This window comes from Streptomyces sp. NPDC101118, from assembly GCF_044759445.1.
Classification (GTDB): Bacteria; Actinomycetota; Actinomycetes; order Streptomycetales; family Streptomycetaceae; genus Streptomyces.
On record NZ_JBIVZG010000012.1, the window covers coordinates 55,940 to 139,718 of the forward strand.

The 83,779-nt window shown below is 74.4% G+C and carries 75 protein-coding genes (1 of these 75 only partly in view); 35 read left to right on the top strand and 40 right to left on the bottom strand.

Annotated elements, in window-relative coordinates; translation table 11 throughout:
- The 5 genes from ACIQUQ_RS20145 to ACIQUQ_RS20165 form a co-directional block, all read left to right on the top strand.
- Positions 1–1,752, top strand: the 3' portion of a protein-coding gene (locus ACIQUQ_RS20145; RefSeq protein WP_403977525.1) for an ATP-binding protein. 1,182 nt of this gene lie to the left of the window's left edge; only the last 1,752 of its 2,934 coding nucleotides appear in the window; its start codon lies off the left edge, out of view; the stop codon is at positions 1,750–1,752.
- A gap of 204 nt (positions 1,753–1,956) precedes the next feature.
- Positions 1,957–2,823 (top strand): thermonuclease family protein, encoded by an 867-nt coding sequence (locus tag ACIQUQ_RS20150; protein WP_403977527.1) that lies wholly within the window; start codon positions 1,957–1,959, stop codon positions 2,821–2,823.
- A gap of 13 nt (positions 2,824–2,836) precedes the next feature.
- Positions 2,837–3,235 (top strand): sugar dehydrogenase complex small subunit, encoded by a 399-nt coding sequence (locus tag ACIQUQ_RS20155; protein ID WP_403977529.1) that lies wholly within the window; start codon positions 2,837–2,839, stop codon positions 3,233–3,235.
- 17 nt (positions 3,236–3,252) lie between these two features.
- Positions 3,253–4,956: a GMC family oxidoreductase gene (locus ACIQUQ_RS20160; RefSeq protein ID WP_403977531.1), complete on the top strand. Its 1,704-nt coding sequence runs from the start codon at positions 3,253–3,255 to the stop codon at positions 4,954–4,956.
- 13 nt (positions 4,957–4,969) lie between these two features.
- Positions 4,970–5,626: a histidine phosphatase family protein gene (locus ACIQUQ_RS20165; RefSeq protein ID WP_403977533.1), complete on the top strand. Its 657-nt coding sequence runs from the start codon at positions 4,970–4,972 to the stop codon at positions 5,624–5,626.
- Positions 5,627–5,635: 9 nt separating this feature from the next.
- On the opposite strand, the gene ACIQUQ_RS20170 is transcribed toward ACIQUQ_RS20165, so the two are convergent.
- From ACIQUQ_RS20170 to ACIQUQ_RS20195, 6 genes are all read right to left on the bottom strand, one after another.
- Entirely contained in the window at positions 5,636–6,184 is a 549-nt protein-coding gene (locus ACIQUQ_RS20170) for a hypothetical protein (protein WP_403977535.1), read from the bottom strand.
- 73 nt (positions 6,185–6,257) lie between these two features.
- Positions 6,258–7,424 carry a substrate-binding domain-containing protein gene (locus ACIQUQ_RS20175; protein ID WP_403977537.1) on the bottom strand — a complete coding sequence of 389 codons (1,167 nt, stop codon included), beginning with the start codon at positions 7,422–7,424 and terminating at the stop codon, positions 6,258–6,260.
- A complete protein-coding gene (locus tag ACIQUQ_RS20180) occupies positions 7,421–8,464 on the bottom strand; it encodes an ABC transporter permease (protein ID WP_403977539.1) in 1,044 nt (347 codons plus the stop codon). Before ACIQUQ_RS20180 ends, ACIQUQ_RS20175 begins: the two co-directional genes overlap by 4 nt.
- Positions 8,461–10,053 carry a sugar ABC transporter ATP-binding protein gene (locus ACIQUQ_RS20185; protein ID WP_403977541.1) on the bottom strand — a complete coding sequence of 531 codons (1,593 nt, stop codon included), beginning with the start codon at positions 10,051–10,053 and terminating at the stop codon, positions 8,461–8,463. Before ACIQUQ_RS20185 ends, ACIQUQ_RS20180 begins: the two co-directional genes overlap by 4 nt.
- A gap of 96 nt (positions 10,054–10,149) precedes the next feature.
- A complete protein-coding gene (locus ACIQUQ_RS20190) occupies positions 10,150–13,014 on the bottom strand; it encodes a SpoIIE family protein phosphatase (protein WP_403977543.1) in 2,865 nt (954 codons plus the stop codon).
- A 110-nt stretch (positions 13,015–13,124) separates the two neighbouring features.
- Positions 13,125–14,060, bottom strand: coding sequence for a cyclase family protein (locus tag ACIQUQ_RS20195; RefSeq protein WP_403977545.1), 936 nt, complete (start codon positions 14,058–14,060; stop codon positions 13,125–13,127).
- Positions 14,061–14,318: 258 nt separating this feature from the next.
- Between ACIQUQ_RS20195 and ACIQUQ_RS20200 the strand changes: the two genes are divergently transcribed.
- On the top strand, positions 14,319–15,470 hold the full coding sequence (locus ACIQUQ_RS20200) for a PP2C family protein-serine/threonine phosphatase (RefSeq protein ID WP_403977547.1): 1,152 nt from the start codon (positions 14,319–14,321) through the stop codon (positions 15,468–15,470).
- Here ACIQUQ_RS20200 and ACIQUQ_RS20205 read toward each other — a convergent pair.
- The 5 genes from ACIQUQ_RS20205 to ACIQUQ_RS20225 form a co-directional block, all read right to left on the bottom strand.
- A complete protein-coding gene (locus ACIQUQ_RS20205; RefSeq protein ID WP_403977549.1) occupies positions 15,457–15,858 on the bottom strand; it encodes a hypothetical protein in 402 nt (133 codons plus the stop codon). The genes ACIQUQ_RS20200 and ACIQUQ_RS20205 overlap by 14 nt on opposite strands.
- Before the next feature lie 78 nt (positions 15,859–15,936).
- Complete coding sequence (locus ACIQUQ_RS20210; RefSeq protein ID WP_403977551.1) at positions 15,937–18,192, bottom strand: caspase domain-containing protein; 2,256 nt, start codon at positions 18,190–18,192, stop codon at positions 15,937–15,939.
- Positions 18,176–18,700 (bottom strand): hypothetical protein, encoded by a 525-nt coding sequence (locus ACIQUQ_RS20215; RefSeq protein ID WP_403977553.1) that lies wholly within the window; start codon positions 18,698–18,700, stop codon positions 18,176–18,178. The genes ACIQUQ_RS20210 and ACIQUQ_RS20215 overlap by 17 nt, the downstream gene beginning before the upstream one ends.
- Before the next feature lie 172 nt (positions 18,701–18,872).
- Positions 18,873–20,081: a PP2C family protein-serine/threonine phosphatase gene (locus ACIQUQ_RS20220; protein ID WP_403977555.1), complete on the bottom strand. Its 1,209-nt coding sequence runs from the start codon at positions 20,079–20,081 to the stop codon at positions 18,873–18,875.
- A 60-nt stretch (positions 20,082–20,141) separates the two neighbouring features.
- Positions 20,142–20,687 (bottom strand): hypothetical protein, encoded by a 546-nt coding sequence (locus ACIQUQ_RS20225; RefSeq protein ID WP_403977557.1) that lies wholly within the window; start codon positions 20,685–20,687, stop codon positions 20,142–20,144.
- Between the two features lie 357 nt (positions 20,688–21,044).
- Here ACIQUQ_RS20225 and ACIQUQ_RS20230 point away from each other — a divergent pair, with 357 nt between their 5' ends.
- Positions 21,045–22,229, top strand: coding sequence for a zinc-dependent alcohol dehydrogenase (locus tag ACIQUQ_RS20230; RefSeq protein WP_403977559.1), 1,185 nt, complete (start codon positions 21,045–21,047; stop codon positions 22,227–22,229).
- Complete coding sequence (locus tag ACIQUQ_RS20235; protein ID WP_403977561.1) at positions 22,226–23,248, top strand: DNA topoisomerase IB; 1,023 nt, start codon at positions 22,226–22,228, stop codon at positions 23,246–23,248. The genes ACIQUQ_RS20230 and ACIQUQ_RS20235 overlap by 4 nt, the downstream gene beginning before the upstream one ends.
- A gap of 27 nt (positions 23,249–23,275) precedes the next feature.
- Here ACIQUQ_RS20235 and ACIQUQ_RS20240 read toward each other — a convergent pair whose 3' ends face one another.
- A complete protein-coding gene (locus ACIQUQ_RS20240) occupies positions 23,276–24,397 on the bottom strand; it encodes an ABC transporter substrate-binding protein (protein ID WP_403977850.1) in 1,122 nt (373 codons plus the stop codon).
- Positions 24,398–25,167: 770 nt separating this feature from the next.
- Entirely contained in the window at positions 25,168–26,532 is a 1,365-nt protein-coding gene (locus ACIQUQ_RS20245) for an ROK family protein (RefSeq protein WP_403977563.1), read from the bottom strand.
- 175 nt (positions 26,533–26,707) lie between these two features.
- Here ACIQUQ_RS20245 and ACIQUQ_RS20250 point away from each other — a divergent pair, with 175 nt between their 5' ends.
- The 5 genes from ACIQUQ_RS20250 to ACIQUQ_RS20270 all read left to right on the top strand — a co-directional run bounded on the left by ACIQUQ_RS20250 (position 26,708) and on the right by ACIQUQ_RS20270 (position 33,663).
- Positions 26,708–28,033, top strand: a complete 1,326-nt coding sequence (locus tag ACIQUQ_RS20250; RefSeq protein WP_403977565.1) for an extracellular solute-binding protein — start codon at positions 26,708–26,710, stop codon at positions 28,031–28,033.
- Between the two features lie 11 nt (positions 28,034–28,044).
- Positions 28,045–29,040, top strand: a complete 996-nt coding sequence (locus ACIQUQ_RS20255; RefSeq protein ID WP_403977567.1) for a carbohydrate ABC transporter permease — start codon at positions 28,045–28,047, stop codon at positions 29,038–29,040.
- Positions 29,041–29,128: 88 nt separating this feature from the next.
- Complete coding sequence (locus ACIQUQ_RS20260; RefSeq protein WP_403977569.1) at positions 29,129–29,968, top strand: carbohydrate ABC transporter permease; 840 nt, start codon at positions 29,129–29,131, stop codon at positions 29,966–29,968.
- Positions 29,965–31,374 carry a GH1 family beta-glucosidase gene (locus ACIQUQ_RS20265; protein ID WP_403977571.1) on the top strand — a complete coding sequence of 470 codons (1,410 nt, stop codon included), beginning with the start codon at positions 29,965–29,967 and terminating at the stop codon, positions 31,372–31,374. The genes ACIQUQ_RS20260 and ACIQUQ_RS20265 overlap by 4 nt, the downstream gene beginning before the upstream one ends.
- Before the next feature lie 54 nt (positions 31,375–31,428).
- Positions 31,429–33,663 (top strand): discoidin domain-containing protein, encoded by a 2,235-nt coding sequence (locus tag ACIQUQ_RS20270; protein WP_403977852.1) that lies wholly within the window; start codon positions 31,429–31,431, stop codon positions 33,661–33,663.
- 65 nt (positions 33,664–33,728) lie between these two features.
- Here the strand turns inward: ACIQUQ_RS20270 and ACIQUQ_RS20275 are convergent, their stop codons facing one another.
- From ACIQUQ_RS20275 to ACIQUQ_RS20290, 4 genes are all read right to left on the bottom strand, one after another.
- A complete protein-coding gene (locus ACIQUQ_RS20275; RefSeq protein ID WP_403977573.1) occupies positions 33,729–34,094 on the bottom strand; it encodes a hypothetical protein in 366 nt (121 codons plus the stop codon).
- A gap of 191 nt (positions 34,095–34,285) precedes the next feature.
- Entirely contained in the window at positions 34,286–35,353 is a 1,068-nt protein-coding gene (locus ACIQUQ_RS20280) for an RNA ligase (ATP) (protein ID WP_403977575.1), read from the bottom strand.
- 173 nt (positions 35,354–35,526) lie between these two features.
- Positions 35,527–36,633 carry a sugar ABC transporter substrate-binding protein gene (locus ACIQUQ_RS20285; RefSeq protein WP_403977577.1) on the bottom strand — a complete coding sequence of 369 codons (1,107 nt, stop codon included), beginning with the start codon at positions 36,631–36,633 and terminating at the stop codon, positions 35,527–35,529.
- A gap of 231 nt (positions 36,634–36,864) precedes the next feature.
- Positions 36,865–37,782, bottom strand: a complete 918-nt coding sequence (locus ACIQUQ_RS20290; RefSeq protein ID WP_403977579.1) for a Rieske 2Fe-2S domain-containing protein — start codon at positions 37,780–37,782, stop codon at positions 36,865–36,867.
- 245 nt (positions 37,783–38,027) lie between these two features.
- On the opposite strand from ACIQUQ_RS20290, the gene ACIQUQ_RS20295 reads away from it, so the two are divergent.
- The gene (locus ACIQUQ_RS20295) at positions 38,028–38,669 is read left to right on the top strand and encodes a hypothetical protein (protein ID WP_403977581.1); all 642 of its coding nucleotides are present in this window, start codon (positions 38,028–38,030) and stop codon (positions 38,667–38,669) included.
- Between the two features lie 59 nt (positions 38,670–38,728).
- On the opposite strand, the gene ACIQUQ_RS20300 is transcribed toward ACIQUQ_RS20295, so the two are convergent.
- Positions 38,729–39,520: a hypothetical protein gene (locus ACIQUQ_RS20300; RefSeq protein WP_403977583.1), complete on the bottom strand. Its 792-nt coding sequence runs from the start codon at positions 39,518–39,520 to the stop codon at positions 38,729–38,731.
- Positions 39,521–39,635: 115 nt separating this feature from the next.
- Here ACIQUQ_RS20300 and ACIQUQ_RS20305 point away from each other — a divergent pair, with 115 nt between their 5' ends.
- Positions 39,636–40,466: a TIGR04222 domain-containing membrane protein gene (locus ACIQUQ_RS20305; protein ID WP_403977585.1), complete on the top strand. Its 831-nt coding sequence runs from the start codon at positions 39,636–39,638 to the stop codon at positions 40,464–40,466.
- A gap of 33 nt (positions 40,467–40,499) precedes the next feature.
- Here ACIQUQ_RS20305 and ACIQUQ_RS20310 read toward each other — a convergent pair whose 3' ends face one another.
- From ACIQUQ_RS20310 to ACIQUQ_RS20320, 3 genes are all read right to left on the bottom strand, one after another.
- Positions 40,500–41,015 (bottom strand): GNAT family N-acetyltransferase, encoded by a 516-nt coding sequence (locus ACIQUQ_RS20310; RefSeq protein WP_403977854.1) that lies wholly within the window; start codon positions 41,013–41,015, stop codon positions 40,500–40,502.
- A gap of 137 nt (positions 41,016–41,152) precedes the next feature.
- Positions 41,153–41,776: a histidine phosphatase family protein gene (locus ACIQUQ_RS20315; protein WP_403977587.1), complete on the bottom strand. Its 624-nt coding sequence runs from the start codon at positions 41,774–41,776 to the stop codon at positions 41,153–41,155.
- A 140-nt stretch (positions 41,777–41,916) separates the two neighbouring features.
- On the bottom strand, positions 41,917–42,639 hold the full coding sequence (locus ACIQUQ_RS20320) for a PaaI family thioesterase (RefSeq protein ID WP_403977589.1): 723 nt from the start codon (positions 42,637–42,639) through the stop codon (positions 41,917–41,919).
- A gap of 292 nt (positions 42,640–42,931) precedes the next feature.
- On the opposite strand from ACIQUQ_RS20320, the gene ACIQUQ_RS20325 reads away from it, so the two are divergent.
- Complete coding sequence (locus ACIQUQ_RS20325; protein WP_403977591.1) at positions 42,932–43,216, top strand: DUF6400 family protein; 285 nt, start codon at positions 42,932–42,934, stop codon at positions 43,214–43,216.
- A complete protein-coding gene (locus ACIQUQ_RS20330; RefSeq protein WP_403977593.1) occupies positions 43,203–43,469 on the top strand; it encodes a hypothetical protein in 267 nt (88 codons plus the stop codon). The genes ACIQUQ_RS20325 and ACIQUQ_RS20330 overlap by 14 nt, the downstream gene beginning before the upstream one ends.
- Before the next feature lie 87 nt (positions 43,470–43,556).
- Here the strand turns inward: ACIQUQ_RS20330 and ACIQUQ_RS20335 are convergent, their stop codons facing one another.
- On the bottom strand, positions 43,557–43,982 hold the full coding sequence (locus tag ACIQUQ_RS20335) for a hypothetical protein (RefSeq protein ID WP_403977595.1): 426 nt from the start codon (positions 43,980–43,982) through the stop codon (positions 43,557–43,559).
- Positions 43,983–44,108: 126 nt separating this feature from the next.
- On the bottom strand, positions 44,109–44,588 hold the full coding sequence (locus ACIQUQ_RS20340) for a zinc ribbon domain-containing protein (protein ID WP_403977597.1): 480 nt from the start codon (positions 44,586–44,588) through the stop codon (positions 44,109–44,111).
- Positions 44,589–44,757: 169 nt separating this feature from the next.
- Here ACIQUQ_RS20340 and ACIQUQ_RS20345 point away from each other — a divergent pair, with 169 nt between their 5' ends.
- Entirely contained in the window at positions 44,758–45,714 is a 957-nt protein-coding gene (locus tag ACIQUQ_RS20345; RefSeq protein ID WP_399942935.1) for a GlxA family transcriptional regulator, read from the top strand.
- 137 nt (positions 45,715–45,851) lie between these two features.
- Positions 45,852–46,850: a type I glyceraldehyde-3-phosphate dehydrogenase gene (gap, locus tag ACIQUQ_RS20350; RefSeq protein WP_403977600.1), complete on the top strand. Its 999-nt coding sequence runs from the start codon at positions 45,852–45,854 to the stop codon at positions 46,848–46,850.
- A 143-nt stretch (positions 46,851–46,993) separates the two neighbouring features.
- Here the strand turns inward: gap and ACIQUQ_RS20355 are convergent, their stop codons facing one another.
- Positions 46,994–47,224, bottom strand: coding sequence for a hypothetical protein (locus tag ACIQUQ_RS20355; RefSeq protein ID WP_403977601.1), 231 nt, complete (start codon positions 47,222–47,224; stop codon positions 46,994–46,996).
- Positions 47,225–47,359: 135 nt separating this feature from the next.
- Between ACIQUQ_RS20355 and ACIQUQ_RS20360 the strand changes: the two genes are divergently transcribed.
- Positions 47,360–47,554, top strand: coding sequence for a hypothetical protein (locus ACIQUQ_RS20360; RefSeq protein WP_403977602.1), 195 nt, complete (start codon positions 47,360–47,362; stop codon positions 47,552–47,554).
- A 72-nt stretch (positions 47,555–47,626) separates the two neighbouring features.
- On the opposite strand, the gene ACIQUQ_RS20365 is transcribed toward ACIQUQ_RS20360, so the two are convergent.
- On the bottom strand, positions 47,627–48,676 hold the full coding sequence (locus tag ACIQUQ_RS20365; RefSeq protein WP_403977604.1) for a helix-turn-helix transcriptional regulator: 1,050 nt from the start codon (positions 48,674–48,676) through the stop codon (positions 47,627–47,629).
- Between the two features lie 81 nt (positions 48,677–48,757).
- Here ACIQUQ_RS20365 and ACIQUQ_RS20370 point away from each other — a divergent pair, with 81 nt between their 5' ends.
- Genes ACIQUQ_RS20370 through ACIQUQ_RS20380 form a run of 3 tightly spaced genes read left to right on the top strand, consistent with a single transcriptional unit; the run spans position 48,758 to position 51,637 of the window.
- Complete coding sequence (locus tag ACIQUQ_RS20370) at positions 48,758–49,201, top strand: DUF3224 domain-containing protein (RefSeq protein ID WP_403977606.1); 444 nt, start codon at positions 48,758–48,760, stop codon at positions 49,199–49,201.
- A 57-nt stretch (positions 49,202–49,258) separates the two neighbouring features.
- Positions 49,259–50,911 carry an MFS transporter gene (locus tag ACIQUQ_RS20375; protein WP_403977608.1) on the top strand — a complete coding sequence of 551 codons (1,653 nt, stop codon included), beginning with the start codon at positions 49,259–49,261 and terminating at the stop codon, positions 50,909–50,911.
- Positions 50,912–50,932: 21 nt separating this feature from the next.
- The gene (locus ACIQUQ_RS20380; RefSeq protein ID WP_403977610.1) at positions 50,933–51,637 is read left to right on the top strand and encodes a DUF998 domain-containing protein; all 705 of its coding nucleotides are present in this window, start codon (positions 50,933–50,935) and stop codon (positions 51,635–51,637) included.
- A 38-nt stretch (positions 51,638–51,675) separates the two neighbouring features.
- Here ACIQUQ_RS20380 and ACIQUQ_RS20385 read toward each other — a convergent pair whose 3' ends face one another.
- Positions 51,676–52,356, bottom strand: a complete 681-nt coding sequence (locus ACIQUQ_RS20385) for a maleylpyruvate isomerase family mycothiol-dependent enzyme (protein WP_403977612.1) — start codon at positions 52,354–52,356, stop codon at positions 51,676–51,678.
- Between the two features lie 80 nt (positions 52,357–52,436).
- Between ACIQUQ_RS20385 and ACIQUQ_RS20390 the strand changes: the two genes are divergently transcribed.
- Positions 52,437–52,877, top strand: a complete 441-nt coding sequence (locus tag ACIQUQ_RS20390) for a MarR family winged helix-turn-helix transcriptional regulator (protein WP_403977856.1) — start codon at positions 52,437–52,439, stop codon at positions 52,875–52,877.
- 61 nt (positions 52,878–52,938) lie between these two features.
- Here the strand turns inward: ACIQUQ_RS20390 and ACIQUQ_RS20395 are convergent, their stop codons facing one another.
- Positions 52,939–53,787 carry an SDR family NAD(P)-dependent oxidoreductase gene (locus ACIQUQ_RS20395; RefSeq protein WP_403977614.1) on the bottom strand — a complete coding sequence of 283 codons (849 nt, stop codon included), beginning with the start codon at positions 53,785–53,787 and terminating at the stop codon, positions 52,939–52,941.
- A gap of 104 nt (positions 53,788–53,891) precedes the next feature.
- On the opposite strand from ACIQUQ_RS20395, the gene ACIQUQ_RS20400 reads away from it, so the two are divergent.
- From ACIQUQ_RS20400 to ACIQUQ_RS20410, 3 genes are all read left to right on the top strand, one after another.
- Positions 53,892–54,503, top strand: coding sequence for a CGNR zinc finger domain-containing protein (locus tag ACIQUQ_RS20400; protein WP_403977616.1), 612 nt, complete (start codon positions 53,892–53,894; stop codon positions 54,501–54,503).
- Positions 54,504–54,569: 66 nt separating this feature from the next.
- Complete coding sequence (locus ACIQUQ_RS20405) at positions 54,570–55,721, top strand: LLM class flavin-dependent oxidoreductase (RefSeq protein WP_403977618.1); 1,152 nt, start codon at positions 54,570–54,572, stop codon at positions 55,719–55,721.
- Positions 55,718–56,383, top strand: coding sequence for a CE1759 family FMN reductase (locus ACIQUQ_RS20410; RefSeq protein ID WP_403977620.1), 666 nt, complete (start codon positions 55,718–55,720; stop codon positions 56,381–56,383). Before ACIQUQ_RS20405 ends, ACIQUQ_RS20410 begins: the two co-directional genes overlap by 4 nt.
- A gap of 17 nt (positions 56,384–56,400) precedes the next feature.
- Here the strand turns inward: ACIQUQ_RS20410 and ACIQUQ_RS20415 are convergent, their stop codons facing one another.
- Positions 56,401–57,336 (bottom strand): LysR family transcriptional regulator ArgP, encoded by a 936-nt coding sequence (locus ACIQUQ_RS20415; RefSeq protein ID WP_403977622.1) that lies wholly within the window; start codon positions 57,334–57,336, stop codon positions 56,401–56,403.
- A gap of 68 nt (positions 57,337–57,404) precedes the next feature.
- On the opposite strand from ACIQUQ_RS20415, the gene ACIQUQ_RS20420 reads away from it, so the two are divergent.
- Entirely contained in the window at positions 57,405–58,028 is a 624-nt protein-coding gene (locus ACIQUQ_RS20420) for a LysE/ArgO family amino acid transporter (RefSeq protein WP_403977624.1), read from the top strand.
- 23 nt (positions 58,029–58,051) lie between these two features.
- Here ACIQUQ_RS20420 and ACIQUQ_RS20425 read toward each other — a convergent pair whose 3' ends face one another.
- The 4 genes from ACIQUQ_RS20425 to ACIQUQ_RS20440 form a co-directional block, all read right to left on the bottom strand.
- Positions 58,052–59,212, bottom strand: a complete 1,161-nt coding sequence (locus tag ACIQUQ_RS20425; protein ID WP_403977626.1) for a hypothetical protein — start codon at positions 59,210–59,212, stop codon at positions 58,052–58,054.
- A gap of 554 nt (positions 59,213–59,766) precedes the next feature.
- On the bottom strand, positions 59,767–60,417 hold the full coding sequence (locus ACIQUQ_RS20430) for a hypothetical protein (RefSeq protein ID WP_403977628.1): 651 nt from the start codon (positions 60,415–60,417) through the stop codon (positions 59,767–59,769).
- A 240-nt stretch (positions 60,418–60,657) separates the two neighbouring features.
- Positions 60,658–61,698, bottom strand: a complete 1,041-nt coding sequence (locus tag ACIQUQ_RS20435) for a vWA domain-containing protein (RefSeq protein WP_403977630.1) — start codon at positions 61,696–61,698, stop codon at positions 60,658–60,660.
- 36 nt (positions 61,699–61,734) lie between these two features.
- Positions 61,735–62,691 carry an MBL fold metallo-hydrolase gene (locus ACIQUQ_RS20440; RefSeq protein WP_403977632.1) on the bottom strand — a complete coding sequence of 319 codons (957 nt, stop codon included), beginning with the start codon at positions 62,689–62,691 and terminating at the stop codon, positions 61,735–61,737.
- Positions 62,692–62,792: 101 nt separating this feature from the next.
- Between ACIQUQ_RS20440 and ACIQUQ_RS20445 the strand changes: the two genes are divergently transcribed.
- From ACIQUQ_RS20445 to ACIQUQ_RS20455, 3 genes are all read left to right on the top strand, one after another.
- A complete protein-coding gene (locus tag ACIQUQ_RS20445) occupies positions 62,793–63,752 on the top strand; it encodes an AraC family transcriptional regulator (RefSeq protein ID WP_403977634.1) in 960 nt (319 codons plus the stop codon).
- Positions 63,753–63,917: 165 nt separating this feature from the next.
- Positions 63,918–65,555 carry an alpha/beta hydrolase gene (locus ACIQUQ_RS20450; RefSeq protein WP_403977636.1) on the top strand — a complete coding sequence of 546 codons (1,638 nt, stop codon included), beginning with the start codon at positions 63,918–63,920 and terminating at the stop codon, positions 65,553–65,555.
- A gap of 144 nt (positions 65,556–65,699) precedes the next feature.
- Positions 65,700–66,161 (top strand): protein kilB, encoded by a 462-nt coding sequence (locus ACIQUQ_RS20455; RefSeq protein ID WP_403977638.1) that lies wholly within the window; start codon positions 65,700–65,702, stop codon positions 66,159–66,161.
- Positions 66,162–66,197: 36 nt separating this feature from the next.
- On the opposite strand, the gene ACIQUQ_RS20460 is transcribed toward ACIQUQ_RS20455, so the two are convergent.
- The 3 genes from ACIQUQ_RS20460 to ACIQUQ_RS20470 form a co-directional block, all read right to left on the bottom strand.
- Positions 66,198–67,274 (bottom strand): sensor histidine kinase, encoded by a 1,077-nt coding sequence (locus tag ACIQUQ_RS20460; RefSeq protein WP_403977640.1) that lies wholly within the window; start codon positions 67,272–67,274, stop codon positions 66,198–66,200.
- The gene (locus tag ACIQUQ_RS20465) at positions 67,267–68,070 is read right to left on the bottom strand and encodes a response regulator transcription factor (protein WP_403977642.1); all 804 of its coding nucleotides are present in this window, start codon (positions 68,068–68,070) and stop codon (positions 67,267–67,269) included. Before ACIQUQ_RS20465 ends, ACIQUQ_RS20460 begins: the two co-directional genes overlap by 8 nt.
- 69 nt (positions 68,071–68,139) lie before the next feature.
- Positions 68,140–68,796 (bottom strand): VanZ family protein, encoded by a 657-nt coding sequence (locus tag ACIQUQ_RS20470; RefSeq protein WP_403977644.1) that lies wholly within the window; start codon positions 68,794–68,796, stop codon positions 68,140–68,142.
- A gap of 349 nt (positions 68,797–69,145) precedes the next feature.
- Here ACIQUQ_RS20470 and ACIQUQ_RS20475 point away from each other — a divergent pair, with 349 nt between their 5' ends.
- Genes ACIQUQ_RS20475 through ACIQUQ_RS20485 form a run of 3 tightly spaced genes read left to right on the top strand, consistent with a single transcriptional unit; the run spans position 69,146 to position 76,385 of the window.
- A complete protein-coding gene (locus ACIQUQ_RS20475) occupies positions 69,146–73,447 on the top strand; it encodes a HAMP domain-containing protein (RefSeq protein WP_403977646.1) in 4,302 nt (1,433 codons plus the stop codon).
- 47 nt (positions 73,448–73,494) lie between these two features.
- Complete coding sequence (locus ACIQUQ_RS20480; protein ID WP_403977649.1) at positions 73,495–75,981, top strand: SpoIIE family protein phosphatase; 2,487 nt, start codon at positions 73,495–73,497, stop codon at positions 75,979–75,981.
- Positions 75,982–75,992: 11 nt separating this feature from the next.
- On the top strand, positions 75,993–76,385 hold the full coding sequence (locus tag ACIQUQ_RS20485) for an STAS domain-containing protein (protein ID WP_403977651.1): 393 nt from the start codon (positions 75,993–75,995) through the stop codon (positions 76,383–76,385).
- Between the two features lie 151 nt (positions 76,386–76,536).
- Here ACIQUQ_RS20485 and ACIQUQ_RS20490 read toward each other — a convergent pair whose 3' ends face one another.
- From ACIQUQ_RS20490 to ACIQUQ_RS20505, 4 genes are all read right to left on the bottom strand, one after another.
- On the bottom strand, positions 76,537–77,007 hold the full coding sequence (locus ACIQUQ_RS20490; RefSeq protein WP_403977653.1) for an ATP-binding protein: 471 nt from the start codon (positions 77,005–77,007) through the stop codon (positions 76,537–76,539).
- Between the two features lie 471 nt (positions 77,008–77,478).
- A complete protein-coding gene (locus ACIQUQ_RS20495) occupies positions 77,479–79,878 on the bottom strand; it encodes a SpoIIE family protein phosphatase (RefSeq protein ID WP_403977655.1) in 2,400 nt (799 codons plus the stop codon).
- 93 nt (positions 79,879–79,971) lie between these two features.
- Positions 79,972–80,388, bottom strand: coding sequence for a CBS domain-containing protein (locus ACIQUQ_RS20500; RefSeq protein ID WP_403977657.1), 417 nt, complete (start codon positions 80,386–80,388; stop codon positions 79,972–79,974).
- Positions 80,389–80,668: 280 nt separating this feature from the next.
- Positions 80,669–81,247 (bottom strand): TetR family transcriptional regulator, encoded by a 579-nt coding sequence (locus tag ACIQUQ_RS20505; RefSeq protein ID WP_403977659.1) that lies wholly within the window; start codon positions 81,245–81,247, stop codon positions 80,669–80,671.
- 99 nt (positions 81,248–81,346) lie between these two features.
- Here ACIQUQ_RS20505 and ACIQUQ_RS20510 point away from each other — a divergent pair, with 99 nt between their 5' ends.
- Entirely contained in the window at positions 81,347–82,333 is a 987-nt protein-coding gene (locus ACIQUQ_RS20510; protein WP_403977661.1) for an aldo/keto reductase, read from the top strand.
- A 90-nt stretch (positions 82,334–82,423) separates the two neighbouring features.
- Here the strand turns inward: ACIQUQ_RS20510 and ACIQUQ_RS20515 are convergent, their stop codons facing one another.
- A complete protein-coding gene (locus ACIQUQ_RS20515) occupies positions 82,424–82,729 on the bottom strand; it encodes a hypothetical protein (protein WP_403977663.1) in 306 nt (101 codons plus the stop codon).
- Positions 82,730–83,779: the final 1,050 nt, after the last annotated feature.

An 83,779-nucleotide genomic window follows, 5' to 3' on the forward strand; every position in this document is an offset into this window, starting at 1 on the left:
ACCTCCCGCGAACGGCTGGACATCGAGGGCGAACAGGTGCTGGTCGTGCCCCCGTTGGAGGCAGGCGCGGGGGCCGAGCTGTTCCACGCACGGGCCCTGGCCGCGGACCGGACGTACGCGCGGGCCGCGCACGAGGAGGCCGCGGCGGAACTGTGCCGCGGCCTCGACGGCGTACCGCTGGCCATCGAGCTTGCGGCCGCCCGGGTCCGGAGCCACCCACCGGCGGCCCTGCTGGAGCGCGTCCACGACCAGCTCCGTACGACCGGGGCACGCCGTACCGGGCCGGCCCGGCACCGGAGCCTGGGGGCGGCGGTCGAATGGTCGTACCGCCTGCTGACGCCACCGGAACAGGAGCTGTGGCGAGGGCTGTCGGTCTTCAGCGGCCCGTTCGGCGCCGGCGCGGCGACGGCGGTGACCGCGGTGACGGCCGGTGAAGAGCCCGCCCGTGATACGGACACCGCCACCGCCACCGCCACCGCCACCGCCACCGCCACCGACATCGACATCGACATCGACACCGACCTGGACGCGGCGCTCGGCGGCCTCGTCGACCGGTCGCTGGTCAGCGCGGAGCCCGGGCCCTTCGGCCCCCGCTTCAGGCTCCTCGAACCGCTGCGCCAGTTCGCCGCGGCCGAACTGCGCCGCCACGGCGGCACCGAGACCGCCGCCGGCCGCCACGCCCGCTGGTGCGTCCACCGCGTCACGCGCGACGGCGCCCTGCTCACCGGCCCGCGCGAGGCCGAGGGCGTCGCACGCCTGCGGGAGCTGTGGCCGAACCTGCGCGGCGCGGTCGCCCGGGCCTGCGCGGCCGGAGACGTGCCGCTCGCCGACGCGCTGGTACGGCCGGTCGCGACGGAACTGGCGCTGCGGGGCCACCAGGAGATCGGCGAGTGGGCCGAACGCATCCTCGCCCTGCTCCCGGACCCCCTCCCGCCGCGGGACACCGGCCTGCGGGACTTCTGGTTCCTCTGGGCGGCCGAACGCCACGTCCAGAGCGGCGACCCCGCCGGCTACGCAGCACTGGCGGCCCGGCTCGGCCACCCGGGTGCCCCCGACGGCCCGGACCGCCCGCTGGCCCGCTACGTCCGCGCGTACGCCGACGGGGACGGCGGCGGCGTGGTGCGCCTGCTCCCGGCGGCCGCGGCCGACCTGCGCCACCAGGGCGAGCCGTTCACGGCCTCGTACCTCGAACTCAACGCCGCCGGGACGATGCTGGGCGCCGGGCGGTTCGACCGGGTCGACCGGAGCGCCTCCGCCCTGGCCGCCCGGTTCCTGGCGGAGGGCCCGCCGACCCTCGGGCACTGGGCGCTCCAGACCCTCGGCTACTCCGCGGCGCTCCAGGGCCGGGCCGCCGACGCCGAGCGGCACCTCGACGCCGCGGCGGCCGTCGACGTCCCCGAGGGATCCCTCTCCGCCGACCGGGTGGTCAAGGCGCGCACGGCGTTCCGCCGCGGCCACCGGACCGAGGCCTTCCGGCTGCTCCTCGCCTACATCGACGAACTCACCACCACCGGCAACGTGGTCGCCGCCGCCGTGGTCGGCATCGAGTTCGTCGGCATGATGGCCGCCTCGGACCGCCCCGCCGAGGCCGCGCACGTCCTGGCGTACCTGGAAGCGCGGAACGCCTTCGCCGCCCGCGCCGCCCGCACCCTCTCCACCCCCGTCCCCCGCGCCCCCACCACCCCGCCCCTGACCGACCGCGAGGCCCTCACGTACATGTCCGCCACCCTCACCCACCTCACCCGGCCGTGACCCGGGGCGGTCGGAAGCCGGGCGGGGGCCGGGCGGGACCGGGCAAGGGGCCGGTCGGTCGGTGGTGGCCCCGGCTGAAAAGGGCTTAACGAGCGAATGCCGTGCGTGGTTTCACGCTCCGTATGGAGAATCCCCCTACTCTGTCACGCTGAGTGAGGATTCCGGTGTTCGTGCACGTCATGAGGGAGCCGCATCGTCATGCCCATGTTGCTGATCAAAGGTTCGTACCACATCCTCAACGGCCGGTCGGACGGGGACACCATCCACTTCAAGCCGGACAAGAAGGAGGAGTGGGCCCTCGTCCCCGGCCCCCACAAGGTCGAGCACAACACGGCCGGCAAGGGCAGGCTGCGGCTGGACGCCGTCGACACGCTGGAGACCCACTACACGCGCAACGGCAACCCCGAGGTCCACCAGCCGCTGCTGCACGCCCGCGCCGCGCGGGACGAGCTGACGGACTGGCTCGGCTTCACCACCGTCGACCGCGCGCCGGACGAGACCGTCACCGCGGCGACCCCGCTGACCCGGCCCGGCTGGATCCTCACCCGCGGCGCGGGCCGCGACAAGCGCTGCATCGCGCTCGCCGGCAGGGGCACGCCCCCGGGTACCAGCGGCACGCAGATCAACGTCGACGAGGCGCTGCTGCGCACCACGTTCAACCACCACATCCTCAAGGAGGGCCTGGCCTACCCGACGTACTACACCAGCCTCTTCCCCGACCTGCGCGACGAGCTGACCACCGCGGTGGGGCTGGCGAAGGCGGCCGGCAAGGGCCTGTGGCAGGACGACGACACGCTCGGCGGCGCGGCCGTCACCGGCATCGACTCCCTCCAGGACCACGCGGTGATCCTGCCCAAGCTGTTCCGGCGGCTGGTGGACTACCTGTACCTCGGCGACCCCGACAACGCGGACCTGACCGGCTTCCCTGCCTTCCTCGACGCTGCCGCGGACGAGTTCTGGATCATCTCCACCGGACACCCCACCACCGGCCTGGACGCCATCGTCGAGGTCGTCGACAGCAAGGTGCGGATGACCCGCCCGCCCGAGGACCTCGTCTTCGTCGAGAACTGAACGAGGAGCCCCCATGACCCCCGCCGCTGACTTCCGCGCCCTGTCCGAGCTCCTGACCGGCGAATCGCCGCTCGACCAGGCCACCGCCGACGCGCACCGCACCCGCCTCGAAGCACACTACGCGGCAGCGCTCACCCGCCTGATCGACACCTACCGCAGTGTCTCCGCCGAGCCCGATCCGGGGGCGGCACTGTTCGCCGCCCTCAACGCCGATCCCGAGCTGGCCCGGGTCGCCCGCGAGACCCTCGCCATCTGGTACACCGCCCAGTTCAACCGTCCCGACAACACCCAGGCCGGCCCCGAGTCACCCGCCCGCTATCGCGAGGCGCTGGTCTGGAACGTCATCAAGGCGCACCCGCTCTCCGCCGCGCCCGTACCGGGCGGATACGGCCACTGGGCCCAGCACCCCTGAACCGAGGACACACCCGTATGGACACCACCCCCTCCTACGACGTCGTCATCGTCGGTGCCGGCGTGGCCGGCGCGCTCGCCGCCTGCCGGATCAAGGAAGCCAAGCCCCGGGCCCGCGTCCTCCTCGTCGACGCCGGCGACAACGCCATCGACGCAGCCCAGCGCGCCGCGTTCGTCGACGCCTACCAGCTCTCCGCCTCCAAGAACGTGCCCTCGCCCTACGCGGCCCTGCGGAACAACAAGGACGCCTACGCCCCCTCCTCCGACGGCGTCGGCGACCCCGTCGCCATGAACCGCTACTACGTCGAGACCGGCCCCGACCTGTACAAGAGCGGCTTCCAGCGCATGGTCGGCGGCAGCACCTGGGCCTGGCGCGGCAACAGCCCCCGCTTCCTGCCCAGCGACTTCGAGATGAAGACCCGCTTCGGCGTCGCGGTGGACTGGCCCCTGACGTACGCCGACCTCGAACCCTTCTACGCGCAGGCCGAGAACGAACTCGGGGTCTCGGGCAACCGCGCCGAATGGGAGACCGCCACCCCGCGCAGCACCGACTTCCCGATGCCCGGCATCGTCGCCAGCTACGGCGACGAACTCGTACGGTCCGCCCTGGCCTCCCTCACGGAGATCGACGAGGTGCCCCTCACCGTCGTCACCACCCCGCAGGCCCGCAACACGCGCGACTACCAGGGCCGGCCCGCCTGCCAGGGCAACTCCAGCTGCATTCCCGTCTGCCCCTCCGGCGCCAAGTACGACGCCTCCGTCCACGTCCGGCGGGCCCGTGACGAACTCGGCGTCGAGGTGCGCACCGGATGCACCGTCACCCGCCTCGCGCCGCGGCCCGGCACGGCGTCGCCGACGGTCGTCTTCCGCGACTGGACCACCACCGACCGCACGGAGCAGCAGGTCCACGGCACCCACGTGGTCCTCGCCCTGAACGCGATCGAGACGCCGAAGCTCTGGCTGATCTCCGGCCTGGACAACCGCAGCGACCAGGTCGGCCGCAACCTCATGGACCACCTCGCCGAGGAGGTCGTCGGCCTCTTCGGGCAGCCCGTCTTCCCCTTCCGCGGCCCCCAGTCGACGCTCAGCATCGAGACCTTCCGCGACGGCGACTGGCGGCGCACCACCGGCGCGTTCCGCATGACCATCGGCAACGACGGCTGGGGCCGCTTCGAATCCCCCGGCGCCGCCCTCGACAAGCTCATGTGGGACCCGGCCGCCAGGCGCCTGAAGCACTACGGCGACGACCTCCGGCACAGGCTCGCCGAGCGCGTCACCCGCATGATGCGGATCGGCTACTCCACCGAGCAACTCCCGGACCCCGCCAACCGCGTCACCCTCTCCGACCAGCGCGACGGACTGGACGTCCCGCGCCCCAAGATCGCCTTCAGGATCGACGACTACTCCAAGCGCGCCCTCGCCTACGGGCACTCCGTCGCACGCCGCATCTGGGAGCACCTGGAGCACACCGCCGGCGCCGAGGAAGTCGAGCCGCTCCAGCCGACGCTGAAGTACAACGGCGCCGGACACCCCATGGGCACTACCCGCATGGGCACCGACCGGGGCACCTCCGTCGTCGACGCCGACGGCCGCTCCCACGCCCACCCCTGCCTCTGGGTCGTCGGCAACTCCGTCTTCCCCACGGGCAGCACCGCCAACCCCACCCTCACCCTCGCCGCGCTCACCCTGCGCACGGCCGACAAGCTCGCCGCGAGCCTGTGACCGCACACCGGCCATGACCGTCACCACGCGCCTGCTCATCGCCCGCCACGGACAGGCCCGGTGCAACGTCGAGGGCCGCGTCGGCGGACCGGAGACCTGCACCGGGCTCACCGACCTCGGCCGGCACCAGATCGAACGCCTGGCCGGCCGGCTCGCCGCCGCCCAGCACACCGAGGACCGCATCGACGCCGTCTGCGCCGGCCCCCGCCGCCGCCTCCAGGAGAGCGGCCGGATCCTGGCGGCGGCCCTCGGCCTCCCCCTCTTCACCGACCCGGGCCTCGACGGCCCCCGGCACGGCGAAGCGGACGGCATGCCCTGGCGCGAGGTCGAAACGGCCTTCGGGGGTCCCCCGCAGACCCACCCGGACCGCCCGTACGCCCCCGGCGCGGAACCCTGGAACAGCTACCTCACCCGGGCCACCCGCCACCTGACGGGCCTCCTCGAACGCCACGACGGCCGGCACGTCCTGCTGGCCGCACACGGAGAAACCGTGCACGCGGCGTGCCACCTCCTCCTCGGCATCCCGGTGAGCCGGAGCCCGGCCATCGGCTTCGGCACCTCCCACGCGGGCCTCACCCGCTTCGAACGACACCGCGACGACCACGACAACACCCGCTGGATCCTCGCCACCCTCAACGACACCGCCCACCTGGAAGGGCCCGGCCGGTGAGGGAGGCGCTCAGCCGGCGTCGCCTGCCGGTGGTCCGGCGTCCTGACGCGTGGGCGCCTCACGGAGGCCGGCCGCCGCGGCGTTGCGGATGCGCCGGGTGCGGCCGTGGACCGCGAGGAACGCGAGGGCGCGGGGCGAGCGGGACTCGGCGGACACCTTGCGCTGGAGCCAGTCGGAAGCCCCGTCCAGGTCCTCCGTGCTCCACGCCCTGGCGAGGGTGACCGAACGGAGGAGGTCCCACTCGCGCAGGCGCCGGGTCAGGAGGGGGTCCCCGTCGACGGCTCCGGCCATCGACGCGGACCACTCGTCGAAGCCCGGGTCCGGCAGCAGGCCGGCCGCCCTGCGGTCCAGGTGGCGCAGGACGGCCGAGCGGGCCATCACCGGGTCCGGGTCGGCCAGCACCTCCCGTACCGTGCCGGCTTCGTCGTCTGGCCGCGTCGCCCCGAGGGATCGGAGGTGGGCCGCGAACCTCAGGTGCTCGGCGGGTTCGTCGTCGGGCTCGTCGGGCTCGTCGGGTGCGTCGGGTGCGGTGGGGCCTGGGTCGGCGGTACGGCTCATGGGTCCGATCCTCGCGGCCGGGCGCCGCTCCGCCAAGGCGATTACGGGGTCGCCGGCGGCCGCCGCGGCCGGGTCATTCCCCGCGCCAGATACGTCGGTACGCCTCCTGGTAGCCCGGCGGGTCCCAGGACGTGGCGCCGCCGCTGTTCGCAGCCGTCACCACGTGGACGGGCGCCACGTAGCCGCTGGGCGGGCGGCCGGCGAAGGCGCGGTTGAGCTCGTCGACGGTCTGCCAGCCCTGCTGGGCCAGCGGTTCCGGCACCGTGGCGGCCTGGTACGCGCGGCTGTTGATCCGCTGGAACGCCGACGGGTCGCCGTCGCCCGCCCCGATGTTCACCGGCGGCCCCTCGCCCGGCAGCCCCGCGGCCCGCAACGCCGGAGCCGCGTCGGCGAAGTACAGGTCGTTGATCGCCACGGAGTGCGTCCACCGGTCCCCGAAGCGGGCGAGCAGCGAGGAGACCTCCTGCGGGGTGCGCTGGGTGGCGTCCGGGATGGGGATGTTCTCGGTCGCCAGCAGCCGGACCCCCGGGCAGTCCGCCAGCCGCCGCTTGATCAGCTCGGACTTGTTGCGGGCGAAGGGGATGGAGTCGTCGGTGAAGACGACGACCCCGCCGCCGCCCCCGGACTCCGCGATCACCCAGTCCGCGCTGATCCGCGCCACCTCGGCCACCCGCGTCGTGACGTTGGTGAAGAGCGCTGGCCGCGTGCTCGGTCCGGGGGTGCTGACGGCGTGCCAGCCGACCACCGGGATCCCCGCCGCCCCGGCGCGCGCCAGCTGCCGGGCCGTCAGCTGCGGATCGAAGCCGCCGATCACGATGCCCGAGGGCCGCAGCGTCACCGCCTGACTGAGCGCGGCCTGGATGCCCGCCGGGGTGCCCTCCCCGTCGATCACCCGGACCTGCCAGCCTGCGACCGCCGCGGCCTGCCTGACCCCGGCCGCCACGCCGGCCACCCCGGGGTTGGTCATGGTCTGCGCCACGTACACGAGGCGCTTGCCCGGTGCCGCCGGGGGCCCGGTCGTGGGACCGGTCCAGGCGGCGTCCGTACGCTCCGCCCGCGCCACGGCCGCCTTCGCCGCCGCGAGCACCGCCGGGCAGCCCGCGGCCCGTCGGGAGGCGTCGGAGTCCGGGCCGCGGGACGTGCCACCGCCCCCGCAGCCCGCCACCAGTGCGGCGGTGGCCACGGCGGCGACGGCGGCCCGGCGGCCCACCGGAACGAGGGCGCTGCGGTTCGGGTTCACGGTGCTCCTTGCCGGGGTTGCGCCGGGGGCGGGGGTGCGGCAGGGGCCGCCGGGACGTCCGGCGCCCGGCTGCGGAGCCGCCGCCGGGCCGCGTAACCGGCCAGCCCGACCGCCAGCAGCAGCGTGGCGCCGTTGAAGAGCGGTGTCGCCCAGAACTGCGCCCCGAGCTGGCCGATCCCTGCGAGCCCCACGGCCAGCAGGGTGACGGCCACCAGCGTCCCGAGCGCGTTCGCGCGGCCGGGCCTGACCGTCGTGGAACCGAGCAGCGCGCCGACGAACGCCGGCAGCAGGTAGTCCAGGCCCACGCTCGGGCTGCCGATCTGCTGCTGCGCGGCGAGCAGCACCCCCGCGACGCCCACCACCAGGCCGGACGCGGTGAAGGCGTAGACCGAGTACCTGCGGGTGGGGATGCCGAGGATGCGGGCGGCGCGCGGGCTGGAGCCCACGACGTACAGGTACCGGCCCAGCGGGAGCCGCTCCAGTGCCACCCAGATCACGAGCGTGGCCGCCAGGACGTAGTACGCCGGCACCGGCAGACCGAGGAGGTCCGCGTCGTACAGGGCGGTGAAGGCGGGCGGCAGGCCGTCCGGGCCCGGCACGATCCGGCCGCCGTCGGTGAGCCATCCCGTGAGCGCGTACATGATGCTGCCGGTGCCGAGGGTGGCGATCAGGGAGTCGATCCGGGCGAACTCGACCACCACCCCGTTCAGGGCGCCGACCAGCGCGCCCCCGCCGACCACGGCGAGGCAGGCCAGGGGCCACGGCGTGCCCTCGACCACGATCAGGTGCATCACCAGTACGTGCGCCAGGCCCAGCCCGTAGCCGATGGACAGGTCGAACTTGCCGGCGGCGATGGGGACCGTCGCGCCCAGCGCGAGGAGCGCGGGGATCGACTGGTTGGACAGGATGGAGGAGACGTTGTCGCGGGTCGGGAAGGTGTCAGGCAGGGCCACGGAGAAGGCGGCGAAGAGCAGGGCCGTCAGCGCCAGCAGGCCGTAGCTGCCGATGAGGTGGTGCCCGCGCGGCGACCAGCGGGTCACGGGCCGGTGTCTCCGGTGATCGCGGGCATGGCCGACGCCGCGCGGGTCAGCGCGGCGGGCGTCAGCGCCGCCCCCGCCAGCTCCACCGCGACCGCCCCGCGCACGAACACCAGCGCCCGGTGGCAGAGGTCCGCGACCTCCTCGAAGTCGGTGGACACCAGCAGCACCGCCAGACCGTCCGCGGCCGCCTCGTCCAGCAGCCGGTGCACGGACGCCTTGGCGCCCACGTCCACGCTGGCGGTCGGTTCCTCCAGGATCAGCAGCCGCAGCCGCCCGCGCAGCCACCGGCCCACGACGACCTTCTGCTGGTTGCCGCCGGACAGCGTGGCGAACGGCACCTCGCCGTCGCGGGGCCGCACCGTGAAGCGGTCGATCAGCGCCGCCGCCTCGCGCCGCTCCCGCTGCGGGGACAGCCACCGCCAGGCCGGCACCCCGGCCGCCCTGGGGTTGGCCAGGAAGTTCTCCCGGACCGTCAGGTCGGGTGCAGAGCCCTCCTCCTGACGGTTGACGGCCACGAAGCCGACCCCCCGGCCCACGGCGGCGGCCACGGAGCGCGGGTCGTACGGCCGGCCGTCGAGCAGCGCCCGCCCGCCGCGCCGCGGGAGCGCACCGGCGAGCGCGCGCCCGAGGTGCATGTGGCCGGCGCCGGTCAGGCCCACCATGCCGAGGATCTCCCCGGGAGCCAGTTCCAGGCTGACGGGCCCGGTGCGTCCGGTCCGTACGGCGTCCAGGCGGAGTACGGGCCGCCGGCCGGCCGGCACGGCGCCCACGGGACCCCGCCCGGCCGCCGGTCCACCGGCGGCTGCCCGCCCGGCCGGCATCCCGCCCGCGATGTCCCGGACCAGCCGGTCGGGCCCGTACCCGGCCAGCGGTCCCCGGCTGACCAGCCGTCCGTCGCGCAGCACGGCGAAGGCGTCGGCGACCCGGTACACCTCGTCGAGCCGGTGGCTGACGTACAGGACTCCGTGCCCCCGGTCGCGCAGCGCGTGCAGGACGCCGAAGAGCCGGGCGCAGTCGGCGGCGGGCAGCGTGGCGGTCGGCTCGTCGAGGACGAACAGCTCGGCCCGGCGCGCGAGCGCGCGGGCGATGGCGACCAGGGAGCGTTCGGCGGGGGCGAGGTCCGCGATCCGCGCCTCGGGGTCGAGGTGGCCGGCGACGATGCCCAGGGCCCCGGCACAGCGCTCCCGGGTGCGCCGCCAGGAGATCAGACCGCGGCGGCGGGCGTACCCCGTGCCCAGGGCGATGTTCTCGGCGACCGTCATCCACTCCACCAGCCCCAGGTCCTGGTGGATGAAGGACATCCGCGCGGTGGCGGCCTCCGATCCGAGCGGGTGTCCCGCCACCGTCACCTCGCCCGCGTCCGCCCGGTGGACCCCGGCCAGCACCTTGATGAAGGTGGACTTCCCGGCGCCGTTGGGCCCGAGCAGGGCCAGCACGCTGCCGCGGTGCACGTCGAGGCTGACCGCGTCGAGCGCCACCGTGCCGCCGAAGCGCTTGCCGAGCCCCCTCGTCCGCACGAGCGGTTCCGCGCCGGCGGGCCCGGGCGGGCGGCCCGGCGGGGTGTCGGAAGGGTCAGGGGCGTCGGTCACGGGACGTCTCCGGGGCCGGTCTCGGATCTGCCTGGGGGAGTGCGGGACAGGGAGATGCTACTGGCCGTTCCCGTACATTCCGGGATGGAAGGGGCGTCAGGCGGCGTCCAGGGCGCATTCGGCCCAGATGACCTTGCCGCGCGGCGTGTAACGGGTGCCCCAGGACTGGGCCAGCTGGGCGACCAGGAACAGGCCGCGCCCGCCTTCGTCCGTGGTCGCGGCCCGCCGCAGGTGCGGGGCGGTGCTGCTGCCGTCCGCGACCTCGCAGATCAGGGTGCGGTCGCGGATCAGCCGCACCTGGATGGGCTCGGTGCCGTAGCGCATCGCGTTGGTGACCAGCTCGCTCAGCATCAGCTCGGCGGCGAAGCCCAGTTCCTCCAGGCCCCATTCGGCGAGCCGGGCGGTGACGGCGGTCCGGACGTCGCAGACGCGCGCCGGGTCGGCCGGCACGTCCCAGGCGGCGATCCGGTCCGCGGGCAGGGTGTGCGTACGGGCCACGAGCAGGGCGATGTCGTCCGCGGGGTGCTGGGGCGCCATGTCGTCCATGACCGCCCGGCAGGTGTCCTCGGGGGTCCGGCCCGGGTGGGCGAGTACGGACCGCAGCCGGTCCAGGGCCAGGTCGACGTCCTGGCGGCGGCCCTCCACGAGCCCGTCGGTGTACAGGACCAGGGTGCTGTCCTCGGGGAGTTCGAACTCGGCCGTCTCGAAGGGCAGTCCGCCCAGGCCCAGGGGAGGCCCGGCCGGCAGGTCGGGGAAGGTCACGCTGCCGTCGGGGCGGACGAGCGCGGGCGGGAGGTGGCCGGCCCGCGCCATGGTGCACTGCCGGGTGGTGGGGTCGTAGACGGCGTACAGGCAGGTGGCGCCGGCGATGCCGGTGCTGCCGGTGGCGGGGTCGTCGCCCTCCTCGCGGTCCAGACGGACGAGGAGGTTGTCGAGGTGGGTGAGGAGCTCGTCGGGGGCGAGTTCGAGCTCGGCGTACGTGCGTGCCGCGGTCCGCAGCCGGCCCATGGTGGCCGCGGCGTGCAGGCCGTGGCCGACGACGTCGCCGACGAGCAGGGCGACCCGGGCGCCGGACAGGGGGATGACGTCGAACCAGTCGCCGCCCACTCCGGATTCGGCCGGCAGGTAGCGGTGCGCGACCTCGACGGCGCCCTGCTCGGGGAGGCCCCGCGGGAGCAGGCTGCGCTGGAGCGCCAGGGCGAGGTTGTGCTCCCGCGTGTACCGGCGGGCGTTGTCGATGCACAGGGCGGCCCGGGCCGCGAGCTCCTGGGCCAGCCGCCGGTCGTCGTCGCCGTAGGGCGCGGGGTCCCGGGCGCGGTAGAAGCAGGCGATGCCCAGCACCACGCCGCGGGCGAGCAGCGGGACGGCGACCAGCGAGTGCACCCCGTACGCGAAGACCCGGCGGGCGCGGTCGGGACTCTGGGCGGCCCAGCCCGTCGCCGCCTTCAGATCGGGCTCCAGCACCGCCTGTCTGGTGGTCAGACAGTGCAGCAGCGGGGTGCCCGGGTGGAGGTCCAGCCGCCGTCCGGCCGGGAAGAACGGGCAGTCGTCGCGGATGCCGTGGACCACGGTGCGGTGCAGGTCGGCGCCGGGGTCGGCGGCCTCGTCGCCGCGCAGCACGGCCTCGGGCAGGTCCACGGTGACGTAGTCCGCGAGCCGCGGGACCGCGATCTCGGCGAGCTCCCTGGCGGTCCGGCCCACGTCCAGGGTGGTGCCGATCCGGGTGCTCGCCTCGGCCAGCAGCTCCAGGCGCCGTCGCGCCTCGACGGCGTACTTGCCCACCTCCGGCTCGCCCACCAGCACCAGGCCGCGGACGGTGCCGGGGCCGTCGGGGGCAGTGTCGTAGGGGGCGGCGGGGGCCGGGGCGTGGGTGGCGGGCGCGGCCCCGGCAGGCCCGGCGGGCACGTCGGGTGCGGCCGTGACGGGCCCGGCGGATCCGGCCGCGGTGGCTCCGTCCGTGCCGGCGGCCACCGTGCCCGGACGGTTCGGGAGGGACAGGTGGTGCACCGGCGGGCTGTCGCTGCCGATCACGGCCTCGACCACCACCCCGCGCACGCCCGAAGGACTCGTGACCGGCCGGCTGAGCAGGGTGGCCCGCCGCCCGTGGGGGAGCGCGACGCCGACCGCGGCCCGCCGGGAGGCGGAGATCAGCTCGGTCGCCTTCTCCTTGAGGACGTCCCGGTCGTGCGGGTCGAGTTCCAGCTCGACGGTCTCGACCAGCTCGTCGAGCCCCGCCGCCCCGCCGGCGACCGGTGACCCGACGTGCAGGCCGTCCCGGGCGGCCCGGCCGGTACGGGTCAGCCGCTCGGCGTCGGCGTACGCGCGCAGCAGCCCCCGCTCCCGGGCCGAGCTCTGCTCCATCAGTCGCCGCTCGATCCGCCCGGCGGCCCGGCGGGCGAGGGCGGTCAGGGCGGGGCGCTCGAAGGCGTGCGGGTAGCCGAAGCAGAGCACGCCCTCGATGCGCCCGCTGAGCGGGTCGCGGATCGGCACGGCGCAGCAGGCGTTCCGCTGGGCGCGTTCGGCGAAGTGCTCGGCGCCGTACACCTGGACGACGCGCCGTTCGGCCAGCGCCAGGCCGATGCCGTTGGTCCCGCCGTACCGCTCCGCGAAGACGAAGCCGGGCACGGTCTGGATGGCGGGCAGGGTGTGGGCCATCGAGGGCTCGCCGAAGCGGCGTTGCAGCACCATGCCCTCGGCGTCGGCGACCGAGATGTTGATCTCGCTGCCGGCGAACCGCTGCTGGAGCCGGTCGAGCACGGGCGCGGCCGCCCGGACCAGCCGTCCGTCGGGGTCGAAGTCCTGCCGGAACGGCAGGTCGGACCGGTCGGGCGAGAGCCCCAGCAGCCGGCAGCGCAGCCACGAGTCCAGGATCGGGCGGCGGACGCCGGTCCTGACCGCTTCGCCGACCAGGAAGCGCTCACGGGAGCGTGCGGGGCCGATCTGGTCTCCCGTGACCGCCATCTGCATCACTTCCCTCGCCGGTGCGGCCGCGGCCGGGACGGGCCGGCCGTGCGTTCCGAGCGTGAAGTTGAATCGGACCGTTTTGAGTATATTCCCGGTGTTTTGCGGCTTCACAGCACGGCGACGGGATTGACCGGAGAGCCCGTCCCGCCGGGCACGTTCAAGGGCGTGACGACGATCAGGAACTCGTACCGCCCCGCGTCGGCGCAGGCGCCCGCCAGCGCCTCCAGGTCCAGGTTGTCCAGCAGGGGCACCCCCATGGCCGCGACGGCCAGGACGTGGACGGGCGAGTGGACCCCCTCCACCGGCGAGGGCCGCAGGTCGTTGTCCCCGTCCGCGCCGAGCAGGGCGATCCCGCGCTCCGCCAGCAGCGGCACCGCGTCCACGTGCAGCCCCGCACCGGCCGCGCCCACGTCCCAGGGGCCCAGCTCGCGCCGGCGCCGGAAGCGGCCCGTGCGCACCAGTACGGCGCAGCCCTCGTCGATCCGGACGCCGAGCGCCCGTTCGGCCGCGGCCAGGTCCCGTGCGTGGACCGGCCGCCCGGGCTCCAGCCAGCCGGCGCCGTCCACGGCGGGCAGGTCGAGGAGCACGCCCCGGGTGACGAGCGGGCCGAGCGCCGCCACCGCCCCGAACCGGGCGCCGGCCGCGCCGATCACCTCCCGGGCCGCGTGCCCGTCGTACAGCTGCCCCCGGTAGGCCACGTGCGACAGCGCGTCGAGGTGGCTGACGCCCTTCCCGTGGTAGTCCGCGGCGAGGAAGTCCTTGTGGGTGGCGGGCTCCGGCGGCTCCACGTCGCCGAGGTCGGACATGTAGTGCAGGGCCGGCTTCGGGTTGTCGGGACCTGGCCGGGTGTCCCAGGGGAGGCCCAGGGACACCGGCGTACCGTTCCGGACGAGGGCGGCGGCCCGGCGTACGTGGTCCGGCGTGACGCGGTTCCAGGCGCCCCGGCCGGCGGGGGACCACCGGCCCCACGTGCGGAGCGCGGCGAACAGGGCGTCGAACTCCTGGCGGGAGACCGGGGGAACCCCCGCGGGGTCGGTGCTCATCGGGTGCGGGACTCCAGGGTCGGCGGGGACGGGGGCGGGGCAGTGGTCACGGCGCGGACGGGGCGGTCGCCCCCCTGCGGGATGGCTACCCGCTCCCGAGCCGGAGCCAGCCGCCCGTCGGAGCGAAGGGCCGGGGCGCGGGGAACCGGGGAGGCCGGCGGAAGCCCGGGTGAGGGGCCGTTACGAGGTCCGCCGGCCCGGTCGGCGGGGGCCGGCGCAAGTGGCGGCCGTAGGCCCGATGGGGGCACGCTTGTAGTCATGAGAGCGCCGTTGCGCTCGCGCCCGGGCCCGGGAGCCGGCCATCACCAGGTCCTCTTCTTCATCGCGGAGTGCGTGCCCTTCGCGATCGCCCTGGTGGTGCTCACCATCGAGCTGACGCCCGCGCACGTCGTGTACACCGGCCCGCTGCTGGTCGCGACACCCGCGCTGGCGGCGGTGACGATGGGGCCCAAGGGCACGCTCGCAGCCCTCGGGGTGGCCGTGGTCGTCAGCGTGATCACCGCGACCCACAACGACGCATGGGGCGGCCAGCAGGTCTACACCAATCTGGTCGCCCTCTTCCTGGTGGGCGCGGCGAGCGTGGTGACCAGCCGGGCCGTCCAGACGCGCCGGGAGAGCGAGCTCAACCAGGTGCGCCGGATCGCCGCGGCCGCCCAGGAGGTCCTGCTGCGCCCGGTGCCGGCCCGGCTGGGCCCCGTACGCGCGGCCAGCATGTACCTGGCGGCCGAAACCGGGGCGCAGATCGGCGGCGACCTGTACGACGCGGTGCAGACCCGGTACGGGGTGCGGATGATCGTCGGCGACGTCCGGGGCAAGGGACTGCCGGCCGTACGGGCCGCGGCGGTCGTGCTCGGGGCGTTCCGGGAGGCCGTGCACTACGAGGACGACCTGGTGGAGGTCATCAGCCACTGCGGGGAGGCCTTGCGGCGGGACGCGGCCCTCGCCGGGGCGGGGGCCGCGGGCGACGACGCGTTCCGCGAGGCCTTCGTGACCGCCGTGGTCGCCCAGATCCAGGAGGACGCCACCGTCGAGCTGATCAACCGCGGCCATCCGCCGCCGCTGGTGATCGGAGAGGGCTCGGCGCGCTGCCTGACGCCGGCCGTCCCGCTGCCGCCGCTCGGCCTGGAGGAGTTCATCGGCGGGCCGCCCGGGCGTCTGGAGAGCTATCCCTTCGCCCCGGGGGACCGGCTGCTGCTGCACACCGACGGCGTGATCGAGGCCCGGGACGGCGACAACACCTTCTTCGACCTGGCCAGGGCGATGGAGGCGATGCGCGGCCGCACGCGGCAGGCCTTCCTGGAGGACCTCCGGGACGCCCTGCTGGAGCACACCAAGGGCAGCCTGGCGGACGACGTGGCACTGATCGTGGTCGACCGCGTGGACCGCTCCGACCCGGTCAGGGGCCGGTGAGCGCACGCGCCAGCGCCAGCCCGGTCAGGGCGACGACCACGGCGTCGCGCCGCGCTTCCCGGGGCAGATGGCCCCGGTCCTCCTCCCGGCGCAGGACCACCGGCCGGTCCGAGGGCACGACGCTCGCCCGGAGGCGGTCGGCCAGCTCGGCGAGGACGTCGAAGAACCGCCCGGGCGGGAAGCGGCTGATCCCGAGGCACCACGGATTGACGTCCACGTCGACCTCGTGGCCCTCGGGCGTCCGGATGAGTACGCCGTCCAGCGGGCCGGTGCCCGGGCCGGTGCCCGCGCCCGCCCCCGCGACGGCGTACGGAGCCAGGACCTCCCGCACCGTCTCCGTCTCCAGCGGTTCCGGCTCCCCGTCCCGGTACCGGATCACGAACAGCATCCGCCCCACCGCCCCGCACCCCTTCTCGCCGCCGCATCGGACCGGGTTCACCCTAGGCCGCCCTCGGACCGGCCCGGCCTAACCACCGGGCGGCCCTTGGCCGGTCCCTGCCCGGCCGGCCAGGGTGCGGCCGGCGCGGACGCCCGCGGCGGCGCAGCAGACGGCCGCGACGGCAAAGACCAGGATCGGCAGGGCGGCGGCTGCCGAGTCGTACGAGTTCTGGTCGACCAGTTCGTGGAACCTGACCGAGTCGGTTCCCAGCAGGTCCGAGTCCGCCATCCCGCCAGCGGAGCGTGTCGTCCAGTCCCCGGCGATCAGCCAGAATCCGGCCAGCACCCCCACCACCGCCAGCGCCGGCACCAGGGGCGGCAGCCACGTCGAGGGGGAGCGCAGCGACGGGCGGTAGGCGGCGCCGAGTGCGTGGGCGCGCCGCGCCAGGACCGCGCCCGTGCTCGCACTCGCCAGGGCCGCCAGCTGGGTCAGGGAGACCGCCGCGTCGTACTGGTAGCTGGAGTTCCACCAGGTGATCCACACGACGGCCACCGGTACGACCGCCCAGGCGGCCGGAATCGCCAGCGCGCGCAGCGCGGCCGCCCTCCGGGCGCGCGGGCTGAGCCGGACCGCCTCGGCCGCGAGGTGCGCACGCTGCTCCGCCTCCGCGCGCTCCCGGGCGGCCTTCCACTCCGCGTCCCGCTGCCGCGCGGCGTCGTCCACCCGCCCGGCCGCCTCCGCGGCGAGCCGCCGGGCGTGGGCCTCCTCCTGGGCCACCGGGACCAGGTCCGCTGCGATCAGCCGGCCCGGCAGGGTGTCGGGGCCGCCGGCGGCCTGGATCAGGAGCTCGTACCAGTACGGGGGTTCTCGGAGCGGCGCCGCGGCCGGCAGCCGGCCGAGGGCCGCCGCCGCCGCGTCCGCCGGCAGCAGACGCGCGAGCAGCGCGCCCGGTGCCACGTCCGCGGCCCACTGCCGGGCCTCCTCGGGCCACCACCGGTCCGGCCGTACGGCGGACCCCCAGCCCTGGACGGCCGACCGCCACGGCTCCCGCACCCCGCGGAGCGCGGCGAGCCCATCGAACCCGGCCAGCACGTCCAGCAGGGGCGTGCCGGCGAGTTCGGCCACCAGGGCCCGCCCGGCGGTGGACGCGTGCCGGCCCGCGAGGCAGGCCCGGGCGAGGGACCCGTAGGTGATCTCCTGCCCGTGGTGGACGACCGGGCCGGCCGGGTCGAGCCAGCGGAGCAGGCACAGCAGTTTCAGCTCGGGGGACAGCTCGCCGCTGGTCAGGTGGTGGTCGACCAGGGTGATCCGGCCCTCGATGTCGTCGGTGTGCGGATTGCCGAACTGCTTGAGCCAGGAGAGCAGGTCGGACCAGCCCTCGGAGGGTGCCGCGGGGGTGCCCATCCGCGCGAAGAAGCGGCGGGCGGCGTCCGGGCCGTGCGCGCGGAGCGCATTGGCCAGTTCCCGCCGGTCGGAATACAGGGCTCCGCCGAGGGCGAGCGGCCTCGCGACCCCGACCGGGGCGGGCACGGGTACGGGGGGTGCCGGCGGCAGGGGCGGCGGAGGGGACACGGGCGAGGTGGAACGCGCGCTCCCGGCCGTCCGCGGCACCGCCGCGTTCCGGGCCAGTGCCAGCCTGCCCGCCGACCCGCCCGCCCGTACCTCCGGCAGCGGCAGGCCGCGCAGCAGGGCGCGCTGCCGGACCGCCCGCGTCACGTCGTCCAGCGGCAGCAGCTCCCCGGCGTCCGGGACCCCGCTCCGCAGGACGTAGAGCAGCTCACCCGTGAAGCTGGTGTGCAGGGCCCCGTCCGGTGCCAGGGCCTTCGCGGTGGCGGGCGTCGCGGTCAGGACGTAACTGCCTTCGATCTCCAGCTCCTCCGGCGACGCCGCGGCCTCCCCGCCCATGCCCTGCACCGCCCAGCCGCTGAAGCAGCAGTCCAGGATGACGACCTTGTTGACGGCCGTGGACCCGCCCACGACCTCCCGCAGGAGGTCGTACGCGAAGCCGGTGACGGCGAGGTCGGTGCGGCGCGTGGCCGGCAGGGCCAGGTACAGCTCGCCCGCCCGCCGGACCATGCCGTGCCCCGCGAAGTACACGAGCAGCGTGTCCAGCGCCTCGTCCGCGTGCCGGCTCAGCTCGTTGAAGACGTCGACGGTGCCGGACGGGTCCAGGTGCGCGGTGCAGTGCTCCGGGGCGAAGCCGCCGGACGGGCCGGTCAGGAGGGCGCCCAGGTCGCGGACGTTGTTGGCGACGGCCGGCAGGTCCGGCAGCTCCTCGTGCGCGTAGGAGGCAGCGCCGAAGAGGTAGGCCCGGGACAGCGACCGATCAGGCAGCCGGCTCATCGTCACCGTGAGCAGAGGCAGAGGCAGAGGCAGAGGCAGAGGCGGAGGCGGCGACGTCGGTGGAGCCGTTGGCGGCGGCCTCGGTGCCGGCCTCGGTGCCGGCCGTCCGGGCTTCGACGCCGCCCATGCCGGTCGTACCCGCCGCACCCGGCCCGTCGCCCAGGTGCTCGGAGAGGGCCGCCACCAGGCGCGCCACCTCGTCAGGACCGCCGCTGAAGTCGAAGCTCACCCCGTCGGGCCGCGTGACCCGCACCGCCGGCGCCCCGCCGCCCCGCCGGGCGGGTCGCTGTCCCAGCCACAGGTCGACGGTCGCCACCACGGAACCGAGCGCGGCAACACCCAACTCGGCTATCGAGAGCACGAGTTCGACGTCGGCCCCCATGGTCCCCGGCTGGGGGTCACCGGCCCGGAGCTCCACCCGTCCCCGCAGCGCCCGCTCCGCCCGCAGCCAGGCGCCGAGGTCCTCCAGCGCGCCCTCGTCCCCCGGGACGTCCATCCGTACGTACATCCGGCCGATGCTCCCTTCCCCGACACACCGGCGGCAGGGGCGGTCTCCCCAGCCGCATGATCATCGTAGGACCGGCGCCGGGCCGGGGGTCGGGAACCGGCCGCCGCCCGCACGGCCCCGGGCGGTGCGGACGGCGCGGTGGTGTGGGACGGGACTGGTGGGCACCGGAACGTCAGCCGGCCGGGTGCCACTCCGTGAGCAGGATGGTCGCGTCGTCCCGCAGCCGGTGTTCCTGGTGGACCAGGACGTCCTGGACGAGCCGCCGGAGCGCCTCCGGGGCGCTCTCGCCGGAGGCCGTGGACCGGATCACGCTGTCGGTGAGCCGTCGTTCGCCGAACAGGTCGCCGTCGGGGGAGCGGGCCTCGGTGATGCCGTCGCTGTGCACCAGGACGCGGTCCCCGGGCTGCAGCCGGGCCCGGTCCACGGCGGGCGATTCGCGGTCGTGGAACCCGAAGCCGAGCGGCAGGCGGGCCGGGCGCTCCAGCGCGCCGGGCACGACACGCCCCTCCCGGATCAGCAGCGGCGGCGGGTGGCCGCAGTTGACCCAGACGAAGTCCCCGTGCTCCGTGTCGAGTTCGGCGATGACCGCGGTCATCAGCCGGTCGGGGATCCAGCGCACCAGCGTCCGGTCGATCGCCGTGACGATGTCGGAGATCGACCCGCCGGCCCGGCGGGTGGACCGGCAGGCGGCCAGCCCGGCGGCGCTCATGCCGCCCGAGGCGAAGTCGTGCCCCATCGCGTCCAGCAGTGTCAGGTGCAGCGTGCCGTCGATGAAGCAGTGGTCGAAGGCGTCCCCGCCGATGTCGTACGCCGGCTCCAGCACCGCGGCCGACGTGGCCCGCTCGGTGCCGATCGTGCGCGGGGGCAGGAACGCCCACAGCAGCTCGGCCTGCAGGGTCATCGGCAGGACGCGCTCCCGCTGCACCAGCAGGTCGTGGTGCGAGGACTTGGACACCACCAGCAGGGTGGCCAGGCTCGCCAGCGCCCGCCCGGCTGTGGTCAGCGCGGGTCCCAGGCCCGGCCCGGAGAGCCGCAGGACGCCCACGCGCTCGACGCCGTCGACCATCGGGAACCAGGCGGCCGCCTCGTCGCGTGCCTGCTGGACGCGCTGCCCGCGGTACGCCAGACCGGCCAGCGACCCGTCGATGTCGATGCCCTCCCGCTCGTCCGCCGCCAGGCCCGGCTGGGGGAGGGGTACCAGCCGCCGCTGCTGTACGTCGACCAGGTACAGGCGGCTGCCGCCCGCGCCCAGTGTCCGGGCGGCCTCGTCGATCAGGCCGGCCATCTGGACGGCGGACGCGCCGTGCGACCGCTCCAGCACGCCGGCCAGGACCGGCCCGAGCCGGTCCGGGGCCGCCGGCGCCGGCTCGTGCCCGGTCACCGGCCGCTCCCTCCGGGACCCCCGCGTACCACCGGGCCGCCCGTCATCACCGGCCACCCGTCATGCGGCGGCCGGCACGGGACGGCCGCCGGGTGTGAACGTACGGTCGACGGCGGCCAGCCGCAGGCCCTCCAGCAGCGCGATCTGCCGCTCGGCGCGGGCGGCGAGCCGGTGCATGGCCGCCCGGTCGACCCGGCTGTCGGTCCGTGCGACGTTCGCCAGGGAGCGCCACAGCGCCAGCTTCCCCTCCACGCCCAGCCGGATCGCCTCCAGCTCCAACAGGTCGCTCAGGGGCGAACGCGCGATGAGGCGGCCGTTCGGCTTGGTCCGCGCGGCCTTCTCCGCCAGCCGCACCACCAGGGACTTCACGTGCATGACCGGCACGTCGAAGGCCTCCATGACCTCCAGCAGGCTGTCCCGGTCCTCCTCGACGTCCCGGAGGAGGGGGACCAGCCGGGCGCCGGCCGGCGTACCGCGGTGGGTGCGGACCATGCGGCGGAGCAGCGCCACCCCGCCGGCCGCGCCGGCCCGGTGGTCGTTGAGGTAGACGCCGAGGAGGCGTTCCGGGCCGGGGGAGGGCGCGGAACGGCCGGTGTCCGGTGTCATGTCACCATCTCCGATCGCGTCGCGGGCGGTGCCGGCCCCGCCCCCGCCGTCGGTTCCGGCGCTCCTCTTCTCCGCGGAGGAGCCACGGACACAGCGCCCCTACCCGCGCGCGCCGGGATCATGGCTCCTTCCCGCACCCCCGCACCCCGGCACCCCCGCACCCCGGCACGCCCGCACCCCGGCACCCCCGCACCCCCGCACCCCGGCACCCCCGGCACCGGGCGCCCGTACTCCCTACGAGCCGGAGGTTTCGCCCGGCCCCCGCCGGTCAGACGCGTGGCACGGCCCGCACCGGGACCGCGCTCCGCGCGAGTCCGGCCGGGCACCGCGCACGACCGACCAGCGTGGGAGGCACCCATGCGCGCGCTGACCTGGCAGGGCCGCGAGGACGTCCGGGTGGAGACGGTCCCCGACCCCAGCATCGAGGACCCCACCGACATCGTGGTGAAGGTGACCACCACCGGCATCTGCGGTTCCGACCTCCACCTCTACACCGTGCTCGGCGCCTACCTCGACCCCGGCGACGTACTGGGCCACGAGGCGATGGGCACCGTCGTGGAGACCGGCCCCGAGGTGCGCACCCTCAGCCCCGGCGACCGTGTCGTCGTGCCGTTCAACATCTCCTGCGGCAGCTGCTTCATGTGCGACCAGGGCCTCCACTCCCAGTGCGAGACCACCCAGGTCCACGCCCACGGCAAGGGCGCGGCCCTCTTCGGCTACACCAAGCTCTACGGCCAGGTGCCCGGCGGCCAGGCCGAGTACCTGCGGGTCCCGTTCGGCGACACGCTGCCGGTCAAGGTCCCCGAAGGGCCGCCCGACGAACGCTTCGTCTACCTCTCCGACGTACTCCCCACCGCCTGGCAGGCCGTGGAGTACGCCGACCTGCCCCCGGGCGGTTCCCTCACGGTCCTCGGCCTCGGCCCCATCGGGCAGATGGCGGCCCGGATCGCCCTGCACCGCGGCGCCCGCCTCGTCATCGGCGTCGACCTCGTGGACGCCCGGCTGGCCCGAGCCCGTACCGACGGGGTGCACACCCTCGACCTGCGGCAGTACGACGGCGCGCTGGGCGACGCGGTCCGAGACCTGACCGCAGGACGCGGCACCGACTCCGTCATCGACGCCGTCGGCATGGAGGCCCACGGCAGTACGAGCGCCTCCCTCGCCCAGAAGATGACGGCCAGGCTGCCCGACTCCCTCGCCCGGCCCCTGATGGAACGCGCCGGCATCGACAGCCTGACCGCCCTGCACACCGGCATCGACCTCGTCCGCCGCGGCGGCACGCTCTCCGTCTCCGGCGTCTACGGCGGCGCCGTCGACCCGATGCCCCTTCTCACGATGTTCGACAAGCAGATCCAGATCCGTATGGGCCAGGCCAACGTACGCGCCTGGACGGACGACATCCTGCCCCTGCTCACCGACGACGACCCGCTCGGTGTGGAGGGCTTCGCCACCCACACCGTGCCCCTGGCCCAGGCCCCCGAGGCCTATGCCCGCTTCCAGGCCAAGGACGACGGCATGATCAAGACGCTCCTGGTGCCGTGAGCGGAGGGCGCCTGCGGACCAGCGACCCGCACCGCCCCGGCTGGCGCCGGGTCCGGCACGGCAAGGGGTTCCGCTACCTGGACGCGGACGGGCGCCCGCTGGACCGCGAACAGCGCGACCGGACAAGGCTGCTGGTCATCCCGCCGGCCTGGGAGGACGTGTGGATCTGCCCCTGGCCCAACGGCCACATCCAGGCCGTCGGGACCGACGCCGCGGGACGCCGCCAGTACCTGTACCACGAGAAGTTCCGGGAGCGGCAGGACGCGGCAAAGCACGAACACGTGCGACGGGTCGCCCGCGGCCTGCCCCGGCTGCGCCGCGCCGTGGCGGAGGACCTGGCCGGCCGCGGGCTCGGCCGGGACCGGGTACTGGCCTGCGCCGCCCGCCTCCTCGACCTCGGCTTCTTCCGGATCGGCGGAGAGCGCTACGCCCGCGACCACGACAGCTACGGACTGACCACCCTGCTCCGCGAACACGTCGCCTGCCGCCGCGGCGAGGTCTGCCTGGACTTCCCCGCCAAGTCGGGCCGCCGGCAGAGCCGGACGCTCGTGGACGACGACGCGCTGGCCGTCGTCCGCGCCCTGCTGCGCCGCAAGGACCCGGGCGCGCGCCTGTTCGCCTACTGGGAGGGGCGCGCCTGGCACGAGGTGCGCGCCGCCGACCTCAACGCCTACCTGAGGGAGCGCTCCGGGCAGGACATCACGGCCAAGGACTTCCGCACCTGGCACGCCACCGTCCTGGCCGCAGTGGCGCTCGCGGTCTCCGCCCGCGCGGCCAGGGGCGCCCCGTCCGCGCGCAAGCGGGCGGCCGCCCGCGCGGTGCGCGAGGTCAGCGAGTACCTCGGCAACACGCCCGCCGTGTGCCGCGCTTCGTACATCGACCCGGTGGTCTTCGAGCAGTACGAGGACGGCACCACCATCGCCCCCGCCCTGGACCGGCTGGGCGAGGACACCCCGCTGGGCACCCCCGCCACCCAGGGACCGACGGAACGCGCCGTCCTGCGGCTCCTCAAGGAATAGGGCCCCTGTCAGGGCCTGGGCCCTCCCTCAGCCGGTGTGCAGGACCCGGAATCCGTCGGGGCCGGACCGCGCCGGATCCCGGTCGACGACCTGGACCGGAGGCCGGACCCACTGCCACACGCCGGTCTCCTGCGTACGGGAGAACCGGATCCGGCCGCGGGTGCCCTCGACGTCGACGGCCGGCCAGGCGGCGGCGATGCGCGCCCGGTCCGTGCCGTGGGCGCGCAGCACCGAGGCGAGGACGGCGACCGCGTCGTAGCCCTCGAAGGCGACGAACGACGGCGCCCCGCCGAGCCGCGCGGCCAGGGCGGCCCCGACGCGTTCACCGAGGGGGCCGAGGCGCTCGGGCAGGTAGCGCAGGAACGGGATCCCGGCGCCGTCCCGGCCCAGCGCCGCCGCCCACTCCGCGAACTCGGGCTGCCCGGCCGGGGCGCCGATGAGGACGTCGGAGAGGCGCGGGTCGGCGCGGACGGCCTTGACGACCGGCACCGAAGGCTCCGGGTAACCGGCCAGGAGCAGCAGGGCCGTGGCGCCCGGCGCGGCGAGTCCGTCGCACAGGGCGGAGGGGTCGAGCGCGCGCACGTCGAGTTCGGTGACGGTGCCGCCGTGGGCGGCGAGGCGCTCCCGGAGGATGCGGATGCCCGACTCCCAGTACACGCTCGGCTGGACGGCCACGGCGATCCGGCGGTGGCCCGCACCGAGGAGGAAGTCGGCGTACACCCGCCAGCCGTGCGACTGCACCGGGGGAAGGCGCGCGACCCAGTCGGTCGGCCCCTCGGTGAGCGCGTCGATCACCGCCGACGAGCAGAGGAACGGCAGCCGGAGCGCATCGGCGCGGGCGGCGGCCGCCCGGGCCACGACGCTGTGGTACTCGCCGGTCACGGCCACCACACCGAGGCCGGCCAGCTCGTCCACGGCCGCCACGGCCCGCTCCGGATCGGCGGCGGTGTCCCGCACCAGCAGCTCGACCGGCCGGCCCCCGATCCCACCGCCGTCGTTGACCTCGCCCACGCCGAACTCCAGGCCGGCGAGCAACTGCCGCCCCGCCTCGGCCCACCCGGGCCGGCTCAACGGAACGAGCGCCCCGATCCGCACGGCCCCGCCGTCGTCCCGCGGCCCGGCCCCGGCTGTCGCTGTCGGCGTACTCATGCGCGTGCGTCTCCTCTTGCTGGTGCTGGTGCTGGTGCTGGTGCTGGTGCTGGTGCTGGTGCTGTCGGTCATGTGCGGGTGGTGCCCGGCCTGGCGGCCGGGGGCCGTGGTCAACGGTGGGCCCGTGGACATGTCTTCTGGGGTGCGCCTCCCGGTATGCCCACTGCTTCAACCGGAATGGCGTCTACAGGCCTTCATGCGCCTCCCGGTCCTACCTTCTGTAGCCGGCTCATGCGTTCAGAGGAGCGTGGCTGGGCTGATTGGTGGGCTGATGGAGGCTCCCGTGCGCCGGATACCGCGTGACCGTCTCGCTTGGGCGCACCTTCTGTGGCTGGTGTTCACGACTGCCGGTTTTCGATGGTTGCTGCCGTCTCGGACCTCAGCCACAGAAGGTGCGCCCCACTCATAGCCGCGCGCGGTATCCGGCGCACGGGAGCCTCCATCAGCCACCCACCAACAGCAACCACGCTTCTCTGAACGCCTGGGCCGGCTACAGGAGGGGTGGTGCGGGGAGGCGCATGAACGCCTGTAGGCGCACTGCCGGGCAGGCTTGGCTCGCTTCGGGGAGGCGCACCCCAGAAGACATGTCCACGGGCCCACCGTTGACCACCGCCCCCGGCCGCCGGGCCGGGCACGGTCTCTGCTCCGCAAGGGTGTCCACGTGAGGCTGGTCATGTCCCTCCGGATGCTGCTCCAGAAGGGGCGTGCGGGGCAACCGAATTGCCCTGCCCCGGCCGCGCCCGCACCGTCCTTGCCGTAGGCGTGCGGCGTCAGGCGCCCGTGCGGTTGCGGACCGCCGACTGCCAGTCCGGGGCCGGGGTTTCGGGGCGGGCTTCCGGGCGGCGGCCGCCGCGGGCGAAGAAGTCCGCCAGGGGCTGGATCGCGGCGCCGATGGTGACCGCGTCCGGGCCCAGCGTGCCCAGGCCGATGGAGGCGCGGGAGGCCGGGTAGCGCAGCGCGTTGGCCGCGGCGTACTCCTTGACCCGGTCCAGGAAGCGGGTGCCGAGCTGGAGGCCCGCCCAGCCGCCGACCAGGATGCGGTCCGGCTGGAAGAGGTTGATCAGGTCCGCGAAGCCGGCCCCCAGGTACTCGGCCGTCTCCTCCAGTACGGCCGCCGCCGCGGCCTCCGGACCGCCGCCGGCCACGGGTCCGGGCTCCGGCACGAGTCCGTCCCCCGCTCCGCCGCCGGCCTCGGCGCCCTCCGGGTAGGCGGCCGCCAGCAGGGCCGCGAGGGCGGTCTCCTGGTTCGCACCGGCCGGGGGGTTGCCGCCCGCCTCGCGCCACCGCTCCAGCAGTGCCTCGGCCCCCGCGTACGCCTCCAGGCAGCCGCGGGCGCCGCAGCGGCAGCGCCGCCCCCGTACCCGTACGGTCAGGTGGCCCCACTCGACGGCCCGCCCGGGGCCCATGTCCTCGGTGACGACGCACGCGCCCACGCCCGACCCGAACAGCACGAACACGGCGTTGCCCGCGCCGCGCCCGGCGCCGAACCACATCTCGGCCTGCCCGAGCGTCTTCGCTCCGTTGTCGATGCAGAACGGCACCTCCGCCGGCAGCTCCACCGCCTCCCGCAGCAGCCGTTCCAGCGGTACGGCGTCCCAGCCGACGGTCTGGCCGTGCACCACGGTGCCGTCCTGCGCGGTGTGCTCCACGATGCCCGGCACGCCGACCCCCACGCCGAGCAGCCGCCCGGCCGGCACCCCCGCCGTCGCCAGCACCTCGGCGATGCCGGCGCGGATGTGGTCCACCACCACCGAGACCTCGTACGGGTCGTGTTCACGCGGCCCGGCGGCGGCCAGCGGGCGTTCCACCCGGGCCAGCTCGGTGAGCGCCAGGTCGAACAGCTCGATCCGGATGCGGGTTTCGCCCACGTCCACCCCGATCATGCAGCCGCCGGCGGGGCTGACCCGCAGGAGGGTGCGGGGCCGGCCGCCCGCGGAGTCCACGCTGCCGGCCTCCTCCACCAGGCCGTCGGCCACCAGCTCGGCGACCACGTTGCTCACCGAGCCCGAACTCAGCCCGGTGGCGGGGCCGAGGGAGAAGCGGCTCAGCGGACCGTCGAAGTACAGCCGCCGGAGCACCGCCGTGCGGTTCTCCCGGCGCAGGTCACGAACCGTCCGGCCGCTTCTCGCTTCCAACCCTGCCCCCTGAATCGACGTCGGCCGCCGTTGGCCGACGCTGCCCTGCTTGCACGATACCGCTGTCAGGACCCTTGACGCGACCTTCTCTTGCGATTTAACTCACGTCCTAAATTAAGTCGCCGTCCGGCATCCGCACCCCCGTCACCCACGTTCCGAAAGGTTCCGACGAGCCATGCGCAGAAGCAGGATCAGAGCCGCCCTCACCGGCGCCGTCGCCCTCTCCCTCACCTTCGCCGCCACCGCCTGCGGAGGCGGCAGCACCGGTGCCTCCGGGTCCGGAGGGGACGGGGGGAAGACCCTGACCTACTGGGCCTCGAACCAGGGCGCGAGCATCGAGGCCGACAAGAAGGTCCTCCAGCCCGAGCTCGACCGCTTCGAGCAGCAGACCGGCATCAAGGTGAAGCTGGAGGTCGTGCCCTGGTCCGACCTGCTCAACCGGATCCTCACCGCCACCACCTCCGGCCAGGGCCCCGACGTCCTCAACATCGGCAACACCTGGAGCGCGTCCCTCCAGGCCAGCGGCGCCCTGCTGCCCTGGGACGAGAAGGCCTTCGGGAAGATCGGCGGCCGCGACCGCTTCGTCGAGTCGGCGCTCGGCTCCACCGGGGCCCAGGGCAAGGACCCCGCGGCCGTCCCGCTCTACTCCATGGCCTACGCCCTCTACTACAACAAGGAGATGTTCCGGCAGGCCGGCATCGCCAAGCCGCCCGCCACCTGGGACGAACTCATCGCCACCGGCAAGCGGCTCACCGCAAAGGGCGGCTCCGCCATCGGCGTCGAGGGCGGCAACCTCTCGAACAACATCCACCAGGTGTTCGTGCTCGGCAAGCAGCACGGCGCCGACTTCTTCACCCCCGACGGCAAGGCCGACTTCACCTCCGACGGTGCCGTCGCCGCGGTGAAGCAGTACGTCGACCTGATGGCCGCCCACAAGCTGGTCGCCCCCGGCAACGCCGAGTACGCCCAGAACCAGTCCCTCAGCGACTTCGCCAAGGACCGCACCGCCATGGTCCTGTGGCAGACCCCCTCGGCCACCTTCGCCTCCCAGGGCATGACCGAGGACGAGTGGGGCGTCGCCCCCGCACCCGTCCCGTCCGGTGCACCCGGCCAGGGCACCTCGGTCAACTCCATGGTCGCGGGCATCAACATGGCCGTCTTCCGGAACACGAAGAACCTCGACGGCGCCCTCCGGTTCGTCAAGTTCATGACCAGCGACGAGGAGCAGAAGACCCTCAACAAGGCCTACGGATCGATGCCGCCGGTCAAGGGCGCCCAGGCGGACTCCGCCTTCGCCACCCCCTCCCTCGCCGTCATCCGCGACACGCTGGCCACCAGCGCCGTCCCGCTCCCGCAGATCCCCGAGGAGTCGCAGTTCGAGACCGTCGTGGGCACCGCGGTCAAGGAACTCTTCGCCGACGCAGCGGCCGGCCGCCCCGTCACCACCGCCTCGGTCCGGGCCAAGCTCGACAAGGCCCAGCAGCAGATGCCGAACCAGTGACGCACACCGCGATGACCACCACCGCCACCCCACCGGCCGGCGGGCCGGCGGTGCGGGCGGGCAGGCCCGGGGCGGCGCACCCCCCACGCCGCCCCCGGCGCGGGCGCCGCATACCGCTGCCCTACCTGCTCCTGCTGCCCGCCCTGCTGCTCGAACTCCTCGTCCACCTCGTGCCGATGCTCATCGGCATCGTCATGAGCTTCAGGGAACTCACCCAGTTCCACATCGCGCACTGGGACGGCGCGCCCTGGGCCGGCCTCGACAACTACGCCGTCTCCGTGGACTTCGACGCCCCCGTCGGCGCCGCACTGCTCCGGTCCTTCGCCACGACGTGCGTGTTCACCCTGTCGTCGGTCGCCGTGTGCTGGCTGCTGGGCACCGCCGCCGCGCTCTTCCTCCAGGACCCCTTCCGCGGCCGGGGCCTGCTGCGCACCCTGTTCCTCGTCCCGTACGCCCTGCCCGTCTACGCCGCCGTCATCACCTGGGCCTTCATGTTCCAGCGGGACAACGGCCTGGTGAACCACGTGCTCCACGACCAGCTGGGCATCGGCGACGCCCCGGCCTTCTGGCTGATCGGCGACAACAGCTTCTGGGCCCTGCTGGCCGTCTCGGTCTGGAAGGGCTGGCCCTTCGCCTTCCTCATCGTCATGGCCGGCCTGCAGAACATCCCCCGCGAGCTGTACGAGGCGGCCGCCCTGGACGGGGCCGGCGTGTGGCGGCAGGTCCGGCACGTCACGCTGCCCGCCCTCAGGCCGGTCAACCAGGTCCTCGTACTCGTCCTCTTCCTCTGGACCTTCAACGACTTCAACACGCCGTTCGTGCTCTTCGGCAGGGCCGCCCCGGAGGCCGCCGACCTGATCTCGCTGCACATCTACCAGTCCTCGTTCCAGACCTGGAACTTCGGCACCGGATCTGCCATGTCCGTCCTGCTCCTGCTCTTCCTCCTGCTCGTGACGGGCGGGTACCTGCTGCTCACCACCCGGGGGAGGAACTCCGCCGATGTCTAGCCCGCCGCCGGCCGGCCCGCCGATGTCGAGCCCGCCGATGTCGAGCCCGCCGATCGCCGGCCCCGCTCCCCGGACCGCGCGGTCGCCCATGGCACCGCCCCGCGGCTTCCTGTGGGCCCGCCGGCTCTTCCTCACCCTGCTCACCGGCTTCGTGCTCCTGCCGGTCTACGTGATGGTCTCCAGCTCCCTCAAGCCGCTGGAGGACGTGTCGGGGAAGTTCCGGTGGCTGCCCTCCGGGCTCACCGTCCGCCCGTACCTCGACATCTGGCGGACCGTGCCCCTCGCCGACTACTTCGTCAACTCCCTGGTGGTGGCGGGGCTGGCGACCGTCTGTTCGGTGACGGTCGCGGTCCTCGCCGCGTACGCCGTCAGCCGCCACGCCTTCCGCGGCCGCCGCGTGTTCACGGTCACCGTCCTGTCGACGCAGATGTTCCCCGGCATCCTCTTCCTGCTGCCGCTCTTCCTCCTCTATGTCAACATCGGCAACGCCACCGGGATCGCCCTGTTCGGCTCCCGTGGCGGCCTGGTCCTCACCTACCTCACGTTCTCGCTGCCCTTCTCCATCTGGATGCTCATCGGGTACTTCGACTCCATCCCGCGCGACCTCGACGAGGCCGCCAGGGTCGACGGCTGCGGGCCGCTCGGCGCCCTGTTCCGGGTGATCGTCCCGGCAGCCGTCCCCGGGATCGTCGCCGTCGCCGTGTACGCCTTCATGACGGCCTGGGGCGAGGTGCTGTTCGCCTCCGTCATGACCAACGACACCACCCGCACCCTCGCCGTCGGCCTCCAGGGCTACGCCACGCAGAACGACGTCTACTGGAACCAGATCATGGCCGCCTCGCTCGTCGTCAGCGTGCCCGTCGTCGCCGGCTTCCTGCTGCTCCAGCGCTTCCTCGTCACCGGCCTGACCGCCGGTGCCGTCAAATGACCCCCGCCGACCGCCCCGTCACCCGAGAGGCCACCGTGACCGCACCCGCCACCGCTCCCGCACTCGACCTCGCGGCCTTCCCGCCCGGCTTCTCCTGGGGCACCGCCACCTCCGCGTACCAGATCGAGGGCGCCGTCACCGCCGACGGCCGGGGCCCGTCGATCTGGGACACCTTCTCCCACACGCCCGGAGCCGTCGACAACGGCGACCACGGGGACACCGCCTGCGACCACTACCACCGCTGGCCCGAGGACATCGCCCTGATGCGCCGCCTCGGCACCGACGCCTACCGCTTCTCGATCGCCTGGCCGCGGATCCTGCCCGGCGGCGACGGCCCCCTCAACCCCGCCGGACTCGACTTCTACGACCGGCTGGTGGACGCCCTCCTCGACGCCGGCATCACGCCGTCCGCCACGCTCTACCACTGGGACCTGCCCCAGGCCCTCCAGGACCGCGGCGGCTGGACCGTACGGGGGACCGCCGAGCACTTCGCCGCGTACGCCGGCCGGGTCGCCGCCCGCCTCGGCGACCGCGTCACCCAGTGGGCCACGCTCAACGAACCCCTCTGCTCCGCCTGGATCGGCCACCTGGAGGGCCGGATGGCCCCCGGACTCACCGACCTCACCGCCGCCGTGCGCGCCTCCTACCACCTGCTGCTCGGGCACGGCCTCGCCGTCGCCACGGTCCGCGCGGCCGCACCCGCCGCGAGCATCGGCCTGGTCACCAACCACTCCACCGTGGCCCCCGCCTCCGCCCGCCCCGAGGACGTGGCCGCCGCGGACCGGGTGGACGGCCACGTCAACCGCTGGTTCCTCGACCCGGTGTACGGCCGGGGCTTCCCGGCCGACATGCGCGAGCTCTACGGCGTCGACCTGCCCGAACGCCCCGGCGACGCGGCCGTCATCGCGGCCCCGCTGGACTGGCACGGCGTCAACTACTACTTCCCGGTGACCGTCGAGGACGACCCCGCGGGCCCGGTCCCGTACGCCCGCGACGTCCGGCTGCCCGGCCTGCCGCGCACGGCCATGGACTGGCCCGTGGACCCCGTGGGCCTGGAGTCGCTGCTGCTCAGGCTCACCGAGGAGTACGGCGTCCGCCGCCTGTACGTCACCGAGAACGGCTCCGCCTTCGTCGACCGCCCCGCCCCGGACGGCTCGGTCGACGACCCGGAGCGCGCCGCCTACCTGGAGGACCACATCGCGGCCTGTGCCCGCGCGGTCCGCAGGGGCGCCCCCCTGGCCGGCTACTACGCCTGGTCCCTGCTTGACAACTTCGAGTGGGCGTACGGGTACGCCAAGCGCTTCGGCCTGGTCCACGTGGACTACGCGACCCAGCGCCGCACCCTGAAGTCCAGTGGCCTCAGGTACGCCGACATCGTCCGCCGGCACCGCGCACAGGCGGACTGACCCCACATCCCCCGACCTCCGAGAAGGAGAGCCGCAGTGTCATCTGTCATGTCCATGCCTGAAATGTCGGCCCCACCGGGCCGCAGCCGCCCCCGCTCCGGGTTCGTCCGCCGGACCAGCCGGACCAGCCGGACCAGCCGGACCCACCCGGGCCCCGCCCGCCGCCCCCTGGCCGCCGGCCTGGTCACCGCACTCCTCGGCGCCCTGCTGGCCCTGGCGCCGGCCGCACCGGCCGCGGCCGCCCCCGTCCTGCTCTCCCAGGGGAAGCCCGTCACCGCCTCCAGCACCGAGCACGCCGGCACCCCCGCGGCCGCCGCGGTGGACGGCGACCCGGGCACCCGCTGGTCCAGCGCCTTCGCCGACCCCCAGTGGCTCCAGGTGGACCTCGGCGTTCCCGCCCTCCTCGACCACGCCGCCCTGCGCTGGGAGACCGCGTACGGGAAGGCGTACCGCATCGAGACCTCGCTCAACGGCACCGACTGGACCACCGCCTACAGCACCACCACCGGCCCCGGCGGCAACGAGACCGTCCCGCTGTCCGGCACCGCCCGCCACGTCCGCCTCACCGGCACCACCCGCGCCACCGGATGGGGCTACTCGCTCTGGGAGTTCCAGGTGTACGGCACGCCCGGCGGTCCGACCCTGCCCGGCGGCGGCGACCTCGGTCCCAACGTGCACGTCATCGACCCCGCGACCCCCGACATCCAGGGCAGGCTCGACGCCGTCTTCCGGCAGCAGGAGGCGGCCCAGTTCGGCACCGGCCGGCACGCCTTCCTCTTCAAGCCCGGCACCTACAACGGCCTCAACGCCCAGATCGGCTTCTACACCCAGATCGCCGGCCTCGGCCTGCGGCCCGACGACACCCTCATCAACGGCGACGTCACCGTGGACGCGGGCTGGTTCGGCGGCAACGCCACGCAGAACTTCTGGCGCTCCGCCGAGAACCTGGCCCTCAACCCGGTCAACGGCACCGACAGGTGGGCCGTCTCACAGGCCTCGTCCTTCCGCCGGATGCACGTCAAGGGCGGCCTGAACCTCTCGCCCGACGGGTACGGCTGGGCCAGCGGCGGCTACATCGCCGACTCCCGGATCGACGGCCAGGTCGGCAACTACTCGCAGCAGCAGTGGTACACCCGCGACAGCTCGATCGGCGGCTGGTCCAACAGCGTGTGGAACCAGGTCTTCTCCGGAGTCGAGGGCGCACCCGCGAACTCCTTCCCCGAGCCGCGCTACACCACCCTCGACACCACCCCGGTCTCCCGGGAGAAGCCCTTCCTCCACTACGAGGGCGGCGAGTTCAAGGTGTTCGTCCCCGCCAAGCGCACCGGCGCCCGCGGCGTCAGCTGGGCCGGCGGCACCCTCGCGGGCACCTCGGTCCCGCTGAGCCGGTTCTACGTCGTCCGGCCCGGCACCACCGCGGCGACCATGAACCAGGCCGTCGCCCAGGGCCTCCACCTGCTCTTCACCCCCGGCGTCTACCACGTGGACCGCACGGTCGAGATCAACCGCCCCGGCACCGTCGTGCTCGGCCTCGGCCTCGCCACGATCATCCCGGACAACGGCGTCACCGCGATGCGGGTCGCCGACGTCGACGGCGTCCGCCTCGCCGGGTTCCTCATCGACGCCGGACCCGTCAACTCGCCGACCCTGCTGGAGATCGGCCCGCAGGGCGCCTCCGCCGACCACTCCGCCGACCCGGTCACCGTGCAGGACGTCTACATCCGCATCGGCGGCGCCGGCCCCGGCAAGGCCACCACCTCCATGGTGGTCAACAGCGACGACACGATCATCGACCACACCTGGGTCTGGCGCGCGGACCACGGCGACGGCGTCGGCTGGGAGACCAACCGCGCCGACTACGGCGTGCGCGTCAACGGCGACGACGTCCTGGCCACCGGCCTGTTCGTGGAGCACTTCAACAAGTACGACGTCGAGTGGTACGGCGAGCGCGGCCGCACGGTCTTCTTCCAGAACGAGAAGGCCTACGACGCCCCCAACCAGGCGGCCATCCAGAACGGCCCGGTGAAGGGCTACGCCGCCTACCGCGTCGACGACTCGGTGACCACCCACGAGGGCTGGGGCCTGGGCAGCTACTGCTACTACAACGTCGACCCCACGATCCGGCAGGCCCACGGGTTCCGCGCCCCGGTCAGGCCGGGCGTGCGCTTCCACAGCCTGCTGACCGTCTCCCTCGGCGGCAACGGGCAGTACGACCACGTCGTCAACGACACCGGTGCCCCCACCTCCGGCACCTCCACCGTCCCCTCGACGGTCGTCTCCTACCCCTGACGACCGCGTCCCGGGAGACAAGGACACCCCGCCGGCCGGTCAGCGGCCGGCGGGGTGTCCCGCGGTCAGGAGGTGCGCTTGAGCGTCCAGGTGTTGGCGCTGAAGCTGGGCACCGAGGAGTAGCGGCAGCCGGAGGAGTAGTACGAGCTGGTGATCGTCCAGCCGGCGGGCGGCCAGGTGGAGGCGCAGGCGTTGACCTGGGTGCCGACCGGGTAGCCGGTCAGGTCCTTTATCTGCTTGGTGTTGGGGTTGAAGCCGGAGCCGCAGCCGCTGCTGTTCCACCACTGCACGTCCACCCAGCCGGCCGGGGTGAGCGTGCTGGAGCACATGTTGAGCGTGTCGCCGGGCGCCGCCGAGGCGGGGCTCGCGGTGAGCGCGAGGGCGGCGCAGGCCAGGGCGGCGAGGGCGGAAGCGGAGCGGGTGCGGATCACGGACGTCCCTTTCTTCGCAGGCCGGAGCGGCCGCCGACGGTCGGCGGCGCGTCATCCGGGAAGCAGGACATTGGTATCCGATATCCGGACTTGGCAGACAGTCACCTTTAGGGCATGACCGGGCGGCGGTTTACGGCCGCCGCCCCGTCGCCCTCCTCTGCTGGCGTGCCCCCTCCCGCGGCGGCCGCCGGTCACTCGTACTCGGTGCCGCCCTTGCGGGTCAGGTAGGCCGGGCTGACCGCCTTGGCGATGGCCCGTCCGCCCGTCACCGGGCTGTACCGCTCGGCGGCCGGACGTACCACCACGCCCTCGCGGACGTGCAGTTCGCGGCCGGAGACCGTCTCGCGCCCGGTGGCCGTCTCCAGCACCGTGGCCTGGTCGTACGGCCCTTCGTAGAGCCGCGGCACCAGCGGCAGTGCGCCGTCGAGCACCGCGGCCGGGTCCAGCCAGCGCACCTCGCCGCCGATGTCGGCGGACACGTCGAAGACGGCGTAGCCGGGCCCGGTGGTCCGGGCGTCGGACCCGTACGCGAGGTCCTGGACGCCCGCGCCGAAGACCTCGCCGAAGATCCCGACCCGGGTGGCGCCGAGCCGCTCGGCCAGTCGCGCGGCGGCCTCCGCGACCCGGTGCGCCCGTACGGCTCGCCAGTAGACGTTGCCCTCCGCCTCCTTGAGCGCCAGGCCGCGCGAGCCGAACCCCTTCGAGGAGACCAGCACGCGGTCGTCCGCCGCCAGGTAGGTGAGGAGGCAGGCGGTCCCGTGCAGCTTCTCGGTCAGCACCACGGGCTCGCCGGGTTCGAAGATGTGCGGGTACCGCTGCAGGTTCTCGACGTCGACCCAGGGCAGCAGGTCCGGGGCGGACTCCACGTCGCCGCTCATCGTGGTCGGCACCGGGGGCACCCACTTGGTGACGCCCAGCAGTTCGGCGAAGTCGTCGCCCTCCGCGGCCGCCCGGTGCAGGTCGGTGCCGGCGACCGCGGCCGGTACGCAGACCAGCCCCTGGGACAGCTCCCCGCGCAGCCGGACCGCCTTGACCCGGTTGGCGGCGCTGCCGGCCAGCCGGCCGGTGAGGCCCAGCTCCTCGATCAGCGCGTCCGGGAGCACCGCCTGCTCGGGTATGTACAGGGCGATGTCGCCGGTGCGGAACCGGCCCTTCGCCACCACCGCCCGGTACAGGCCCACTTGGGCGAGTTCGAGGGCGTCGGCGTTGGGGTGCTCGTGGACGGTCAGGACTTCTGCGGTGACGCGGAACGTGGACATGCCCCCACCCTGGCCGTCCGATATTCGGAGCGCGAGGCGTTTTCCCTCTGCTAGGCGGCGGTGCGTTCCCCCCGCTGCGCGGCAGCGGCCTCGCTCTGGCGCGCACCCGGAGCCCGAACCGGCCCCGCGCCCGCGGACCACTCCCCGGCGGTGGTCCGCGGGTGCGGGTGCGGCTACTCCAGGCCGATCTCGGCGCACGCGGCCTTGAGGCGCGGGGTCGTGCAGATCTCGTCGACCGTGTAGATGCCGTCGCTGACGACCGTGCTCTGCACGGTGTCGCGGGTCACCGAGATGCCCGGCACCAGCACCGCCGGGACGCGCCGGCCGCCCGCGCTGCCGACCATCTGGTTGATCATTCCGTCGAACTTCTGCCCCTCGGCGAGCAGGACGGCCAGCTCCGCCGCGGCCGACGCCTCGGCGACGTACGGCTTGTAGACGCTCATGTACTGCTCGCCCAGCAGGATCCGCTGGACGCCGGCCAGCTCCGCGTCCTGGCCGGTCACGGGGGGCAGTGGGCTCACCCCGGCCGCCTTGAGGGCGGAGATGATGCCGCCGGCCATCCCGTCGTTCGCCGAGTAGACGCCGACGATGCCCTCCTTGCCGAGCGCGGCGATGGCGGACTCCATGTGGGCCTTGGCGTTCTCCGGCTTCCAGTCGGCGGTGTCGTACTCCTTGCCGACCGTCACCTTGCCGTCGAGCACCGAGCGCGCCCCGGACTTGAAGGCGGCGGCGTTCGGGTCCGTGACCGCTCCGTTGACCATGACGATCCGGCCGCTGCCGGCCTTGGCGCCGAGCGCGTCCAGCAGCCCCTGGCCCTGCACCTTGCCGACGTCCTCGTTGTCGAACGAGGTGTACACGTCGACGGGCCCCTCCGCGAGGCGGTCGTAGGCGATCACGGGTATGCCGGCGTCCTTCGCCCGCTTCACGGCCCCGGCCACCGACTTGGCGTTCACCGGGTCGACGATCAGCACGTCGACCTTCGCGGCGATCATCTCGTCCACCTGGCTGTCCTGCCGGGCCGCGTCGCCCTCGGCGTTGGCGTAGACCACCTTGCCCTTGCCGAAGGTCATCCGGTCGACCTTCTTCTCGATCAGCGGCCTGTCGAACCGCTCGTAGCGCGCCGTCTCCGTCTCGGGCAGGAGGAGGCCCACCTTGATCGCACCGCGGCTGCGGTGCTCTTCCGCCCCGCCGCCGGAGTCCGAGCCGCACCCGGCGAGGGCGGTGGCCCCCACGGCGGCGGCGCAGACGGCGACGGCGATGCGAAGGCGATGTGCGTTCACGTTGTGAACCTCTCCGAAGGGCCATGTCTTTCGTGGCCGAAGTGGAGGCAGTCAACTCCGCCGCGGAACCGCCGTCAAGGTATTGATTCTTAACGATCCCGCAACCTACCGGAGGGGTGGTTGGCCCGAATTCACGCCATATTTGCGCTTCTTCCGTGTCCGGGTGGGCGGCGCTCACTTCAAGCCCTGAATGCAAGTCCCGCAGGCAAGTCGCCCCAAGCGGAAGCCCCTTCACGCCTCCTGGCGCAGCCGGGCCTCCACGAACCCGTCCACGAGACGGGTCTCGAACGACGGCTGCGGAGCCGTGGCCGGACCGCGTACGTTCCACCCGTCGGCCAGCCGGAAGACGCTCCCGTGCCACGGGCAGCGGACGCAGCCGTCGGACACGTCGCCCTCAGACAGGGGCCCGCCCATGTGGGCGCAGCGGTCGGCCAGCACGTGCACCGCGCCGCCGGCCTCCCGCACGGCCAGCACGTCCACCCCGTCGACGGAAGCCCGTACGGCCCTGCCCGCCGGGAAGGCCGCCACCGGGCCCAGCCGGTGCCAGCCCGGCCCCACCAGGTGCGGCACCGCTTCGGCGTGGTTGGCCCCGGCCGCCTGGCGGTACGCGAGGTGCCCGCCGAGGGCCCCGCCGACGCTCACGCAGGCCAGCCCGGCCAGCGCGAGGAGCTTGCCGCGGCCGGACCGGCCGCGCACCCGGTGCGCCAGCGAGGCGGCGTACAGGGTGACGGCGCCCGTGTTCGACAGGGCGTGGACCAGCCCCACGCGGGCCTGCTCGGGCGGCAGCTCCGCCCAGTCCGTCCAGCCCGAGAGGGCGGCCGGCCCCGCCGAGGCCAGCCCCACCCCGATGAGCGTGCGCGCCCCGCGGGCCTCCCCGGGTACCAGGTCCAGCACGGCGGCCGACAGCCAGGCCCCGATGGGCACCTGCACGAGCAGCGGGTGGGCCGGGTGCCCCAGCGGGACGCCGTGCAGCACGTCGCGGACGCCGCCCAGCGGCAGCGCCTGCACGGCCTTGCGCACGCCGCCGATCAGCGCGTCCGGGGCGGTCGACCGCTCCAGCCGTTCCACGGCCCGCAGGACGGGGCCCGGCCCGCTCCGGCGACCCCTCGGTGCTCCACGGCGTGTGTGCCTCGCTCGGTGAGTCTGCATGACGGGCGGCTACCCGGGGCGGGTGCCGAGATGCGCGCTTCCCGGGGGTGGGGGAGCGGCCGGTGGGCGGCCAGGTCGCGCGCGGTGGGAACCGAACCCTCCGCCAAGATCGTCACGGCTTTCGTGCCCCGGCACGGAGGCCGGGGTACGCACCCGGCGGCGGGGCCCGCCCCCGTCGTCGTGCGTCGCCGCCTCCGCCCGGAGCACTGCTCAACACCCGCTCATTGCACGGAGATCGCACCACCATGACCACACCGCACCATCCCGCCGGCCACGTCCCCGCAGCCGGCAACCCCTACGCCGCCCCGCCCGGCGGCCCCGCCGTCCCGCCGCAGCAGGGACCCGCCGCTCCTCCGCAGGCCGGTTACGCCGCGCCGCCGCAGGCCGGTTACGCCGCTCCTCCGCAGGGCGGTCACGCCGCGCCGCCCCAGGGGGGTTACGCCGCCCCCGTGCCCGGTGGTTACGCCGCCCCGGCGCCCGGCGGGTTCTTCGTACCGACCGCCTGCCGGGCCTGCGGGGCCCAGGACGCCGCGAACGTCAAGGTCCGGGCCCACGTGGGCCTGCTCATCGTGATGCGCTTCGAGCACCTGGACGGGCCCTTCTGCCGCACCTGCGGCATATCCGTCGTCCGTCAGATGACCACCAGGGCGCTGTGCCTGGGCTGGTGGGGCCCGCTGTCCCTGGCGCTCTTCAACCCGTTCACGCTCCTGTGGAACCTGTTCGCCCACCGGAAGTTCAGCAAGCTGCCCCCGTCGCAGCCCGCCCCCGGCCGCACGCAGCTGGAGCCGGGCGTACCCGTGCTGCGGCGCCCGCAGGCGTACGCCACGCTCCTGCCGCTGGGCTGGGCGGTCTGGGTGGTCACGCAGATCGTGATCCACGCCAAGTGATCCACGCCAAGTGATCCACCCCGGGTGATCCGGCGGACCGGCCGGGCGCGCCCGGCCGGTCAGTCCGCGGCCACCGCCGCCAGGACCAGCCCGCCGTGGAACCGCTGGTAGACCGGCGTCCCGCCGGGCCACGCCGGGCTGCGCCCGAACGGCACCGCGACCGGCCCCGAGGCCGAACGCAGGTCGGCCAGCAGCGCCCGCTCCGGCAGCCGGGAGCCGGCGTCCACGAGCACCGGATCGCCGGACCCCAGAGCCTCGGCGACGGTCATGACCCCGACGGTCCCCGGCTCGCGCGCGGCCGCCACCGCTTCGGGCGCGTCCTCGGGGAACTCCTCGCCGGCATCGGCGAAGTCACCGGTGAACCAGTTCAGGAAGGCCGTGGCGAAGTCCCCGAAGTGCTCCTCGTACCGGGCGGCGCAGCGCACCACACCGGCCACGCCGACCAGCCAGTGCTGGTACGAGGGCGCGACCAGCTCGGCACCGTGGCCCTCCCGGAAGCCGAACACCGGCCCCCACGCCCCCGTCCCGCGGTCGACGTCCACGTAGTACGTCTCGGCGCCCGCATTGGTATGGACGATCCGGTACGAACCGGGCTCGCCGCACCGCCATCCGGCACCCGGGCGCCCGGAGCCGGCCGGGTGCGGGGCACCGAACGCGTCGTGGTCGCCGACCTGCAGCAGCCCGGCCCGACGGCACACCTCCCGGACAGGGCCGGGCACCGGGACGCCCCAGCCGTCCATCTCCGCGTCGGTCACCCCGTCACCGAGCCGCACGCTCTCCTCGGCCCCCGCGGCCTCCCGCAGGGCCCCCACCACGTCCCGCCACGAAGGCGTTTCACCGGTCCACATCACGCCCGCAGCCTTTCACGCCGCGCGCCCGCCTCCTTGCCACCCGGTCCGCGGGGGCCGCACACTCAGCCCTCGCGGGCCCCGCTGGTCCCGCGGACCGGGAGGAGGCCGGGGGCTGGTGGATGCGTTCGTCTTCACCTACGTGCTGAGCGCCGGGTTCACGTTCTGGTTCGGCGGTCTGCGGATCCGGTACCGGCGCCGGTGGCTCCGGCAGGAGTCCGCACCGCCCGCCGGCACACGGCCCGCCCCGCTGACGCTGCGCGAGGTGGCGTACGTACACGGCGGCCTCCGCCGCGTCGTGGAGACCGGCATGGCCGCCCTGCTCCTCTCCGGCCGGCTGACCCTGACCGGGCGACACGGGATCCTCATCGCTCCCGGCCCCCGGCCGGGCGACGCCGTCGAGGCCGCGGTGGTCAAGGCGTACGGGAACGGCGGCGGCACGGGACGCGACGCACGGCACGTACGGGACGCCGCGGCCCGCGCCGAGAGCCTGCGCTGGGTCGGCGGCCGCATGCGGCGCGACGGGCTGACCCGCCCCGGGTACGTGCCGCTCCCGGGTGAGCGCCGCGCGCACTGGGCCCTTCAGGCGTTCGCCGCCCTGTGGGGCGCGGCCTGGTTCGGCGTGGCGGTCGCCGAGGACGGCGCGCCGGGGGTCGCGGTCGGCGCGGTCGCCGCCGTCCTGGCCGTGGGGGTCTTCGTCGACCGGCTCACCACGCCGCGGCGCGCGCCCTCCCCGGTGGATCCCACCCCGCGCGGCAGCCGGCTGCTGGACGCCCTGGACGAGGACGGCGCGTGGGTGCGCGCCACCCGCGCCGGCCGCGACCTCTCGCCCCAGGACGCCCGCACCCTCGCCACGGTCGCCCGGCAGGGCCTGCACGCCCTCCCCGCCACCTCGGACCTGGCCCGGGCGGTCGGGACGCCCACGCGGGCGCCCCGGGAGGCCGTCTGACGCACCGACCGCACCCGCCCGCCGCCCCGCGGGCTACGCCTCTCCGGGCAGCTCCCACCTGGTCTCGCCCTCGTGCAGGTGGGCGGTGGGTGCCAGGCCCGCCGCCGCGGCGACCGCGGCGGACGCGTGGTGGTCGGGACGGATGTGGGCGCGGACCGTCCGTACGCCCTGCCCGCGCAGCCAGGCCACCAGCCCGCGCGCCGCCTCGGCGGCGATCCCGCGGCCCTGCCAGGGCGTCCCGACCACCCAGGCGACCTCGGCCGCGCACTCCGCCCCCGGAGCGGCGAGGGACACGGTCGCCTGCACCGTGCCGGCCAGGCGGTCCTCCGCGCGGACGCGGATCACCCAGTTCCACCACAGCACGGAGGGGTCGGGGGACCCGGCCACCAGCCGTAGGTACCGGTCGCGCAGGGCCTCGGGGGAGTAGGGGGCACCGCCGGTGAAGGCGTGCAGAGCCGGATCGCCGAGCACCGCGGCCATCTCCTCCGCGTGCTCCACGGCGAGCGGCACCAGGCGCAGCCGCTCGGTCTCGATGCCCGCGATCCGCATACCGGCCACGCCGTCGGCCGCGCTCACGCCGTCCGCCCCGTTCACACCGTCTCCCGTCCGGGCCCGGCCCCCTGCCGCCCCGGGGCCGACCTTACGGCCCCGCCGTGCGGTTCCCGCGCACGGCCCCGCCCGGCGGCTCAGACGTGGAGCTCGGGCGGGAAGCCGGTCCAGCGGAGCTCGGCGGGGAGGTGGCCGGTGTCGTTGAAGAGCAGGACCGCGGGCGGCCGGCCGGGCGCGTAGCGGATGACCGTCAGCGCCGCGTTGGCGTGGTTGATGCCCAGCCAGCGCCACTTCGGGGCGTCGAGGGCGGCACGGACGAGCCAGCCGACGAGGAAGTTGTGCGTGACGAGGAGTTCGTGGCGAGGTTCGGTGCCGGCGACGGGGCCGGTGAACCCGGCCAGCGCCGCCGCCGCGAGCCCGGGTCCCTGCTCGCGCTCCTCGGCCGGGAAGCCGTTCAGGAACCCCAGCATGGCGTCGGCCGTCTCCGCGGGCAATTCCTCGCGGGCCGGGAGGTACGGGATGTAGTCCCCTGCGGCGGCGCTGCGCCGCAGGGGGACGCCGTCGAGCCGGTCGCCGATCAGGCGTGCGGTCTGCTCGGCCCGGGCGAGCGGCCCGTGGTGGACCGCCGACAGCGGGACGCCGCGGAGGCGCTCGCCCAGCAGGGCGGCCTGGCGGCGGCCCGCCGCGGTCAGCTCGGTCTCGTCCGAGGAGGCCTCGCCGTGCCGGGTGAGGTACAGGTAGCGGTCGGCCGTGCCGGTCATCGGCGGTCCTCCAGCAGAAGTCGATCATGCGGACCTGTGGAGTGACGCGGGCCGGGACGGGCCGGTTCCCGGGAGGTGCGCGCCCCGTGCCCCCGCCCGGCGCGGGACGCGAGGCGCACTCCCGAGCCCGCAGGAACCGCCTAGCTCCGCGGCTGCACCCACAACGCCTCGGCCGTGGCGTACAGTTCGCCGTCCGCCGTGGCCAGGGCCGTGCCGACGGTGTACTTGCGGCCCGAGCTGGACAACAGCCAGGCGTACGAGACGAGGCCCGCGCCCACCGGCACCGGACGCAGCAGCCGGGCGCTCAGCGAGGCGGTGACCGCTCCGGCGGCCCGGCCGTCCAGCAGGCGCCCGGCCGCGTTGCCCGGGCAGTCCAGCGCGCCCCACACCAGCTCGCCCGGCAGCAGCGAGTCCGCGCCGCCCAGGTCCCGTCCGGGCGTCCAGGCGGTGGCGACGAGGTCGCGGCCCGGCACCACGCCGCAGTGCAGGCGCAGTCCGGTGTCGGGCGTACGGTCCAGGCCGCAGCCGAAGCAGTCGACCTGCCCCGGCGGCGGCGCGGCCCGGTAGGCCTCGGCCGCGGCGAGCGCCTCCTCCCAGGTCGGCGCGCCGGGCACGTCCGGGCCGCCGCCCGCGGCCGGGGTCGCCGCGGCCAGCACCACCTCGTCGGCCGTCAGTTCGCAGCCGCCGTCCGGGGTGCCGGCCAGCCGTACCGGCTGCTCCGTCGGCACCGGGCGCCGGAAGTCGACCCGCACCGTCTCGGCGGCAGCCCGCCCGGCCAGCACACCGGCCACGTACCCGCCGAACGCCACCCCCGGGTACCCGTGCAGGTGTTCCGGCACCTTGATCGTCTCGAAGTCGTTCATGGCGCCACCCCATCACAGGCGGGGCGCCCCGCTCCAGAGCCGGCGGGCCCGACCTCCACCGGCCCCCGGCCCGACGGCGCGCGGGCGGCAGCGGAACCTGCCGGCACCTGTCCGTGTCCGACCGGCTGACGAAGGCCCCCGACCGCAGGGCGGCGGTGCGTCCGCCCCGGCCCCGGCGGGCGGAGGAACCGTACAGCCCCGGGCCCGACCCCCGCCCGGCCGGGCCCGGGCAGCCTGTGACCCCGCACACCCTCCCTTGACCCCATAAGGAAGGTTTGCCTAATTTCCTGCCATGACCTCCCACGATCCGATACCCGGACCCGACCGCCCGGACGGCCCCGGCAGCCCCCTGGCCGGCTTCGACGTCGACTTCACCGGGCACGAGATCGAGCGCCGCGCCCAGATCCTCGCCGCGCTCGGCGCCGACTGGGACCCGGTCGAGGTGCTGCGCGGCGAGGAGGCGGCGTACGACCTCCTGTACTCGGGCCTCGACGCCGAGCAGCAGCGCCTGTACGACGACCTGGTCGCGGCCGGCGTGCTCCCGCGCCGCCCCGGCGGTGGCCGTGCTGCCGCTTGACCCGCAGGCCGATCCGGGCCGCCGCGCCTGGGTGACCTGCCCGAACTGCGAAGACGAGCGCGGCTGCGGGCCGTGCACGGCAGGCCGGAACTGCGCCGACCACTGGCGGTACCTCCTGACCCACACCGGCAGCCTCCTGCACCTCCAGTGCCCCGGGTGTACGCACGTGTGGGTGCACGAGAGCGGTTTCGGCGCGACGAGGCCCGTGCTCGACCACCACGCCCGCGCCCGCACCGACCTGGGCACGGCCTAGGCTGACAGGCGAAAAGCCAGGCCAGGCACGCGCCCACCCGGGCCGTCGCAGACGGTCCGGGTGGGGCTGGGCGAGCCGGGGGCGGAACTACTGGGCGTTGGTGCCCTCCACAGTGCCGGGCTGGGCGAGACCCCCGGGCGGGACGGCCGAGTCCGGGCCGGGCGGCGGGCCGCACGGCGCGGTGATGCACTGCCACTCGGGGTTCTCGGGGACGTGGATGCGGTCCGGCTTGTGGGGCCGCTTCCCCTTCTTGCCGGGGTGCTTCTTCCCGTCGTGCTTCTTGCCCCCGTCGTGGTGCGTGCCGGAGCCGTCGCCCGGGTCGATGACGATCTGTTTCTCGTTCGTCCGCAGGAACAGCGTGGACTTGTTGTCGTCGCCGGCGTCCGTCACGACCGTGTGCGAGGTCGAGGGGGTGGCGGCGAAGGCGGTCGCGGGGACCAGCACACCGCCGGCGGCTATGGCGGTCGACGCGGCGAACAGGACGAAGCGGTGCGGTCGGAAGGGGCGGGTCATGGTGCTCTCCTCTGGTGGATCGGAAGGGGAGATTCCAGTACGCCCTGCCGCCGCTCCCACGTCATGCCCCTGGATCTCGTGTCTTGACAGGACGCCGAGACCGTGGGGGCCGCTCCGCGCGGCGCCTCAGCCGGCCGCGCGGCGCTCCGGCAGCGGCGTACCGCAGGCGCTGCAGTAGCGCGCGTCCACCTCGATGGCGTGCCGGTGGCAGTTCCCGCACACCAGATGCACCGCGCACTCCGGGGGCCCCGACCGCGCCGGTGAGCGCCGGCCGATGCGCAGACCGGTGCGCCGGCGGTGCGCGGTGAGCAGCACCAGCCCGTCCGGGCCGGCGTCGATGCCCCGGGCCTTCCCCCGCGGCACCAGGACCACCATCCCGGGCCGCAGCTCACGGGCCCCGCCGCCCACGGTGAGGGTGCCGCCCCCGGCGACCACTATCACCAGCACGTCGACCTCGGCCTCCGTGTGGGCGGCCACCGAATGCCCGGCAGGGAAGCGGACCACGTTCGCGTCGAGCTGGCGCGTACGGCGCCGCAGCCGCCAGAGCGCGCCGCTCTGCTCCTGCTCGGGCTCCCGCATGAGGCTGGTGAGGGTGACGCCCTCCATCTCCGTCTCCGTCAATGCCCGCCTCGCCCCGTTCTCGACTCACGTTCTCGCCCCGCCATGATCCCCTACCCGGACCGGCCGGGGAGGGCGGGCCCGGAGATCGGAGCGGCGGGAACCGCGAGCGCCGGGGGTCCGGGCCGGCGCGACGGCACCACGTAACCTTCCCTGCGTGTCAGCCTCCCACCCGCACCGTGTCGCCGTCCTCGTCCTCGACGGAGCCAAGCCCCTCGACGTGGGCATCCCCGCCCAGGTGTTCACGACCCGCGCGAGCATGCCGTACGAGGTACGGGTGTGCGGCGCGGAGCCCGGGCTCGTGACCGGCGGCGACGGCCTGTCGTACGCGGTGGCGCACGGTCTTGAGGCACTGGCCTGGGCCCAGACCGTCTTCGTCCCGGGCTACCGGTTCCCCGACCGCGACGACCCCCCGGGGGCCGTCCTCGACGCACTCGTCGCCGCGCACGAGCGCGGCGCGCGCCTCGCCGGCATCTCCACGGGGGCCTTCGCGCTCGCCGCCACCGGCCTGCTCGACGGCAAGCGCGCCACCACGCACTGGCACTACACGCGGGCGCTCGCCGAGAAGCGGCCCCTGGTGCGGGTCGACGAGAACGTCCTGTTCGTCGACGAGGGCAGCGTCCTCACCTCGGCCGGTGCAGCCTCGGGCATCGACCTGTGCCTGCACGTCCTGCGCCGCGACCTCGGGGTGGCGGCCTCGAACCACGCCGCCCGCCGGCTCGTGGCCGCCCCCTACCGCAGCGGCGGCCAGGCGCAGTACGTACCGCGCAGCGTGCCCGAACCCCTGGGCGAGCGGTTCGCCGCGACCCGCGAGTGGGCCCTGCACCGGCTCGGCGACCCCCTCACCCTCCAGGACCTGGCCCGGCACGCGGCGGTCTCGCCGCGCACGTTCTCCCGCCGCTTCGCCGAGGACACCGGGTACACGCCGATGCAGTGGGTGATGCGGGCCCGCATCGATCTGGCGCGCGAGCTGCTGGAACGTTCCGAGCGCAGCGTCGAGCAGATCGCGGCGGACGTCGGCCTGGGCACCGGCTCCAACCTCCGGCTGCACTTCCAGCACATCCTGCGGACCACCCCCAGCGAGTACCGGCGCACCTTCACCCGCGGGGAGTGACCCCGGGGCGAGCCCTCCGCAGTCCGCCGGCCTGTCCGCAGCGCTTGGCGCGATCCTTGCGGACCGTGGCAATCACGCCGCTGTCATGACCGTCCCGCACCGGCGAACCTGATCACGAACACGGAGGGACACACACCATGACTCGCATCGCCATCAACGGATTCGGCCGCATCGGCCGCAACGTCCTCCGCGCCCTGCTCGAGCGCGACAGCAAGCTCGAGATCGTCGCGGTCAACGACCTGACCGAGCCCACCGCCCTCGCGCGGCTGCTCGCCTACGACAGCACCTCCGGCCGGCTCGGCCGCCCGGTGACGGTCGACGGCGACACCCTCGTCGTGGACGGCCGCCGCATCAAGGTGCTCGCGGAGCGCGAGCCGGCGCAGCTGCCCTGGGCCGAGCTCGGCGTCGACATCGTGCTGGAGGCCACCGGCCGCTTCACCTCCGCGACCGCCGCCCGCGCCCACATCACCGCGGGTGCCAAGAAGGTCCTGGTCAGCGCCCCGTCGGACGGTGCGGACGTGACCCTCGCGTACGGCGTGAACAGCGACACGTACGACCCCGAGGTGCACACGATCGTCTCCAACGCGTCGTGCACCACCAACGCGCTCGCCCCGCTGGCCGCGGTCCTCGACGAGCTCGCCGGCATCGAGCACGGCTTCATGACGACGGTGCACGCCTACACGCAGGAGCAGAACCTGCAGGACGGCCCGCACCGCGACCCCCGCCGCGCCCGCGCCGCCGGCGTCAACATCGTGCCGACCACCACGGGTGCCGCGAAGGCCATCGGCCTGGTGCTGCCCAACCTCGACGGCAAGCTGTCCGGCGACTCCATCCGCGTGCCCGTCCCGGTCGGCTCGATCGTCGAGCTGAACACCACGGTCGCCCGCGACGTCACGCGCGAGGCCGTCCTGGAGGCCTACCGCGCCGCCGCGCAGGGCCCGCTCGCCGGCGTCCTGGAGTACTCGGAGGACGCGCTGGTCTCCGCCGACATCGTCGGCAACCCGCACTCGTCGATCTTCGACTCCGAGCTCACCCGCGTCGAGGGCCGCCACGTCAAGGTCGTCGCCTGGTACGACAACGAGTGGGGCTTCTCGAACCGCGTGATCGACACGCTGGAGCTCATCGCCGGTCGCTGAACCACCCCCGGGGCCGGTGAGGCCGGTCCCGGACCAAGACCCTGACCGGGGAAAAGGGCCGCACGGAGCGGAACGGGCGTCACGACCCGCACCGCACCGTGCGGCCCCCATCCGTTCCCGCGGTCGCGGAGGCCGCGGAGCGCTCAGTGGGCCCCGCGGTCCTTGCCCTGCCGGCCCTTCCGCGCCGTCTCCTCCTGCGCCTCGGTGTTCGGGGTGAGGGCGTCCCCGCCCTCGCCGTCGCGGCCCGCCGTGCTCCGGGACCGCGCCCGGTCCGCCTCGCGGGGGTGCGAGGGGCCGGGCCGCCTGCGCCGGCTCTCCTGGCTGTCGTCGTCGAGCGGCACGCCTCCCGCACCGCCCTGGGGCACCTCGTCCATGGCACACCTCTCCCTTCACGTCACGTGCGTGCAAGGACGCGGGTACCCGTTCCGGCCGGGAGCATCCGCCTCCCGCCGACGGTCCGCCGGCCCCCCGGGTCGCGGTGCGGCGCGACCCGGCGTAGAGCTGGGGTCATGAACGAGGACAAAACGTCGTGGCACCCGGGCGAGATCGTGCCGGCCAGCGGGATCTACGAATGCGACTGCGGCGGCGAACACCACTGGAGCACCGACGTGCGGGGCCACCGCTTCCCGCCCCTGCCGGACGTGTGCCTCGGCGAGTACTGGACGCTGAAGACCGAGACCCACCCGGAGGCCTCGCAGCCCTGAGGCCGGGGCGCCGCCCGGCGTGACGCGGCCGGCCGGCGCGGCCGGTCCCCGGACTCGCCGCGCCCGCGGGCTTCACCGGACTGGAGAGGGGCCGCCCGGGTCCGGGCCGTCGGCGACGTGCCCGCCCGGAACCGCCGGACCCGGGCCGCCCAGGACCTCGTACAGCCCGGCCAGTTCCCGTACGGCCTGCCGGACCGCCGCACGGAGCCCCGGCGGATCCAGCACCTCGGCCCCGGGGCCGAGCCGCAGCAGGTCGCCCACCGCGACCCGGTCGTTCTCCACGGCCATCGCCACCTCCACCCAGCCCTCCGCGTCCGGGGCGCCCGCCCCTGCCAGCGCCGCGACGCCCGCGGAGCCGAACCGCACCGGCAGCAGCCGTGCCGCGCGGGGTGACAGCCGCAGCCGGGCCGTCTGCTGCAGGCAGGCCGCCTCCAGCCGTCGCGCGGACTCCTCCCAGTACGCGGCGAGGCCGAATCCCTCAGGCCGGTCGAACGTTTCGCCGAGCACCTCCACGGCAAGGAAGCGTGAGACCCGGTACGTACGGGGCTCGGGTGCCCCGTCGGCCCGCGCCACCAGGTACCAGGCGCCGCCCTTCAGCACGAGCCCCAGCGGCAGCAGTTCGCGCCGCACGTCGCCCCGCCACCGCCGGTAGTCGGCCCGTACCACCCGCTGGTCCCACACCGCCTGCGCGATCGCCGCGAGGTACGGCACCGGGTCGGCGTCGCGGAACCAGGCCGGGGCGTCCAGGTGGAAGCGGTCCTGCACCACGCGGACGCGCCCGGCCAGCGCCGTCGGCAGGGCGGCCTCCAGCTTGAGCCGGGCCGTGGCCAGGTCCGCGCCGAGCCCCAGCTCCGCCGCCTGCCCCGGCGCGCCCGCGAACAGCAGCGAGTCCGCCTCCGCGCCGGTGAGCCCGGTCAGTCTCGTCCGGTACCCGTCCACCAGCCGGAACCCGCCCGCGGGCCCGCGGTCCGCGCACACCGGCACTCCCGACGCACCCAGCGCCTCGATGTCCCGGTGCACCGTGCGCACCGACACCTCCAGTTCCGCGGCGAGTTCACGGGCCGTCAGCCGCCCCCGGTTCTGGAGCAGCAGCAGGAGCGTGATCAGTCGGTCGGCGCGCATGGCTCATGTATATGACAGAAGGTGTCAGGTACCGGCCGGAGGATGACTGCCCTGAGCCCGAGCACTCCGGGGAGGAAACCCATGAGCAGCACCCGCCACACCACCGGCCGGTTCCGGTACGCGGACTGGACCGAGGAGCCCGCGGACAGCGCCGGCACCGCCGACGCCCACGGCGCCGCCGGCACCGTGCCGCGGCTGGCCGGCGCCACCGTCACGAACACCTTCTCCGGCGGCATCGAAGCCGCCGGCACCGTGTGCCGCTACACCATCGCGTACCTCGGCCCCGCCGAAGGCACGTTCACCGGCCTCGAACTGCTCAGCGGCAGCCTCGACGGCCGCAAGGGCGGCTTCGTACTGGCCGAGAGCGGCACCTTCGACGCGGACGGCACGCACTGCACGTTCGAGGTCGTACCCGGCTCCGGCACCGGAGAACTCGCCGGTCTGCGCGGCACCGGCCACTTCTTCTCGCCGCACAGCCCCGAGTCGGTGGCGTACGCCTTCGACTACGAACTGCCCGGGGCCTGACGGCCGCAGGCGCCCCCTGCCGGCGTGCGCGACGGCTCTCCCACGGGGAGAATCGGAATGGTGAACGACGCAGGGGGCACCGCTCCGGGCGCCTCACAGGCCGCCGCGGGCGGCAGCGGCGGACGACGTCTCGCCCTCGCGGCCATGGTCTTCACGGTCGCGATGGTCTTCGTGGACCAGACGATCGTCAGCATCGCCGCCCCGAGCATCACCGAGGAGCTGGGCCTGTCGTCCTCCGGGATGCAGCGCGTGGTCAACGCCTATCTGCTCGCGCTCGCCGCGTTCTTCGCGCTAGGCGGCCGGCTCGCCGACATCCACGGGCACCGCCGGATGGTGGTGGCGGGCACGTTCGTCTTCGTCGTCTCGTCGGTGCTGTGCGGCTCCGTGCCGAGCGGCGACCTCGCCCAGACCTGGCTCGTGCTCTTCCGCGCCACCCAAGGGCTGGGCGCGGCACTGGTGTTCCCCGCGGCGCTGGCCGTGGTCGTCGCCGTGTTCCCGGTCGACGAACGGGGCCGTGCACTGGCCGTGTTCTACGTCCTGGCCGGCGCGCTCACCGCGCTGGGCCCGCTGCTCGGCGGCTGGCTGACCGCCTGGACCTGGCGGGCCGTGTTCTGGGTGAACCTGCCCGTCGCCGTCGTCGCCCTGCTCCTGACCGCCTTCGCCCAGTTCCCCGACGCACGGCGGCGCGAGCGCCTCGACGCGCCCGGCGCGGTGCTGGTGGCGACCGGTCTCGGCCTCAACGTCCTCGGTCTCCAGCAGGCGTCGTCCTGGGGCTGGGGGAGCGCCGCCACCTGGGCCTGCATCCTCGGCGGGCTCACCGTCCTCGCGGTCTTCTGCCGGTACGAACTGCGCACCGCCCAACCGCTGATCCGGCTGCGGGTGTTCCGCGACCGGGCGTTCACCGCGGACACCCTCGTGCTCTTCTTCGCGACGCTGGCGTTCGTCCCGGTGATGTTCTTCGCCTCGGTGTACGCGCAGGTCTCGCTCAGCGCCTCCCCGCACCAAGCCGCCCTGTACGTGCTGTACTTCTTCGCCGGCTTCGGCCTCGCCGCCCAGTGGGGCGGCCGGATCCTCGACAAACGCGGAGCCCGTCCCGCGATGCGCCTCGGCACGGCCCTGGCCTGCGCCGGGTTCGCCTTGTGGGCGACCCGGCTGACGGACCTCTCGGCCCACGACCAGTGGCCGTACGCCTGCCTCGCCGGGGCGGGCATCGGCTTCCTGCTGTCGCCGGCCTCCACGGACGCCGTCAACCGGGCGATCGGAGCCTCGTACGGCGAGGTCACCGGCATCACCCAGACCGTGCGCAACTACGCGGCCGCCGTCGGGATGGCGGTCTTCGGTACGGTCCTCACCCACGTCACCACCGACCGGGTGGCGCGGACGCTGACGGCGAAGGGCACGCCGGAGGACGCGGCGCACGGCCTGGCCCGCGGCATCGCGGAACGCGTCACGGGCCACCCGGACGACCACGTGCCCACCGGCGACGGGCCCACCGCCACGGCGATGCGGCACGCCATCCAGGACATCCGCCTGGACTTCGCCGAGGCCAACCGGTGGGTGTTCTACGGGATGGCCATCGCGCTCGGCGTGGCGTACCTGTGCACCCTCCTGCACCCGGGGACCCGGGTGACCACGCCGTCCGGCCGTGATCCCGTGCGCACGTCCGAACCCGTCCCGGCCGCCGCGCCGCGGCGCACCCGACGGTCCTGACCGAACGGGGGAGCGACCCGCATGCACGAGCACGAACTCGCCGCCAGGGCTCCGCGGAGGCTCGCTGCCGGAGGCCTCCTCTGGGCCTCGCTGATCCAGATGCTCGTGGTCAACAACGTCTTCGTCCTGCCCCGGGCCACGAACCAGAACCTCGTGCGCGAGATCATTTCGGCACTCGGCATCACCCGCTGCGGCCGCATCGAGGGGTTCCGCTTCTGTTCCCCCTGGCACGAGGCGGCCGACGTGGCCTGGATCGTCGGGGGCGCGTGCCTGTTCCTGGGCGCGGTGCTCAACGCGGCGCTCTTCCCGCCGGGCCGGATCAGGAACGCGGCCTTCGCCACCCTGGCGGTCAGCGGCCTGGGCCTCACGTCCACGGGCCTCAACCCGTACAACGTCCGTCCCACCGTTCACCTGTTGTCCGCCGGCACCTGCTTCTTCTTCGGGGCCGCGGGCGTGCTGCTGCTGGGGACCCTGCTCCGGCGGGCGGGCCGGCCGTACTGGGGCACCCTGGGCATCGTGTGCGGCGTGACGTCCCTGGTCTGCGCCGTGCTCACCGGGGTCAGGCCCGACCCCGGCGCCCAGGGGGCGGTCGAACGGGCCGCCGCCTGGCCCAGCGTCCTCTGGATCATCGGCTCCGGTGCCGTCATCGCCTTCTCGGCGGGCCGCGACCTCCGGGCGGGCCGGGCCCGTGAACCGGCGGCGCGCTCCGGTGGCCGGCCCGGGTGACGGGCGCGGGTGAGCGCGGCCCTCGGCGCCCGGTGCCCCTACACCGGTTGCGTGGCGGGTACGCCGTCTCCGGGCGGCTCGGGTCCGGAAGGCCGCGCACCCCGCTCCAGCCGCCCCTCGACCGCGGGGGCCCGGCCGGTCAGCAGCATCAGCAGCGCGGAGACCGGCCCGCGGATCTCCTCGCCCTCGCCGCGGCTCCACTCCACGTCCGTCGCGACCAGCCGGGCCCGGGGCAGCGGCCAGGGGCGGGGCGGGAAGCGCATCGTCCAGACCCGGTCCGCGGCGTCACGCGCGGCCAGCGGCGGCATCGGCCGCTCGCGGCCGAGCGCCAGCGCGATGTCCTGGCCGTGCACGAGGACGTCCAACAGCGACTCGCGGGGCGTGGTGCCGAGCGCCATCCGGCGGGAGCCCGCGATCTCGCGGAGGTCGGCCACGATCTCGGCGGTCGGCCGCGCGGCCTCGCGTACCGCGGAGTCGTGGATCATCCGGTCGGTGTTGCCGCGGGCGCGCACGAACTCGCGCAGCGCCCAGCCGACGGTGGAGCGCGCCCCGATGGTCAGGTGCGCGGCCACGTCCCGGACCCGCCAGTCCCCGCACTGCGTGGGGCGCTCCCATTCCTGCGGGGCCAGGCCCTCCAGGAGCTCCGCCAGGCTCGTCCGCTCACGTTCGACGATCGTCCACAGTTCGTCGGTCCCCAGGGCAAAGGTCACGGGAATCACCTACTCAAGTGGTAAGCTTCTCTGACCAAATTAGTCAGTCTCTCTGACTGAAGTCAAGGTTGTGGGACGGGGTGTCGAGGATGGCGGCGGAGGACGGTCTCAGCACGGGCGTGCTCCTGTTCATCCCGTACCGCGCGCTGGAGGACCGGGTCTTCGCGGCGCTCGCCGAGGCCGGGTTCGACGACTTCACGCCCGCCCAGGCGCGCGTGATGCAGCGGATCGGCCCCGACGGGACCCGGCTGACCGAGCTGGCCGCCCAGGCCCAGATCACCAAGCAGACGGCCGGCTTCCTGGTCGACCAGCTGGAGAAGACCGGCTACGTCCGGCGGACGCCGGACCCGACCGACAGGCGGGCGCGGCTGGTGTGCGCCGCGGAGAAGGCGTGGGCGGCCAAGCGCGTCGCCGACGCGGTCGTCGCCGAGGTGGAGGGGGAGTGGGAGGCCCACCTCGGCGCCCGGCGGATGAAGCAGCTCCGGGAGGCGCTGACGATGCTGCGCGAGATCACCGACCCCTGGGCCTGAGTGCAGCCCCGCCGCCGGGGGCCCCTCGGCTCGGCACCGCGGCCCCCGGCGGGACGGGCGACTACGCGTCGACGGCCTCGGTCACGTGCCGCCAGCCGTCGAGGTCCGTGATGCGTGCCGCCAGCGCGGCGCGCATGCCCGTGGCGCCGGAGGTGCCGAGGGCCAGGCGCAGCGGAGGGTGGGGGCTGTCGACCGCGGCCCGGATGCCTGCGGCGATCCGCGCCGCGGCGGAGAACGCGGATTCCGGCAGTTCCCCGATGCCCTTCTGCACCTCGCGGACCGTCCCGTCGTAGTCGGCCAGGCCGGCCGCGACGTCGAGGTTGGCGAGGAAGGGCGTCGCGGTCATCCCGGGCTGGACGAGCGTGACCTTGATGCCGAGCGGTGCGACCTCGGCCACCAGCGCCTCCGACAGCCCCTCGACCGCGTACTTGGTCGCGGCCAGCAGTCCCACGCCGGGATGCGCGTACTGCCCGTAGACGGACGAGCCCTGGAGCACGTGCCCGGACCGCTGGGCGCGGAGTACCGGCAGCGTGGCGCGGAGCACGTTGAGCACTCCGAAGACGTTGGTGTCGAACACGGCGCGGACCTGCGCGTCCGAGGCCTCCTCGACGGCGCCGAAGAGTCCGTAGCCGGCGTTGTTGGCCACCACGTCGATGCGGCCGAACCGGGCGAGCGTGCGTTCCACCGCCTCCCGGACGGCCTGCTCGTCACGCACGTCCGCCGGGACGAGGAGCAGGCGCTCGCCGTGCGCTTCGGCCAGCTCCTCCAGGGGAGCGGTGTCGCGGGCGAGGGCCGAGACGGCTTCGCCGTTCTCGAGTGCCTGGAGCGCCAGTTCGCGGCCGATGCCGGACGTCGCGCCGGTGATCAGCCAGGTGCGGGGACGGGTCTGCTGGTTGGGTGTCGTGTTCATGTTGCGACCGTAGGCGGTTAGCTCGTAACGAGTCAACCCGGATACTGATGCTGGTTGCTTGTTAACCGGGTTAGCGGCTCATCCTGCTGAGGTAGGCTGAGGGCATGACCAGTGCAGCAGCCGGATCTCCGGAACACAGCCCGCGCACCGTCACGGCGTCGGTGGAGGCCCTTCTCGCGTTCGTGAACACCCGCGAGGACGGGTCCGGCCGGCGGGAGTCGTTCGGGGGCGGGGAGTCGTTCACGGCGTGGCTGGCGGAGTCCGGCGCGTTCGGGGGCGGGCTTCCCGGCGAACTCGTGGCGACCGACGCCGACGCCGCGGCCGCGCGCGAGCTGCGCGACGCCCTGGTGACGGTGCTGCTCGCGCACTCGGGTGACGAGGAGGCTCTGGGTGAGCCGCTGCAGCGCGCCGAGCGGCACCTGCGGCGGGCGGGCTCGCTCTACCCGCTGGCGACGGTGGTCACGGCCGACGGTGTCGAGCTGGCGTCACCGCAGGCGGGGGTGGAGCGGGTGTTCGGAACCGTCCTGGCCGCGGTGACGACCTTCGCCCAGAGCGGTGACTGGGGGCGCGTCAAGGCGTGCCGGAACCCCCCGTGCCACTTCGGCTTCCTCGACCGCACCCGTAACGGGGCGGGGCTGTACTGCAGCCCCGGCTGCGGCTCCCAGGTGTCCATGCGCAACTACCGCCGGCGGCAGCGGGAGGGCGGTGGGGAATAGGCCGGTGGCGCCCCCGGTTCCAGGGTATGGTTGAACAATCAACAATCATGCGAAGGGGAGCCAGCCATGCAGTTCGGCATCTTCACCGTCGGCGACGTCACGCCCGATCCGACGAACGGCCGCGTGCCGAGCGAGCACGAGCGGATCAAGGCCATGCTCGCGATCGCGCAGAAGGCCGAGGAGGTCGGCCTGGACGTCTTCGCCACCGGTGAGCACCACAACCGGCCCTTCGTCCCCTCCTCGCCGACGACCATGCTCGGCTACGTGGCGGCGCGTACCGAGAAGCTGGTCCTCTCCACCTCGACGACCCTGATCACGACGAACGACCCGGTGAAGATCGCCGAAGACTTCGCGATGCTCCAGCACGTCGCCGACGGCCGCGTCGACCTGATGATGGGCCGCGGCAACACCGGCCCGGTCTACCCCTGGTTCGGCAAGGACATCCGCGACGGCATCGACCTCGCCATCGAGAACTACGCCCTGCTCCGCCGCCTGTGGGACGAGGACGTGGTCACCTGGAAGGGCAAGTTCCGTACGCCGCTGCAGTCCTTCACCTCCACCCCGCGCCCCCTGGACGGCGTCGCGCCCTTCGTCTGGCACGGCTCCATCCGCTCCCCGGAGATCGCCGAGCAGGCCGCCTACTACGGCGACGGCTTCTTCCACAACAACATCTTCTGGCCGGCCTCCCACACCGAGCAGATGGTGAACCTGTACCGGCAGCGCTACGCCCACTACGGCCACGGCACCCCCGAGCAGGCCATCGTCGGCCTCGGCGGCCAGGTGTTCATGCGGAAGAACTCCCAGGACGCCGTCCGCGAGTTCCGCCCGTACTTCGACAACGCGCCCGTCTACGGCCACGGCCCCTCGCTCGAGGAGTTCACCTCGCAGACGCCGCTGACCGTCGGCTCGCCGCAGCAGGTCATCGAGCGCACCCTGTCGTTCCGCGACTACGCCGGCGACTACCAGCGCCAGCTCTTCCTGATGGACCACGCGGGCCTCCCGCTGAAGACCGTCCTGGAACAGCTGGACCTCCTCGGCGAAGAGGTCGTACCGGTCCTCCGCAAGGAGTTCGCCAGCCTGCGCCCGGCCGGTGTGCCGGACGCCCCGACCCACTCCGCCCGCGTGGCGGCCGCCCACGACAAGGCCCAGGGCAAAGCCCAGGGCAAGGCCCAGGGCAAGGCCCTCAACAAGGCTCAGGAGCAGGAGGTACGGGCATGAAGCTCGTCGTCGTATCGGCAGGGCTCAGCTCCCCTTCCTCGACCCGCCTGCTCGCCGACCGCCTGACGGCCGCGACGCTCGGCCGGGTGGACGCCGCGCCCCAGGTCATCGAACTGCGGGACCTGGCCACCGAGATCGCCCAGCACTTCGTCACCGGCTTCCCGCCCGCCCGGCTGGCCGCCGCGCTCGACGCGGTGGCGGCCGCGGACGGCCTGATCGCCGTGACACCGGTCTTCGCCGGCTCGTACAGCGGTCTGTTCAAGTCCTTCTTCGACCTCATCGACAAGGACGCCCTCACCGGCAAGCCCGTGCTGCTCGGCGCGACCGGCGGCACGGCCCGGCACTCGCTGGTCACGGAGCACGCCCTGCGCCCGCTGTTCAGCTACCTCCGCGCCCTCGTCCTGCCGACCGCCGTGTACGCGGCCTCGGAGGACTGGGGCGAGGAAGGGCTCGCCCAGCGCATCGCCCGCGCGGGCGCCGAACTGGCCCGCTTCATGGCCCCTGCGGCCCGGGACACCGCTCCGGCAGCCGTCCCGGACGTCGACACCGGCGCCGCGATCGCCCCGCGCTCGCTGACGGGAGCCGTCACCTCGATGGACCCCACGGCCGCCTTCGGCCTGGTCCCGTTCGAACAACGCCTGGCGGCGCTCCGGGCCGGCTGAGGCCGCGGTCCTTCCGGTCAGGTCCGGCGCCCGGGCCGGGCCCGACCGGCCCCGCCCGGCGGCAGCAGGGCTTCGGCGGCGGTCGCCGCGACGGCCTCGGCGACCGCCGACAGGGCCGGCGAGTCGAGCTTCCACTGCTGCCAGTACAGGGGGACGTCCAGGGGCGGGGCCGGGGCCAGCAGTACCAGCCGGCCGGCCCGCACCAGCGGCTCGGCCTGGGGTTCGGGTACGAGGCCCCAGCCGAGGCCCGCCGCGACCGAGTCCCGGAACCCGTCCGACGCCGGCACCAGGTGCCGGATCCGCCCGGCCCCCGACCGGCCGCGGGTCAGCGACCGTACGAAGGCGTCCTGGAGCTCGTCCCGCCGGTCGAACACCACGGTCGGTGCCACCGGCAGGTCCTCGGCCAGGGTGCCGGTGAAGTGCCGGGCGGCGAACTCCGGCGTGGCCACGGGCAGGTAGCGGGCCAGCCCGAGCGGCCGTACCGTGCAACCCGCCACGGGATCGGGCGAGGACGTCACGGCCGCCATCACCTGCCCCTCCCGCAGGAGGGCGGTGGTGTGCGATTCGTCCTCACGGTGCAGCTCGAAGCAGACCGGGGGATCCTGCGGCACGCGGGTGAGCGCCGGCAGGAACCAGGTCGCCAGCGAATCGGCGTTCACGGCCACGGGCACCCGCGCCGGCCCCCCTTCCTCCGCCAGGCCCAGCTCGGCCCGGGCGTCCCGCTCCAGCCGGGCCAGCTGCCGCGCGAACCGCACCACCACCTCACCCGACTCGGTGGGCCGCACCGGCTTGGTGCGCATCAGCAGCACCCGCCCGGTCCGCTGCTCCAGGGCCTTCACCCGCTGGCTGACGGCGGAGGGCGTCACGTGCAGGGCGGCGGCCGCGGCGTCGAAGGTGCCCTCGTCGACCACCGCGAGCAGGGTCCTGACCTGGTCCAGGGGAAGTTCGTCCATAAGTAGCGCTAACGGTACCTAAGAATCTTTAGCTGTACTCATCCTCGGGCGATCCATACGGTCGGAGCATGACCAGCAGCACCATCGCCGCCGTACTCGCCGGCTTCGGCACCGGACTCTCCCTCATCGTGGCCATCGGCGCGCAGAACGCCTTCGTCCTCCGTCAGGGCGCCCGCCGGCAGGCCGTCCTCGCCGTCGTGGCCGTCTGCGCCGTCTCCGACGCGGTGCTGATCGCGCTCGGCGTGGCCGGAGTGGGAGCGTTCGTCACGGCCTGGCCGGCGGCGCTGACCGCGGTCGCCCTGGCGGGCGGCGGATTCCTCCTCTGCTACGGCTTCCTCGCGGCCCGGCGGGTGCTGCGCCCGGACCCGGCGGCCGCCCTCACGACGGGCGGACCCGACACCGGATCCGCCCGCCGCGCGGTACTGACCTGCCTGGCCATGACCTGGCTCAACCCGCACGTGTACCTCGACACGGTCCTGCTGCTCGGCTCCCTCGCCTCCGACCGCGGCGACCTGCGCTGGGCCTTCGGCGCGGGCGCGGCCCTGTCGAGCCTGACCTGGTTCTTCGCCCTCGGCTTCGGCGCCCGCCTGCTGAGCCGCGCCCTCTCCCGCCCCAAGGCCTGGCGCGTCCTCGACGGCCTGGTGGCGGCGACGATGCTGGCCATGGGCGGCATGCTCGTCGCGGGCGCCTGAGCCCGGGCCGCCGCGTCCGGCCCCTACGGGGCGTCGAGAAGGGTGACGGCCTCGGCGAGGTCGGCGTACGCGGGCCCGAAGTCCCCCGCGGCAGTGCGGAACATCGCGCGGTCCGTCAGGGCCCGGGCGAGGCGCCCCGGGTCGTCGGCCAAGCGGCGGGCGAGCGCCACGCCTTCGTCGAAGTACGGCTGGTACCGCTCCACGAACCGGTAGGTGTGGTCGCCGTCCCGGACCGCCACGCGGACGCTGATCCGGCGCTGGACGTCGACCAGTTCGGGCAGGCGGCCGGCCTCGCGCAGGACCGCCGCCTCCGCTTCGAGCCCCGGCAGACCGCCGACGAAGGCTTCCCGTACGTCCCCCGACCACCCCACGTCGGTGCCGAACGGCGGCATCGGCGACCCGGCGCTCGCGGCCGGTTCGCCGGCCCGCCCGGACAGGACGAACAGGGTGAGCCAGGACGAGGTGCGACCGGGGCCCTTCGCCCCGCCCGCCGCCAGCTCCTCCAGGATGGTCAGGGCCTCCCGCCGCGCGGCCGTGGCCTCCGCCCCGTCCCCGGCGGCCTCACGCATCCGGGCGTGGTGGACCAGCGCGCAGGCGAGCAGGGGCCGGTCCACGCGCCGCTCGGTGATGAAGCGCCGGATCGTGTCGAGGAACGTGCGGAAGACGGCCGACGCCTCGTCGTGCAGGCCGGCGCCCTCCAGGTTCGCCGCCCACTCGACCAGGTTCCCGAAAGAGTCCTTCAGGGTCTGGTGCCCGGCCTCCTCCTCGTTGAGCTCCGCGGCCTCCAGGAAGCGCCCTTCCTCGGCCAGGACGGTCGTGAGGCGTCCGCCCCGGCCGGCCGCGCGCATCTCCTCGCAGACCGCGCGTCCTTCCGCCCTGCGCCCGAGGGCGAACAGGGCCCACTGGCAGGCGCCGAGCGCCCGGTTCAGCCGCTCGGCCCGGGACGGCGTGCCGGCCTCGATGCTCCGTGCGACCTCGACCGCCTCGACGGCCAGCGTCAGGCGCACCTCCGGGTCCCGGCCGCCCATCGCGAGGAGCGCGTCCACCAGCTTCGGGGCGTACGCCTGCCGGTTCACCTCCAGCAGCACCCGGTACGCGGCCACCTGCTCGCCGACGGACGGACGGCCGGACCCCAGCAGCAGCACGCGCGCCTGCAGTACCGCGTCGTGATCGATCTTCCCCATGTTCCCCCCTGAGTCCGGATGATCCGAGAAGCAGATTCTGGGAGTTGGGGTGCGGACCGGACAAGGCTCACGAACTGTGCGTTCCGTCCTAGGAGAAACGCGGCTGACCTGCGATGATGTACACGTCTTTACGCCCGGCCGGCGGGCGGTCAGAGGGTGCCGGCGAGGGAGATGCCGCCAGGGGTGCCCGCCACACCCGTGACGTCCCCGAACCCCGTCCACGTACCGTCGCCGTGCCGCACGGTGTGGAACGGCCGGCCGTCGGAGACCGCGATGACGTGACCAGGTTCCCGGCGGCCGCGACGGGGGCCGCGGCCGCGGCGTCGTCCGTCGCCCCGGATTCGGCCGCGGCGGCCTGGCCCGTCATCCCGAAGGACGGCCGCGGTCGTTGCGGCGGTCGCGGCGAGCCATCTGCCTGTGCGCACGTGCTGGGTCCACTCTCTCGAAAGGGGGCCGACGGGTCGGATCCCGACGACCGCGCGCCGCAGCACAGCGACGGCTTTTCCGAAAGTGTTACCGGCGGGTTCGGAGGCGCCGGCGCGAACTCCCGCCCGTCAGACGGCCGGAGCGCGCACCGCCAGCAGGCCGGACCGCTCCAGCGCGCGTACGATGGCCGCCGCGTCCTCCGGCGCGTACGCCGGGGCGAGCGCGGTCTCCACCTCGCCGCGGGCCAGGGCGTGCCGCTCCGCCCCGTCCAGCAGGACGGCGGCCCCCTCGCGGGAGCGGAGGTGCTCGAAGTCGGCCAGCAGGGACAGCATCCGGTCCCGGTCGGCGAGTTCGCTCATCCCGCAGTCCAGGCCGTCGTCCGCCAGGGTGTCCGGGTACGGGGCGCGCGCCCAGGCGCCGTCCTCGTACCAGTAGACACAGCCCAGCTGCCAGCTCTCGCGCAGTTCGTGGAGCGTCTCGTACGGCAGCCAGTCCGGGCCGCCGGCCAGCATGTCGACGGCCGGCTCGTGCCACTTGACCCCGCTGGACTCGTCCTCGCCGTACAGCACGTAGCGGCCCGGCCCGAACGGCGCGAAGGTCCACCAGGTGCAGCCGCAGTCGTCGTACCGGAGCCCGTCCTCGTCGAGCCAGTGCCCGGAGTCCCGGCGGGCCGAATCCTCGGCGGCCGTGGTCTCCAGCGCGGCGAGCAGCGCCCACCGCGCCCACAGCAGCTCCGCCGCCGGCAGGTCCTCCGGCCGTCCCGGCCGCTCGATCGCCATGTCCCGTACGCTCCTTCACTCGTCCCCGGTCGGTCGTCGGCACGATCGTACGGCCCGTCAGTGACACTCCCCGACGGCGTCCGCCGCCGCGATCAGCGCGGCCAGACCGTCGAGGTGGCGGGCCGGCCCGAAGGCGAACAGCGACTCGCCGGACAGCGCGGCGTCCGGCTCGGCGCGGGGCCGAGCCGGTTGCCCCGTACGGTCCCGCAGGCGGCCGCGCCCGGCCGCCCGGCTCCGGCCTCAGACCATCAGCAGCAGCCGCGTCGACGGTATGAGCTTGCGGTTGACGCTCGTGCTCTGCACGAAGATCGTGAAGTCGTCGTTGTGGTCCGGGCGGATCCGGACCTCCGAGTCCGGCAGGCCGAGCAGCGTCCGCGCCTCCGGACCCGTGTACACCCGGTCCGTCCCCTTCTCCAGCACCGCGATCCGCTTCCGCGCCTGGATCTTCTCCGGCTTGCTCAGCTGGTAGAAGGCACACCCGGTGCGGTACGTGTGGCCGCTCTCGACGACCCACTCCCGGATCGCCGTCTCGCGGGCCACGGGAATCAGCTCGTACCCCGACGGGTCCACCGCGGTGAGGCCGGCGGCGGCGATGGTGTCCTTGTTGACCGCGTCCGCGCCCGTCGAGAACACGGCGCGCGAGCCGCGGATGCCCTTCGTACGGCCGACCATGAACTTCTCGGTCGCCTCCTGGATGACCTGCCCGGCCTCCTCCATGCCGCGGGTGCTCGTGGCGTCCCAGACTGCGATGTTGTCCTTCGGGAAGCCGTACTGCATGGCCTCCCGCTTGCCCATCTGGTCCGGCACCAGCACGGCCAGCGTCCAGTTGTCCTGCTGCGTCTCGATCATCGTGGCCACGGCCCGCACCAGTGCCCGCGGATCCTTGGAGGGAGCGCCCGGGCAGCGGTGGCTCGCGTTCTCCTGGCCGTCGGTCAGCACGAAGGTCAGGAAGCTGTGGTCGCCGTACAGCTGGGCCGTCTGCGCCAGCTCGTGCTGCGACTTGAGCGTCGCCGCCAGCAGGGACGTCATGCCGCCCGCGCGGTAGAGCTGCTTCAGGGACGGCATGCGCAGCACGTCCTTGTCGTAGATGACGCACTCCACCTGGTTGGAGAACACGTACACCGTGACGCGGGTCTCCTGCTCCAGCTCCTGCGAGCGGCGCGCCAGGTACGCGATCTGCTGGTCGGCGACCTCGACGACCTTGCCGCTCAGGTGCGACATCGACGAACTGGCGTCCAGCACGAGCGCGACGTGGTTGATGTAGTTCTGGCTTCCGGACATGTTGGCCCCCCTCTTCGAAGCGATGATCCGATCCTGTCAGCCACCACTGACAATCGACCGGGACCCGCTCCCGCGCCCGTCCTGCTCCCCGAGCGCCGCCCACGGCCCCAGCGCGAAGCCCGCGCCGGCCCGCCGCACCTCCACGGCGCCGGCCCCGCCGAAGTGCGCGGGCACGACCAGTTCCCGCCGGTCCGCGGCCCGTTCGAGGATCCGCCGCCTGGTGGCCGCCGCCCGCGCCGGGTCGAGGCAGAAGCAGCTGTTGCACGACGGCGCGAGGACCTGCACCGGGCTGTGCAGCACGTCGCCCGCGAAGACCGCCCGCTCGCCCCCGGACTCCAGCCGCAGCACACAGGAACCGGGCGTGTGGCCGGGCGCCGCCTCCAGCGTGAGGTGCCGGTCGATGCGGTGCGCCCCGTCCCACAGCACGGCCTGCCCCGACCGGTGGACGGGCGCGATGCTGTCCTCGTGGATCAGCCGGTCGTCCACGCGCACGCCGCCCCCGTACGCGTTGTCCGGCCCGAAGTGGAAGTCGTCGGCGGCCGGCAGCAGGTACTGCGCGTTGGGGAAGGCCGGCACCCATTCCCCGCCCTCCTCCCTGGTGTTCCAGCCGACGTGGTCCGCGTGGATGTGCGTGTTGACCACCACGTCGACGTCCTCCGGCCGGATCCCTGCCCGGGCCAGACCGCCGAGGAAGTCGCCCTGCCACCGGTGGAACGCCGGACTGCCGGGCCGGTCGCGGCCGTTGCCCACCCCCGTGTCGACCAGCACGGTCCGCCCCTCGCTACGCAGCACCCACGTCTGCAGGGCCATCACCGCACGCCCGTCGTCCGGGTCCCAGTGGTCCGGCACCAGCCGGGCCGCCTCGTCCCGCCACAGCCCTTCCGGGGCGTCCGGCACCAGCTCGCGGGCCGGGGCGAAGGCCCCCTGGAACTCGACCACCCGGATGACCTCCACGTCACCCAGCACGATGCTCTGTCCGCTCTCGTTGTCCATGCGTACGACCCTAGGGAGCCCCTCGTGAGGCTCTCAATGCCCATCAGGCTCAACGGAATACGCGTACGTCTCACCGGCGCGCGGACGGATACGCTGCCCCGATGGACGTGGTCAGCGACGCGATCTCCGCCGTGCGCACCGGGCGGGCCTCCTCCCGGCGCGTGCGGGTGGACGGCACCTGGTCCGCCCGCCTCGCACCGTACGAGGGGGCGGGGTTCCACGTGGTGCTGGAGGGCGGCTGCCGGCTGCTCACCGGTGCAGGGGAGGACCTCGCCCTCGGCCCGGGGGACGCCGTGCTGCTGCCGCACGGGGCGGAGCACGTGCTCGCCGACGCCACGGCGGACGCGGCCGCGGCGGCGCGGGCCGTCCCCTTCGAGTCCTGGCACGCCGTCAGCCGGACCAGGGAGCAGCCGGATCGGGTGCCCCCGGGTGCGGAGCCCGGCCGCCGTGAACGGCCGGGCGGGCCCGGCGAGGTGGAGCTGCTGTGCGGCAAGTACCGGCTCGACCGCAGCCGCGCGCACCCGCTGATGGCCGAACTGCCGGAGGTGGTCCACCTCCCGAACCGGGTCGGCAGGCACCCCGAACTGCGCTCCGCCATCGACCTGCTGGGGCGGGAGCTGGGGGAGTGGCGGCCGGGCGGCGGCATCGCCGTACCCGGTCTCCTCGACCTGCTCCTCGTCTACATGATCCGCGCCTGGCTTGACCAGGACACGGCCGGCGCCTGGCCCGCCGTACTCGGTGACCCCGTGGTCGCCGCCGCGCTGCGCGCACTGCACGAGGAACCCGCCGCCCCGTGGAGCAACGACCGGCTGGCCGCCGAGGCGGGAGTGTCCCGCGCGACCCTGGCCCGCCGCTTCACCGCGCTGGTCGGCCGCCCTCCCATGGCCTACCTCACGTGGTGGCGCCTCACCTCCGCCGCGGCGCTGCTCCGCGGCACCGAGGACCCCCTCGCCGCCGTCGCCCGACGCGTCGGGTACGGCACCCCGTACGCCTTCTCCCACGCCTTCCAGCGCGAGTTCGGCACGACCCCGGGCCGCTACCGCGCGCAGACCGCCCCGTAGCCGCGCACACCCGCACCCGCCCCCCCCGGGAGCAGCCCCCGCGCACACTCCCGGAGCGGCATCCCCGCACACCCCCGGCGACGGCGGGAATCCACCGCACGCGATCTTTACCACCTCCCCAACTCCTGCGATCCTGACCGGGTTTGAGCAGCCGAAGGAGGTTCCTTGTCTCGCATATCCACTCTGGCGGTGGCGTTCAGCAGCGCATTAGCCCTGCTCTCCGGCGTCGCCACCACGGCATCGGCGGCGCCCGTCGGAGCGACGGCCACCGCCCCGACCGTCCCGGCCACCGCCGGCGCCCCGGTCGCACCGGTGGAATGGACGCCCTGCAACCCGGACCCGTCCAAGCCCGACCCCCGGATCTACGACTGCGCCGTCTACCCGGTCCCGCTGGACTACGCCGACCCGTCCGGCGAGCAGATCGGCATCGCCATGATGCGGCGCCGGGCCGGCGACCCGGCCAAACGCATCGGATCGCTGTTCCTGAACCCCGGCGGCCCCGGCGGCAGCGGCTACCTGTGGGCGACCACCGCGCGGTTCGAGCCGCGCGTCCAGGAGCACTTCGACGTGATCGGGTTCGACCCCCGCGGCGTCGCCCGCAGCAACCCCCTGCGGTGCTTCACGACCAACGAGGAGGCCGACGGCGTCTTCGGCCGGATGACCGGCGTGCCCGTCACCCGCGCCGAGGTCGACGGCACGCTCGCCGCCACCCGCGACTACACGGACGCCTGCGGCCGCAACGCCGGGCCGCTCATCCGCCACATGTCCACGATCAACGTCGTCCGCGACCTCGACCGGATGCGCCAGGCGGTCGGCGACGAACGGCTGACCTTCGCCGGCTTCTCGTACGGCACGCTGATCGGCTCCACGTACGCCAACATGTACCCGGACAAGGTCCGCGCGATCATCATCGACGGCAACGTCGACCCCAACCTGCGCCTGCACAACGGCCTGGAGTACGACCGCCAGCGCGCCACCGGCGGCTTCGAACTCGCCCTGGCCGAGTTCCTCAAGCGCTGCGCCGCCGCCGGCACGCCGCGCTGCGCCTTCGCCGAGGGCGACACCCGTGCGAAGTTCGACGCGATCCGCGACCACCTGCGCACCGCTCCGGTGACCCTGCCGAGCGGCGCGGAGGTCACCCTCAGCAGCTTCACCAGCCAGGTCGCCAACGCCCTGTACGCACAGAGCCGGCTGGCACCGCTCGCGGCCGCCCTCGAAGCGCTGCACCAGGTGATCGGAGAGCAGCAGGGCCTGGCTCCCGGCGCCCGCGGGACCGCGGCAGGCGCGGCGGACCGGCTGGCCAAGGTCGTCCCGGCGGCGCTCCGCGAGGCCCCGGCCGACTCCCCGTACACCTCGGACGACTCGTACTACGGGGTCAACTGCCAGGACAAGCCTTACCCGTCGAACCCGAGGGCCTTCGCCCTGGTGGCCCGCGCCTGGGAGCACGGCGCGCCCACCTTCGGCCGGTACCAGGCCTTCGACGCGCCCGCCTGCGCGACCTGGCCGTCGCCCGCACGCAGCGCCGAGCGGTACGCGGGGCCCTGGAACCGGCGGACCGCCAACAAGGTGATGGTCATCGGGAACACCTTCGACCCGGCCACCCAGTACCGGTTCTCCCAGCGGATGCAGCGCCAGCTCGGCAACTCGGTGCTGGTCACGGTCGACATGATCGAGCACTGCGCGGTCGGCCGGAGCAAGGCGCTGAACGCGCTGGTGACCTCGTACCTGGTCGACGGGACCGCCCCGAAGCCCGGCCAGGTCCTCAAGCCGGACCTGGACCCCTTCCCGACCCCGGCCCCCTGACCCACCCCCGTCCACCCGCGGGCGGACACCGGCACCACCCGTCCGCGGCGGGGCGCCAACCCCGCCCCGCCGCGCCCGGGCAGGTCGGTCGGGCAACGGGCATGATCTGCTCGACCGACCGACTGAAAAGGATCCAGAAGCTGCATGTGGCCTTCGATCATCGCCGTACTCGGCACCCTGGCCGGCGCACTGACCGCCGGGATGCTCCAGCAGCGGACTGCACGCACCGCACGTGCCGAACAACGGGCCGACGCCCACCGGCAGGACCAGCTCGGCGCCGTCACCGAGTTCGCCGCCGCCCTGGACGCGCACCGCTCGGCGATGTTCCACCGGGAGCGGCTGGCCCTGACCGACGCCGGCGCCGAGCAGCAACTGGAGGCGCAGACGAACTCCCACGACACGCGGACGGCGATCACCGCGCCCCACGTCCGGCTCCAGGTCCTGGTCCCCGAGTTGGCCGTCCCCGCCCAGCGGGCCGCCGACGCCACCTACGCCCTGCGCACCGCCACCACGCGCGCCGAGCTGGACGCCCTGCGGCGCACGGCCAAGGAAGCGGCCGCGGCCTTCGTCGCCGCGGCCGCCGCCCGGATGGACCCCGGCCGCTGACCGGCGGTCTGCGGAGTTCGCCGCCGAGGGGCCGGGTCAGGCGGCGGGCAGCCGCACCGTGACGACGAGGCCGCCGGCGGGGCGCGGAGCCAGGTCGAGGGTCCCGCCGTGGGCGCGGACCACGCTGTGCGCGATGGCCAGGCCGAGGCCGACTCCGGCGTGCTCGTCTTTACGGACGCGTTCCGTCCCGCGCTGGAACGGCTCGGTCAGGGTCGGCAGCAGCTCCGGCGGCACGGGAGCGCCCGTGTTCTCCACGCGCAGCAGGCACGTGACGCCGTCGGCCGCGGTGCGGACCGTCACGGTGCCGCCGGCGGGGAGGTTGTGGACCACGGCGTTCTGGACGAGGTTCGTCACCATCCTCAGCAGCAGCTCGGCGGAGCCACGGGCCTTGGCCTCGCCGCCGGCGACGACGAGCGAGGCCCCACGCTGCTCGGCCAGGGGCAGCAGGGTTTCGGCGGCCTCCTCGGCCACGAGGGACAGGTCGACGTCCTCGCGGTCGAAGGTCCCGCGGTCGCTGCGGCTGAGCAGCAGGAGCGCCTCGGTGAGACCGATGGCGCGCGCGTTGACGGTCTGGAGGCGTGCGAGGACCTCGTCCCGGTCCCGCGAGGGGTCCCTGCGCGCCACGTCGAGCAGCGTCCGCGAGATGGCCAGCGGGGTGCGCAGCTCGTGGGAGGCGTTGGCGGCGAACCGCCGCTGCTCGGCCACGTGGGACTCGAGCCGTTCCAGCATCGAGTCGAACGCGTCGGAGAGTTCCCGGAACTCGTCCTGGCGGCCCTCCATGCGGATCCGGTGGGACAGCGACCCGCTCCCGGCCAGCCGGGCCGCGGCCGCGATCCGCGTCAGCGGGGCGAGCATCCGGCCCGCCAGGAGCCAGCCGCCGACGAGGCCGAAGACGAGGAGGAAGCCCATCGCCACGGCCGCGGCGGGGGCGAAGGTGTGCACCAGCAGGTAGCGGTTCGGCGAGATGCCGAGCAGACCCTGGGAGTTGTCGGGCACGTAACGCAGCAGGAACAGCCACACCACGGCCAGCAGCAGGGCGCCGGCGACCGCGAGGAACCCGGCATAGCTGAGCGCCAGCTTCAGCCGGGCGCTCAGCCCGGGCCGTCTACGCATGCCCGGTGCCGGGCCCCGGGCCCGCGCCGCCCGGACCGGTCGCGGTACCGGTGGTGCCGGCAGCGGGACCTGCGGCGGTGCCGGTGCCCCCGGCGGTCGTACCGGTGCCGCCACCGGCGCTCGTACCTCCGCCCGGACCGGCGTCGATGCGGTAGCCCACGCCCGGGACCGTGCCGATGACCCAGGGCTCGCCGAGCCGCTTGCGCAGGGCGGACACGGTGATGCGGACGGCGTTCGTGAAGGGGTCGGCGTTCCCGTCCCACGCCCGCTCCAGCAGCTCCTCGGAGCTCACCACCCCGCCCTCGGCGGCGACGAGCACCTCCAGCACGGCGAACTGCTTGCGCGTGAGCGCCACGTACCGCCCGTCGCGGTGGACCTCGCGGCGGAACGGGTCGAGCCGCAGGCCCGCGATCTCCCGGACCGGCGGCCGGGCGTACGCGCGCCTGCGGTCGAGCGCCCGCAGCCGCAGCACGAGCTCCCGCAGGTCGAACGGCTTGGTGAGGTAGTCGTCGGCGCCGAGCGCGAAGCCCGAGGCCTTGTCGTCGATCCGGTCGGCGGCGGTCAGCATGAGGATCGGGATGCCGCTGCCGGACGCGACGATCCGCCGGGCGACCTCGTCGCCGGAGGGGCCCGGGATGTCGCGGTCCAGCACGGCCAGGTCGTACGCATGGAGGCCGAGCAGTTCCAGGGCGGAGTCGCCGTCGCCGGCGATGTCGGCGGCGATCGCCTCCAGCCGCAGACCGTCACGCACGGCCTCGGCCAGGTACGGCTCGTCCTCCACGATCAGTACACGCATCCCCGCAGCCTAGGCAGCGGCACGTATCGCCGGCGTATGAAGGACCGGGACATACCGGGATATCTCCCCTCAGCCCGCCCGCGCGGGCACGCGGAGAGGACGTTCCGACGGGTCGGGCGGCGCGGTCGTGGCCCACCAGGAGCGCGACGCCAGCGCCGCCAGTCCGGCGCCGGCGGCGTTGACCAGTACGTCGTCCACGGAGGACACCCGGTCCAGCCGCAGCACGTACTGGGCCGTCTCGACCAGGACCGAGCAGCCCGCCCCGAGCGCCAGGACCCGCGGCACGGACGCGAGCGCGGGGAACCGCATCGGCGCGAAGAACCCGAGCGACGCGAAGACCAGCAGGTTCCCGGCAATCCCCAGCGTCCCCATCGTCACCAGGTCCCGCAGGGGTACGAGGCTGACGCGGCCGGGCACCACACCGGCCGCGCCGCCCGGCATCATGGTCAGCCAGAGGAACGGCACCGTCCCGTGGACCATCCCCACCTCGGCCAGCGACCTCCGCCACGCCGACTCCGCACCGGCCGCCCGCCGGCGGCGCGCCGCCACCCACGCCACCAGCAGTGCCGACGGGACCGCGGCCAGCGTCACCAGCACCACGCCGTTGAACGTGTCCAGGCAGCCGTGCCACCGCCCGGCCAGGCACGCGGGCGCGGACATCGCGAGCGGCCGCCGCAGCACGAACAGGCCGGCCACCAGACCGACGACGGCCAGGCCCCCGCCCACGGCCCGCCGCGCCCGCCGGAACGGAGCGGATGACCACGACGGCGGGGATGACCACGACGGCCGGGATGACCACGACGGCCGGGATGGCCGGGATGACGAAAACGCTCTCTGCTTCACCCCGCCATTGCGCCCGAACGCCCGTTGCGTCGACGTATGCGGTTTCCGATACACCCGCGATACACGGCCGCGGATCCCGTGGTTTTCCTGATCCTTTGAGGGTTGGGGTAGCCTCCTCCACGGTACGTGCCCGCCCCACGCACCTGCAGGGCCGCCGCAGGATGCCTGTGCGCGGCGCGTCGCGAGCGTGGTGCCGTGGCCGGGTCCGGCGTTCTACGGAAGGCGACGTTCGATGGCTGCCTCAACCCTCCCCGACGGCTCCCGGGCGCACGCGGGACCGGACCTCGGGGCCGCGCAAGTCGGCGAGCCGGAGCTCAGACTGCTCCTCGCGGGCCTGACCGCCGTACGCGACGGCGACTTCGGCACCCGGCTGCCGGGCGACGCCGACGGGCTGCTCGGGGAGATCGCCACGGTCTTCAACGGCATGGTCGACCAGCTGTCGCGGTTCACCTCCGAACTGACCCGGGTGGCCCGCGAGGTCGGCACCGAGGGCCGGCTCGGCGGCCAGGCGCAGGTGCCGGGCGTGTCCGGGACGTGGGAGGACCTCACCGACTCCGTCAACGCCATGGCCGGCAACCTCACCACCCAGGTCCGCGACATCGCGCAGGTCGCGACCGCCGTGGCCAAGGGCGACCTCTCGCAGAAGATTACCGTGACGGCGCGCGGGGAGATTCTGGAGCTCAAGAACACCGTCAACACGATGGTGGACCAGCTCAGTTCCTTCGCCGTGGAGGTCACGAGGGTGGCCCGCGAGGTCGGCACCGAGGGCATCCTCGGCGGCCAGGCCGACGTCAAGGGCGTCTCGGGCACCTGGCGCGACCTGACCGACTCGGTCAACTTCATGGCCGGCAACCTCACCGGCCAGGTCCGCGCGATCGCGCAGGTGGCCACGGCCGTCGCCGAGGGCGACCTCTCGCAGAAGATCACCGTGACGGCGCGCGGGGAGATCCTGGAGCTCAAGAACACCATCAACACGATGGTCGACCAGCTCAGTTCCTTCGCCGGCGAGGTGACCCGCGTGGCCCGGGAGGTCGGCACGGAAGGCCGGCTCGGCGGCCAGGCCGACGTACGGGACGTCTCGGGCACCTGGCGGGACCTGACCGAGTCCGTCAACGTCATGGCGGACAACCTCACCGCCCAGGTGCGCTCCATCGCCGAGGTCACCACGTCCGTGGCCCAGGGCGACCTGACGCAGAAGATCCGGGTGGACGCGCGCGGCGAGATCCTGGAGCTCAAGGAGACCATCAACACGATGGTCGACCAGCTCTCGGCGTTCGCGGACGAGGTGACCCGCGTGGCCCGCGAGGTGGGCACCGCAGGCAACCTCGGTGGCCAGGCCACCGTGCGCGGCGTGTCGGGCACCTGGAAGGACCTGACCGACAACGTCAACGTCATGGCGTCCAACCTCACCGGACAGGTCCGCTCCATCGCGCAGGTCGCCACCGCCGTGGCCCGCGGAGACCTCTCACAGAAGATCACGGTCGAGGCGAAGGGCGAGGTCGCCGAGCTGGCCGGGGTGATCAACACCATGGTGGACACCCTGTCGGCCTTCGCGGACGAGGTGACCCGTGTGGCCCGCGAGGTCGGCACGGAGGGCATCCTCGGCGGCCAGGCGCGGGTCCCGAACGTGGCGGGCACCTGGAAGGACCTCACCGACAACGTCAACTTCATGGCGCACAACCTGACCAGCCAGGTGCGCAACATCGCCCAGGTCACCACGGCGGTGGCCAACGGCGACCTCACCCGCAAGATCGACGTGGACGCGCGCGGCGAGATCCTGGAACTGAAGACCACCATCAACACGATGGTGGACCAGCTGAGTTCCTTCGCCGCCGAGGTGACCCGCGTCGCGCGGGAGGTCGGCAGCGAGGGCCGGCTCGGCGGACAGGCCGAGGTCGAGGGCGTCTCCGGTACGTGGAAGCGGCTCACCGAGAACGTGAACGAGCTGGCCGGCAACCTGACCCGGCAGGTCCGGGCCATCGCCGAGGTCACCGGCGCCGTGGCGGAGGGCGACCTCACGCGCTCGATCACCGTCGACGCCTCCGGTGAGGTGGCCGACCTCAAGGACAACATCAACTTCATGGTGGAGTCGCTGCGCGAGACCACCCGGGCCAACGAGGAGCAGGACTGGCTCAAGACCAACCTGGCCAGGATCTCCGCCCTCACCCAGGGCGGGCGCGACCTCGCGGTCGTCGCCGACGCGATCATGGACGAGCTGACCCCGCTGGTGTCGGCCCACTGCGGCGCCTTCTACCTGGCCGAGGAGGACCCGGACGGCACCGTCCTGCAGTTCGTCGCCTCGTACGCCTTCCCGGAGGGTGCCCGTCCGACCCGCTTCCGGCTGGGGCAGTCCTTCGTCGGGCAGGCCGCGCGCAGCAAGAGCCCCATCGTCGTCGACGCCCTGCCGCCGGACTACCTCGCGGTGTCCTCGGGACTCGGCCGTACCGAGGCACTGCACCTCGTCGTGCTGCCCGTCGTGGTCGAGGGACAGGTGCTCGGCGTGATCGAACTCGCCTCCGTCCACCCCTTCACCCAGGTCCACCGGGACTTCCTGCACCAGCTGACGGACGTGATCGGGGTCAACCTCAACACGATCATCGCCAACGCCCGTACCGACGAGCTGCTGGGCGAGTCCCAGCGCCTCACCGCGGAACTGCAGACCCGCTCCAAGGAACTCCAGGCGCGACAGGAGGAACTCCAGGCCTCCAACGCCGAACTGGAGGAGAAGGCGGAGCTGCTCGCCGCGCAGAACCGTGACATCGAGACCAAGAACCTCGAGATCGAGCAGGCCCGCCAGGAACTGGAGGCCCGCGCCCACCAGCTCTCCCTGGCGTCCAAGTACAAGTCCGAGTTCCTCGCGAACATGAGCCACGAGCTGCGCACCCCGCTGAACAGCCTGCTCATCCTCGCCCAGTTGCTCGCGCAGAACCCCACCCGCAACCTGACCACCAAGCAGGTCGAGTACGCCGGCATCATCCACTCCGCCGGCTCCGACCTGCTCCAGCTGATCAACGACATCCTCGACCTGTCCAAGGTCGAGGCCGGCAAGATGGACCTCAACGCGCAGCCCGTCCCTCTGGGCCGGCTGCTGGACGACGTCGAGGCCACCTTCCGCCCGATGACCAGCCAGAAGAACCTCTCCTTCAGCGTGCGCTCGGCCCCGGACGTGCCGGACGAGCTGCTCACGGACGACTACCGGCTCCGCCAGATCCTGCGCAACCTCCTCTCCAACGCGGTCAAGTTCACCGAGAGCGGCAGCGTCGAGCTGACCATCGCGCTCGCCGACGGGGAACGCATCCCCGAGGTCGTCCGGCGGCCGGGACCCGTGCTGGCCTTCCGGGTGGCCGACACCGGCATCGGCATCGCACCGCAGCACCTGGAAACCGTGTTCGGCGCCTTCCAGCAGGCCGACGGCACCACCAGCCGCAAGTACGGCGGCACCGGGCTCGGCCTGTCCATCAGCCGCGAGATCGCCTTCCTGCTCGGCGGCGCCATCACCGCCGAGAGCACGGTCGGCCGGGGCAGCACCTTCACCTTCTACCTGCCCGTCACCCGGCCCGAACTGCCGGAAGGGGAAACCTCCGGAGCCCCTGCGGCAGCGGCCGAGGGTGCGGGCGGCCAGGCCGGCCGGGCGGAGGACCGCGGGCCGTCGGACGCCGGACCCGACACCCCCGCCCGCCCCCGCCGCCTCCTCGTCGTCGAGGGGCGCCCGCGCGGCCTGCTGTCCCTCGTGGCCGAGAACGCCGTGACGGACCTGCCGGGCCACGTCGACGCGGCGGGCCACCGCGAGGTCGAGCTCATCACCACCGTCGGCGCCCACGAGGCGGCGGCCGCCCTGGCGACCAGTCCGTGCCACTGCGTCGTGCTCGAACTCGACCTGCCCGACGGAGCCGCCGTCGGCCTCCTGGAGGAGATGGAACGCGACCCGGCCCTGCACGCCGTCCCGGTCCTGGTCCACAGCGGCCGGGGCATCGCGGCCGAGGACGAGCGGCTGCTGCAGGAACGGAGCGGCACCCAGCTCGTCGAACTCCTCACGAGCCTCGACGAACTGCGCGAGCGCATCGCCCTGCACATGAGCGCGGACCGCCCCGGCGACCTCCCGCCCCTGGTCCGCCGCCCCGAATCCGGAGGGGGCTGGGAACCCGGCCACATCTCCCCGCTCACCGGCCGCACCGCCCTCGTCGTCGACGACGACGACAGGAACCTCTACGCCATCACGGGAATCCTCGAACTCCAGGGCATGCGCGTGCTCCAGGCGGAGAACGGACGGACCGCCCTCGACGCCCTCCGCGCGCACCCCGGCATCGACGTGATCCTGATGGACGTGATGATGCCGGAGATGGACGGGTACACCGCGACCGCCGCCATCCGGGCAATGCCCGAACACGCCCACCTGCCCATCATCGCCGTGACCGCGAAGGCCATGGTCGGGGACCGGGAGAAGAGCCTGGCTGCCGGGGCCTCCGACTACATCACCAAACCCGTCGACGCGGGCGACCTGGTCGGCAGGATCCGCCGCCACCTCACCTCGTGACCCGCGCCGCGCCCACGAGCCGCCGGCCGACCCCCAGGAGCTGAAGAGTGCGCAACCCCCACGAGCCGCGCGGTGCGGACACCCGCGCCCGGATCGCGGCCCCGCCCGGTGCGCGCCGCGTCGGGGCACAGCGCGACGCGGAGGGCCCGCTCCGGCGGGCCGACGACGGCCCGGACACCGGGGCCACCGCCGTGGGGCGCCTCGCTTCGACGGTCGAACGGCTGCAGCGCGAGTTGGAGCAGGCCCACGCGGACGCCGCCGGCCGTGCGCTGGCCGAGATGGCCGTCGGCGTGCTCGTCGAACGGCTGCGCTGCGGGCCCACCGAGGCCGCAGCGCAGCTGTCCACGCTCGCCGAGCAGGCCGGCGTACCCGTCATCGAACTGGCCGCCGACCTGGTCAACCAGGTGGCCGCCGACACCATCTCCGCGGCCGCCCGGGAGTTCGTGGCCGCGCAGGCCGCCCCCGCCGCCGGATCCGTCGGACTGCGGCTGCGCAGCGCCGAGGCCCACACCCTCGTCGCGGCCGACACCGAGGCCGCGGCCCGCTCGATGCTCGACCACGCGCTGCGCCCGCTGGGTGCGGTGGCCGTCGCGGTCTGGGCGGCCCACCCCGACCAGTCGCTGTCCCTGGCCGGCAGCGCCGGGTTCACCGACCAGGAGGCCCACCGCTGGCGCCACGTGCCACCCGGCGTCCCCACGCCCGCCCGCCGCGCCCTCGACGAGCGCTCCGCGGTCGGGTACGGCACGCTCGCCGAGGCGGGACTGCCGTCGATCGGCCAGCACGAGGTGCCCGGCGGCCGGCTCGCCGTACCCGCCGGCATCGGCGGACGCCTGACCGGGGTGCTGGAGATCTGCTGGCGGGACGAGCTGCCGGACCGCTCCCAGCCGCTGGAGCGGCAGTTCGAGGCCCTGGCGGAACTCGCCGCTGCGACGCTCGAGACCTGGGCCGACAGCGGCTCGCCGACCCCCGGCGCACCGGACGCACAGCTCGAAGGGCTCCGCCAGCTCACCGACGGCCTGGCCGACCCCTGTCTCATCCTGCACGTCGCCCCCGACAGCGGGGAACTCCCGCTCCAGTTCACCATCGGGCACGTCAACCCGGCGTTCGTCGACTTCGCCGGGCGGCCGCGCAGCGCCGTCCTCGGCGCGCGCCTGCTGGAGGCCTACCCCCTCGCGGCGGAGTCCGGCGGCCTCCTGGAGAAGATCGAGCACGTCTTCGTCACCGGGGAGCCCTTCCGGACCCCCAACATGACCCTCACCGCCCTGGTCGACGGCGTCCCCATCAGTGCCCAGGCCAAGGTCGGCATCAGCCGGCACGGCGGCCACCTGGTGGTCGTCTGGCGGCTGGACGACGGCACCCCGCGCGTGGCGCGACTGCTCCAGCACGCCCAACGCCTCGGCCGCATCGGCGGGTTCGAGGAGAACCTGCCGACCCGGCAGATCATGTGGAACGAGACGATCTACGAGCTGTACGGCCTGCCGGCGTCCGCCCCGCCCGTCCCGCTGGACCAGCTCGCCGACCGCGCCCACCCCGACGACCGGCCCGCCATCGGCCGCTTCCTGCGCACGCTCCTGCACCACCAGCGGCCGGCCTCCACCGCGTTCCGCCTGCAGCGCCCCGACGGCGTCGCCCGCCACATCCGGGTCGTGGCCGAGCCGGTGCACGACCCCGACGGCCGCCTGGGCGTCGTACGCGGCGCCTACCAGGACATCTCCGCCCAGCACTGGACGGAGGTCGCGCTGGCGGCCACCCGGGACCAGCTCGCGCAGACCGAGCAGCAGGCCGCCGAACGCAGCCGTCTCGTCCTGCAGCTCCAGCACGCCATCATGCCGCCGGCCCGCGGACCGCAGGACCTGCACGACCTCCAGGTCGCGGTCCGCTACCGCCCCGCGGAGAAGGAACACCTGGTCGGAGGCGACTGGTACGACACGCTCACCCTCCCCTCGGGCGCGGTCCTGCTCTGCGTCGGGGACGTGGCGGGCCACGGCATCGAGGCCGCGACCGGCATGGTCGCCCTGCGCAACGCCCTGCGCGGCCTCGCCGCCACCGGAGCCGGCCCGGCCCAGCTGCTGACCTGGCTCAACAGCATCACCCACCACCTCACGGAGAGCCTCACGGCGACCGCCGCCTGCGGCCTGTACGACCCCGCCACCCGTCGGCTGCGGTGGGCCCGCGCCGGGCACCCGCCGCCGGTCCTGCTCCGGGACGGCCGCGCGGAGACCCTGCCCCAGATCGGCGGGATCCTCCTCGGCGCCCTGGACCAGGCCGAGTACGACGAGGACGAGTTCACCCTCCGGCCGGGCGACACCCTGGTGATGTACACGGACGGACTGATCGAGCGCCGGGACCAGTCCCTGCACACCTCCCTGGCCAACCTCCTCGCCCTGACCGAGCAGGCCGTCGGGGAGTGCGACGGCGGCCCCGGCGCGCTGGAGGCACACCTCGACCACCTGCTGCGCTACAGCGCTTCCGACACCGACGACGACACGTGCCTGGTCGGGGTGTCCGTACGCGACGGGGCGGACCGGTTGTGAAGGAGACGAGCATGCGTGCCGAGAACGATCCGGAGACCTCCGGGCAGCAGCCCGACGAGGAGGTGCCGGGAGTGGTGGTCGAGGTGCGGCACACCGAGGCGGGGGCAGCCCTGTGCTCGGTGGCCGGCGATCTGGACATCGAGATGATGGAACCGGCCGAGCAGGCGCTCGCCGCGCTCGTCGGCCAACGTCCGCCGCTGCTCGTCGTCGGCCTGGAAGGCGTCGGGTTCTGCGACTCCTCGGGTCTCAACCTGCTGTTGCGGACCCGGGCGGCCGCGGCGGACGCCGGCATCGCGTTCCGGCTCGCCGCGGTGCCCCCGGCGGTGATGCGCGTCCTGGAACTCACCGGTGCGGAGTCCGTGTTCTCGCTCCACGCGACGGTCGAGGGAGCCCTCGTGGCGTGAACCGGACCAGCCGGGAAGCCGGGGCCGGCCGGCGGGCGCCCGGCCGTCGTACGGCGGGACGGGCGTGCTGCGTACCGGCGTACGGCCGGCGTGCTGTGTAACGTCGTACGGCGGGACCGGCGTGCGGCGAACGGCGTCCGGCGGACCCGTGTCACCAGCCCCGGGACGCGCCCGTCCGCAGCCGCTCCGCCTCGAACTCGGCCCAGACGACCTTGCCGTCCGCGTGGGCCTCGGCGCCCCAGCGGTCGGAAAGGCGCCGCACGATGTGCAGGCCGTGCCCGCCCGGCACCCCGCGCCGCGGAGCCGGCTGCAGCTGCGGCAGGTCCGGCAGGCCGTCGTACACCTCCACCCGGAACACCTCCCCGGCACTCAGGACGAGTTCGTGGCAGCCGCCCGCGTGCAGACTGGCGTTGGTGACGAGTTCCGACACCACCAGGAGGGTGTCCTCGGCCGCCTCACCGGCGTCCCATCCCCAGTCGGCGAGTGCTGCGCGGGCGAACTCCCGGCCGCGCGTGACCTGCCGGCGCGCGCCGCGCAGCAGGAGGATGCGGCGCTGGCACAGGGTCAGGTCCCGCTCGTCCGGCGCAGGCTCGCCGGAGGTCCCCGGTCCGATGGTCTGCACGGCGGCCTCACTCCGTCCTCTGGTCGGTCGTTCCCGGCGCAGGTGTGCGCTCGGCACGGTCCCCACGCCCGCCCTTCCCGCGACGCCACTCTACGGCGACGGCCTCGCGAGGCGGAGGGGCGGCCGTACGCCGCCGGTGCGACCGGGCCGGGCAGGCCCGGGCGCGCGTCACCGCGGCGGCTCCGCCCGTGGTGCGCCCGCCAGCCTACGCCCGGCCGGGCGGCCGCGACGGCGGCTGTGCCGGCCGGCCCCGGTCCCCGCGTGCCGGCCGCGCTCGCGGCGGCACCGGGTCAGGGGCGGGGCCGGGAGCACCGGCACGGTGATCGGAGCGACGATTGCCATGACGGACCCTTCCTGTCCTCGGGTGCGATGCCTGACGTCTGGCCGCTGGGCACGTGGCCAAACCCCGGTTCCCCCGTACGAGGGGTGCTGCCCGGCGCGTTGGGGCGGCCGCGACCGGGGCGACCGTCCCTACGGCACGTGGAGGCGCACGACGCAGGTGTCGTCCCGCCGCGCGACGTGCCCCAGCAGCGGCGACAGCAGGGCGCCGAGCGTTTCGACCGGCCCGTGCGTGCAGTTGCGCGTCGCGGTCGACGCCAGCCGGGCGAAGCCCTCGTCCAGGTGCTCGGCGGGCTTCTCGACGAGCCCGTCGGTGTAGAGGAGCACCTGGTCGCCGGGGAGCAGGCGGCACCGCGCCTCCTCGAAGCGGGGGCCGGCGGTGGCGCCGAGCAGGACCCCGGCCGGCCGGTCGAGGTAGTGCGCCCGGCCGTCCCGGACCAGCAGCGGCGGTGGGTGCCCCGCCTGCGCCCAGGTGAGGCACCGTTCGGCGGGATCGTAGACCGCCATGACCATCGTGGCCGTGCCGAACCGGGCGTCGCCGGTGTGCAGCAGCAGCGTGTTCAGCCGTTGCAGGGCCTCCACCAGCGGGCTGCCGGTGACGATCATGCCCTTCGCGGTGAACCGCAGCTGCGCCATCGTGGCCACCGCGTCGAGCCCGTGGCCGGCCACGTCACCGACCACGAACAGGGCCTTCCCGTCGGGGAGTTCGATGGCGCTGTACCAGTCCCCGCCCACGTTGACGCCGTCCTCGGCGGGCCGGTACGCCACCTCCACGTCCAGCCCGGCCAGGCGCAGCGACTGCTCGGGGATTGGCAGCAGCGCGTGCTGGAGGCGGGCGGCCAGGGCTCGCTCGGCCCGGAGCAGTCCGCGCTGGTGTGCCACCGCCAGCTCGGAGCGCACCAGTTCGTCCTCGGCGTGCCGCTGCCGCGTCAGGTCCTGGAAGAGCCCGTGGACCTCGACGGGTGCCCCCGTGGCGTCGGCGACGGCCTCGGCGATGACGCGTACGTGCCGGACGCCCGCCGGAGAGGCGATGCGGACCGTGCGGTCCAGCGGCTCGGCGTGGTGCAGCAGGCGGTCGACGGCGTCGGCGGTCCCCGGCGCGTCCTCCGGGACGAGGTGGTCCGGAAGGTCCTTCCAGTCGACCGGTCCCAGGGCAGGCTCCCGCTGGAAGATCGTGTAGGCCTGGTCCGACCACTCGGCGTCGCCCGTGGCCGGATCCCCCTGGCTCCAGCCGAGGTTGCCCAGCCGCTGCAGGTCCGCCAGCCGGGTGGCCTCGCGGGCCTCCGTGTCGTGCCGGAGCCAGGAGACGACGAGGCGCCGTCCGAGCGGGACCGCCCGGACGGAGAAGGTGGTGTGCCGCGGACGGCCGGCGGCGACCTCCTCGTACTCGAACGGCTCGCCCTCGTAGGCGGTGCCCGTTTCCAGGGCCTCGAGGAAGCCGTGCCACAGCGAGGTGCCGAGGACCGTCGGGTACCGCTCCAGCAGGTGCGCGCCGGTCAGCTCCTTGCCCCGACGGCCCGAGACGTCGAACGCCCCGGGCGACGCCGCGTCCACCCGGAAGTCCTCCACCGTGCCGTCCGGCCGCCTGAGCGGGGTGATCACGATGACCGAGCCCGGCAGCGCGTCGAGCATCCGCTGCGCGTCGGCGTCCGGGGCCCCGGCCTCGGCGGGGGCCGGCAGTGTGCCGAGCGCCGCTCCGCACAGCCGCGCCGCGTGCCGGAGGAGGTCGCGGGTGCCGGGGTCGAACGGCTCGGCCCGGCCCCTGAGGAAGCCCACGGCCGCGATGTTCGCCTCCGGGGCCGGGCAGGGGAGCCAGGCTCGGGTGGGCCACCTCTCCGGCTGCCCGATGAGCGTGTAGCGCTCCGCGTCCCGGCCGGGGTCCTCCAGCCACACGGGACGCCCCGTCTCCAGGGCGTGCAGCGGTGCCACGGCCACGCCGGGCGGCAGGTGGCGCCACCGCCGGGCCAGGTCGGGGTCGAGTCCGGCGTCCCCCCACAGGTCCGCTCCGCCGCCGGCGGCGGCCGCGTAGATCACCACGCAGTCCACGCCGGTCGCCGCCCGGAGGTGCCGGTGCAGGCCGGCGGCCGCCCCGTGCGCGGAGCGGACCTGCGCCAGCGTCCCGGCCAGGGCGCTGGGGATGATGGTGCGTTCCGCGGGACCGGTGCGAGGGCGGGCCTGCGTACGGTTTCCCGCGCGGCCGGGAGCCGGACCGGCGCCGTTGCGGCGGACCGGTCCTGCCCCGGTGGCGGAGCGGTCCGCCCGGGGCGGCCGCCCCGCGGTACCGTCCAGCACGGCCGAGCACTCCACTGCCAGGGAGTGCCCGTGGAGTTCGGCCCGCGCCACGAGTGCCGCGTGCGCCTGATGTGCCGAGAGACCCTCGGCGCCCATCAGCACGCCCTTCGCCCGTTCGACGACGGCCTCTTCGGCCGCTCCGCGTCTCACGTCGGCCAGTTCCTCGCGCAACCTGGCCACGACCTTCGCCAGGGCGAGCGTTTCGGCCGGTCCGTCGGACTTCTCGGGGCGGCGGGTCATGATGCGAGCATCGCACGTGAACGGGCCGCGGACGGTACGCGTTCGCGCCACGGTCGACGCGGGCCGGCCGGCCGGTGCCCGTCGGCCGGGACGTCAGTCGGAGGAGAGGGCCTGGAGGAGGTCGCCCACCTGGGGGTCGGGCAGCGCGCGGGCGACATCGGCCTGGGCGACGATGCCGACAAGCGTGTGCCCGTCGATCACGGGCAGCCGGCGGACCTTGTGGTCGGTCATGGTGCGCATGATCTCGGCGGCGTCGTCGTCGGCGCCGATGGTGACGGCCTCGCCCTGGGCCAGCTCCCCAGCGGTGCACGAGCCGGGGTCCTTCCCGGCGCCGAGCACCTTCACGACGATGTCGCGGTCCGTGAGCATGCCCTTGAGCTTGTCGTCGCTGCCGCAGATCGGCAGCGCGCCCACGTCGAGGTCGGTCATCTTCCGTGCGGCCGTCAGGACGCTCTCGTCCCAGCGGACGCAGGTGGCGTCGGGCGTCATGATCTGGCGTGCGGTGGTCATGCGAAGCCTCCAGTCCTTCCCGGCGCCCAGCCGGCGCCGGATCGCGGTGGTCCCACCGGGTCGGGCAGCGGGCACCCGTCCCGGACCACGCGCATGCCCGCCGTACGGGAGGCCATGCGGTGCACTCGGCTGGCGGTGACGGGGGCCCGGCCGGGCCGGGGAGGCGCCGGGGGCCGGCGGGTGCAGGGGAGGCACCGGGGCGACGGGACCGGCCCGTGCCCCGGGCGGCGGATCAGCCTGCGGGCGGTGAGGCGGCGTACCGCGTCGCCGCCCCGGCGGATCAGCCTGCCGGCGCGGTGAGACGGCGTACCGCGTCGACCACCGCGGCGCGGTGGGCGGTCCGGCCGGGGTCCGGCCACTCGTCGCCGCCGGTGCCGTCCACGGGAGCGCCGCCGGAGGTGAACCAGGCCTGCGCCAGTGCGAGCACCAGGCTGAGGACGTCGGCGGGGGAGTGGGCGGAGTCGACCTGCCCGTTCCGCTGGGCCTCGGCGAGCACGGCGTTCTTCCGCCCGTACGCCTCGGCCTCGACGGTGGTGGGGGCCGGCCGTTCCAGGCGCTTCCACAGCATGAGCCGCACGAGCCGAGGGTCGGCCGTGAGGTGGTCGAAGACGGCTCCCGCGTAGCCGGGCAGGTCCGCGGCCTCGAAGGGCACGGACTCGGCGCCGTGCTCCATCGCCTGCTGGAGCACCTGGTCGAACAGCTGCTCCTTGTTGCCGTAGTAGACGTAGATCATCCGCTTGTTCGCCCCGGCTGCCTCGGCGATGCGGTCGACCCGCGCGCCGGCGATGCCGTATGCGGCGAACTCGGCGAAGGCCGCCTCGAGTATCCGCGCCTTCGTCGCCTGGGAATCACGTGCCATGACGCCCAGGCTAGCAAGTAACTATCCGGTTATTGACTTCGAGCCGCAGGGCGGTCCACTATAAGCTAACCAGTTAGTTACTTTTGCGAGGAGCTTCTCATGGAACAGCGCGCACTCGGCACCCAGGGCCTGGAAGTCGGCGTCGAAGGCCTCGGCTGCATGGGCATGACGGCCTTCTACGGGGCCACCGACGAGGCCGAATCGCTGGCCACCATCCACCGCGCCCTGGACCTGGGCGTCACGCTGCTCGACACCGCCGAGAGCTACGGCCCGTTCCGGAACGAGCAGCTGATCGCCAAGGCGCTCAAGGGGCGCGACCGCGACGAGGTCGTGATCGCGACCAAGACCGGTGTCGAGTTCGACGACGACGGCACCCTGCACGGGCTCAACGGCGGCCGCGACTACATCCACCGCGCCGCCGACCGCTCCCTGCGCCACCTGGGCACGGACCACATCGACCTCTACTACCTGCACCGCGTCGACCCGGCGGTTCCCATCGAGGAGTCGATCGGTGCCATGGCCGAGCTGGTCACGGCGGGCAAGGTGCGCTACCTCGGCGTCAGCGAGGCTGCGGCGGCCACCATCCGCCGCGCACACGCCGTGCACCCGCTCACCGCCGTGCAGACCGAGTACTCGCTCTTCGAGCGGGGCATCGAGGACAACGGCGTCCGGGACGCCCTCGACGAGCTGGGCATCGGGCTGGTCGCCTACTCGCCGCTCGGCCGCGGCTTCCTCTCCGGCGCCATCACGTCCCCGGACGACTTCGCGGCGGACGACTTCCGGCGCACCGACCCCCGTTTCCAGGGCGAGAACTTCGCCCGCAACCTCGCCGTCGTGGACGAGGTCCGGCGGCTGGCGGAAGCCAAGGCCGTCACCCCCTCCCAGCTGGCCCTGGCCTGGGTCCTGCACCGGGGAGCGGTGGCCATCCCCGGCACCAAGCGCCGCAGTTACCTGGAGGAGAACCTCGCGGCCGCCGGCGTCGAGATCACCCGCGAGGACGTCGCCGCCATCGAGTCCGTCGCCCCGCGCGGCGTCGTCTCGGGCGACCGCTACGCGCCGGAACTCATGGGGAGCCTCGACGGGTGACCCCCGGCCCGGCGCCGGCCGGACCGGGTGCCGGAGGCGGATGCGCGCCGCCCGGCGCCGGCCGGCCGGACACCTGGCCGGGGCCCTGGGCTAGAGGGCCTCGGACTCCGCCACGTCGCAGTCGGTGAAGGCCGGGGGCCGGGTGGAGAGCGCGGCGAGCCGGGCCGCGAGCTCGCTCGTCTCCGGCGCGTCGCTGTTGGCCATGGCGTCCTCGTACGAGTCGAACTCGACGACGGCCAGGTAGCGGTTCGGATTCGCGCGGTCGCGCAGCAGCGTGCGGTGGGTGGGGCCGAGCTTGCGGCCCGACGCGCGCGCCGTCTCCTCGTACTGGCGGATGAGTTCGCGCATCTCGTCGGCGCGCTCGGTCTCGAAGTCGATGATCTGCGCGAACTTCACGAGGTCCTCCAGCCGGCGGGGCCCTCACGGGCCGGGACGTTTCCTGCGACCAAGCAAGCACCGGACGACGGCCCCGGCAACTCCGCGCGCGGCCGTTTGCCGCGCGCGCCGGTACGGATGCGTCGAGCGCCCCCGGCCCGCCCGGCGACGGCCCGAGGGCGGCCGTCCCACTGCCCCGCGTCCCCGGGGCCGGCTCCCTCGCGGGCCATTCCCGCCAACCGCGGCATGTGGCGGGTGGACGGTCCATCGACGCGCGGCCGGAGCCGTGTGACGGCTCCCGTCACGCAGGCCCCGGCGGCGGGACCCTCCGGCGACCGGCCTGGCGCGGTAGGGGCCGGCGCGAGGGGAGCCCGGCCGGCACGTAACGCCGGGTGGCTCGTGCCGCAGCGGTGGCGGCGGGTGGGCCGGCCGGTGGTGGACGCTCTACGTCCCGGAGGCCCGTCCGGGCGGCGGCCGGTCGCGGGTGCCGTGCGGGACGGAAGCCCTCCCGCCGCGACGACAGCGTGTCCCCCCGGCCATGCCCGGCTCACCCGGGTGCGGCGGTGGAGCGCCGGACACGCGTGCCGCCGCGCCCGACACGGTCCCGACGGCCACCGCCGCCGTGCCCGGAACCGCCGCCCGCGGCCCCCTGCGCGACCCCGGCCGCCGGGGCTGGACCGCGCGGCCCGCCGCCGGACCGGTCACGGACGGCGCCGAGGGCCGCCCGTACGGCTGCCTCGAAGGCGTTCCGGGCACCCTCCCTACCCGCGCATCGAGCACGGCACCGTGGGCGCAACGGTCGCGCCCTGAGCGGCAGTTCGAATGACAAGTGATCCTCCCCGGCGTGGCGACGGCCCGGTGAACCCGCGGGGCACCGCCGGCCGCGGCCGGCGTCGACCCGGAGGGGCGTGCGGCGACGTCCGTCGCGCAGGGCCTGCAGCTCCGCGGGCCCCGGGCGGTACCCGGGACGGCTGCCGGCCCGCCGTGGGCCCGTCGGATCCGGCGGGCACCGGCGTGGCCGCCTCACACCGCGGGGGGGGGGGGGGGGGCGTACCACGTCGCCGCTTCTCG

Coding starts and splice junctions, on each gene's coding strand:
- ACIQUQ_RS20150 (WP_403977527.1), top strand. CDS start 1,957: ATGTTGCTGATCAAAGGTTCGTACCACATCCTCAACGGCCGGTCGGAC.
- ACIQUQ_RS20155 (WP_403977529.1), top strand. CDS start 2,837: ATGACCCCCGCCGCTGACTTCCGCGCCCTGTCCGAGCTCCTGACCGGC.
- ACIQUQ_RS20160 (WP_403977531.1), top strand. CDS start 3,253: ATGGACACCACCCCCTCCTACGACGTCGTCATCGTCGGTGCCGGCGTG.
- ACIQUQ_RS20165 (WP_403977533.1), top strand. CDS start 4,970: ATGACCGTCACCACGCGCCTGCTCATCGCCCGCCACGGACAGGCCCGG.
- ACIQUQ_RS20170 (WP_403977535.1), bottom strand. CDS start 6,184: ATGAGCCGTACCGCCGACCCAGGCCCCACCGCACCCGACGCACCCGAC.
- ACIQUQ_RS20190 (WP_403977543.1), bottom strand. CDS start 13,014: ATGGCGGTCACGGGAGACCAGATCGGCCCCGCACGCTCCCGTGAGCGC.
- ACIQUQ_RS20195 (WP_403977545.1), bottom strand. CDS start 14,060: ATGAGCACCGACCCCGCGGGGGTTCCCCCGGTCTCCCGCCAGGAGTTC.
- ACIQUQ_RS20200 (WP_403977547.1), top strand. CDS start 14,319: ATGAGAGCGCCGTTGCGCTCGCGCCCGGGCCCGGGAGCCGGCCATCAC.
- ACIQUQ_RS20205 (WP_403977549.1), bottom strand. CDS start 15,858: ATGCTGTTCGTGATCCGGTACCGGGACGGGGAGCCGGAACCGCTGGAG.
- ACIQUQ_RS20210 (WP_403977551.1), bottom strand. CDS start 18,192: ATGAGCCGGCTGCCTGATCGGTCGCTGTCCCGGGCCTACCTCTTCGGC.
- ACIQUQ_RS20215 (WP_403977553.1), bottom strand. CDS start 18,700: ATGTACGTACGGATGGACGTCCCGGGGGACGAGGGCGCGCTGGAGGAC.
- ACIQUQ_RS20225 (WP_403977557.1), bottom strand. CDS start 20,687: ATGACACCGGACACCGGCCGTTCCGCGCCCTCCCCCGGCCCGGAACGC.
- ACIQUQ_RS20230 (WP_403977559.1), top strand. CDS start 21,045: ATGCGCGCGCTGACCTGGCAGGGCCGCGAGGACGTCCGGGTGGAGACG.
- ACIQUQ_RS20240 (WP_403977850.1), bottom strand. CDS start 24,397: ATGAGTACGCCGACAGCGACAGCCGGGGCCGGGCCGCGGGACGACGGC.
- ACIQUQ_RS20250 (WP_403977565.1), top strand. CDS start 26,708: ATGCGCAGAAGCAGGATCAGAGCCGCCCTCACCGGCGCCGTCGCCCTC.
- ACIQUQ_RS20255 (WP_403977567.1), top strand. CDS start 28,045: ATGACCACCACCGCCACCCCACCGGCCGGCGGGCCGGCGGTGCGGGCG.
- ACIQUQ_RS20260 (WP_403977569.1), top strand. CDS start 29,129: ATGGCACCGCCCCGCGGCTTCCTGTGGGCCCGCCGGCTCTTCCTCACC.
- ACIQUQ_RS20265 (WP_403977571.1), top strand. CDS start 29,965: ATGACCCCCGCCGACCGCCCCGTCACCCGAGAGGCCACCGTGACCGCA.
- ACIQUQ_RS20270 (WP_403977852.1), top strand. CDS start 31,429: ATGCCTGAAATGTCGGCCCCACCGGGCCGCAGCCGCCCCCGCTCCGGG.
- ACIQUQ_RS20280 (WP_403977575.1), bottom strand. CDS start 35,353: ATGTCCACGTTCCGCGTCACCGCAGAAGTCCTGACCGTCCACGAGCAC.
- ACIQUQ_RS20290 (WP_403977579.1), bottom strand. CDS start 37,782: ATGCAGACTCACCGAGCGAGGCACACACGCCGTGGAGCACCGAGGGGT.
- ACIQUQ_RS20295 (WP_403977581.1), top strand. CDS start 38,028: ATGACCACACCGCACCATCCCGCCGGCCACGTCCCCGCAGCCGGCAAC.
- ACIQUQ_RS20310 (WP_403977854.1), bottom strand. CDS start 41,015: ATGCGGATCGCGGGCATCGAGACCGAGCGGCTGCGCCTGGTGCCGCTC.
- ACIQUQ_RS20315 (WP_403977587.1), bottom strand. CDS start 41,776: ATGACCGGCACGGCCGACCGCTACCTGTACCTCACCCGGCACGGCGAG.
- ACIQUQ_RS20320 (WP_403977589.1), bottom strand. CDS start 42,639: ATGAACGACTTCGAGACGATCAAGGTGCCGGAACACCTGCACGGGTAC.
- ACIQUQ_RS20325 (WP_403977591.1), top strand. CDS start 42,932: ATGACCTCCCACGATCCGATACCCGGACCCGACCGCCCGGACGGCCCC.
- ACIQUQ_RS20335 (WP_403977595.1), bottom strand. CDS start 43,982: ATGACCCGCCCCTTCCGACCGCACCGCTTCGTCCTGTTCGCCGCGTCG.
- ACIQUQ_RS20340 (WP_403977597.1), bottom strand. CDS start 44,588: ATGGAGGGCGTCACCCTCACCAGCCTCATGCGGGAGCCCGAGCAGGAG.
- gap (WP_403977600.1), top strand. CDS start 45,852: ATGACTCGCATCGCCATCAACGGATTCGGCCGCATCGGCCGCAACGTC.
- ACIQUQ_RS20355 (WP_403977601.1), bottom strand. CDS start 47,224: ATGGACGAGGTGCCCCAGGGCGGTGCGGGAGGCGTGCCGCTCGACGAC.
- ACIQUQ_RS20360 (WP_403977602.1), top strand. CDS start 47,360: ATGAACGAGGACAAAACGTCGTGGCACCCGGGCGAGATCGTGCCGGCC.
- ACIQUQ_RS20365 (WP_403977604.1), bottom strand. CDS start 48,676: ATGCGCGCCGACCGACTGATCACGCTCCTGCTGCTGCTCCAGAACCGG.
- ACIQUQ_RS20370 (WP_403977606.1), top strand. CDS start 48,758: ATGAGCAGCACCCGCCACACCACCGGCCGGTTCCGGTACGCGGACTGG.
- ACIQUQ_RS20375 (WP_403977608.1), top strand. CDS start 49,259: ATGGTGAACGACGCAGGGGGCACCGCTCCGGGCGCCTCACAGGCCGCC.
- ACIQUQ_RS20380 (WP_403977610.1), top strand. CDS start 50,933: ATGCACGAGCACGAACTCGCCGCCAGGGCTCCGCGGAGGCTCGCTGCC.
- ACIQUQ_RS20390 (WP_403977856.1), top strand. CDS start 52,437: ATGGCGGCGGAGGACGGTCTCAGCACGGGCGTGCTCCTGTTCATCCCG.
- ACIQUQ_RS20395 (WP_403977614.1), bottom strand. CDS start 53,787: ATGAACACGACACCCAACCAGCAGACCCGTCCCCGCACCTGGCTGATC.
- ACIQUQ_RS20400 (WP_403977616.1), top strand. CDS start 53,892: ATGACCAGTGCAGCAGCCGGATCTCCGGAACACAGCCCGCGCACCGTC.
- ACIQUQ_RS20405 (WP_403977618.1), top strand. CDS start 54,570: ATGCAGTTCGGCATCTTCACCGTCGGCGACGTCACGCCCGATCCGACG.
- ACIQUQ_RS20410 (WP_403977620.1), top strand. CDS start 55,718: ATGAAGCTCGTCGTCGTATCGGCAGGGCTCAGCTCCCCTTCCTCGACC.
- ACIQUQ_RS20415 (WP_403977622.1), bottom strand. CDS start 57,336: ATGGACGAACTTCCCCTGGACCAGGTCAGGACCCTGCTCGCGGTGGTC.
- ACIQUQ_RS20420 (WP_403977624.1), top strand. CDS start 57,405: ATGACCAGCAGCACCATCGCCGCCGTACTCGCCGGCTTCGGCACCGGA.
- ACIQUQ_RS20425 (WP_403977626.1), bottom strand. CDS start 59,212: ATGGGGAAGATCGATCACGACGCGGTACTGCAGGCGCGCGTGCTGCTG.
- ACIQUQ_RS20430 (WP_403977628.1), bottom strand. CDS start 60,417: ATGGCGATCGAGCGGCCGGGACGGCCGGAGGACCTGCCGGCGGCGGAG.
- ACIQUQ_RS20435 (WP_403977630.1), bottom strand. CDS start 61,698: ATGTCCGGAAGCCAGAACTACATCAACCACGTCGCGCTCGTGCTGGAC.
- ACIQUQ_RS20440 (WP_403977632.1), bottom strand. CDS start 62,691: ATGGACAACGAGAGCGGACAGAGCATCGTGCTGGGTGACGTGGAGGTC.
- ACIQUQ_RS20445 (WP_403977634.1), top strand. CDS start 62,793: ATGGACGTGGTCAGCGACGCGATCTCCGCCGTGCGCACCGGGCGGGCC.
- ACIQUQ_RS20455 (WP_403977638.1), top strand. CDS start 65,700: ATGTGGCCTTCGATCATCGCCGTACTCGGCACCCTGGCCGGCGCACTG.
- ACIQUQ_RS20460 (WP_403977640.1), bottom strand. CDS start 67,274: ATGCGTAGACGGCCCGGGCTGAGCGCCCGGCTGAAGCTGGCGCTCAGC.
- ACIQUQ_RS20465 (WP_403977642.1), bottom strand. CDS start 68,070: ATGCGTGTACTGATCGTGGAGGACGAGCCGTACCTGGCCGAGGCCGTG.
- ACIQUQ_RS20475 (WP_403977646.1), top strand. CDS start 69,146: ATGGCTGCCTCAACCCTCCCCGACGGCTCCCGGGCGCACGCGGGACCG.
- ACIQUQ_RS20485 (WP_403977651.1), top strand. CDS start 75,993: ATGCGTGCCGAGAACGATCCGGAGACCTCCGGGCAGCAGCCCGACGAG.
- ACIQUQ_RS20495 (WP_403977655.1), bottom strand. CDS start 79,878: ATGACCCGCCGCCCCGAGAAGTCCGACGGACCGGCCGAAACGCTCGCC.
- ACIQUQ_RS20500 (WP_403977657.1), bottom strand. CDS start 80,388: ATGACCACCGCACGCCAGATCATGACGCCCGACGCCACCTGCGTCCGC.
- ACIQUQ_RS20505 (WP_403977659.1), bottom strand. CDS start 81,247: ATGGCACGTGATTCCCAGGCGACGAAGGCGCGGATACTCGAGGCGGCC.
- ACIQUQ_RS20510 (WP_403977661.1), top strand. CDS start 81,347: ATGGAACAGCGCGCACTCGGCACCCAGGGCCTGGAAGTCGGCGTCGAA.